Raw genomic sequence first — 113459 nt, 5'->3', positions numbered from 1 at the left:
ACACCCGGTACTCGGGCGCCAGCGACCGCAGGACGTCGATCTCCTCGCGCAGCCCGCCGGCGACCCTCGGGCCGCCGGCCGAGCTGAACTCCCGGGCGGTTCCCAGGCCTTCGCACAGAAGTGCGGCGTAGCGGTCGGCGTCCTCCTCGGTACCCTCGACGAACTGGAAGCGACTGGCCACGCACGCCTGCTGGTTGAAGAACGTGGCGTCCGCGGCGCCGGCTTCGGCCGCCAGGGCCAGCGACCCCGACGAGTCGAAGGCCTCGCGACCGATCAGCGAGATGGAGGTCTTGGGGTCGAAGGAGACGAGCTCGAATCCCGGACCGACGTACCTCAGCGCCCCGCGGATCGTGGCCTCGCCGCCCCAGGCGACCAGCTTGTCGAAGAACTGCGGGCGAAAGAGGACGCTCTCGACCGTCTCGTCGCCGCCCCGCCAGTACACCGCCGAGAAGGAACGGACCACCGGGTGGCCGGGAGCCACGCCGGCCATGGTGCGCAGGATCGCGGTCGCCGTGAACAGGTCGTTGGAAGGCAGCTTCAGCAGGTTGACTCCCTTGGTGAGGGCACCGCGTACGACGGACATCGCGGCGACGCCGGGGGCGTTGCCGGCGATGATGTGCACCAGGCGGGGCGGGAACGCACGGGTGGCGGCGGTGCGGCCCTCGGGCAGCCGCACCTCGCGCCAGCCGTCGAGCACGTCCGCGCCTCCGAGTTCGTGGTCGATCTGCGCGTACAGGCCGGCCCGCTGGAAGCTGCGCCACAGCACGGCGTAGGCGCGTTCCAGCACCTCCGCGGGGAGCGGGCTGACCCGCACCATACGGTCCAGGGCCTCGGCGAGCAGGCCCTCGCGGTCCGTTCTGAGGGCCTCGCCGGTCTCCTCCAGCAGGTCGACGATCTCCGCGACCGGCACGTCGAAGGCGGGGCCGGGTTCGGTGCGGGGCCACACCAGGCGGTCCAGGTCGAGCGCCGGCGCGGTGAAGGCGGCGCCCGCTCGGCCGTGCGTGGTGTGCGGGGCCGCCTCGACCTCGCCGCGGACCACGTGGGCGACGGCCACCGGGCTCACTGCCGCTGTCATGGGCGTCATCCGTGGATCATCCCCCGCACATAGGAGTCGAGTGTCGCGGCGCAGGTGATCTTGTCGTCGCCACCGAGGTCTCCGTAGCGCCGGATGTCCGGCAGGACCGCCGGTCCCGCTCTGCCGCAGTCGCAAGGCGAGAAGTCCACCAAGACCAGGTCGCCGCTGATCAGCCCGCCCCAGCGCCCGGAGAGTGAGACGTCCAGGAAGGCGAACCGGCCCTCCACGACGCCGTGTTCCGTGTTCAGAAGGGTCTCGCCCGGCTCGTCGAGGACGAGGGGTATCACCCACGGCGGTACGTGGTAGTTGCCTTTCTCGCAGGCGAGGCAGGAGCCCTGGAGCTCCGTCATGCCGTAGCTGCGGACGCGCCGTACGCCGTCGTAGAAGGCGGCGAGTTGCGCCTGGTAGTCGTCGGGCAGCGCGCGGCCCTTGTTGCCGCCGCCGCTGAGCACGAGTGTGTCCGGGTGCAGACTCCCGTCGGGCACGCCACGGGCTCGCAGGGCCTGGATCAGTGTGAACTGCTGGTTGTTCATGCCGGCGATCAGCAGTGGCTCGTCGCGGTGGGCGGCGATGTCGTCGACGATACGGGCGACGGCCGCGCTCAGCTCCTCCTCGCGCGCCTCGGAAGCCGTCTCGAAGGAGCTGATCTCCTGGGGGGTCGCGGTGCCCTCCGCCATGCGGCGACGCAGCAGCGCGCTGCTCATCAGCTCGGAGACCCGCATCGGATCCTCGGTGAGCAGCCGGGTCTCCCCGGGCCGGGCGAAGACCTCCGCGTGCCATCGGAAGCCGTCGATGGAGCGCATCGGACCGCTCGCCGGCGCGAGCAGGTAGGCGCGACGGGTGGGCTTCGGCGGGAGCGGATCGGGCCAGCAGGTGAGGTTCTCCAGGATGTCGCGGAGGAAACTCAGGTCACTTTCGTCGCAGTTGAGGAAGGACACCTTTCCGGAGGTGCCGCTGGTGATGTACGGGCGGTGTCCGGCGGCCGTGATGCGTTCGGTCCACTCGTCGATGTCGCGTACGCCGTCCACGTCGACCTCGCCCGGTTCCACCACGGACACGGTGGTGTACCAGCGCAGGAGCCGGTCCCATCGGCCGGCGGTGATGAGGGAGACGGGGTACGACTTGTAGCTGGTGTGGGAGAACAGCAGGGGCACGAGGTCGTCGAGCGCGGTGACCTCTTGTATGCCTGTCTCCTCCGCCCGGGTTCGCAGCAGCGGGATGCGCTCGCGGTGGGCGGCGAACGCCTCCCGTGCGGCCTCGAGTTGCAACTCCCGCACTTCTTCGGCCGGTTGGTCGAACGGGTCGCCGTTCAGGACCAGGGATCGGATCTGTGCGCGTGTGCTGGGCACAGCACCCCTCTCAATCAGTCGTGGTGGTTGTCTTCTCGGCGAGGTAGGAGGACTCGATCGCGTCCAGATCGCCGCGCAGTTCCTTCGGGGTGCCGGTCATGGTGACGCGGCCGCGGTGCAGGACGTACACGCGGTCCGCGATGTCCAGCACCTTGCGCACATGCTGTTCGACCAGCAGCGCGCCCAGGCCGCGGTCGGCCGCCTCGCGCACCGCGTGCAGGAGACGGTCGACCACCATCGGGGCGAGACCGAGGGACAGTTCGTCGGCGAGGAGCAGCCGGGGCGCGCGGCACAGCGCACGGGCCAGCGAGAGCATCTGCTGCTCACCGCCGGACAGCATGCCCGCGCCGGTCTTCAGGCGTTTTTCGAGTTCGGGGAAGAGGTTCAGTGCCTGCTGGGTCGCCACTCGGCCGACGCGGAGGTTGTCCACGGTGTCGAGCCGGGTGAAGACGGCCCGCTCGCCGACGTACGCGAGGCCCTGGCGGGCGCGGCGGTGCAGCGGTGCGCGGCCGGTGTCACCCAGCCAGCGCACCTCGCCGGCCATCGGGGCCAGGTCGCCCGAGAGCACCCGGAGTGTCGTGGTCTTGCCCGCGCCGTTGGGCCCGAGCAGGGCGACCACCTCGCCGGGCCGGACCTGGAGTTCGAGGTCGCGTACGACTGGTTGGGCGCCGTATCCGGCGGACAGGGCTCGGGCTTCGATCAAAGGTGATCCGGTGTCGTGCACGGAGGTTCTCCTTGGCTCGGGCTCCGGTACGCCGGGCGGTCAGCCTGCCGACATGGCCGTCAGTACCTTGCGGACGTCGACGAAGGTCGAGCCCTTCTTCGCCCACACGATCTTTCCGTCACGGATGGCCAGTTCGGTGGCGGTGGTGTTGTGGATGCGGTTGAGCCCCTTGATGTGCAGGGCGGTCGACGCCTTCCAGGTCAGAGGTGGGGTGAGACCGCCGGTGGGGATGCCCGAGGTGGTGTTCAGTTCGTGCACGAGGGCATTGGACGACACCTTCGTCAGCTTCTTGACCGCCTCGGTGAAGACCTTGAAGGCCACCCAGGTCGTTTCGTTCGCGCCGTTGCTCGTGTCGATGTCGGTGCCCTTGGCGGCCGAGACGAAGGTCTTCCAGACGGCGTCCGAGGTCGGCGGGTAGTAGCCGGTGATCGCGGCGCCCTCCAGCGGGCCGCCGCTGCCCCCGGTGCTCTGGGCCAGCTCGGGGGTGAGGTTGCCGACGACGCTGCCGAGCTTGGTCTTGGCGCCGGACTGCACGTACGCCTTCACGAACAGGTCCGAGTGCGTGCCCAGGATGACGCTCACGCAGTCGCTGCCCTTGGTGGCGGCGGCGACCTGCGGAGCCAGGTCGGTGGCGGTGACCGGCACCTTGAGGTCCTTGGGCGGCGCTCCTCCGGCGGAGGTCGCGCCCAGGGTGAGGAACTGCGAGACGATGGCGGCGGCCGCGAGGTCGTACCGTACCCCGGAGATCTTCTTGCAGCCCTCCTTCACCAGCTGCCGCCCGTGTGCCGCGAACACCGCCGGGGTACCGCCGTTGACCGGGAACGACAGCGGGTTGGAGAACTCGGCGGCCGAGACGCCGGTACCGCCGAGGTAGGGGATGCCGGCCTTCTGGAGGATGGGCATGTAGCGGTCGCCCGCGAGGCTGTAGGAGCCCACCACGGCGACGACCTTGTCGGCGACCGCCTGCTGGGCGCACTTCTCGGCCTCGTCGGGGTCGTTCTTCTCGTTGCAGGTGAGCACCTTCAACGGGCCGCCCTTGATGCCTCCGTGGGCATTGATCCACTTCTCGTAGGCCTGGGCGGTGAGCCGGACCCCGGGCTGGGCGCTGCCCTGGGTGTCCTCCGGGTTCCAGACCATCACCTTGACCGGCTTGCCCTTCAGCTCGGAGGTCTGGGTGGAGCTGCCGGCTGCCTCTCCCCCGCAGCCTGCGGCGAGCAGGGCTCCGGTCACCGCGAGACAGCTCGCTGCAACAGATCTGCGTCGGCGTGAGTCGTTCATGGTTCCTCCGGGGGAGCTCGCGCCCTGTGGGCGACGTCGAGATGCCGAACAGCATGGAGGTGAGACATTCGTTAGTGAAGTACTCTGGACACAATTATTTAAATAATTACTCTGTCTGTCTGGAGGTGCCACAGATGGACGACGTTCTGCGGTTCGCACTGCTCGGCCTGGGGCTCGGAGCCCTTTACGCACTCACCGCGCACGGCATCGTGCTGGTCTACCGGGGCTCCGGGGTCCTGAACCTCGCACACGGCGCGATCGGGATGGCGGGCGCCTACGTGCAGTGGGAGCTCGCCTCCCACCACGGTGTCCCCTACTGGCCCGCCACCGTGTGCGGGGTCCTCGCCTCCACGGTGCTGGGCGTCCTCACGCATCTGCTGGTGCTGCGCCCGCTGCGCCGGGCGTCCACACTGGCCCGACTGGTCGGCACGCTGGCGGTCTTCATCGTGCTCACCGCGACCGCCGTCAAACGCTACGGCGACAGCCTGCAACTGGTGCCGGGCAAACTGCCCGCCCGGCTGCTGACGATCGCCGGGGCGACGGTTTCCGAGGACCGTGTCTGGCTGCTCGGTATCGCGGTCGTCGTGACCGCGGGCCTCCATCTCCTCTACCAGCGCACCCTGTTCGGCCTGGGCACCACCGCGGTCGCGGAGAACGAGGGTGCCGCCGCCTCGCTCGGCTGGTCCCCCGACCTGATCGCCACCGGCAACTGGGCGCTGGGCTCGGCACTCGCGGGGCTGACGGGCATCCTGATCGTGCCGGTCATCGGTCTGTCGGTGACCGGGCTGACCACCCTCCTGCTGAGCGCGCTGGCCGCCGCCCTGGTCGGTAGGTTCTCGTCCTTCCCCGTCACCCTGGCGGGCGGTCTGGTCATCGGGGTCGTGCAGTCCGAACTGACCCGCTTCGGCTCCGGCGTCACAGGTCTCGCCTCGTCGGTGCCTTTCCTCTTCATCGCCCTGGTGCTGGTCGCACGGGGCCGGGCGCTTCCGCTGCGCGGGACGTTCCTGGACCGGCTGCCCGCGCTGGGCACCGGCAGGGTGCGCCCCGTGCCGCTGGCCGTGGCCGTCGTGGCCGGGCTGCTGCTGGTGAGCGTGTCGACACCGCTGTGGGCCGACGCGATCACCAACACGCTGGTGCTGTCGCTGATCATCCTGTCGCTCGTCGTGGTCACCGGTTACGCGGGGCAGGTCTCCCTGGCGGCCTACGCCCTTGCCGGGACGGGCGCCTTCATCGCTGGGCACGCGTCGGCCGACTGGGGCTGGCCATTCGAACTCGCCCTGCTGGCAGGCGTGCTGGGCACGGTACCGATCGGCCTGCTGTTCGCGCTCCCGGCGGTCCGCACCCGCGGTGTCAACCTCGCGATCATCACGCTCGGTCTCGGCACCACCCTGGAGGCGATGGTCTTCCAGAACACCGGTCTGTCGACGACGCCGGGCAGCGACGGCATCGCCGTGGGCAAGCAGACCCTGTTCGGGATCAGCATCTCCGGAATCGACCATCCGCAGCGGTATGCCGCCGTGGTGCTCGTGCTGTTCACCGCCGCCGCGCTCGTGGTCGCCTGCGTACGGCGCAGCCGCACCGGCCGGCGGCTCGTCGCCGTACGGGCGAACGAGCGGGCCGCCGCCGCCCTCGGCATCGACGTCCGCGCGGCCAAGCTCTACGCCTTCGGCCTGTCCGCGGCCATCGCCGCGCTCGCCGGGGTGCTCACCGGATTCCGGTCCACCTCGGTGGTCTTCTCCGACTTCGCCTCCTTCGACTCCATCACCGCGCTCGGGCTCGCGGTCATCGGCGGCGTCGGATTCCTCGTCGGGCCGCTGTTCGGCGCGACCTTCGCCGCGGGTACGGTGGGCGCCCGGTTCGGGGACCTGGTGCTGCCCGGCCTGAGCGACTGGATACCGCTGATCGGCGGGATCGTCCTGGTGCTGACGCTGGTGGGCAACCAGGACGGCATCGGGAAGAAGGTGGGCAGGCAGTCGGAGGGCATCCGGCGCAGGCTGTCGTCCAAGCGCGAGGCGGTGGCGGCCCCGGCGGCTTCCCAGGCTTCGACGGCTTCCGCGGTTTCGACGGGTTCGACGACTTCCACGGTTTCGGCGGCTTCGACGCGAGAGGCAGCCGTGCCCCGAGCCACGCCACTCCCCCTCCGCGTGCGGGGCCTGACCGTCCGCTACGGCGGTGTCGTCGCCGTCGAGGGGCTCTCGCTGGACGTCGAGCCCGGCCGGGTCGTGGGGCTGATCGGTCCCAACGGCGCAGGCAAGACCTCCGCCATCGACGCCGTCACCGGCTTCACTCGGTCCGCGTCGGGCCGCGTGCGCCTGGGCGACCGGGAGCTGACCCGGCTGCCGGTGCACCGGCGGGCCACGGCGGGGCTGAGCCGGTCCTTCCAGTCGCTGGAGCTGTTCGAGGACATGACCGTGCTGGACAACCTGTACACGGCCTGCGACCGGCCCGGCCGGTGGGCGTGGCTCACGGACCTGGTCCGTCCCGGCAGCCGTCCGCTTCCCTCCCATGTGCTGGTCGCCGTCAGGGAGTTCGGCCTCCAGGACAGCCTGGACCGGCCGGTGGGCGACCTGTCGTACGGAGAACGGCGGCTGTTGGCCATCGCCCGTGCGGTGGCGGCCTCCCCGTCCGTGTTGCTCCTCGACGAACCGGCGGCGGGGCTGTCGGACGACGAAACGCGGGAGCTGGCCCGGCTGGTGCGGCGGCTCGCCGAGGACTGGGGCATGGGGGTGCTGCTCGTCGAGCACGACGTCGACATGGTCATGAACGTCTGCGACCAGGTCGTCGTGCTGGACTTCGGACGCCGGATCTGTGCCGGTGCGCCGGAGGAGGTACGCCGTGACCCGGCGGTCAGGGCGGCCTATCTGGGCGACCTGGAGCCGGAGGCGATGTCCTGACCGCCTCCGGCTCCGCCGGTGCTCGCGCCGGGCGCGCCCTTCAGGCGTCACGCAGCTCCGCGACATAGGGCGCGTGGGACAGCAGCCCGCCGTCCACGCGCAGGGTGTGCCCGGTGATGAAGGCCGACTCGTCGGAGGCGAGGAAGACGACCGCCGCGGCGACGTCCTCCGGGCGTCCCAGACGCGGCGTGAGGTGATGGCGCAGCATCGCCTCCCGGATGGCCCCGTGCGCCGAGCCCGAGCTCGCCGGCGTGACGATGAAGCCGGGAGCGACGGCGTTGCAACGGACGCCCAGCTTGCCGTACTGGGTGGCGACGTACTGTGTGAGGTTGATGAGGGCGGCCTTGGAGGCGCCGTACGCGGGGTTGCGCAGGTCGCCCGCGAGGCCGGATCCGGACGAGGTGTTGATGATCGAGCCGCCGCCGCGGGTGATCATGTGCGGGACGGCGGCCTGGATGGCGACCATGGTCCCGCGGAGGTTGATCCGCATCGTGTCGTCCCACACCACCGGGTCGGCATCGAGCACGGCGAGGTCCTGAAGGGCGGCCAGGTGGGTGGCCGCCGCGTTGTTGTGCAGGACGTCGAGGCCGCCGTAGGTCTCCACCGTTGTGGTCACCATGGCGCGCACGCTGTCGACGTCACCCAGGTCGACGGTGACCGCCGTGGCGGAGCCCGAGGCGGCGCGGATCTCCTCGGTGACCGCCTCGGCGCCCTCGGTGTTCAGGTCGGCGACGACCGTGTGCGCTCCCTCCGCCGCCACGCGGCGTGCGGTGGCCGCGCCGATGCCGGAGGCGGCTCCGGTGACGATCGCGATCTTGTCCTGGAGCCGTCCCATGGGCGAACCACCTTTCTCAGGCCGAGAGTTGACTGCCGACGACGGAGACGAACGACACGCATTCGCCGGGGCCGCCGCCGAGGTTGTGGGTCAGGGCGAGCGAACGTCCCTCGGCCAGGGACTTGACCGTCCGGTCGGGGGGCGCCTCGCCCCGCAGCTGCAGCCACGCCTCGAACATCATGCGCAGGCCCGAGGCGCCGATGGGGTGGCCGAAGGCCTTCAGTCCGCCGTCCGGGTTGACCGGCAGCGAGCCGTCCAGGTCGAAGGCCCCGGCAGCGACGTCCTTCCAGGCCTGGCCGCGCTCGGAGAAGCCGAGGTCCTCCATCAGCACCAGTTCCGTGGGCGTGAAGCAGTCGTGGACCTCGGCGAGCGCGAGCTCGGACCGCGGGTCGGTGATGCCGGCCTGGCGGTAGGCCTCCTGCGCGGAGGCCACCACCTCGGGGAAGGTGGTGAAGTCGTACTCGGGGTCGAGGAGCCCGTCCGCCGGGCCGGCGACGAAGGACAGCGCCTTCACGAAGACCGGCTTGTCGGTGTACCGGTAGGCGTCCTCGGCGCGTACGACGATCGCGGCGGCCGAGCCGTCGGAGACCCCCGAGCAGTCGAACACGCCGAGCATGCCGGCGACGACCGGCGCCGACCGGATGCGCTCCAGCGGCACCTCCTTGCGGAACTGCGCGCGGGGGTTGCGGGCCCCGTTGACGTGGTTCTTCCAGGCGATGCGGGTGATGACGTCCTTCATCTCCTCGACGGAGAGCCCGTACTTGGCCGCATAGGCGGGGGCGAGAAGGGAGAAGTTGGCCGGGGCGGTGATCTCCCCGCGGCTGTCGTCGCCCGCGCCGGGTATCGCGGTGCCCGACAGCCCGGACATGCCGGAGTCCTTGAGTTTCTCCACGCCGACGGCCATCGCGACGTCGTACGCCCCGGACGCGACGGCGTAACAGGCGTTGCGCAGCGCCTCGGAACCGGTCGCGCACATGTTCTCCACCCGGGTGACCGGCTTGTGCGGCAGGCGCAGCGCCCGGCTCAGGGTGAGGCCGGACACGCCGGACGCCTGGGTGCCGAACCAGAACGCGTCGATGTCGTCGAGGGTGACCCCGGCCGAGGTCACCGCCTCGCCCACCGCGTCCACCAGCAGATCGTCGGCCGAGCGGGTCCAGTGCTCGCCGAAGGGCGTGCAGCCCATGCCGACGATCGCGACCCGGTCCCGGATTCCGTGCGAGCTCATCCGCGTGTCTCCTCGGTCTCGCCGGCGGTGCGCACCGGCCGGGCCTTCCAGAAGTAGTTGTGGACCCCGGCGGCGGTCACCGTGCGCCGGAACGTCATCTCCACCCGGGCGCCGATGACCGCGTCGGCCTCGGTCGCGTCGGTGAGCTGGCAGCGGAACCGGCCGCCGCCGTCGTAGTCGACGACCACGACGAGCATCGGTGGGCTCGGGGTGTGGGCCAGCCGGTCCACGGTGAAGGTGGCGACCGTGCCGCCCACGTGCTCCATCGGCTCGTCGGTCATGGTGTCGACGCTGCCGCAGGAGGTGCACACCCGGTCCGGCGGCAGATGCCGGGTGCCGCACTTCTCGCAGCGGGACGCGACGAGGCCGTACTTCCAGGCGCTGCGACGGTGGGCGGGTGGGGCGTAGGGCGGCTCGGGGTCCGGGCGGCGGGGTGGTTCGCGGTCAAGGAGGCCGCGCCAGGAGAGGTACGTGGCGTACGGCATCGGGGCGCTGCCCGCGGCGATCTGTGCGGCGACCGGGCGGGCGCTGCGGTGGGCGGGGAGTGCGTCGGTGGTGCGCAGCAGGAGCACTCCGGCGCCGTCGCCGAGCACGACGAGGGCGATGGTCTCGCCGGGTGCGGCGCGGTCGAGGACGTCGGCGAGGAGCACTCCGGGCTGGGCGGTGCCGGCGTTGCCGATCGTCGCGGCGAGGTCCGGGGTCACCGCCTCGGGACGTGTGCCCGCCGTCCGCCGTACCGCCGCGCACGCGCGTGCGTGGAGGCCGGAGACGACGAGGTGGTCGATCGCCCTGCGGTCCAGCCCCGCCTGGTCGAGGGCGGCGGTGAGCGCCTTGTCCGCGAGGGACACGTAGATCTCCTCGGCGAAGCGCTCCTCCCAGACCCGGGAGGCGGGGGCGCCGGGCAGCCGCCAGCGTTCGAGGATCTCGTCGCTGACCGTGTCGTGGGCGAGGAGTTCGGCGACGACGGGGGCTCCGTTGCGGTGGCCGCCGAAGACGAACGCCGCCGCACCGTCGCCGCCCGCGACCTCGTCGCTGCCGCCGGGCAGGCCGGTGCGCAGGTCGGACAGGACCGTCAGGGTCGGTATCGGGGAGCGGGCGGCGGTGACCAGCGCGCCGAGACCTGAGCGTACGGAGCCGGCCATGTCGACGGCGAGCACGTGCTCGTCGAGGCGGAGCGCGGCGTGGACCGCGGTCGCGTTCGTCTTGTCCAGGTAGGCGGGCGCGGCGGTGGCCAGGAAGAGCTGGCCGATGCGGGGGCGCAGGCCGTCGCGGGCCAGTGCGGCCCGGGCCGCCTCGACGGCCATGGACGTGGTGTCCTCGTCGTAGCCCGCGACCGCCCTCGTCCCCTTGGCCGGCGGGGTTCCCAGTGCCGCGGCGACGTCCGCTCGCGCGAGGCGGTGGTACGGCACGTAGGCGCCGTATGCGATGAGTCCGGGCATCAGCGTCCTCCAGGAGCTTCGTTGCCGGTGCGTTCGAAGATGGCCGCCAGGCCCTGTCCGCCGCCGAGGCACATCGTTTCCAGGCCGTAGCGGGCCTGGCGGCGGTCGAGTTCGCGCAGCAGGGTGGCGAGGATGCGGCCGCCGGTGGCGCCGACGGGGTGGCCCAGCGAGATGCCGGAACCGTTGACGTTGAACCGTTCGAAGTCGCTCTCGGTCAGGCCCCATTCGCGGGTGCAGGCCAGTACCTGGGCGGCGAAGGCCTCGTTGAGTTCGATCAGGTCGATGTCGGCGAGCTTCAGCTCCGCGCGTTCCAGGGCCTTGGCCGTGGCGGGCACGGGCCCGATCCCCATCGTCTCGGGCGGCACGCCGACGACGGCCCAGGAGACCAGGCGGCCCAGCGGGCGCAGGCCGAGTTCGGCGGCGCGTTCGGGATGGGTGACGACACAGATCGCCGCGCCGTCGTTCTGACCGCTGGCGTTCCCCGCGGTCACCGTCGCCTCGGGGTCCTGTCGGCCGAGTACGGGCCGGAGCCGGGCGAGCTTCTCCAACGACGAGTCGGGGCGCGGGTGTTCGTCGGTGTCGACGACCGTCTCGCCCCTCCGGTCCCGTACGGCGACGGGCACGATCTCGTCGGCGAAGCGGCCTTCCCGCTGGGCCGCGACGGCTTTCTCGTGCGAGCGCAGGGCGAGTCGGTCCTGCTCCTCGCGGGGGATGGCGTACTCCCGGCGCAGGTTCTCGGCGGTCTCCAGCATGCCGCCGGGGACGGGGTGGTTGACGCCGCCCGACGTGACGCGCCCGCGGGCCAGCCGGTCGTGCAGTGTGGTGCCCGCGCCGCGTACGCCCCAGCGGACGTCGGTGGTGTAGAACTCGGCCCGGCTCATGGACTCGACGCCACCGGCCAGGACGAGGTCGCTCGCACCGGTCTGCACCTGCATCGCGGCGGTGATGACGGCCTGGAGCCCGGAGCCGCAACGGCGGTCGATCTGGAGTCCCGGTACCTCGACGGGCAGACCGGCGTCCAGGGCGGCCACGCGGCCGATGGCGGGTGCCTCGCCGTTGGGGTAGCACTGACCGAGCAGGACGTCGTCCACGGCCGTCGGCGGTATGCCGGTGCGTTCCAGTACGGCGCGCACGACCGTGGCGGCGAGCTCGGCCGCGGTCACGTCGCGCAGGACACCGCCGTAGCCGCCGACGGGAGTACGCAGGGGTTCGCAGATCACGGCGTCACGGAGGGGGGCGGGCATCGGGCAGGCCTTTCGTCTCGGCGGATGCGCGGAGGTCACATGTACCGGCCGCCGGTCACCTCGACCACGGCTCCGGTGATGTAGCTCGCCATGTCGGAGGCGAGGAAGAGGACGACCTGGGCGACCTCGGCGGGCTCGCCGGCGCGGCCCAGCGGGATCTCGGCGAGCTTCGCGTCCCAGGCGGCGCGGGGCATCGCCTCGGTCATGGCGGTACGGATCAGGCCGGGCTGTACGGCGTTGACGCGGACGCCCGCCTTCGCGAGCTCCTTGGCGGAGGCCTTGGTGAGGCCGACGAGTCCGGCCTTGGCCGCGCTGTAGTTGGTCTGGCCGAAGTTGCCGACCTTGCCGGCGATGGAGGAGATGTTGACGATGCTGCCGCCCTGTCCGTGCGCCCGCATCGCCTCGGCGGCGTACCGGGTGCCGTTCCAGGCTCCGGTGAGATGGACGTCGATCACCGCGCGGAAGTCGGCGAGGGGCATCCTGCGCAGGGTCGCGTCCCGGGTGATGCCGGCGTTGTTGACCATGACGCCGACCGGCCCGAAGGTGTCGGTGCAGTGGGCCACGAGGGCGGCCACCTCGTCCTCGTCGGTGACGTCGCAGCGCAGCGAGGTGGCCGCCACGCCGTTCTCGGCGAGATGTGCGGCGGCCTCGGCCGCGGCGGCCTCGTTGATGTCGCCGAGGACGATGCGGGCGCCCGCGCCGCCGAGGACGCCGGCGATCTCGAAGCCGATGCCCTGTGCGCCGCCGGTGATCACCGCGTTCCGGCCGTCCAGCAATCCCATGTCAGCCCGCCCTGACTCGACGCTATTCCTTCTAAATAGATAACCTATTATGCTGAAACAATCAATACAGCGATCAGCTGTGCGGGCAGGGCCGACGAGGAGAGATCGCAGGTGGACATCAGCTATCCCCCGGAGACCGAGACGTTCCGCGCCGAGGTCGGCGCGTTCCTCGCCGAGACACTGCCGCCGGACTGGAAGGGCATCGGCGCCCTGGACGAGGAAGCGGCCTGGTCCTTCGCCCGGGACTGGCGCCGCCGGCTCGTCGAGCGGGGCTACCTGTCCCTCACCTGGCCCGAGCGGTACGGCGGCCGCGGCCTGTCCAAGCTCCACCAGGTCGTCCTGATGGAGGAGCTCGCCCTGGCCGGGGTGCCGTTCGGGCTTCCGCAGGACACCTTCGGCGTGAAGATGCTGGCGAACACGCTGCTGCGCTGGGGCACGGAGGAGCAGAAGAGCCGTTTCCTCCCCCGCATCCTCAGCGGCCAGGACACCTGGTGCCAGGGGTACTCGGAGCCGGACGCGGGTTCCGACCTGGCTTCTCTGGAGACCCGCGCGGTGCTGGACGGCGGGGAATGGGTGCTCGACGGGCAGAAGGTGTGGACGTCCGGCGCCCACCACAGCGACTGGATCTTCGTCCTGGCCCGCACGGACCGGGACGCGCCCAAGCACCGCGGGATCTCGTTCCTTCTCGTGCCACTGGACCAACCCGGCGTCCAGGTACGGCCGTTCCGCATGATGAGCGGGCAGCTGCACTTCAACGAGGTCTTCTTCGACGGCGCCCGCACGCACGCCGATCTCGTCGTCGGAGGCGTCGACAACGGCTGGACGGTCGCCCAGAGCCTGCTCGGCGTCGAGCGCGGGGAGGAGGCGGCGACCAACCCGATCCTGTTCCGGGCGGAGGTGGAGCGTCTGGTGGAACTGGCCCGCCTGTACGGCAAGGACCAGGACCCCGTCGTCCGGCAGCGCATCGCCTGGTGCTGGTCCAAGGTGGAGATCATGCGGTGCCTCGGATACCGGATACTCACTGGCTGGCTGAGGGGCGCGGAGCCGGGTCCCGAGTCGTCGATCGCCAAGCTGTACTGGAGCGAATACCACACCGAGGTCACCGATCTGGCGATGGACATCATGGGCCTGCACGGCCAGGTGCCGGTGGGCCGGCCGCCCCTGCGCACCTACCGAACCGACGACCCCGGCGCCGCGAACTCCTCGGCGTCCTGGTCGACGACGTACCTGATCGCCCGCTCGGGCACGATCTACGCCGGCACGTCCCAGGTGCAGCGGAACATCCTCGCGGAGAAGGTGCTCGGGCTGCCGCGCGAGCCGCGGACGAGTGCCGGTCAGTAGCGGGGCAGGTCGCCGCCCCGAGCGGTCCCGAGCGACCGGGGCGACCAGGGCCGCCGGACCGGCCAGGGGTCACCCAACCCGCCAGGGGCCGCCCGACCGCCCAGGAGTCGTTGGGGCGGCCTGGCCGGCCAAGGGGCGCCGGAACCACCGGACCGGCAGGGGCCCTGGAGGCCACCGGACCGGCCGGACCGGTCAGGCGTCGCCGGGGCTCTCGAAGGTACCCAGCTCCGGGACCGGTCGCGGCCCCGTGCCCGGGCGCCAGCCCGCGTCGAGCTTGCGCAGGCCCACGCCGTCCGGCGCCCAGATGTGGCAGCTGTTCAGCACGCCAGCCGTGGCGCGCGGGTTGTGGACCGGTTCGCCGTCGGCCGCGCGGCGCAGCGCGCCCGCCGAGATCGCCGCCTGCACGACCGCGGGCCCGAGGGCGCGTGCCAGCTCGTACAGGTGCGTACAGCCGGAGATGCCGCGGAAGCGCTCCTGGATCGCCCGGTTGTACCCGGCGGTGACACCGAGCCCGACCAGGCCGTCGAAGGCCGGGGTGATCCGTGGGCACTCCGCGTGCGGGAAGGTTCGCATGTCCGCGTCGGCGGCCGTGATCACCATGTCGTCGAGGCGGATCCGCACGGTCAGCGTCATCCGGTGGACGACCCCGCCCGGCGGCTCCTCCCAGGGGCGCTCGTCGCGCAGTTCCGCCTCGACGGAGATCTCGCCGCCACCCTGTTCCTCGTGCGCGGTGACAGAGATCGTACGGCGGTGCAGTGGGAGTCCGGCGCGGCTCATGACGAGGTCTCCACCGGCTGGGGCACCGTCTCACCGAGCCCCGCGAACCGGGGCCGCCGGCGCTCGATGAAGCTGAGCACTCCCTCGCGGTAGTCCGGGGCGCGTTTGGCCACGGCCAGGAGTGCGGCCGCGCTGTCGCTGCTCTCGGTGAAGGTCCTCGCCTGGTCGTCGGCGAGCTGCCGCTTGATGAGGGACATCGCGTAGGGGCTCGCCGAGCGGGCCAGCTCGGCCGCGTAGGCGAGGGCCTCGGAAAGGAGTTCCTCCGGCTCGACCAGACGGTTGACCAGGCCCATCGACAGGGCCTCCGTCCCGGTGAAACGGCGCGAGGACAGCAGCAGGTCGGCGGCGTTGCCGTAGCCGACCAGCCGGGGCAGGATCCAGGACACCCCGTCCTCGGCCACCAGCCCGCGTGCGCTGAAGGCGGCGGCGAACTTGGCGTGCGGCACGGCGAACCGGACGTCGCACATCAGCGCCTGGTTGAACCCGATGCCCGCGCAGGCGCCGTTGACGGCCGCCACGACGGGCTTCGGGAAGGACATGGGGCGGGTGCGCGGTGGCAGCTCGCCGGTGGGCCACGGGCGGGCACCGGACGAGGCCCCGTCCAGCACGCTCATGTCCATCCCCGGGCAGAAGCTGCGTCCGGCGCCGGTGAGGACGACGGCCCGCACCCGTGGGTCGGACTCCGCCCGGTCGAACAGCTCGTTGTAGAGCAGCTCCATCTCCAGCGTCCAGGCGTTGTGCCGCTCGGGCCGGTTGAGGGTGAGGAGCATGACCCCGTCGGGGTTGAGTTCGGAGAGGATCACCGGGGTCGGCTTCTCGGTCATCGAGGTCACTCCCGCGTGGACCTGGAGGTTATAGGTAGATGAATCATCTATATACCCAGCAGTGGCGCCTGCACCAGACCAGGTCCGCGGAAGACAAGATCAACCATCCCTTGACCTGGTACCCTCGATGCACTAAGACGATTCATTTTGCTATATGAGGAGCCCACCGTGGCCGAGGCAGCCCCTGCAAGCGAAACGGCGACCGTGCCCGCCCCCGCACGCAACCGCGTCGGACGCCAGGTGCGGGTGCCGAAGACCGCCGAACTGGTCGCCGCGCACCTGCGCCGCCAGATCGTACGGGGCGAACTGAAGCCGGGCGACGCGCTGCCGCCGGAGTCGGGGCTGATGGAGCAGTTCGGCATCTCACGTCCGACCCTGCGCGAGGCGTTCCGCGTGCTGGAGTCGGAGTCCCTGATCACGGTGCGCCGCGGCGCCCACGGCGGCGCCCGGGTGAGCGCGCCCGACGCGGACGTCGCCGCCCGCTTCGCCGGCCTGATCCTCGAGTACCGCGGCGCCACACTGGGTGACATCTACCGCGCGGCGGCCCTCATCGAGCCGCCCTGCGCCCGCCAGCTCGCCGCCAAGCACACCGCGGACGACATCAAGCGGCTGCGTGACGCGGTGGCCACCGAGAAGGCCGCCCTCGAGGACCCGCTCGCCCTGGTCGACGCCCAGGACGCCTTCCACGCCCTCCTGGTCGAGCTCACCGGCAACCAGACCCTGATCCTGCTGTGCGGCATGCTGCGCAACATCATCGACCGGGCCAACGCCTCCTACACGGCGGCCGCCACCGACGCCGAGGCCCAGAAGGCGCAGGCCCTGAAGGGGCACCGGGCGCACGTACGGCTGGTCGGCCTGATCGAGTCCGGCAAGGCGGACGAGGCCGAGAAGCTGTGGCAACGGCACATCTCCAGCGCCGACGACGTCGTGAACGCCGCCGGCCCCAAGACGGTACTCGAGCTCATCGACTGACCCGGCGCGCCGCGCACGAACGAGCCTCTCCCCCCGAACCCCTTGCTTGCGAGAAACAGTTAGATAATTATAGAAGGCGTACTGAATAGCACCTGGGGTCCGGAGGCGACGGCCATGGCCGAACAGCGCAAGCGCATCTTCGACTGCGACCAGCACATGTACGAGGAGCGGGACTCCTTCACCCGCTACCTCCCGAAGGAGTTCCTCGGTGCGGCGGTCGCACCGGTGACGCTGCCGGACGGGCGGGAGGTGATCCTCGCCGGGGACCGGATCGTCGTATGCCTGGAGCCGGAGTTCGGGCAGGTGTACCGGCCCGGTTCGCTGAAGGAGATGCTCAAGGCGATGGCCTCGGGCAATCCGGAGGAGACGTACCAGTTCGAGCCGATGCACGAGTCGTACCAGAACCGCGAGGCCCGCCTGCGGGTCATGGACGAGCAGGGCCTGGACCAGACGATCATGTACCCGGGCGGCTGGGCACTGGTCGCCGAGGAATACGTCCAGGGCGTCGAGCCGCTCTACGCCAACTACCACTCGTTCAACCGCTACATGAACGAGGTCTGGGGCTTCAACCACCAGGACCGCATCTACTCCCCCGCCCTGCTGTCGCTACGCGACCTCGACCACGCGGTGAAGGAGCTGGAGTACGTCCTGGAGCAGGGCGCCCGGTTCATCATGCTCCCGACCGGGCCGCAGTACGGCCGCTCCCCCGGCGACCCGTACTTCGACCCCTTCTGGAAGCTGCTCAACGAGGCCAAGGCCAGCGTCTGCTACCACATCAGCGAGTTCTACTACAACTCGAACGTCGCCCCGGCCTGGGGCCACGACCCGAACCCCATCCACTTCCGGATGTCCGCATGGCAGTGGATGAACACCTACGGTCAGCGCCCGATCGAGGAGACGCTGTCCGCGCTGATCTTCGACAACCTCTTCGGCCGCTTCCCCGACATCAACGTCCTGGTGTCCGAGTTCGGCGCCGAGTGGGTGCCGCACTTCGTGCGCCACATGGACAAGAGCCGGGGCATGGGACGCAACGGCCCCTGGATCGGCGGCCAGCTGGACGAGCGTCCCAGCCAGGTCTTCCGTAAGCACGTCCGCGTGGTGCCCTACCCGGAGGACGACATCCCGAGCCTGGTCAAGCGCCTCGGGTACCACGAGTCCATCGTGATGGGCTCCGACTTCCCGCACGCGGAGGGCATCGCCAACCCGGCCGACTACCGCAAGCTCCTCGCGGAACTCGACGAGTCGGTGCAGGACGACATCATGTACAACAACGCCCAGCAGCTGGTCAGCCGCTGAGCGTCGCAGTACCCCCGCCTGGCGGCGGGCCCGGTCAGCCGACCAGGCCCGCCGCCAGGTTCGCGATGTCGCCGAGCAGCGCGGTGCCGCGCGGCGAGTGGTCGTAGCCGGCCAGCGGATAGCCGTTGCTCAGGCACGCGAAGGACAGGCCGGACTCCGGGTCCATGAAACCCAGTTGGTACGCGGCACCGGCGCTGCCGAAGAGGGACGGCGAGCCGGTCGACGGCAGGTTGCCGCCCGCGTCGGGTCCGGCCACGGTGACGAACAGCCCCATGCTGGTACGGCGACCGCCGCCACCTCCGTAGATCTGCTCGCCGTACGGATGGCCGGTCAGCCGGATCCGCGTCCCCTCCGCCACCGCCCCGGGTTTCCACAGGCCGGAGTGGACCAGCGCCTGGAAGTAGAGCGCGACGTCGGCGGCGGTGGCGACCAGGGCGTGGCTGGGTTCCCCGGCCGCCAGGACCTTCGGGTCGGACAGGTACCACGGCCCCCAGGGATCGGGTTCCCGGCGGTCGTCGGTTCGGTCGGTGGCGACCATCGGGGCGACACTGCCCGGCTGCCGGTCCACCGGCACCCCCAGCTCGATCGACGACAGGCCGAGCGGACCTACGACCCGCTCGTGCAGGTAGTCGGCGAAGGCGAGGCCCGTGCGCCGCTCGACGATCTCGGCGATCAGCCAGGCCGCCGAGGTGAGGTGGAACTGGAACCGGCTGCCCGGAGGGTGGTCGAGCCGCCAGCGGCCGAAGGCGGCGAGCCGCTGCTCGCGGTCGAGCATCTTGGGGTACCCGAGGGGCGCGAAGGGGAATCCGGCGGTGTGCGTGAGCACCTGCTCGACCGTCACCTCCTCCTTCCCGTTCGGCGCGAACTCCGGGATGATCGCGGCGACTCGCTCGCCCACGTCGAGGAGCCCCTCGCCGATCAGCTTCCACACCACGCCCGCGACGATCGACCGTCCGACGGACTGCAGGACGTACCGGGTGCCGGGGTGGGCGCCACCGTAGGTCTCGAAGGCCACCAGCCGTCCGTCGCGGGCGACGGCGACCTGGGCCGACGGCAGGGGGCCGTGTTCGACCTCCCGGCGGATGCGGCTGAGGAGGGTGTCGAGTCGCCGCGGGTCGACGTGGTCAGGCATGTGTTCCTCCTTCGTACGGCTCCCGCAGACGACGGCGTACGACCTTGCCGTTGGCGTTGCGGGGCAGGTCGTCCACGAACCACCAGCGGACGGGGACCTTGAACCCGGAGAGCCGGGCGCGGGTGTGGCTCCTGAGCGCCGCGGGATCCGGCGGGGTGCCGGGATCGGCCGGTACGACGAACGCGACGACGGTCTGGCCCAGCCGCTCGTCGGGGACGCCCGTCACCACCGCGTCCGCGACGCCGGGGTGGGCGGTCAGGACCGTCTCGACCTCCAGCGGATGGACGTTCTCACCGCCCCGGATGATCATGTCGGTGCGGCGGCCGTAGAGGTAGAGATAGCCGTCCTGCGCCACGTGGCCCAGATCGCCGCTGTGCAGCCAGCCCTCGGCGTCGACCCGGAAGAAATGGCCGGCGCGCGCGTGGATCTCGCCGATGCCGTCCGGTCCGGCGTCGTCGACCCTGAGCTCGACCCCCGGGGCGGGGCGCCCCACGGAGCGCAGCAGTTCGGTGCGTCCGGCGACCGCCTCCCGGTGGTCCTCGGGGGTGAGCACGCTGATCGGTGAACCCTCGGTCTGGCCGAACATGTTGAGCATGCGGACGCCGGGCATCGCCTCGTACGTCCGCCGCAGGGTGCCCGGGCGGATGGGTGCGCCGCCGTACTGGAGGGTCCGCAGAGACCTGTGGCGTGCCTCGCCTGCCGCCAGCAGGGTCTCCAGCATCGCCGGGACCATGCTCGTGTGGGTGGTCCCGAGGTGCCGCAGCAGGCTCCAGCCCTCGACGGTGAAGCGCGGCAGTCCGGTGACCAGCGCTCCGGCGGCGAGGGCGACGGCGATGTTGCCGAGGCCCGCGATGTGGTGGAAGGGCGCGCTGCCGCCGTAGAAGCTGTCGGGGTCGAGCCCGCACAGCCGCCCGTTCACACGGGCCCGGGCGGCCAGGCGCCGCTGGGTCATGGGGACGGGTTTGGGCAGGCCCGTCGTCCCGGAGGTGTGCAGGAGGGCGGCGAGTTCGTCGGGCTGGGCTGTGAAGGCCCGTGTGCCGGTGGGCAGTTCGGGCACGATGGCGAGTCGTCGGCCGGCGAGTTCGGCGACCTGTCCGCCCAGGTCGGCGAACTCGGCTTGGGCCAGCAGTACCTCAGCCGGTAGTTCCCGGACCACGCCGGCGATCTCGTACGCCGTCATGCGGACGCCGAGCGGTGCGAGAGGATGGCCCGATCCGGCGCCGCCGATCACCAGCGCCAGGGCGTCGGCGGAGGTGGCGACGAGAGCGGGCACCGGCGCGCCGGGCTCCAGGCCGAGGGTGTCCAGCCAGTCGGCCGCTCCTGCCGCCCGGTCGAGGAGTTCGCGTCCGGTCCAGCTCAGGCCGCCGAACCGGACGGCGGGGCGGGCGTGGTCGTAGGCGCGGTCCACCATGGCGGTCCAGGTGGCCGGCTGCCCCGGCTCCTGCGCGGCAGCCACCGGCTCAGGGCTCCAGGCGGGCCGCCGCGGTGCCGGTGACCACCTCGGCGCCGTCCTGGTTGACGGTGCGCAGGGAGAAATGGGCGACCCGGCCGGACGGCGTGTCCTCGATGGAGTCGACGGTGGCGGTGGCGGTGAGGGTGTCGCCGGGCCAGACCTGGGCCTTGAAGCGCACGCCGTAGCGCAGCAGCGCCTCGGGGCCGACCCAGTCGGTCAGGACCCGGCCGGTCATGCCCATCGTCAGCATGCCGTGGGCGAACACCCCCGGGTATCCCGCGGCCTCGACGGCGAACCGCTCGTCGGTGTGCAGCGGGTTGAAGTCGCCGGAGGCACCCGCGTACTGCACGATCCGGGTGCGCTTCAGGTCGTCGACGAGGACGCGCTCACGGCTCTCGCCGATCTTGATGTCGTCCATGCTCACAGTCATCGGGATTCCTTCGGGGTCGCGGGGCCCTCCGGGACGACGGCCACGGTCACTGCGCTGACGACCGGCTCGCCGTCGGCGTCCCGGTACTCGGTGATGCGCTCGCTGAACAGGAGACGGCCGCTGCGGCCCTGCTTCTCCCAACTGCGTCCGGGGACGGTGTGCGCGTAGAGCGTCTCGCCGGCGCGCACCGGGCGGTGGTACTCGAAGTGCTGCTCGGCGTGCAGCCCGCCGCCGCCCTCGGCCATCACCCCGGGGCCCCGGCCGGATCCGAACCACTCCTCGTCCGGCTTGGGGCGCAGGTGGTAGTCCGCGTCGTAGTGGGCGCTCGCCATGGTGAAGGTCGGCGGCGCGAGGGCCGCCTCGCCCTGGTACGCGGGGTGTTCGTCGCCGATGGCCCGGGCGAACATCATGATGTGCCCGGCCTCGACGGGGAACGGCTGCCCTGTCATCCTCGTGTGCTCCTCGAATCGGTACGGCGGGAACTCGGTGCGGCAGGAACTCAGTACGGCAGGAACGCGTCCCGGGTGGCCTCGTCCGGGTCGAAGTCCGGCGGCAGTCCCTCGAACTTCGGCTCCCGCTTCTCCATGAAGCTCGCCACGCCCTCGCGGAAGTCCGGCGAGCCCGCGAAGAACTCCATGGCGGAGTAGGAGCGGGCGAGGGCGTCGGTGAAGGGGCGGTCCAGGTCCCCGTACACCTGGTGGCGTACGACCGCCATGGCCCGCGGGGAGCAGTTGCGGGCGATGTCCCGGGCGTAGGCGCGGGCTGCGTCCAGCAGGTCCTCGGGTTCGACGACACGGCTGACGAGGCCGAGTGCCTTGGCCTCGTCGGAGTCGAAGACCCGGCCGGACAGCAGCAGGTCGAGCGCGTTCTCCAGACCGATGACGCGCGGCAGCACGTACGGCAGGTTGTACTCGCCGGCCAGGCCGCGCCGGGTGAAGGCGGTGGTGAAGCGGGCTCCGCGGGCGGCGAAGCGGATGTCGCAGATGAGCGCCTGGACCAGGCCGATGCCCGCGCAGGCGCCGTTGACGGCGGCGATCATCGGCTTCGGCAGGTTCCGCCTGCTGTACATCGGCACGCGGGCCTGGAGGTCGAGGGACTGGCCCGGCTGGGCGTTCTGTTCCAGACGCTGTACGTCCATGCCGGGGCAGAAGGCCTTGCCCGCGCCGGTGACGATCACGACTCGGACGGCCGGGTCGTGCGCGGCCTCGTCGAGGAGCGCGAAGAAGCGGCGCTCCATGGGAATGCTCCAGGCGTTCCTGCGCTCGGGCCGGTTGAGGGTGACGGTGGCGACGCCGTCCTCGTCGACCTCGTACAGCACCAGGTCGTCCTGGGCGGGCTCCTCGGTCATCGCGGTCACTCCTTGGTGCGCTGTTCGATGGGATCGTCGGGATCCACGGTGTCGATCGGGTCGCCGACGCCCGGGCGCTCCCCGGAGATGGTGACCACCACCTGCCCCCGGGCGCAGATGCGTCCGTCGGTCATCACGTCGACGTCGGCGAAGTGCAGCCTCTTGCCCCGCCGGACGCAGCGGGCGTAGGCGACGGCCTCCAGGCCGCGGGCGGGGGCGAGGAACTGCACCGACATCGACACGGTGCTGAGCCGGCTCCCCTTGGTGAAGTCGTGCCCGGCGATCACCGCGCCGGACCCTGCGGTGTCGATGAGTGCCGAGATCACCCCGCCGTGGAAGACGTCCTCATGGGCGGAGAGGGACTCGGCGTAGGGCAGGACGATCTCGACCGTTTCGGGGTCCCAGCGCGCCACCCGGATGCGGCAGCGGCGGTTGAAAGCGACGCCTCGTTCCCAGCGGGCCCGGAACCACGCCCGGCGTTCACACTGCTCCTGTTCGGTGAGGGTTCTCGCCGCGACGGTCATCAGCACGCCCTCCGGTCTCGGCCTGTCAGCCGATCCATATAGTTACATGATTTGGATAGTTTGCAGCAATCAAGCCGAGCTCGACACTCACGCTAGATGTATTATTTATATAACTCATTGGCCGTCTGTGAACAGAGGGAGACCTCGATGCCGTCGACCGCCCTGTCCGGGATACGCGTTCTCGATCTGTCCCGCGTCCTAGCGGCGCCCCTGGCCACCCAGCTGCTGGCCGACCTGGGCGCCGAGGTCATCAAGGTGGAACGGCCGGGCGTGGGTGACGACTCACGGACGTACGGGCCGCCCTTCGCCCGGGGGACGGAAACCGCCGCCTTCTACCTCTCCTGCAACCGCAACAAGCGGTCCGTCACCGTCAACCACGCCACCGCCGAGGGGCAGGAGCTGATCCGCGCCCTCGCCGCCCGGTCGGACGTGCTGGTCGAGAACTTCCGGACGGGGACGCTCGCGAAGTACGGCCTCGGCCACGAGAGCCTGCTGGAACTCAACCCGCGGTTGGTCTATCTCTCGGTGACGGGCTTCGGCCAGACCGGACCGTACGCCGCGCGCCCCGGCTACGACGGCATCTTCCAGGCCATGTCCGGGATGATGAGCGTCTCCGGCCACCCCGAGGAACCGATGAAGGTCGGGGTCAGCATGGTCGACATCCTCACCGGCCTGTACGCCGCCACGGCAGTCCTGGCGGCCCTGCGGCACCGCGACGCCACCGGAGAGGGCCAGTTCATCGACCTGTCGCTGCTGGACTGCGGGCTGGCGTCGCTCTCGCACTTCGCGATGAACTACCTGATCTCCGGTGAGGTGCCGGCGCGGCGCGGCAACGGCGGATACGGCGGCATCCCGTCGCAGGCGTTCCTGTGCAAGGACAAGCCGCTCTTCCTGGTCGCGGGCAACGACAAGCAGTTCGCCGCGTTCTGCGCGGCGGCCGACCGCACCGACCTCCTGCAGGACCCACGGTTCGCCACGACCTCCGCCCGGATCGCCAACCGCGCGGAGATCCTGCCGGTGCTGGAGGCGATCCTGCGCACCCGGCCCCGGGACGAGTGGCTGGCCGTACTCGACGCGCACGACGTGCCGGCGGGCCCGTTCAACGAGATGCCCGAGGTCTTCGCGGACCCGCAGATCCAGCACCGGGGCATGCTGGTCGAGGCCGACGACCCGGTGTCGGGTCGGCTGCCGTTGCTGGCCAATCCGATCCGGCTCACGGCGACGCCGGTCGAGGGGTACGCTCCGCCGCCCGCGCTGGGTGAGCACACGGCCGAAGTCCTGCACTCGCTCCTCGGGGTCACGAACGACCAGCTTGCGGAACTGCGGCGACAGGGGGTTGTGTGAGGTGGGCGGGCGTGCGGCGAGACAGGGCTGTGTTCCGCGGGGCCGGGAGGCACGGCTCCACCTCAACCGATCAGCGTCCGCCCGCCCTCCAGCATCAGCGTCGCGCCGGTCAGGTAGGCCATGTCGTCGCTGGCCAGGGCGGCCACCGCCCGTCCGATGTCCGTCTCCGGGTCGCCCATCCTGCCCAGGGGGATCCCGGCGACCACCCTCTCGGCCTTGTCCGGGTGGGCCGTGAAGTACGCCTGGGCGGCCGGGCTCAGCGCGGCCGGACATACCACGTTCACCCGGATCCCGTACGGGCCCCACTCGCGCGCGGCGACCCGCGTCAGGCCCCGTACGGCCTCCTTGGCCATCGCGTACGCCGCGAAGCCGACCTCGCCCTGCACGGCGGCCGACGAACCGAGGTTGACGACGCTGCCGCGACTCGCCTTCAGATGGGGCAGGGCCGACCGCATCGCGTGGAAGGCCGCCAACGGGCCGCTGCGGTAGGCGAGTTCGACATCCCCGTACGAGGTCTGCTCCAGCGGGCGCTGCACCGAGCTCTGCGCGTTGTTGACCAGCACGTCCAGCCGGCCGAACTCCCTTACCGTCTCGGCCACCATACGGTCGACGTCGTCCCGTTCACCGACGTCCCCCACCACGGTGTACGCGCGTCCGCCGCGCTCGGTGATCTCCCCGGCCGTGTCCTTGAGCTTGCCCTCGGTGCGGCCCGTGATCACCACGGCCGCCCCCTCCGCCGCCAGCGCGAGCGCGATTCCGCGGCCCACGCCCTGTCCGCCGCCGGTGACCAGGGCGGTCCTCCCCGACAACCGTGCCATCACGACTCCTTCCAGAAGGGTCCCCAGGAGGGAAAGGCTTCGGGCAGCGCTGGTTCACCGGCCCCTTCCCAGGAGCCGAATCCCACCGCTTGGGGCCGCTCGGTCACGTCGGACGCGTACCAGTGCTGCTCACGGCGCCGCGAGAAGTACCACTCACCGTCCACGCGCGCGTACTCGTCGAGGTACCGGATGGCCATGACGATCCACCGCTCCCCCACCTCGTGCTCGGCACGGCAGTAGACGGAGCCGGTGGCCGTGTCGCGGCCGGTGAACTCGATGCGGTGGCCGCAGATCTGGTGGACCGACCGGTAAAAACCCCTGACGAGGGGGGCGATGTGCGTCCGCAGCACCTCCCGGCCGCGACCGTGGCGCCCCATGTCGACGTCCGGCCGGAAGCAGCCGGTCCAGGCGTCGAGGTCACGGGCGTCCACGGCGAGCGCGTACCGCACGGGCAGCTGCTGGATGGCCAGGTGCGACTCGACGCGGTCGAGGCGTTCCTCCAGCGACGTCATGGCCGGGGCTCCTTCGGCAGACCGAGGACCTGCTCGCCGATGATGTTGCGCTGGATCTCGCTGGACCCGCCGTAGATCGTCTCCGCCAGGGAGAGCAGGAAGGAGCGCTGCCGGGTGTCCAGGCCGTAGTCCTCGCCGACGATCTGCCCGGCGGGTCCGGCCAGTTCCGCGGCGAGATGGCCGAGTTGCTGATGGCGTGTCGAGGCGTACAGCTTGGCCGTGGTGGCCTGGGCGCCCGGGGTGCGGCCCGCGGTCAGTTCGGCGAGGGTGCGGAGGTTGGTGGTGCGCATGATGCGCACGGAGATCCAGGCGTCGACGATGCGGCGGCGCAGCATCGGATCGTCGAGCGCGCCCCGCTCCCGGGCCAGGCCGATCAGCGCCTCGGCCTCCCGCTCGAAGGTGAGCTGCTGGGGCAGGAGCGTGGTCCCGCGTTCGATGCCGAGCGTGGTCATCGCGGTGCGCCAGCCCTGACCCACCTCCCCCACGGCCATGTCCGCTCCCGTGCGGGCGTCGGTCAGGAAGACCTCGGCGAACTCGTCCTGGCCGGCGAGATTGCGGATGGGGCGGATCTCCACCCCTGGCTGGTCCGTGGGCAGGAGCAGCATGGTCAGACCCTTGTGCCGGACGGAGTCCGGGTCGGTGCGGGTGAGGACGTACAGCCAGTCGGCGTACATGCCGAAGGAGGTCCACACCTTCTGTCCGTTGACCACCCAGCCGTCGCCATCACGCTCGGCCCGGGTGCGGACGGAGGCCAGGTCGGAGCCGGCGCCGGGCTCGCTGAAGCCCTGGCCCCACAGTTCCTCGACGGCGAGGACGGGCGGCAGGAAGCGCTTCTTCTGTTCCTCGCTGCCCGCCTTGAGAAGCATGGGGCCGAGCAGATCGAGGGCGTTGACGGTGGCCCGGTAGGGGGCGTTCGCGCGGGCGTACTCGTACTCGAAGACGATCTCCTCCAGGAGCCCGAGCCCGCGTCCGCCGTATTCCTCGGGCCAGCCCACGCCCAGCCAGTTCCCCGCGGCCAGCTCGCGGTCCCAGGCGAGGCGGACGTCCCAGGCCGCGCCGTCGGTGGGGCCACCCACACCCCTGTGCTCGGCGAACTCCCCCACCAGGTGGTCCGCCAGCCAGTCCCGCAGTTCGTCGCGGAAGTCGCGTACGGCGGGTCCGAAGTCCAGCTCCATGTCTGCCTCTCCCTGCCTCTTCCCGGGGTCTCAGATGCCGAGTCGGCGGGCGAGCAGTTCCCGGTGGTACGAGGGTGTGCCCAGCAGCACCTCGGAGCTCTTGGCCCGCTTGAAGTACAGGTGCGCGGGATGCTCCCAGGTGAAGCCGATCCCGCCGTGCACCTGGATGTTGTCGCCGGCGACCTTGGTGAACGCCTCCGAGCAGTAGGCCTGCGCCAGCGCCGCCGCGACGGCGATCTCCTTATCGTCGCCGGTGTCCAGCGCCCACAGTCCGCCGTACGCGGCCGAGCGCGCGGACTCGATCTCCACCAGCATGTCGGCACAACGGTGCTTGACCCCCTGGAACGAGCCGATGGGCCGCCCGTACTGCACCCGGATCCTGGCGTAGTCCACGGCGGCGTCCAGCGCGGCGGACGCGCCGCCGACCTGTTCCGCGGCGAGCAGGACGGCGGCGGTGGCGAGGGTGCGCCGCAGGGCGGGCCATGCCGCGCCCTCGGTGCCCAGCAGACGGGCGGGAGTGTCCGTGAAGTCCAGCCGGGCCTGCTTGCGGGTCTGGTCGAGGGTGGGCAGAGGGGTGCGGGTGAGGCCCGGCGCGTCGGCGGCGTCGACCGCGTAGAGGCTCACTCCGCCGGGGGTGCGGGCGGCGACCAGGATCAGGTCGGCCAGGTGTCCGTCGGGGACGTAGGTCTTCGTGCCGGTCAGGCGCCATCCGGCGGCCGGGGCGTCGATCGCGGTGAGCCGGACACCGGGTTCGTCCCAGCGGCCGCCGGCCTCCGTCAGCGCCAGGGTGGCCACCGTCCTGCCGGACGCGATGCCCGGCAGGAGGTCACGTCGGGCCTGCTCGTCGTCGCAGCGCAGCAGGGCCTCGGCGGCCAGGGCGACGGTGGCGAAGTACGGCCCGCACAGCAGTGCACGGCCCGCCTCCTCGAAGACGACGCCGAGATCGACGTAGCCGAAGCCGGAGCCACCGTACTCCTCGGGTACGGCGAGCCCCTGCAGGCCGAGTTCGCCGGCCATCCGCCGCCAGACGACGGCGTCATGGCCCCGCCGGTCGGCGGCCAGGCGGCGCACGGCCGCCTCGTCCGAGTACTTGGCCAGGAACGACCGTACGACCTTGCGCAGTTCGTCCTGTTCCTGGCTGAAGGTGAGATCCATGCCGAGCTTCCCGTCCTCGGTGTGGCACATGTACCGGCCGCTTGCCGCACGCCTCTCGATACAGTTAGATAATTATAGTATCCGCACTGATTCCGCCAGGAGCGCGACGTGACCGATCTCTACACCCCGTTCACGAGCCTGACCTTCGAGCGGCCCGCACCCGGCGTGCTGCGCGTCGTGCTCGACGCCCCGAACCTCAACGCGGTCGATCCACGCATGCACGGTGAGCTGGCCGACATCTGGCCGGTGATCGACCGGGACGAGCAGACCCGAGCGGTACTGGTCCAGGGGGCGGGCCGGGCGTTCTCGGCGGGCGGGACCTTCGACTCCATCGAGGCCATGACCGCGGACTACGCGGTGCGCGCCCGGGTGATGCGCGAGGCGCGGGACATGGTCTACGGCGTGATCAACTGCTCCCGGCCGGTGGTCTCCGCGATCCATGGTCCGGCGGTCGGTGCCGGGCTGGTCATCGGCATGCTGGCGGACATCTCCGTGGCCGCCCGCACGGCGAAGATCGTCGACGGGCACACACGTCTCGGAGTGGCCGCCGGTGACCACGCCGCCATCTGCTGGCCGCTGCTGTGCGGCATGGCCAAGGCCAAGTACTACCTGCTGACCTGCGAGGCGCTCACCGGCGAGGAGGCCGAGCGGATCGGGCTGGTGTCGAAGTGCGTGGCGGACGAGGACGTGCACGCCGAGGCGCTGCGCCTGGCGACGGCGCTCGCCGCCGGACCCGCCAGCGCCCTCAGCTGGACCAAGCGGTCCCTCAACCACTGGTACCGCACCGCACAGCCGATCTTCGAGGCCTCGCTCGGGCTGGAGTTCCTCGGATTCGGCGGGCACGAGGTCACGGAAGGTCTCGCCGCCCACCGGGACAAGCGCGCCCCGGACTTCGAGGGTGTGGCCGGCAAGCACCCCCTCGACCTGTGAACGCCGTGAACCCGAAGGCCCGCACCGAGAGGACCACACGATGACCACGCAGCACACCACGACCGAAGTCGCCCCGCTAGTCCGGGGGTTGACGTACGAGGAGATGCCGGTCGGGCAGGTCTTCCGGACCGCCCGCCGGACCGTCACCGAGACCGACCTGGTCAACTTCATCACCTGGGGCGGCTTCACCGAGCCGCTCTTCTGGGACGCCACGCACGCGGCGGAGGGCGGGTACACCGGCCGGTTGGTCCCGGGGGGCCTGACGTACTGCCTCGCCGAGGGACTCGTCCTCCAGACGAACGTCCTGCACGGCACGGGCCTCGCCTTCCTGCACATGGAGCTGGCCGTGCGCGGTCCGGTGTACGTGGGCGACACGCTGTACGCGATCGTGGAGACGACCGGGTGCCGCCCCTCCAGCAAGCCCGGCCGGGGCGTGGTGACCAGCAGGATCACCGTACGCAACCAGCGGGACGAGGACGTCCTGGTCTACTGCCCGGTGCGGCTGATCCGCGGCCGGGACTACGAGGCGCCGACGCCCTGAGTGCGGGGCACGAGGGTCAGTCCGGTCTCCGGACCGGCGGCGGGTGCGGTGGGTGCGGCGGCGAACACTCCCGCGTGCACCCAGTCGGACGGCATCGCGGGCCGTGGCGCCGGCTCTCGGTCCGGGACCGCCATCGCGTACAGCCGGGTGTACCGGAACTTGGCCTCCAGGTTGTCGAGGACCGACCAGTACTCGTAGCCGCACACGTCCACTCCGGCCGCGACGAGCCTCGCCAGCCAGGACAGACGGGCCCGGAGCAGTTCCCGGCGCCGGGTGTCGTCACTGTGGCCGGTGTCGTCGACCAGGTCCAGGTCGCCCATGCCGTTGTCGACGACGGACAGCGGTGGCAGCAGGTTCCCGTACAGGTCGCCCAGGCCGGCGACGGCGTCGGCGAGCCCCTCGGGGATGACGGGCCAGCCGTAGGCGGTGGTCTCCACGTCGTCGAAGGGGACGATCGCGAAGCCGAGGGCCACGAGCAGGCGGTTGACCTCGTTGAGCGCGCCGCGGCACTTCGCGGCGGGCAGCACCCGGGGCAGGTTCTCCGGTGCGGTGACCCGGAACGGGGTGTGCCAGGACAGGCACAGCAGGTCCTGGGCAGTGGCGATGACCTCCAGGTCGCCCGGACGCACACAGCCGGTGTCCTCCACCGGGGAGACGTCCTCCTCGGTCACCATGTGCTCGCCTAGCAGCAGGGGATCGAGGAAGATGCGGTTCGTCCAGCTCTCCAGGCGCTCCAGGGCCAGGCGGTCGTAGGGGTCGTCGGTGGCCGCGTAGCCGCCCACGAGGGTCACCGTCGTGCCGGCCCGGCCCCTGACGCCGGCGGCCCGGAGGGCCTGGGTGGCGAGCCCGCCCGCGAGCAGGATGTGGTGGACCGCGGGCAACCCGGCCCGCCCGGCACCCCGGCCCGGTGAGTACATTCCGGCCACGTGGTCGGCGAGTGTGGGACCGGCCAGGTCGGTGGAGGTGATCCAGCGCTCCACCCGGTCGCCGAAACGGCGGCCCAGCTCGGCGGCGTACGCGGCGAAGTGCTCGGCGGTGTCACGGGCCAGCCAGCCGCCCGCGGTGTCCAGCCACGGCGGCAGTGTGCGGTCGAGCAGGGTGAGAGCGGGCCGCGTCCCTTGTGCGAGCATGGCGTCGAGCGCGCGATCGCAGCGGTCCAGCGCCTCCCGGTCCCAGCCACCGGGGCCCTCGGGCTGGAGCTGCGGCCATCCGGCGACCATGCGGTGTGTGTCCGCGGTGACGCCGAGCAGCTGCCGGATGTCGTCGGTCCACTGCCGGAAGTGTCCGCCGCGCTCCGGCGGGGGCGGCAGTGGGGCCGCGATGGTGTCCGCGGTGGCGACTCCCCAGTCGACACAGCGCAGGGACGTGTGCAGGAAACCATCGCTCATGGTTACCGTCCAGGGCGGTAAATGGTTCAGCGCATTCAACTGAATGCCAGCCGACCGGACGCTAACACCTCAGGCAGACGACGACAATGTTTCGGCCCGATGTCCCTGCACTACTCCCCGAAGGGACGGAACTCCTCCTCCTGCCACCAGGGGTACACGGGCGGCATGTCCTTGCTGACCTGGCCTGGGAAGACCGGCGGCCGCTTGGCGAGGAACGACTCGACGCCCTCCACGGGGTCCGGGCCGCCGCCGATCTGGCCCATGATCCGCGAGTCGAGCCGGTGGGCGGTCATCGGGTGCGGCTCGCCCAGCATCCGCCACATCATCTGGCGGGCGAGGGCGACCGAGATCGCCGAGGTCTGCCCGGCGATCTCGCGGGCGAGTTCGTACGCCGCCGGCAGCAGCTCGTCCGGTGGGTGCACGGAGCGGACCAGACCGGCCGCCAGTGCCTCGTCCGGACCGAAGACACGACCCGTCGCCACCCACTCCATGGCCCGCTGCATACCGACCGCCCGCGGCAGGAACCAGCTCGCCGCCGACTCCGGCACGATGCCCCGGCGCGCGAAGACGAAGCCGAACTTCGCCGAGGTCGACGCCAGCCGGATGTCCATGGGCAGGGTCATGCTGGCCCCGACGCCCGCCGCCGGGCCGTTGATCGCCGCGATGACCGGCTTGGTGCTGGAAAAGATCCGCAGCGCCACCCTTCCGCCGGTGTCCCGGTGCCAGGCGCCCGCCCGGCTGTGGTCGAAGGACGAGCCTCCGGAGCTGACGTCGGCACCGGCGCAGAAGCCGCGTCCGGCGCCGGTCACCACGATCACCCGCACCTCGTCGTCCGCGTCGGCCGCGTCCAGGACGTCGAGCAGGTCCTGCATCATCCTGGGGTTGAAGGCGTTCAGCTTCTCCGGCCGGTCGAGGGTGACGGTGAGGACCCGGTCCGCCACCTCGGCCCGCACGGTCTCGTAACTCTGCTCCGGCATGCGCGTCCTCTCGTCACTCACGGGCGTCGCTCACGGGGTCACCAACGGGTGCCGCTCACGGGTGTCGCGCACAGACCCGGTTCCCAGAAAGCTTAATTAGTTATACCATTCAACTCTACTGACTCGCTCGTGAATGATGGCGGTGGAGATGACGGATCTGGTGGTGACGGCCGTCGGGCCGGTCCGGCTGGTCGAGCTGAACCGGCCGGAGCAGCTGAACGCCATGAGCGAGGAGCTGCACACCGGCCTCACATCGGTGTGGGACGAGGTCTGTGCCGACCCGGAGGCGCGGGTGATCGTGCTCACCGGGCGCGGCCGGGCGTTCAGCGCGGGCGGCAACCTGGACACCATGAGCCGGGTCCAGCGCGAGGGCGCCTTCCGGGAGCGGCAGGTCGACGAGGCCCGCGGCATCATCATCGGCCTGGTCCGCTGCCCGCTCCCGGTGATCGCGGCGGTCAACGGCCCCGCCGTCGGCCTCGGTTGCAGCCTGGCCCTGCTCAGCGACCTGGTGCTGATCGCCGACGGCGCCTACCTGGCCGACCCGCACGTCCAGGTCGGGCTCGTCGCGGGCGACGGCGGCGCGTTCGTCCTGCCGCTGCTCGTGGGGCTGCCCCGGGCGAAGGAGCTGCTGTTCCTGGGCGACCGGGTGAGCGCCGGGGAAGCGGTCCGGCTGGGCATCGCCAACCGCGCCGTGCCCGGGGACAAGCTCATGGACGAAGCCATGGACCTGGCGGTGCGGCTGGCCGCCCTGCCCGCGCAGGCGCTGCGCGAGACCAAGCGCGCGGTCAACCGGCACCTGGAGCAGGCCCTCGACACGGTGATGGAACCGGCCCTGCTCGCCGAGCGCGACACCATGCACTCGCCGGAGCACATCGCCGCGGTCGAGCGGATCACCGCGGCGCGCGGCCGCCGCTGAGCCGGAGAGGAGCGTTCGATGGACTTCGCGTTCAGCGAGGAGCAGGAGGAACTGGGGCGCACGGTACGGGCGTTCCTGGCTCGGACCGCGCCCGAGACCGAGGTGCGGCGCCTCATGGAGACTCCGGAGGGCTTCGACCGGGCGCTGTGGCGCCGGATGGGCAAGGAGCTGGGCCTTCAGGGGCTGGCCGTACCCGAGGAGTACGGCGGCGTCGGATGTGGGCCGGTGGAGGTGGGCGTGGTCATGGAGGAGATGGGCCGTGCGCTGCTGTGCGCGCCGTTCCTGTCCTCGGCCGTGCTCGCGACGACCGCGCTGCTGCGCTCGGCCGACAAGGAGGCCCGCGAGCGCCTGCTGCCGGGCCTGGCCAGTGGCGAGCTCGTCGCGACGCTGGCCCTGACCGAGGACTCCGCCCGCTGGGACGCGACGGGGGTGCGGCTCACCGCTCACGAACGCGCCGGGGGCTGGGTGCTCTGCGGACACAAGACGTTCGTCCTCGACGGCGCCACCGCCGATGTCGTCCTCACCGTGGCCCGGACCGACGACGGGATCGGTGTCTTCTGCGTGGACGGCGACGCGCCCGGACTGACCCGCGCTCCGCTTCCCACGCTGGACCCGACCCGCCGGCAGGCACGCCTCGACTACCACGACGTACCGGCGACCCGGCTGCGGACGCACGGCGACGGCTGGCATCTGGTCGCGGAGGTCCTCGACCGGGGCGCCGTCGCACTGGCCGCCGAGCAGGTCGGGGTGGCCTCCCGTGCGCTCGACATGGCGGTCGAGTACGCCAAGGTGCGGCACCAGTTCGGGCGGCCCATCGGCTCCTTCCAGGCCGTCAAGCATCTCCTGGCAGACGTCCTGATGGAGGTGGAGTCGGCGCGCGCCGCGGCGCACTACGCGCTGCTCGCCGCCGAGAGCGAGGATCCGGGGCTGCCCGCCGTGGCGAGCCTCGCCAAGGCGTTCTGCTCCGACGCCTGTCTGCAGGCGACGGCTCAGAACATCCAGGTGCACGGCGGCATCGGCTTCACCTGGGAGCATCCGGCCCACCTGTATCTGAAGCGGGCCAAGACGTCACAACTGCTGTTCGGCGACCCGGCGTACCACCGGGAACTGCTCGCACGGCGCATCGGGTTGGACACGGTCACGGTCGAGGGAGCGGCATGAAGGTCGACGGCAAGCTCAACGTATGGAGTTCCACGGGGGTCGTGGAGGAGGCCCGGCACCACGAGAAGGCCGGCTACGACGGGCTGTGGGCCTCGGAGTCCAAGCACGACCCGTTCCTGCCGCTGATGCTGGCCGCCGAGCACACCGACAGGCTCGAGGTCGGTACCGCGATCGCGGTGGCCTTCGCCCGCTCCCCCATGCAACTCGCGTACACCGCACACGACCTGCAGACGTACAGCGGCGGACGGTTCTCGCTGGGCCTGGGCAGCCAGATCAAACCGCACATCGAGCGGCGCTTCGCCATGCCGTGGAGCCGGCCGGCGGCGCGCATGCGGGAGTACGTGAGCGCACTGCGCGCCATCTGGGCCGCCTGGAACGAGGGCGAGCGGCTGGACTTTCGCGGTGACTTCTACTCGCACACGCTGATGTCCCCGTTCTTCTCTCCGCCGCCCGCCACCGGCGGGTCCCCCGCCGTGTTCGTGGCAGCCGTCGGTGAGGCGATGACGCGGGTGGCGGGCGAGGTGGCCGACGGGCTGCTCGCGCACGGCTTCACCACCGAGCGGTATCTGCGCGAGGTGACCCTGCCGACCGTCGAGGCAGGGCTCGCGACGTCCGGCCGCACGCGCGCGGACTTCGCCGTCTCCCATCTGCTGCTGACCGCGACCGGCCGCACCGAGGAGGAGATGGCCCGCGCGATCGACGGCACCCGCGGCCAGATCGCCTTCTACGGCAGCACGCCCGCCTACCGGGGCGTACTGGAGTTGCACGGCTGGGGAGAACTCGGTGACGAGCTGCACGCGTTGTCGACGTCCCGCCGCGAGGACAAGTGGGAGGCGATGACCCGGCTCGTCGACGACGAGGTACTGAACACCTTCGCGGTGGTGGCGGAGCCGGAGCGGGTGGCCGGCGAGATCCGGCGCCGCTACGGGTCGCTGGTCGACCGCGTGTCCTTCTACACGGCGTACGAGATCGACGCCGAGGTGTGGGAGCCGATCGTGCGTGAGCTGCGCGACAGCTGAACGGTCAGCCGAGCAGGTCCAGGACCGTCGTCATGGACCTGTTCCGCAGCAGATAGTCCTCGGCCTCCTGGAGGTGGACGCGCCACAGCTCCTCGGCGGCCTCGGCGCGGGACGCGGCCACCAGGTCGACGAGCGCGCCGTGGGCGCGGAAGCCCCGGCGGTTGGCCCTGATGTTCTCCGGACTGCCGGCGTCGAGGTCGACGTGGGACCAGTTCGCCTGGTCGATGATGTGGCGGACCATTCCGTTGAGGACGCTGAGCGTCTCGTTGCGGGCCAGTTCGACGACGAGGGCGTGGAACTCCATGTGGGCGCGGATGAACGCCGACGGGTCGTCCATCAGCCGCTCCGCCTCCGCGACGGCGGCCCGCAGCCGTCGCAGGTCCTGGTCCGTGCGCCGCGCGGCCAGCAGACCGGCGCAGGGCGCCTCGATCACCGTACGGGCGTCGTACACGTCCTTGAGGGTCGTGCCGCGGTACTCCAGGACCACGCCCGCGTAGCGGGCGGCCACCGTGCCCTCCGGGACCTGCACCCGCGCCCCGCCCCGGGCTCCCCTGCGCACGCTGATCAGCGACTCCGACTCCAGCACCCGGAACGCCTCGCGCAGCGTCGGCCGGGAGACGGCGAACTCCTCCATGAGCGCCGTCTCGGACGGCAGCGCGTCGCCCTCGGCCAGTTCACCGCGCACGATCATCCGGCGCAGTCGCGCCGCCACCAGCTCGGCCATCTTGGGGACCCGTAGCGGGGAGCCGTTCAACCCGCCGCCGCGCCCCCCGCCCGACGTAGTCGTCACTGGGCCCACCTCCCGTCCGGCCCCCGGGCACCAGCCCGCGGGCACCAGACACAGCGCTTCAGCACCGGTGGAATCAGCATACTAGATAACTCTTTCAACTAGGTTACCTTAATCGCGGAGAGAAGGTGTTCGACCAGCGCCACGAGCAGGTCGCGGCCGACCGACTTCTGTCGCATGTCCCCCATCAACAGGGGCACTTCAGGGCCGAGGGACAGCGCCTCGCGGACTTCCCGCTCCGAGCGGTCCCGGTAGCCGTGGAAGCAGTTGACGCCGACCACGAACGGGATGCGGCGGCTCTCGAAGAAGTCGAGGGAGGCGAAGCTCGACTCCAGCCGCCGCGTGTCGACCAGGACGATCGCGCCGAGGGCGCCGTGCACCAGGTCGTTCCACATGAACCAGAAGCGCTCCTGACCGGGCGTCCCGAAGAGGTAGACGACCAGCTGTGAGTTGATGGTGATACGGCCGAAGTCCATGGCCACCGTGGTGGTGGTCTTGTCCTCGACGCCCCCGACGTCGTCGACGCCCTCGCTCGCGACGGTGAGGTACTCCTCGGTGCGCAGAGGCGTCACCTCGCTCACCGCGCCGACCAGAGTGGTCTTGCCCACCCCGAACCCGCCCGCCACCAGGATCTTGACCGCCGCGGGCGCCGCGGCGCGGCGCGTACCGTCGACCGGTTCAAAGTCTACGAAGACCATCCCTCACCGCCTGCAGAAGTGTCATGTCCGATTCGCTTCCTACCGCAACGGCGAGCGGCGGCCGGATCGTCACCCTGCCGAGGGCGACCAAGTCGTCGATCAGGATTTTCGTCACCGACACCGGCAGGTCCAGTTCGGCCGCGATCTCGGCCACCGCCGCGGGCCGGGGACGGCACTGCTCCAGGATCGCGCGGTGCTCGGGTTGCAGACCGCGGGAGGCGGTCCGGCCCCGCTCCGGTTCGACGGTCGTCACGAGTGTGATGAGCGTCAGATCGTCGCGCACCGGAGCCGTCCGGCCCTGCGTGATCGTGTAGGGCCGGACCGCCAGTTCCTCCGGATCGTCGGCGTCCAGGTCGTCCATCCAGTGGTTCACTCACGTACACCGCCCTCGACGGCCGGCGGCACGACGCGTGCCTCGGCGCCCAGTCGCTGGCCCACCTGCTGGATGAGGGTGTGCATGGCCACGGCCATCACCTCGGCGTCCACCTCCTGGGAAGCCACGACGGCCAGGTGGGTGCCCCGGCCCGCTGCGGAGATGAACAGCCACAACTCGGCCATCTCGACGATCACCTGGTGCACCGGACCGCCGCCGAACAGGCCCCCGACTCCTCGGGCCAGGCTCTGCTGACCGGTGGCCACGGCGGCGAGGCGCTCGGCGTCGCGGCGCGCGATGGTGTGGGACTGGCTGACCACCAGCCCGTCGTCGGACAGCACGATGGCGTGCTGGGTGCCGGGTACCTGCTCGACCAGGCCGTCCAGCAGCCAGTCGAGGTCGTGAAGCGTCGCGGTCGTTCGCTGTGTCATGGTCAGTCTTCCGTCGGGATGCGTCTGCGGTACGGCAGGACTTCGGTGCGGCCGTGGACTTGGTTGCCGCGGTTCGCGGGGCCCCAGCGGTCCGGGGTGTCACCGCCGTCCGCGGTGCCGCGGTCGGCGTCACCTGTGGCACCCGGGTGGTCGGCGGCGCCACGGCTCATCCGTGACTGGCGCTGGAAGGCGCCGACCGCCGCGCCGGCGCGGGCCGGCCCGGAATGCCGGTCAGGTGGCCGCTCCTCCTCCGGATGCGCTCGCGCGGCCGCTGCGGGATCCCGCAGCTCATCGACGAGACTGGCCATGCGCACCCGTTTGGGCAGCGGTCGCGCAGCCGACGGCTCGGGCATCGGCGGTACGGACTGGTGGGGCGGCGAGCCGAACCACATCTGGCCGGCGGGGCCGGAGCCCTCGCCGACGGGGTCACGCGTCGTGAAGTAGCCGCCGGCCTCCGTCACCGTCCCGTGCGCAGGGCCGGGTGCGGCCGCGATGGCCCGGTCCGGCGGGTCGACCCAGGGGGCGGCAACGGCCGCCGCCGGTACGGGCTCGGGCCGCTCCGGGTCGGCGACGACGAGTTCCTCGGGGACGAGGACGACCACCCGGGTACCCCCGAACGACGAAGGACGCAGCTCCACCCGGAGACCGAGACCCTGCGCCAGCCGGGAGACGACGTAGAGACCGAGCCTGACGTCGTCGGCGTGCGACATGACGTCCAGCCGGGGCGGCTCGGCCATCAGCCGGTTCGCCTCGTCGTACTGCTCGGGGTCCATGCCTATGCCGCGGTCCTCGATCTCGACCGCGAGACCGCGCCCCACGCGGGCGGCGTACACCTCCACCGGGGTCGGCGGCTTGGAGAACCCGACCGCGTTCTCCATGAGTTCGGCCAGTACATGGACGACCAGGCCGACCGCGCGCTCGGCCAGCCAGACCCGGCCCTCGACCTCGATCTGGATCCGGCGGTAGTCCTGGACCTCGCTCTGCGCGGAACGGAGCACGTCCAGCAGCAGGACGGGTTTGCGCCAGCGCCGCTGCGGCTGGCCGCCGCCGAGGATCACCAGGTTCTCCTCGTACCGCCGCAGGCGGGCGGTGAGGTGGTCGAGGTCGAACAGGCCCTCCAGAACCTCCGGGTCCTCGTGCTTGCGCTCCAGCTCGCTGAGCTTCTTCATCTGCAGCCCGATGAGCAACTGGGTGCGGCGGGCGATCCGCTGGAGCAGTTTCTCGAATCCGCGGAACTGCCCGACCTGCGCCATCGTGGTGTCCAGCGCACTGTGGCGTGCCTGGTTGAGGGCCTGCCCGAGCTGGCCGAGTTCGTCGGTGCCGTGCTGGATCGGCGGAAGCTCGGCGTCCGGGTCCACGGGTTCCCCCCTGCGCATGCGTTCCACCACGTCCGGCATCCGGGTCTGCAGGTCGAGCGCGGCCTGGCGGAGTGCGAAGATCCGCCGGCGCAGCGTGCGGGTGAACAGCGCGGAGATGAGGACGACCAGGAGCACGGCCACGGCGCCCATCACGGCCGTCGCGGTCAGGCGCACCACCATCGAGTGCAGCTCACGGTCCGTGGCCGACGTCAGGGTGACCGCGTATTCGGCGTTGAGTTGCCGGAGCTGTTGGTCGATCTGCCCGACGCCGCTGTTCCACTTCTTGCCGAGCCGGCCGGAGATCACGTCCGAGCGGGATCCCGAAGCGGTGCCGCTCAGCACAGTCTGTTCCACCGAGGCCTTCTGCTTCCACGCGTCTGAGGACATCAGCCGGCGGTACTGCTGCCCCAGGGCGTCGGGGACGAGGGGCGCGACCTTGTTCTGGTAGATGAACTGCTGGGCTCCGACCCAGCCCGCCATCTGTCCGCCTTCGCCGGCGGAGAGGCGTCCGGCGGCGGAGCCCCGGGTGATGAGCGCGTCCTCGCGCGAGATCATCTCCAGACCCCAGAGCGAGTCGATGGCCGGCTTGGCCAGGTACTCGATCTTGGGGAGGCCCACGTTGCTCAGCACGGTGAACAGCTTGAGATCGGTGGAGATGAGCCCCGTGTAGCGGTCGAACGTCTGCTGCTGAGAGGCGCTGCGCTGGTCGACACCTGCCCGGTAGTCCGCCAGTTTCCGCAGCTCCTTGCCGACGGCGGAGACGTTGCGGCGAATGTCGTCGGGTGCGCTCCATCCGCTGTCGGGCAGTTCCTCGACGGTCTTGACGGACGCGTCGGTCCGGGCCCGCTGCTGCTGCAACTGTGTCCGGTAGGCCGCCGGGTCCGCCAGCGCGGCGCCACTGAGGCGCCGTTCCTCCTGCAGGTCGAAGAAGGCGACGATGATCGAACCGGAGGCCTCACTCGACGCCTTGTTGCGTTCCGTATGCTGCCGCCAGTCCGTGTAAAGCTGCACGGAGGTCGCTGCCCACAGGGCGACGACCGTCACGCTGGGCACCAGCGCCAGGACCAGGAGGATCGTCCTCATGGTCAGCCGGCGCCCGGTTCTCGGCCCGGTCTGCTCTTGTTTTCTCGACGCACGTGCGTGCACTGCCACGGATGTCCCCAGCGCTCGTCGAAGTGGCGGGCCACCCCACGGGGCCTGCGCGATGAGGCCAGATACTACTACCCAGAACAGTTAACTAAATACACTTAGTGATTTTCGCGACCTTAAATTTACACAGCTCGAATGGCCTGGTCAGGGCACGTCCGGCACGAAGTACGGCAGCGCGATCTCGTCGGTGAGGGCGCGGAATTCCACGCGTACGCGCAGACCGATGACGACGTCGCCGGGGTCCCCGGCGTCCACGTGCGACAGCAACGCGCCCCCGTCGTCGAGGTCGATCACGGCCAGCGCGAAGGGCGTGGCGAAACCGGGCCCGGGGGCGCGGTGCACGACGGTCACCGAGTAGACGCTTCCCCGGCCGGCGCTGGGGGCGTACCGCCACTCCCGCGACATGCAGCCGGGGCAGGCGGGTTCGGGGACGAAGAAGCGCAGATCGCAGGCCTTGCAGTGCGGGACGACCAGGTCTCCGCGCCGGGCCGCTTCCCAGAACGGCCGGGACAGCTCGGTGGGGACGGGTACGGGCCGGCTCATCGCATCCTCCCCAGCACGCTCATCTCGTAGTGCTGCGCTCCCGAGCCGGCGTTGCCGACGACCGCCAGCTCTGCGCCGTCGACCTGGTGCACCGCCGTGCCGCGCAACTGCCGCACGGCCTCGACTACTTTGAGGGTCATCTGCTGCGTTCCGTTCCAGGCGTACGACAGACAGCCGCCGTCCGGGTTGACGGGATGCCTGCCGCCGACGGCGATGGCGCCGCTCGCCGCCAGCGGTCCGCCCTCCCCCTCCCCGCACAGTCCGAGGACCTCCAACTGCCGGATGACCTCGAAGGAGTTGGGGTCGTAGAGGGAGAAGACGTCCACGTCCTCGGGACCCACTCCGGCCATGGCGTAGGCGCGGGTGGCGGCGTCCCGGCCGAGCTGTCCGACCTCCCGGTGCAACGCCGGGTTGGCGTACGCGGCCTGGTGGTACTGCATGCCGCCGCCGAGTACGGCGACGGGCGGGTGCGGCAGGTCCCGGGCACGCTCGGCGGTGGTCACCACGATCGCGGCACCGCCCTCGCCGACGATGCAGCAATCCAGCAGGTGGAAGGGGCTGGCCACCATGCGGGAGGCGAGCACGTCGTCGGCGGTGTACGGGCCCCGGCCGTACATCATCGCCTCCGGGTTGGTGGTCCCGTTGTTGCGGATCGTGGCGGCGACCTCCGCGAGCTGGCGGGAGGTCGTACCGTACTCGTGCATGTGCCGTGCGGCCACCAGCGCGAACTGGGCGACGACATAGCTGCCCCACACATCGGCGAACTCCAGCGGTACGCCGGCCCCGACGGGTCCGGCCCCGCGCGAGACCAGCTTGCAGCCGCCGACCACGACGGTGTCCGCGAACCCTGCCCGGACGGCCGCCGCCGCCTTCAGCAGGCCCCGTGAGCCCGCGTTGTCGAGCATCGAGTCGCTGGTCCAGCTCAGGTCGCGGCCGAGCATGCGCGCCCATGAGCTCCCCTCGCCCGGCACACCGCCCGGGCCCGGCCAGTCGACCTGGGCCCCGTCGACGTCCGCCGGCGTCAGTCCGGCGTCCTCGACGGCGCCGCGCACGGCTTCGAGCGCGAGGTCCATGGCGTCGCGATGCGGGAGCGAGAGTGCCTGCTCGGTGGCGTGCACTCCGACGACGACGGGCTGCCGGTCGTTCACTCGCTCACCGTCCGGCGCCGAGCGAGTCGGCGCCGGGATAGCCGCCGCCGCCGAAGCGCTCGTCGAGGGCCGCGTAGTCCTTGGCGAAGTCCTTCGTACGCGGCAGTGCCTCGATGAACTCCACCGTCTTGGGCTTCTTGTACGAGGCGATCCGCACCCGGCAGTGTTCGATGACGTCCGCCGCCGTGAGCGGCTCGGCGCCCTGGTGCAGCACGACGACCGCCTTGACGTCCTGCGCCCAGCGCTCGTTGGGCACGCCGATCACGGCGGCCTCCTTCACCGCGGGGTGCGCTTCGATGCAGTTCTCGACCTCGGCCGGGAAGATGTTCTCGGCCGCCGACTTCAGCATGCGGGTCGTGGTCCCGAGGAAGCTGATCGTGCCGTCGGGCTCGCGCCGTCCGAGGTCGGTGGTGTGCCACCAGTCGAAGCGGAAGCGCTCCTCGTTGATCTCCGGCCGGTTCCAGTAGCCGAGGTGCACGAGGTCGCCGCGGACACAGATCTCGCCGGCCACCCCGACCGCGCACTCCCCGCCGGCGCTGTCGAGGACGCGTACGGCGGTGAAGGGGCCCGGGCGTCCCGCGTTGCCGGTGCCCGTGCCGCCGTAGGCGCCGGTCACCGCGAAGCCGGTGACCTCGGTCTGCCCGTAGCCGCGGCCCTCGCCGCCGCCGTTGCGCGTGAAGCGGCTGGTGTCCGTGGGCACGGTGCCCTGCCACAGAGGTGCGGCGACGCTCGCCCGCAGGCGGGACAGGTCGTGTCCGGCCTCGCGGTTCAGCTCGACCAGCTGGGCGATGGTCGGCGGCATCAGATAGGCGTGGGTGCACCCCTCCGCCGCCAGGAGCGGGAGCAGTTCCTCGGCGACCACGCGGCGGACGATCACGTTCTTGCCTCCGTGGACGAAGGCCGGGACACCCCAGAACTGGTAGTTGCCGATGTGGAACATCGGTCCGGCGCCGAGGAAGGCGGTCTCCGTACCGATGTCCCCCATCCAGGCGGCGCTCGCGCCCATGGCGAGCAGGTTGCGGTGCGAGAGCATCGAGCCGGACTGCCGCCCGGAGATCGCCGCGGTGTAGATGACCAGCAGCGCGGAGTCGGGGTCGACGTCGAGGGCCGGGTCCTCGGCCGGGCCGGAGGCCAGGAAGGACTCGTACGAGCCGGGCCCCTCGGTGTCGTGCCGCAGCCACAACGCGCCGTGCTCGGTGCCCAGTTCGGCCCGGGCCTTGCCGACGGTGTCGCCGATCTCCTCGTCCTGCCAGACGACGACCTTGGGGTCGAAGTCCTCGACGGCGAACGCCATTTCGGGGGCGGCCCAGCGCCAATAGCCGGGGCAGACCATGGCGCCGGTCTTCGCGGCGGCGCCGAGCAGCTCCCAGACGCGGAAGGAATTCTGGCCGAGCCACAGGATGCGGTCGCCGGGGCCGACGCCCGCGGCCGTCAGGGCGTGGGCGAGTCTGTTGGTGCGTTCGTCGAACTGCGGCCAGGTCAGCCGGACGTCGCCGTCGACGAGGGCGACGCCTTCGGGGTAGGACCTGCGGTGCTCGCGGATGATGTCGCCGAACGTCAGGCGGCGGGCGCGGGGGCCCGAAGGGGTGTCCCCGGGAGGATTGGACACGTTGTTTCTCCTGTGAGGTCTCGTCAGGCGCGGGCTACGCCGACGCCCTTGACGCTGATGAACTCGTCGAGCCCGGCTCGACCGCCCTCCCGGCCGAAGCCGCTGATCCCGACCCCGCCGAACGGTGTGGCGGGCGAGGTGATCGGGTTCGGGCCGGGGTTGACGTAGACCGTCCCGGCTTTCAGGCGTGGCACAAGACGGTTGACGCGTGCGATGTCACGGGACTGGATGTAGGCGGACAGCCCGTACTCGGTGTCGTTGGCGAGGGCGACGGCCTCGTCCTCCGTGTCGAACGGGGTGAGGGCGAGGACCGGGCCGAAGATCTCCCGCTGGGCGAGGTCGCTGCGGTTGTCGACGTCGGCGAAGACGGTCGGGGAGACGAAGTAGCCCGCGGCGTCGATGCGTTCGCCTCCGTACACGAGCCGGCCCGTTCGTTCGTCGACCGCCTTGTCGATCACGTTCTGCACGCGGTCGCGGGCGCCCGCGTCGATGAGCGGGCCGATGTAGGTGGCCGGATCGAGCGGGTCGCCCACGGGCAGGTGGGCGACGACTCCGGCCACGCGCGCGACGACCTCGTCGTAGACCGGACGCTCCACCAGCAGCCGGGTGGGCAGTGCGCAGCCCTGGCCGGTGTTGCTCATGGCGAAGGCCGCGCAGTACGGCACGACGGTGTCCAGGTCGGTGTCGGCGAAGAGCAGGTTGGCGGACTTGCCGCCCAGTTCGAACACGACGGGTTTGAGGCTCTGGGCGGCACTCGCCATGATGCGGCGCGCGGTGGCGGGCCCGCCCGTGAAGGAGATCTTGTCGATGCCGGGGTGGGTCACCAGGGCCTCGCCGGCGTCGCCGAGTCCGGTGACGACGTTGATCACACCGTCGGGGATGCCCGCCTCACGGGCCAGGTCGGCGAAGAGCAGCGCGGAGAACGGTGTCGACTCGGCCGGTTTGACGACCACGGTGTTCCCGGCGGCCAGCGAGGGCGGCACCTTCATCGCCAGGGACAGCGCGGGTGAGTTCCAGGTGATGATGTGGCCGATGACGCCGTACGGCTCCGCGAGGGTGTACTCGACGTGCTCGTGCGGGCTGTAGGCGGCGCCGACCATGCCCTCGATCTTGTCGGCCCAGCCTGCGTAGTACTCGGTCCACTCGGCGACGTGCGGTCCGACGTTCTCGGCCCAGCCGCCGACGCAGACGCCGTTCTCGAGCGGGCAGATCGCGGCGAAGTCCTCGATGTGCTCGCGGATGAGCTGGGCGAAGCGGATGAGCAGGCGGCGGCGCTCGGCGGGCCGCATGGTGCCCCACACCTCGAAGGCCTGGCGGGCCGCGGCCACGGCCTGGTCCACCTCGGCGGGCCCGGCGAGCGGGACGCGGGCCTGGACGAGACCGGTCGAGGGGTTGATGTGCTCGTGCAGGCCGCCGCTCGCCTCGCCGAGATCCTTGCCGCCGATGACGAGCCGGGGACGCGGCAGGTCCCGCTCGGCCCGTTCCTGGTGCAGCTTCACGTCGACCGTGACCACGGTGCCTCCCGGAGCCCGCTGCCCTGCCATACCGTACAGCTCAAATAGATAACCTATTTAGCCGAACCAATCAATGCTCCGCACAGGCCTTGCGATGCCCTCACAGCCCCAGCGACCGCCCGACGATCTCCTGCATGATCTCCGAGGTGCCGCCGAACACCCGCTGCACCCGGCTGTCCCGCCAGATGCGCGCGATCTCGTACTCGTTGACGTAGCCGTAACCGCCGAACAACTGCATGCAGCGGTCGATGACCTCCCAGCCGGTCTCCGTGGTCCAGTACTTGGCCGCGGCGGCCTCCTCGGCCGTCAGCTCGCCCTGGAAGAGGGCCATGATGCAGCCGTCCAGATAGACCCGGGCGACGGCCAGCCTGGCCTTGATGTCGGCGAGCGCGAACCTGTTGGCCTGGAACTCGCCGATGGGCCGGCCGAAGGCGGTGCGCTCCTTGGCGTACCGCAGCGCGCACTCGAAGGCCCGCTCGGCGGAGGCGAGCGCGGCGACGGCGATGGCGAGCCGCTCGGTCGGGAGGTTGCCCATCATGTGGTAGAAGCCCCGGCCCTCCTGCCCGATGAGGTTCTCGGCGGGGACGCGGACCTCGTGGAAGAAGAGTTCGGCGGTGTCCTGGGCCTTCATGCCGACCTTGTCGAGCTTGCGTCCGCGCTCGAAGCCCTCGGCGCCGCGCTCGACGACGATCAGGCTGATGCCCTTGTGCCCGGCGTCCGGGTCGGTCTTGCAGGCGACGATGACCAGATCGGCCAGGATGCCGTTGGTGATGAAGGTCTTCGAGCCGTCGATCACCCATTCGTCGCCGTCACGGCGGGCGGTGGTGCGGATGCCCTTGAGGTCGGACCCGGCGGCCGGCTCGGACAGCGCGAGCGCACAGATCGTCTCACCGGCGATGACACCGGGGAGCCAACGGGCCTTCTGTGCCGGGGTGGTGAGGTGCATCAGATACGGCGGGATGACGTCGTTCTGCAGGCCGAGCCCTATGCCGACCGAGCCGGTGGCCGCCATCTCCTCCGCCATGATGGCGTTGTAGCGGAAGTCCTGGATTCCCTGGCCACCGTACTCCTCGGGAAACTGCCAGCCGATGAGTCCGGCCTTGCCCGCGGCCGTCCACGCGGCGCGGCTGACCTGCCCCTCGCGCTCCCACTCAGCGGCGTACGGGGCGCATTCCCGCAGGTAGTAGGAGCGGGCGGTCTCTCGGAACAGCTCGTGCTCGTCGGTGAAGATCGTACGGCGCATGCTCGACTCCGCTCCTGGGTCTCACGTACTCTGCATCTCGCTTATTTAGCTGAAGTAGTTATACGATAGCGCTGTTTCTGGAGCCGGGCGAGGGAGGACGCGTGAGCGTACGGGACAGGGTGGCGCTCGTCACCGGGGCGGGGCGCGGCATCGGCGAGGCGATCGCCGACCGGCTCGCCGACCGGGGAGCCGCGGTCGCCGTCTGCGACCTGGACCCGCAGGCCGCGGAGAAGGTCGCGGCGCGGCTCGCGGAGCGGTACGCGGTCCGGGCCACGGGCATCGGCGCGGACATCTCCGACAGCTCGGCCGTCCACGCGGCCGTGGAGCGGGTGACGGCCGCACTCGGACCGGTGGACGTACTGGTCAACAATGCCGCGGTCGATGTCATCGGCCGGTTCGTCGACAGCGACGAGGAGACCTGGGACCGGATCATCGCCGTCAATCTGCGCGGCACGATCACGATGACCCGGGCGGTGCTCGACCCGATGATCGAACGCGGCGGCGGCCGGATCGTCCACGTCGCCTCGGACGCCGGCCGGGTCGGCTCCTCCGGCGAGGTCGTGTACTCCGCGACGAAGGGCGGCGTCATCGCCTTCGGCAAGGCCCTCGCCCGCGAGGTCGCCCGGCACGGCATCACCGTGAACAGCGTCTGTCCCGGGCCCACCGACACCGCCCTGCTCGGGCAGGTCGCCGAGTACAGCCCGAAGATGTACGACGCGACCGTGCGGGCGATCCCGCTGCGCCGCGTGGCCCAGCCCGACGAGATCGCCGGCGTGGTGGCCTTCCTCGCGTCCGACGACGCCGCCTACATGACCGGGCAGACGCTCTCGGTCAGCGGCGGCCTGACGATGGTCTGAGGTGGGCGCGGTGCTGCGTGTGGAACTCCGCGACGGTCTCGCCGTGCTGACCCTGGACCGGCCCGGGCAGCTCAACGCCATCGGCTCCGGCATGGTGGAGCGACTGACCCGGGCGCTGGACGACGTCCGCGACGACGAGGACGTACGGGCCGTGGTACTCACCGGCGCGGGCCGGGCCTTCTCCGCCGGTGCCGACCTCGGTGAGATCGAGTCGTTCGTCTCGCCCGGCCAGTTCCGGGCGTTCGTGGGACGGCTGACCGACGCGTACGCGCTCCTTGAGGACTTTCCCAAGCCCTCGGTCGCCGCCGTCCACGGGTTCGCCTTCGGCGGCGGTCTGGAGCTGGCGCTCGCCTGCGACCTGCGGGTGGTGGAGCGGGGCGCGCGGCTCGGGCTGCCCGAGATGAAGCTGGGCGTCCTGCCCGGCGCGGGCGGCACCCAGCGGCTGCCGCGTCTGGTGCCGCCGGCGATCGCCAAGCAGATGATCCTCACCGGTGAACCGATCGACGCGGAGCGTGCCTGGCAGCTCGGACTGGTCAACGAACTGGCCGAGCCCGGCGCAGTGCTCGCCGCCGCCGAGAAGCTGGCCGGGGGGCTGACGGCCGGGGCGCCGCTCGCGCTCGCGGCGGGCAAGCATCTGATCGATCACGGACTCGGCATGGACCTGCGGACGGCGATCGCGTACGAGCGCGAGACCGTGTCGGTGCTGTTCACCACCGGGGACCGGAAGGAAGGGCTCAAGGCCTTCCGCGAGCGCCGGCCGGGAGAGTTCCGCGGCAGGTAGGCCGCAGAAGGCATCCCCGTCACTTTGCATCCTCGTCACTTTTCAACCGGAGGTGGGCCGTGCGGCCGCTGGAAGGCATTTGTGTGGTCGAGCTGGGCATGTGGGTGGCGGCACCGGCCGCGGCCACCATGCTCGCCGACTGGGGTGCGGACGTGGTGAAGGTGGAGGCGCCGACCGGCGACCCGAACCGGTACACGCTCCGGCACGTCGGCCAGGACATCGACAGCGCGCCCCCGTTCGAGACCGACAACCGGGGCAAGCGCGGAATCGTCCTCGACCTGCGGTCCCAGGAGGGCAAGGAGACACTGGAGCGGCTGCTGGAACGCGCCGACGTCTTCGTCACCAACCTCCGCCCCGGCGCACTGGAGCGGCTCGGGCTGGCCCCGGAGGAGCTACGGGCCCGCCATCCCCGCCTGGTCGTCGGCACGCTGACGGGCTACGGCTGGACGGGAGCCGAGCGCGACCGGGCCGGATACGACGTCTCCGCCTTCTGGGCCCGGCCCGGCATCGCCGCCATGCTGAACCCCGCCGGCGAACCACCGCCCGGCATCCGGCCCGGACTCGGCGACCGTACGGCCGCGTCCAACCTGGTGGCGGGCGTGCTGGCGGCGCTGCTGCGCCGCGCACGCACCGGCGAGGGCGGCGTGGTGGACGTGTCACTGCTGCGGTCCGGGACGTACGCCAACGGCAACGACCTCGCCCTGCAGAACTTCTTCGGCAAGCGCGGCCGCACCCGCCACCGCACCGAGCACGAGTCCCCGCTCTACAACTGCTACCGGGCCGCCGACGACCGCTGGTTCTGGCTCGTCGGCCTGGAGGGCAACCGGCACTGGCCCGGGGTCGTCAAGGCGCTCGGCCGCGAGGACCTGTCGGGCGACGAGCGGTTCTCGACCGGCAAGGCCCGTCGCGGCCATGTACGCGAGCTGATCGCCGTGTTCGACGAGGAGTTCGCGAAGCGGCCGCTTCAGGAGTGGGCTGCGCGGTTCGACGCGGAGGGCGTGTGGTGGGCGCCCGTGCAGACCCTGGCGGAGGTGTCCGCCGATCCGCAGGCGGAGGCGGTGGGGGCGTTCGTCGAGCAGCCCGGCATGGGCGACGCGCCGCCGCTCAGGACGGTGGCGACGCCGGTCAGCTTCTGGGGCGTCGACGACAAGCCGCGCACCGGCGCACCGGCGCTGGGCGAGCACACCGACGAAGTACTCGACGAGCTGGGCCGGACTGGGAGGTAGGACGTGGGCATCCTCGACGACAAGGTCGCCATCGTGACCGGCGGCGGCAGGGGGCTGGGGCGGGCGCACTGCCTGGCGCTGGCCGAGGCCGGTGCGGCGGTGGTGGTGAACGATCTGGGCTCGGGCGTGCACGGCGAGCGGACGGAGGACTCCCCCGCCGACGACGTCGTCACGGAGATCACCAAGCTAGGTGGCCGTGCGGTCGCCAACCACGCCTCGGTGACGGACTGGGCGGCGACCGAGGCGATGGTCGCGGACACCGTCGCGGAGTTCGGGCGCCTCGACATCGTGGTGAACAACGCGGGGATCGTGCGGGACCGCATGCTGTTCTCGATGTCCGAGGCCGAGTTCGACGCCGTGATCGCGGTGCATCTGAAGGGCACCTTCGCCCTGACCCGGCACGCGTGCGCGTACTGGCGCGAGGCGTCGAAGCGGGGTGAGCGCGTCGCCGGCCGCGTCATCAACACGACTTCGGGGACGGGCCTGTTCGGCAACCAGGGCCAGTCCAACTACGGTGCCGCGAAGGCCGGGATCGCCGGGCTCACGGTCCTCACCGCCCTGGAGATGCGCCGGTACGGCGTCACCGCGAACGCCATCTCGCCCATCGCGGCCACGCGGATGACGGACGGACTGGACGTCGGCGCGTCCCTGCGGGCCACCGACGACTTCGACCCGCGCGACCCCGCCAACGCCTCAGGTGTCGTCGTCTACCTGGCCTCCGACAGCGCGGCCTGGCTGACCGGCCAGGTCCTGCGCATCGAGGGCAACCGGCTGAACCGCCTCCAGGGCTGGACCGTCACCGGTGTCCACCCCAGCCGGTCCGGCAAGGCGCTCACCTACGAGGAACTGGTCGAGGGCGTACCGCAGTTGTACGGCGTCACGCCCGCGGGCCGGGCCACGGGAGTGGGCCAGTGAAGGGCCACGACGCCGCCGCTCTCGTCCTGCGCGCCACCCTCGGCCCGATGCTCTTCGCCCACGGCTGGAACAAGGTCGCCGGACCGGGCGGGCTCAAGGGTACGACGGCCTGGTTCGACGCGCTGGGACTCAAGCCCGCCGAGGTGCACGCCCGCATGGCCGCCGGAACCGAGATGGCGGCGGGCGTGGGCATCGCCCTGGGCGCGGCGAACCCCCTCCCGGCGGCGGCCACCGTAGGCCTGATGACGGTGGCCGCGCGGACCGACCATCGCGGCAAGGGCCTCTTCGTCTTCAAGGGGGGTTGGGAGTACGTCGGTGTGGTGGGCGGCGCGGCGGTGGCACTGGCCGCCCTGGGCAACGGCCGGTACTCGCTGGACGCTCTCACGGGCCGTCGACGCGCCGGTGCGAAACCCGCGTTGCTGGCGGCGGCACTCGGCACGGCGAGCGCGGCGGCGCTGCTGGCGGTGTGCTACCGGCCGGAGCCCGTCAAGCCGCAAGAGACAGATGACTGAGAGCAGAAAAGGGAGTCGACATGGACGCGGCTGACTTCAGCGCGGTGCTGTCCGAGGTCCGGCGCTTCGTCAGGGAGCGCGTCGTGCCGCTCGAGGCGGAGATCGACGAGAAGGACGAGATGCCCGCGGACATCCGCGAGGCGGCGAGGAAGATGGGCCTGTTCGGCTTCGCGCTGCCCGAGGAGTACGGCGGGCTGGGACTGTCGATGTACGAGGAAGCCCAGTTGATGTTCGAGCTGGGATACACGACGCCGTCGCTGCGTTCGATGTTCGGGACGAACAACGGCATCGCCGGACACGTGCTGATGGTCGGCGGCACGGAGGAGCAGAAGGCGGAGTGGCTGCCGAGGATCTCCTCGGGCGATGCCCTGGCGTCGTTCGCGCTCACCGAGCCGGACGCCGGTTCGGACCCGTCGACCCTGACCACGCGGGCCGTGCGGGACGGCGACGACTGGGTGATCAACGGCGCCAAGCGGTACATCACCAACGCCCCGCTCGCCGACGTGTTCATGGTCTTCGCCCGCACCGACCCCGACGCCCCGCGCACCCGCGGCATCTCGACGTTCCTGGTCCCGGCCGGCACTCCAGGTCTCACCGTGGCTCCGCGGGACCACAAGATGGGCCAGTTCGGCGCCTGGACCGCGGACGTGTACTTCGACGACGTGCGCGTCCCGGCCACCGCGCTGGTCGGCGGCGACGCGGGGCTGAACCGGGGCTTCAACACGGCGATGGGCTGTATCGCGCACGGCAGGGTGCACATCTCGTCCCTGTGCGTCGGCATGGCCGAGCGCCTGGTGGACGAGTCGGTCGCCTACGCCCGCACACGCCGCCAGTCCGGCAGGCTCATCGGTTCCTTCCAGCTCGTCCAGGGCCTGATCGCCGACTCGATGACCGACTACTACGCCGGGCGCGCCACGGTTCTGGAGGCCGCCCGCGCGTTCGACGCCGGGACGGACACCAAGATCGGCCCGTCCTGCACGAAGTACTTCGCCAGTGAGATGGTCTGGCGGGTCGCGGATCGCGCGGTGCAGATCCACGGCGGCGCGGGATACATGCGCGGGGTCGCCGTCGAGCGCTTCTACCGCGATGCCCGGCTGTTCCGCATCTACGAGGGCACCAGCCAGATCCAGCAGGTCATCATCGCCAAGGCGCTGCTGGGCGAGGCGGCGCGCGGCTGATCGCCACGGACATGAACGAAGGCCCCGGGGTGTCCCCGGGGCCTTCGTCCTCCCGCAACCGTGAGGCGTTCGCTTTCCCGCGGCCCTCGGTCAGATCCCGAGCCGGTCCAGCAGCCGCTCGTGGTAGACGGCCGGCCCTCCGAACAGCAGCTGCGAGGACTTGGCCCTGCGGAAGTACAGGTGGGCCGGGTGCTCCCAGGTGAAGCCGATGCCGCCGTGGACCTGGATGTTCTCCATCGCCGCGACCATGTACGCGCGTGAGCAGCAGGCGTGTGCCACGGCGGCGGCGACCGGGAAGTCCGACGCGTCCTCGGCGGCCAGCCGTGCCGCCTCACGGGAGGAAGCCTCGGCCAGTTCCACCTGGACGAGCATGTCGGCGCACTTGTGCTTGACGGCCTGGAAGGAGCCGATCGGCCGGCCGAACTGGTGCCGGGTGCGGGCGTACTCCGCGCTCATCTCCAGACAGCGGCGCGCCCCGCCCGACTGTTCGGCGGCCAGCGCGACCGAGGCCACGTCCAGGACCCGGGCCATGATGCGTCCGCCCGCCCCGTCCGTGCCGACCAGGGTCGCGGGTACGGCGTCGAACGTCAGCCGGGCCATGGCCCGGGTGGCGTCCAGGGTCTCAAGCGGTTCGGCGGACAGTCCCGTCGCCGACCGGTCGACGGCGAACAACGACGGACCGGCGACGGTGCGGGCGACCACAAGGACCAGATCGGCGGTCGTGCCGTCGATGACGAAGCACTTGCGGCCGCTCAGCCGCCAGCCGCCGTCCGCACCCGGCTGGGCGCGCACGGTGATCAGCGCGGGGTCCCAGGAACCGTCGTCCTCGGCGACGGCGAGGGTGGCCGTCGTCCGGCCGGCCGCGATGCCGGGCAGATGGCGCGCGCAGGCCTCGCTGTCGCCCGAGGCCAGCAGGGCCTGCGCCGCGAGGACGACGGTGGCGAAGAAGGGTGCGCACAACAGGGCACGGCCCATCTCCTCCATGACGACGCCGAGTTCGACCAGGCCGAACCCGTCACCGCCGTACTCCTCCGGGATCGCAAGGCCCGGCAGGCGCAGTTGGTCGGCCGCCTGCGCCCACACGGCCGGGTCGAAGCGCGGCTCGCTCTCCATGAGCTTGCGTACCGCTTCCTCGGGCGACTTGGCTTCCAGGAACTCCCGTACGGAACTCCTGAGTGCCCGCAGTTCTCCTTCGTCCGCACTCATGCGCGTGCCTCCTTCGGCAGGCCGAGGACCCGTTCCGCGAGGATGTTCTTCATGATCTCCTCGGTACCGCCGAGGATGCGCAGCGCCGGTGTGGCCAGCAGGAGTTCCGACCAGGCGTACGTGCCCCAGCGGCCGGTGTCGGCGATGATGCGGGGGCCGAGGCACTCGGAGACGAAGTGGGCCGCCCGGGTGAGGTTCTGACCGTACATCAGCTTGGCGACGGACCTCTCGGGGCCGGGGGCGGTCCCGGCGCGCAGGGTGCGCTGGGCGCGGTCGTTGAGGTAGCCGGTGGCCATGGCGTCCACGAGGAGTTCGGCGAGGCGTCCGCGCAGGGCGCGGTCGTCCCACGTCCAGGTGGCGCGCATGAGTGCCGAGAGGTGGTCCGGGGACAGGGCGGCGGCCACCGGGCCCGCGCCCTCGGTGCCGACCGTGTTGCGCTCGTTCATCAAGGTGGTCAGGGCGACCGTCCAGCCGCCGTCGACCTCGCCGAGGCGGTGGTCGTCGGGGACGTGGACGTCCGTGAGGAAGACCTCGTTGAAGTCGGCGCCGCCGGTCATCTGCCGCAGTGGCCGGACCTCGACGCCGGGGGCGTCCATGGGGACCAGGAAGGCGGTGATGCCGCGGTGCTTGGGCGCGTCGGGGTTCGTTCGGGTCAGCGCGAGGCCGATCTGGCTGTGCTGGGCGACCGACGTCCACACCTTCTGCCCGTTCAGCACCCAGTCCCCGCCGGCGCGGACGGCCCGGGTCGCCACGCTCGCCAGGTCGGACCCGGCGCCGGGCTCGCTGAAGAGCTGGCAGGCGATGGCATCGCCGCGGTACATCGCGGGCAGCCAGCGTTCCTTGATGTGGGGCTGGGCGTGGGCGAGGATCGTCGGCCCGATCATGCCGAGGCCGACGACGCCGAGCACACCGGTGTCGGGGACGTCGTACTCGGACTCGATGGCGTCGTAGAGCAGGTCGTGGACCGGGGTCAGGCCCCGGCCGCCGTACTCGGGCGGTCCGGTGATCCAGCCCAAGCCGTGTCCGTGGCGGGTCCGCTGCCACTCGCGGGCCCGCCGCACGTGTTCCGCCTCCTCCTCGGGCGGGAGGCTGCTGAAGTAGGCCATCGAGTCGTCGCCCTCACCCCAGGTGACGGCGGCCCGGTCGGGGGCCTTCGCCGCGTGGGCGTCGAGGAAGCGGCGCACCTCGTCGGCGAAGTCCTGCATGTCGTGCGTTTCGTGTAGCGAGCCCATTGCGCAGGTCCCCCGTGGTCAGGTCGAGAGGATCGTCACCGCCGACGCGCCCGGCGCGCCGTACAGGTGGGTGTAGCCGACGCGGGGTGTGCCGGGGACCTGCCGGGTCCCGGCCGTGCCGCGCAGTTGGAGGACGATCTCGTGGATCTGGCGCAGGCCCGAGGCGCCGATCGGTTCGCCGTTGCCGAGCAGCCCGCCGTCGGTGTTGACCGGGAGCCGGCCGCCGATCGCGGTGGCGCCCTCGGCGATGAGCCGTTCCTGTTCGCCGTCCTTGCAGAGGCCGTTCTCGGCCATGTGGATGATCTCGGATCCGGCGTCGGTGTCCTGGAGTTGCGCGACGTCGACGTCCTCCGGGCCGATGCCCGCCCGCTCGTACGCCGCCCGGGAGGCGTCCACGGTGGGGCTGTCGACGGGTTCTGAGGCGGGGAACGACGGGCTCTGCACCTCGAAGGCGCCGAGCCTGCGGCTGCGCAGGGCGGTGGAGCGGACCCGCACCGGCTTCCCGGTGTACTTGTGGGCCTGGTCGGCGCGGCACAGCACGATCGCCGCCGCGCCCTCGTTCGGGCCGCAGTACATGTACTGGCGGAGCGGGTAGTTGAGGACCGGCGAGGCGAGGATCTCCTCCACCGAGAGCGGGGTGCGGCGCCAGGCCTTGTCGTTGGCGGCGGCGTTGCCGAAGTTCTTGGCCGCCACACGGGCCAGCGTCTCGTGGGAGATGCCGTGGTCGTGCATATAGCGGTTGATCTTCATGCCGAAGAAGTGGGTGGTGAGGAAGAGCCCGGTCTGCCCGTACCAGGAGGGGATGCCGGCCACGGACGGGTCGGCGGCGAACGCGCCACGAGGGTGCTTGTCCAGGCCGATCGCGACGGTGAGGTCGTGCTCGCCGGTCTCGATGGCGCGGGCGGCCAGCGCGATGGCCGTACCGGCCGTGGCGCAGCCGTTGAACACCCCGCGCAGCGGCACTCCGGTCAGGCCGAGCCGTGCGACGATGGCATCGGGGTTGGCGACCTCGTAGCTGCCGATGTAGCCCCCCTGGACCTGCGGCCAGGTCACGCCCGCGTCGGCGAGCGCCATGCGCACCGCGTCCGCGCCCATGTCCAGTGCGGGCTTGCCGGGGAATCGTCCGAAGGCGTGGAGTCCCACGCCGATGATGACGGCCTCGGTCACGGTGTCTCCTCCTCGGCTGCGTTCTGCTCTTCGGGTGCGAACGCGAACGTGACGACTTCGGTGCCGTCGTCCTGCACGGTGTAGGGCACGAGTGTGAGCCGCATGGGCTGGCCGATGCGCAGCTTGTGCGGGTCGGGCTCGGTGAGCCGTGCCTCGACCAGCAGCTCACCGGGGAGCTCCACGTAACCGACCGCGTAGGGCGCGAAGGACTCGGGGCCGTCGTACGGCGGCGACGGGGGGCGGAAGTTCTGGGTGGTGTACGTCCACAGCGTCCCGCGGTCGGCGAGCAGACGTTGCTCCGACTCCGTGCTCGCGCACCGCACACAGTCCGGGGCGGCCGGGAAGCTCACCAGGCCGCAGCGCGTGCACTCGGAGCCGATGAGCCGGGGCGGGTTCCCGGTGCCGACCGGCCAGGTGAACAGTCCGTCGGCAACCGGGCGTTGCGTCGTCGTCATCTCAGGCCCCGTTCCGGTTGCCGAGGGCGTCGGCGTTCGGCGCCGCCTTGGCCACCAGGTTCGGGACGACCGAGGACAGTTCCTCCGGCGTCCACCGGTTCTCGGCGCTCGCGCAGGGGCCGTTGACCCAGCCCTCCAGGACGGTGATCCGGTTGCCGACGACGCCGAACACGCGACCGGTGACCTCGCGCGACGCCGCCGAGCCCAGCCACACCACGAGCGGCGAGATGGCCTCCGGGGTCAGGTCCTGCGCCTCGGCGGCCCGCCGCATCACCTCGATGTCCTCGGTGAGCCGGGTCAGTGCGGTGGGTGCGATGGCGTTCACCGTCACGCCGTAGCGGGCGAGTTCGGCGGCGGCGATGAGCGTGAGGCTCGCGATTCCGGCCTTGGCGGAGCCGTAGTTGGACTGGCCCGGGTTGCCGAAGATGCCGGACGGGGAGGTCGTGTTGATCACCCGGGCGTCGTTGGGGTGGCCGGACTTGGCACGCTCCCGCCAGTAGGCGGCCGCGTGGCGCAGGGTGGCGAAGCTGCCCTTGAGGTGGACGGCGAGCACGCTGTCCCAGTCCCGCTCGGTCATCGACACGATCATCCGGTCGCGCAGGATGCCGGCGTTGTTGACCAGCACGTCCAGGCCGCCGTAGGTGTTCAGGGCCTGCTCCACGAGCCGGCCCGCTCCGTCCCAGGTGGAGATGTCGTCCGTGTTGGCGACGGCCACGCCGCCCGCCGCGACGATCTCGTCCACCACGACCTGGGCGGGTCCGGCCGAGGCGCCCCCGCCGTCGCGCGCGCCGCCCAGGTCGTTGACCACGACCTTCGCCCCGTGTGCGGCGAACGCCAGGGCATGGGCCCGGCCGATGCCGTTGCCGGCTCCGGTGACGACCACGACACGGCCGTCGACCACTCCTTCGGACATCCTCAGCTCCTCGATGACAGTGGCCGGCCGGCCACGGAGAACAGCACCCGCGGGTCCTCGCTGCCGCAGGCGCACCGGCCCACGGCGACGCGGCCGGGTATGCCGAGCGGGGTCTCGGGCAGCGGTGACGTACGCTGCTCCCCCGCCGCCACGAACAACTCCCCGTCGCGGTCGCCGACCCGCCATTCGGCGGAGTTGACGTGCGCGCCGCTCCGCTCGGGACACTCCAGGACGAGCGCCGGTCCCAGCGGCGAGAGAAGGCAGGCGGACACGCCCACCGCGCGCAGCACCGGCACGGCGGCGGGCCGGGCCAGCACGACCGGCGTCGGCCGGAACATCTCGCCGATGTCGGCGGACCCGGACAGCCCCTCCAGGGTCTCGGCGGACAGGCCGATCACCGCGTGCGGTCGCAGTTCGCGGTGGAAGACCGAGGTACGGCGGTGGTCCCAGCCCATCGCCTCGGCGATGCCGTACGCCACCTTCAGCGCGCGCAGGGCGCCGATCGCCGCGTGTCCCCAGAAGCCCTCATAGCCGGACATGGTCAGCAGCGCCCGCTGCCCCGCGGCGAGGCCGTGCTCCCGAAGCCGCGCGGTGACCCATCCGGTGTCCCGGGCGAGTTCCGCCCAGGTCAGTTCCGTCTCCCGCGTGCCGCCGGAGGCGGAGAAGCGTACGACGTAGGCGAGATCGGGACGATCGAGTTCCCTGGCCCGGGCCAGGGTGTCGGCGCGGGCCATCAGTTCTTCACCACCCTGGGGAACTTCGCGACGCTGGTCATGGTCTTCAACAGGTCCTCCTCGGTGCGCATGTCGAGCACCGGCTTGACTCCGGTCCGCATCCGCACGGCCTCGGCCAGCCGGCCGGCCAGGGCGTCGACGTCACCGGTGAGTGCGGGGTCGTAGCCGACGCGCAGGCGCAGTTCGTCGACCTCGCGGCGGTGCCGGACGATCTGGAAGACGCCCGCCACCGTCTCCGGCTGGTCCTCCACCGCCTGCCAGATGTCCCGCAGCACCACGGAGCGCCCCTGGACCAGCGTCTCGTCGCCCCGCCGCCCCGCCACCCACATCCGGGCATGGGTGCGTCCGCAGCCGCATGTCTCGCCGGACAGCCGGACGAGGTCCTCGCTGCGGTAACGGATCAGGGGCGCGGCCCGGTTGTCCAGGTCGGTGGCGACCAGCTCACCGAGGTCGTTCTCGGGGACATCACGCCAGCCGTCCTCCTCGACCTCCACGCACTCCGCGAGGACGGTGTCCTCCCAGAGGTGGAACCCGTCGTGCTCGCGGCACTCCCACGCGGTGCCGGTGTCGGCCGCGCTCGTGTACTCGTAGACGTCGATGCCCCAGTCGTCGCGGATCCGCTCGCGCATCTTGCGGCTGAGGGGCTGCCCGGCGCAGGAGGCACCCTTGAGGGAGGAGAAGGCCTCCCTCAGGTCCGTCTTCTCGGCCAGGTGCTCCAACTCCACCATCTGCGGATACATCATCTGCAGATAGGCCGGCCGGTAGGCGCGCAGGGCCTCGACGACCTCGTGCATCTTCCCCATCCAGGTGTCCACCTCGATGACCACGGCGCCGATGGCCTGGTAACCGGGGTCCATGAGGTTGCGGAAGGTGCCGGGCGGGCTCAGCACCCGGTCCCCGGGCCGCAGCCCGAGCTCCCAGAGGTCGCGCACCTGCGCGGTCACCAGGGGCGGGGCGTCCTGCCAGATCTCGGCGAAGAACTCCGGGTCGCCGGTGGTGCCCGAGCTGGAGGAGACGGAGGTCAGCTCCTCGCGCGGCACACAGAGCAGACCGCCGAAGGGATCGCCCGTGCGGGCCCGGTAGGCGCGCACCATGTCCTTGGTGATGAACGGCACGCGCGCCCGGAAGTCCGCCAGGGACCGGATGTCGCGCGGGTGCACCTCGTGCTCGTCCCAGAGCTCACGGTAGAAGGCCGAGTGGGCATAGGCGTACTCGACGAGCTCCAGGACCCGTTCCTCCTGCAGCGCCCGCAGTTGCTCCCGGGGCATGGTCTCCACCTGGGGCTCGAAGTACCTGTCAGCGGTGTCGCTGTCACCGACCATGGCGCCTCCTCGCGGCTCGGTGCCCAGATCTTCCAGCTATCAGCGCAATCAGTCAACCAATTCGACGGATTCAAGGTGGCACCTCGCGCATCGCCGGGCCGATATAGTTAACTATTAGCACTCATTCAAGCCACAGGAGGTGTCGTGAAGATCATTGTCTGTGTGAAGCACGTGCCCGACGCCGCGGCCGACCGCACCTTCACCGAGGACGGCACCACCGACCGCGCCTCGGTCGACTCGCTGCTGTCCGAGCTCGACGAGTACGCGGTCGAGCAGGCGCTGCGGATCGCCGAGTCGGGCGAGACGGACGTCGAGATCAGCTACCTCACGGTCGGACCCGACGACGCCAGGGACGCGCTGCGCAAGGCTCTCGCCATGGGCGGTGACTCGGCGATCCACGTGAGCGACGAGGACATCGAGGGCAGCGACGCCTTCGGTACGTCGCTCGTCCTGGCCCGGGCCATCGAGCGGCACGGTTTCGATCTCGTGCTGTGCGGGATGGCCTCGACGGACGGCACCATGGGCGTGGTGCCGGCGATGCTGGCCGAACGGCTCGGCGTCCCGGCCGTCACGCGTCTCGAGGAGCTGACGATCGAGGACGGCACGGTGAGCGGTCGCCGTGAGGGCGACGGCGCGACCGTGCGCGTCCATGGCGCGCTGCCGGCCGTGGTGTCGGTGACCGACCGGTCCGGCGACGCGCGCTACCCCTCCTTCAAGGGGATCATGGCCGCGAAGAAGAAGCCGGTCGAGACCCTCGACCTCGCCGACCTCGGGATCGACCCGGCGATGGTCGGGCGCGGCGGCGCCCGGTCGGCCGTGGACACGACGGCCAGACGCCCGCCCCGCACGAAGGGCGAGATCGTCGTCGACGAAGGTGCGGGCGGCGCCGGACTGGCCGCGTTCCTCACCGCCAAGAAGTTCATCTGACCTCCCAGCGACAGGAGCGCACCACCATGCCCGAGATCCTCGTCCTCGTCGACCACACCGACGGCGCCGTAGGCAAGCCGACCCTCGAACTGCTCACCCTCGCCCGCCGGCTGGGCGAGCCCTCGGCCGTCTTCCTGGGGTCGGGCGCGGACACCGCGACCGAGGTGCTCGGCCGGTACGGCGCGCACAAGGTCTACGTCGTGGACACCCCGGAGGTCGGCGAGTACCTCGTCACCCCGGCCGTCGACGCCCTCACCCAGATCGCCCAGCGCACCGGCGCGGCGGCACTGCTGCTGCCGTCCGGGCCGGACGGCAGGGAGACCGCGGCGCGGGTCGCGCTCAGGCTCGGCTCGGGACTGATCACCGACGCCGTCGACGTCACCCCCGGGCCGGACGGCCCGGTCACCGAGCAGTCGGCGTTCGCGGCGACGTACCAGGTGACGGCACACGTCACCCGGGGCGTCCCGGTCATCACGGTCAAGCCGAACGCCACCGCGCCGGAACCGGCCCCCGTCACCCCGGCCCTCGAGAAGCAGGACATCGCCTTCGGTCCGGCCTCCGCCGCGGTCCGGATCCTGTCCCGCACACCGCGCGAGCGCGGCGACCGCCCGGAGCTGGCCGAGGCCGACATCGTGGTCTCCGGTGGGCGGGGGGTGAACGGCGACTTCACCGTGATCGAGCGGGTCGCCGACGCGCTCGGCGCGGCCGTCGGGGCGTCCCGGGCCGCCGTGGACGCGGGCTGGTACCCGCACAGTCACCAGGTCGGCCAGACCGGCACCCAGGTCTCGCCGCAGCTCTACCTGGCCGCCGGCATCTCCGGTGCGATCCAGCACCGGGCGGGCATGCAGACGTCGAAGACCATCGTCGCCGTCAACAAGGACGCCGACGCCCCCATCTTCGAGCTCGCCGACCACGGCGTCGTCGGGGACCTCTTCGAGGTGCTGCCGCAGCTGGTGGAGGAGATCCACCGGCGCCGCGGCTGATCACTCGCCCCTCCGGCCTTCCCATCGGCCGCCCATACAACTAAAATCGCTAACTGATTGCATCCATTGGTCTTACATTCATTGACCCGAAGGAGCGTCATGTCGAAGATCTGGGTCAACTCGGGGGACTCACACGTGATGGAACCCGCCGACGTGTGGACCGAGAGGCTCCCCGCGCGGCTCGGCGCTCGTGCCCCGCGCAGCGAGCGCGGCGAGAAGTACGAGATGCTCTACATCGACGGTGAGCGCATCGACCGCCAGCTCGGCGACTTCATGGACGCCATGCGCCCGCCGGGTGCCTGGGACCTGAAGGTCCGCCTCAAGGACCTCGACCAGGAGGGCGTGTGGTCCCAACTGGCCTTCCCCTCCATGGGGTTCTGGCTCGTGTCGATCACCGACCCGGAGCTCGCGCGGGAGACCGTGCGGGCCTGGAACGACTGGGCGCACGAGGAGATCCTCAGCAAGAACAAGCGCGTGATCACCACTGCCTGCGTCTCGACCGCCGACATCGGCGATGCGGTCGCCGAGCTGGAGCGGGCGGCCGAGCTGGGCTTCAAGGCGGTTTTCCTGCCGTGCTCGACCCGACAGGGCGAGGAGTACGCCCTCGACCGCTGGGAGCCGCTGTGGACCGCGGCCGAGCGGGCGGGCATGGTGCTCGGCTTCCACATCGGCACAGGCGGTCAGAACGTCGTCTTCCGCGGGCCCGGCGGCGCGGTCGTCAACTACATGGAGACGACCTACCCCGGCATGCGCGTCGTGTCCCACCTGGTCGCGGGCGGCGCCCTGGACCGCCACCCCGACCTCAAGATCCTGATCGCCGAGGGCGGCGCGGGCTGGGTGCCGGCCATCGGCGACCGGATGGACGAGGCGTACCGCCAGCACGGCATGTTCGTCAGGCCGAAGCTGAGCCGGCTGCCCAGCGAGATCATCCGGCAGCAGGTGTACGCCTCCTTCCAGCACGACAAGAGCTCGGTGGAGATCGTCGAGTCGACCGGCTACCGCAACGTCATGTGGGGCGACGACTACCCGCACCTGGAGGGCACCTACGGCCACACGCAGGCCACGCTCCACGACTTGTTCGACGGCGTGCCGGACGACGTGCGCGAGCGCGTGACACGCGGCACCTTCGACGAGCTCTTCGGCCTGCCCGAGCAGACTCCCCAGGAGGCGGCCGTCTGAGCGGCGGCGAAGCGAACCGACGGCGACCACTCCCCCACTCCTGGGCGGCGCGGGCGTCGCCGGTCTCGCCCGCGGGCGTCATACCGGATCTCGCGGGAGTGGCCGCCGAGCGCGCGACGATCCGGTGGGCGCACGACACCACGAGAGGCGGCCCCACATGAAGGTGGGCATCTACTTCGACCTGCGCAACCCGCCGCCGTGGCGGCAGAGTTGGTCACGCCTGTACGGCTTCTGCCTGGAGATGTGCGAGGAGGCGGACCGGCTGGGCCTCGACTCGGTCTGGTTCTCCGAACACCATGGCTTCGAGGACGGTTATCTCCCCCAGCCGCTCACCATGGCGGCCGCCGCCGCGGCCCGCACCCGCCGGGTACGCCTGGGCACCGCGGTCGTCCCCGCACCGTTGCACGCGGCCCCCGAGATCGCCGAGCAGGCCGCGATCGTGGACATCATCAGCGACGGCCGCCTGGACCTGGGTCTCGGCACCGGTTACCGGGTCCCCGAGTACCGGCTGTACGGAGCCGACCTCGCCAAGCGCTACACCACGACCGATCAGCGGGTCCGGGAGATCCGCGGCCTGTGGGCGGAATCCCTGGTCACCCCGGGCCCGGTCCAGGATCCGCTGCCGATCTGGCTCGGCTACCAGGGACCGCAGGGCGCCCGGCGGGCCGGCCGCCTCGGCACCGGCTTGCTCTCGCTCGACCCGGCGCTGCTGGCGCCGTACCGTGACGGGCTCGTCGAGAGCGGGTACGACGCGTCGGCGGCCCGGATGCAGGGTTCGTTCACCACCTTCGTCACCGAGGACCCCGAGGGCGACTGGCCGGTGGTGCGGCGGCATCTGCAGTACCAGTGGGACAGCTACCGGCGCTACATGGTCGAGGGCACCGACCAGCCGGTCCCCCGTCCCATCGATCCGGAGAAGTGGCGGGAGACCGGGCTGCGCGCGAGCGGGGTCGGTCAGTTCCTGTACGGCACACCGCAGGAGACGGCCGAGGCCGTCAAGGCGTACGTGGCGGGGTCGCCGGTGGAAGGGGTGTTCCTGTGGGCCTCGCTCGCCGGGATGCCCGAGGACATGGTGGCCCGACAGGTCCAGCTGATCGCCGGAAAGCTGCGCCCGCTGCTTGCCGATGTCTGACACGAGGAGGCACACGATGTCCACGACACCGACGGGGCCCTGGGCCGGGGCGGACTTCCAGGAACCTCCCCGGACCCCGGGCGGGGTGGCGCTGTGCGGGGCGTGCCGAGCCGCCGGCTCCTGCCGCCTGGGAGTGCGGCGCGAGCAGCTCGACGAGGACGGCTCGGCGCGGTTCGAGCTGTCCTGCCCACGTGACCAGGAGGGTGGGCCCGACGTCGCGCACGGCGGCTGGACGGCGGCGGTCCTGGACGACTGCCTCGGTCATCTTCCGCTGCTGCACCGGGTGTTGAGCGTGACGGCGGAACTGCGCGTGAGCTTCGTGAAGCCGGTACCGGTGGAACGCCCGCTCGAGGTCCGGGCCTGGGTGGAGAAGCGGGAGGGCAGTCGCTGGTACATCGCGGGCGAGATGGTGCTCCTGCCGACCCGCGCCGTGCTGGCCCGGGTCTCAGGGATCTGGGTGACCCGGGACCGGGGCCACTTCGCCCGCCACCAGGAATGGCTGGCCGGGCAGGACGGCGAGGCTCAGTAGGAGCGCAATCCCATGCTGCGGGCGATGCCGTTGCGCTGTATCTGGCTCGTCCCCCCGGAGATGGTGGCGACGATCGACTCCCGGTAGCGGAAGCTCATCACGCTCTCCGTGGAGAAACCGTGTCCCGCGAGGACCTGCATCCCGAGCCGGGCGGCGGCGACGTATGTCTCCGAGCCCTTCAGCTTCGCCATCGAGCCCTCCCGCGTACACGGTTTGCCCTGGGCGAGCAGCCAGGCCGCACGGTGGGCGAGCAGCCTGGCGGAGTCGATCTCGGTCTGCAGGTCGGCCATGGCATGGGCGAGCGCCTGGAAGTTCCCGATCGGACGGCCGAAGGCGTGCCGGGTGCGGGCGTACTCCAGCATCTCGTCCAGGGTGGCCTGCGCCGCCCCCAGGTATCCCCCGCTGATGATCACCTTCTCCAGCTCGATGTTGGAGAGCATGACCTTCCACCCCTCGTCACGCGGGCCGACGAGGTTCTCCTTCGGCACCAGGGCGTCGTGGAAGAAGACCTCGTTGGTGCCCAGGATGTGCCGGGCCAGCGTAGGAGTGCGGCGGACCTCGACGCCGTCCGTCGCGGGATCGACGAGCAGGAGACTGATGCCGCCGTGCTTGGGTTCGCGGGGCCCGGTGCGCACATAGGTCGCGATGGTGGTGTCGGGCAGTCCGCCTCCGGTGCACCACGCCTTCTGGCCGCGAACGGCGAAGTGGTCGCCGTGGTCCTCGGCGGTGGTGCGCAGCGCCGCGGCGTCGGACCCGCTGTCCGGCTCACTGAGGCCGACGGCGAGCCGGTGGCGGCCGGTCATGACCTGTTCGCGGATGAAGTCGCGCTGTGCGTGGCTGCCCCACCGGAACACCGTGATGGCGGGGATGAGCACCCCGATGTAGCACATGGCGACATCGAAGCTGGCCCGGCCCAGCTCCTCGGCGATCAGCAGGAGTTCGAGCGGTCCCCCACCGTCGCCTCCCTCCTCTTCGTCGAACGGCAGGGCGAACCACCCCAGATCCGCCATGCCCCGGAAGAGCTCGGGCGGTACGACGCCCTCCTCGTCCCACTGCTTGGCCTTCTCGGCCGGGCACACGTCGGCGACGAACTGCCGTGCCGTCGCACGCAACAGGTCCTGCTCGTCGGTCAGCTCGAAGTCCACGGCCACTCCTCGCCACTAGGGTATTCATCTATCTAATTATTCTATGTTAGCTGATAGCGAGGAGTGGCGACAGTGACGGTCACTCGCCGGACGGGCGTCCAGGCACTCAGCTGTCGAGACCGAGGAAGGTGATGGCGCGGGCGAGCATGCCGGGCTGCGGCAGCGTGTGGCCCGTGCCGGCGATGCTGATCCCCTCGACGGGGGACTGCGGGCCGGTCCCGCCGTAGCGGGTGCGGGTCCAGGCCGACTGCGGCCGGTCGGTGGCGGCGGGTGTCTGGCCCATGCCGTGCAGGTTGGTCCACTGCTTGATCTCCTCGCCGAAGTTCGGATAGGCGAGGGTCGTGTCGGTGGTGCCGTGCCACAGCTGCATGCGCGGGTAGCCTCCGGTGTAGCCCGGATCCATGGAACGCGCCAGGTCGCCCCACTGCTGAGCCGACTTGATGACCTGGCCGCCGGAGCACTGGCTGTTCCACTGGGAACCGTCCCTGGTGGCGAAGCAGCCCGCCGGCACCCCGGAGTACGCGGAGGCGGCACTGAAGACATCGGGGTACTCGGCGGCCAGCACGTTCGTCATCATGGCTCCCGACGAGAACCCGCTGACGACGATGCGGGCCGGGTCGACGTTGTAGTGCTGCCGTGTGTAACCGACCATCGACATGATGCCGGTGGAGTCGCTGCCGCCATTGCGCCGGAGCGCCGCCGGTGACGAGACGTCGAAGCAGTGCCCGCTGCGGGTGGCTTCGGGCAGGACGATGATGTAGCCGTACCGGTCCGCGGCGGTGACGTAGTCGTGTCCGTTGCCGCCGAATATCCCCCCGGCCGAGCCCCCGCAGTAGTGGACCAGGACCAGCAGGGCGGGCCTGGACGCCAGATGGTCGGGCACGTAGAGGTACATGTTGAGGTTGGTGGGGTTGTTCCCGAAGCCGGTGACCCGGGTCAGGCTCGCCGCGGCCGCGGGCTGGGGCGTCAGGAGCGTGAAGGCTGCGGCCAGCGGCAGTAACACCATCGCCAGGACCGCGTGCAGAGTGCGTCTCACAGGTGGACCTCGTTTCCGGTGATCGGTAGGGGCCGGGAGCGGCCTGCCCGGTGGCGGTGCGCACCCTGGCAGGCCGGGCGACCGGCGGGCGCGGGATCCTGCGCCCGCCGGCGTCGGGTCCTCAGCCGATGGCTGTGGCGAAGATGTGCATGGCCACTTGGCCTTGCGTCGCATCGGAGCCGACGTTCGGCAGGGTCAGGTAGGCCACGGTCTTGCCTGCCTGGAGCGGCACGGTGGCGCCGTACACGCTGACCTTCTGCTGGACCTTGCCGTTGCCGGTGTTGAAGTAGTCGGTTGTGGCGAGGATGTCGCTGCCGCCGGCGGCGCTGTTGCTCCACCAGTCGGAGAAGGACAGGGTGTAGCTCTGGCTGGTGCCGTCGGTGTAGGTGATCAAGCCGGTGCCGGACGCGTCGCCGTAGTCGGCGGTGCCGAGGAAGCCGAGCTTGGTGCCGCTTCCGGTGAAGGGGACGGTCTGTCCCCCGGCCACGATGTTGTCGGGCTTGCCGGTGCCGGTGGTGGGCCAGGTGAAAGTCAGTCCGTCGTGTGTGACGGTGCCGCCGGAGGTTATCCCCTTGGCGGCGAGGGCTTGCTGGGACAGGCTCTGACGGCCGCCGTCCAGATTGCCGGCGCCGGGAGTGACGTCGTCGCTGATGCCGACGTTCTTGGTGATGTCGCTGAGGGACGAGTAGGGGACGAACAGTTGGCAGGCCGCGTCGTCGCTGGCCCGGGCGCCCCGGTAGCCGGCCGATGCGGCGAGGGCGAAGGTGCCGGGCTTGACACCGGCCGGGGGTGTGATCGCCCAGGTGGTTTTGACCGAGGCGCCGGCCGGGATGCTGCGGAAGGTGGCCGGTGTAGTCGGGGCGGCCCTCCAGCCGTCGGGAACGTCGAGGGTGACCGAGGCGTTCGGCAGGGCGGTCCGGCCGGTGTTGGTGTAGGTGGTGGTCGCCGTGACGGGGGAACCCGGCTTGACGATCGGGTCGGCGGAGAGGGCCAGGGTGTGGTGGACGCGGATCACCGCGGAACCGGTGACGCCGTGCACGGTCGCGCTGATGGTGGCCACGCCGTTGCCCACCGCGGTGACCAGCCCCTTGCTGCTGACGGTGGCGACGGATGGGTCACTGCTGGTGTAGCGGACCTTGGTCCTGGACAGGTCCAGGAAGGAGCCGTCGTCGTTGACCGCCTCCACCACGTGGTCGGCGGTGACGTTCAGGTTGCGGCCCGGCTGGGCCGTGGGGTCGGTGTCGTCCTTGATCCACCGGTTGCGGGCGGTGAGGTCGATGGTGTCGCCCGCCCTGTAGACCACGGCCTCGGGCTGTACGGTCACGTACTTCAGGTGCCGGGTGAGGCTGCCGTGCACGGTGACCCGGGCCGATCCGGCGGTGGTGGCTGAGTCGGGTCCGGCTTCGAACCGGTACGTGCCGTCGTGGACGACCTGCTTGGCCTTCCGGCCGTCGTGGAAGGCGAGGTCGGGGACCCGGACGCGCAAGGTGACATGCTGGGTGGCGCCGGGCCGGAGGACCCGCGTCTTCTGGAAGCCGACGAGCCGCTTCTTCGGCAGCTCGCGGCCCTTGACCGTGAAGTCGGTGGCCGCGTACAGCTGGGCGACGGTGGTTCCGGGCACGGTGCCGGTGTTGGTGACGTCGAAGCGGACGTGCACCGTCCCGTCGGCGTTCACCGAGGAGCGGTCGGCGCGGACGTGGGAGTAGGCGAAGGTGGTGTAGCTCAGGCCGTAGCCGAAGGGATAGGACGGCTTGCCCGTGAAGTACTGGTAGGTGCGGCCCAGACCGCCGGTGCCGCCGGGCGCCAGGTCGTAGTCGGAGATGGCGGGCAGCTGGGAGTCGTCCTTGTACCAGGTGAAGTTCAGGCGCCCGCCGGGGTTCTGCCTGCCGAACAGGACGTCGGCGAGGGCGTCGCCCTGGCTTTCGCCGTTGTAGCCGGCGAAGACGATCGAGGTCACCTTGGCACGGTAGGGCTCGATGGCGACCGGCCCGTCGGACTGGATGTCCAGCACCGTCCGGTGGTTGCCCAGGGCGGTGACCTGGTCGATGAGGCTGCCGTAGTTGCCGGGCAGGGCCAGCCCGCTGCGGTCCTTGCCCTCGCCCGCCGTGGCGTCGTCGGTGCCGACCGCGACGACCACCAGGTCGGCGTTCTTGATGTCGGCCTGGGTCCCGGCGCTCAGCGTCGCCGCGCCGGTCGCGGTGCTGGAGGTGCCGGCGGCGTCGTGGACGACCTGCGCGTCGGGGTTGGCCGCCTTGACCTGGGCGGTGATGCCCTGGACCGCGTTCACCTCCTTGGTGGGATCACCCGAGTACCCGCCAAGGGTGACCTTCCCGGCCTGGTCGCCGACGATGACGACCTTGTTCAGTTTGGCGGGGTCGGCCGGCAGCAGTGGCTTGCCGGTGCCCTCGACTTTGTTGTTCTGCAGTAGGACGAGCGCGTTGTCGGCGACGGTCCGGGCCAGGGCCTGGTGGGCCGGGGACTCGATGACGTCCTTGGTGATCTTCGTGTACGGCTGCTGGTTCACCGGGTCGAACTCACCGGTCCGCATCCGGATGGTGAACAGGTGCACCAGCGCGTTGTCGATGACGCCTTCGCTGAGTATGCCGGCCTTGATCGCCTGCTCGAGGTTGGACGAGGTGGCCTCCGCACCCGTGCAGTTGACGTTGGTGCCCGCGCGCAGTGCGTAGGCCTGGCCACCGGCCGCCCCGGACACCTTCCGGCCCGTGGCGGTGCTGGTCCAGGTCGAGCCCGCGCCCTTGTGGTCGGTGGCCCAGCCGGGCGGTGCCCAGTCGTGGCCGGTGGGGAAGGACTGGTACGTGGTGCCGACCGCTCCGCAGTCGGAGGTGATGTACCCGTCGAAGCCGTACGTGCGCTGCGCGATCTGGTTGGTGGTGTACGTGTTGGCCGCCGACGGTGTGCCGTTGATCGCGTTGTACGAGGTCATCAGGCCCGCGACACGCGCTTTCTCGATCAGGCTCTTGAACTGCGCGGTGTAGTAGTCGTACAGGTCGTCGTCCGCGACGTTGGAGCTGATGCCGGTCCGGTCCTGCTCGACGTTGTTGAGCGCGTAATGCTTCGCGGTCGCGGCGACCTTCAGGTACTTGCCCCGCGGGCTGCCGTCGGGGTTCTGGCCCTGGTAGCCGTTGACGAACGCGCCCGCCATCTGTCCGGTGAAGTACGGGTCCTCGCCGAACGCCTCGTCGGTGCGGCCCCACCGCGGGTCGCGATCGAGGTTGACCGTCGGCGCCCAGTAGGTGAGCATCCCGTAGTCGTCCTTGGAGGGCCCGAGGTTGTTCTGCCCGGTTCCCCACAGCGACTTGTCCAGCAGACCTCGGGCCTCGTCCGAGATCGCCGTCGTCTCCTTGTACATCAGGTCCTTGTCCCAGGACATGGACGCGGCGAAGTTGGTGGGGAAGCTGGTGGCGTGCACGCCGCCGGTCACCGAGCCCGGGTTGCTGTCCGCGAACAGGGTGTTGATGCCATGCTGCCCCTCGCTCCAGTACGTGTACTGCTGCACGCCCAGCCTTGGAATGGCCGGAGCGCTGTTGGTGTGCAGCTGTTGGACCCTCTCGTCCAGCGACATCCGGGAGACCAGGTCCGCGGCCCGCTCCGAGAAGGAATAGGAGGTGTCGAGATAGATGGGCGGGGACGCCCGGACCGTGGACCGGGGACCGGCATGGGCCGTGCCGCCGCCCGCACCGAGCATCCCTAAGCAGCACACGGCTGCCACAGCCGCGCGTAGGGACTGTGTGTTGGTTCTGCGCATCGCGCGCCTCCTTGCGCAACGTTGGTCGGCGGTCCCGTTCGTGTGCGGGGCCAGGCCCGCATGATGCCGTGCGGGCCTGGCCCCGGTGTGTCAGTTCTGCAGGCGCCAGTGCTGGTTCGCACCGCCCGTGCAGTTCCACAGCTGGACCTTCGTCCCGTTCGCGGTTCCCTGGCCGATGGCGTCCAGGCAGAGCCCCGACTGCACCGCTGTGATGGTGCCGTCGGGATTGACGTTCCACTGCTGGTCCGCCTGCCCGCTGCAGTCCCAGATCGCCGCCGGGGTGCCGCTCCCCGCGGACTGGCCGACGCCCAGGCACTTGTTGCCGTAGACCATCAGTTGCTTTCCGGTGGAGTAGGTCCACCGCTGGTTGGCGCCGCCGTTGCAGTCCCACAGCTGTGCCTGGGTGCCGTTGGCGGTCGTGGAGTTGTTGATGTCGAGGCAGCGCCCCGACTGCTGGCCGATGATCTCCTGGTTGCCGGAGGGCGGGGGCGGAGGCGGGGGCGGGTTCGTGCCCGAGCCGAACTGGGTGAAGAACTGCCACACCGCTGCCGACGTCCAGGTGCGCCAGCCGTCACCGGTGGAGCCGTCTATGGGACCGGGATCGTGGCCCGCTCCGTCGAACGCGGCCCAGACGACGGGGTATCCGGACCTGCATCCGGAATAGGTGGTGATGACGTGCGTCAGGCTGCCGTAGGCCGGCTCGGGCGGGTTCTGCCGGGTGCAGCCGTTGGCCCGGACGAAGGTGTCGCGCAGGTCCCGTCCCGACTGGATGGGCAGCACGTTGTCCCTGAGGCCGTGCAGACCCATGTAGGCGATGGGCTGGTTGCCGCCGTTGCACCCGCTCAGGTTCGCGCCGGAGTAGACCGCGACCGCGCGGAAGACCGTGGCGCGGGAGCAGGCGAGGGCGTACGACATCGCGCCGCCGTAGCTGAAGCCGGCGGAGAACAGCTGGGTGGTGTCGACGCACAGACCTGCTTCGATCTGGCTGACCATGGCGTCGACGAAGGCCACGTCCTGGCCGCCGGGGTTGGCCCAGCCGTTGCCGTTGCCCTGGGGCGCGACGAAGATCGTGCTGTTGTTCGCGTCCGCCAGGCGCCGCAGACCGTAGTAGGACCAGTTGTACCCGTCCGTTCCGCCCGAGTCGACGTCATTGGCCGTGCCGCCCCGCCAGTGGAAACCGAAGACGAGCCGGTAGGGGTGGTTGCTGTCGTAGCCGGCCGGGACCCTCAGTATGTAACTGCGGGTCTGACCGCCGCTCTGGATCGTGTGGTTGCCGCTCGTCAGCGCCGGGGCCTTGCCGCAGCCGGCGGTCGCCCGGACGGCACCGGTGGCCTTCGCCGACGCGCCCAGGCTGCTGCTGAACGAGGTGCCCGCGGCCGACAGGACGAGTAGTAACGCGGCCGTGATCGACATCAAGAGTGGTCTGGGTTTCATGCACTCCTTCTTCCGTGGGGGGACGTGCAGGGAGCTTGGTGTCGCCGGGGTGGTTCACACGCCGGTGATGGTCCATTCGTTGTTGGTGCTGGAGTTCGGCGTCCACAGCACCGCCGTCGATCCGACCGTCGTGCTGCCGCTGCCGTCGAGGGCGGTGCCGGTGCCCCGGTTGACGATCTGGTAGCGGTTGCCACCGAGGTTGTTGAGGGACCACTGCTGGTTGTTGCCGCCGTTCCACGCCTCCTGGCGGGCGGGAGCGCCGTTGGCGGAGTTGCCCCAGCTGTCGGCGGCCATGCCGTTGGTGCGGTTCATGATGCGGTAGTAGCCGTTGCCGAGGTCGATCAGCTGCCACTGCAGGTTGGTGCTGCCGTCGTAGTTCCACTGCTTGAGGTTGGAACCGGAGGCGACGTTGCCCCCGCCGTCGAGCACGAGTCCGCTGGTCACATTGGCGATCTTGACCCAGGTGGTGGAGCCGCCCGGCGCGCCCAGTGGGGGGATCTGGCCGGAGAACGTGAGCTTGACCGTGTACGCCAGGGCACTGAACGGCGCGTTGGACGAGGGCATGGTGAGGTGCAGGCCGGAAGCGTCCTGGACCGGCGCGGGCAGATCGGTGTAGCTGCCGGCGGTGTTGTTCAGCAACTGCGCGCCGGTCAGGCCGCTCAGGTTGAACTGGCCCGAGTTCAGCGTCGTGATGGTCATGGTGCCGCCCTGCCAGCCCAGCGCGGTGGCGTAGAGAACCTTGTTGTCCTGGCTGCGGGTGAACCGGACGTCCTGCGGCTTGCCGGCCACCGGTCCGCTGAACGAGCCGCCGCCCATCTTGGTGGGACCCTCGCCGTAACTGACCCAGGAGCGGGTGCCGTAGATCGCCTCGCCGAAGCGTCCGAGCCAGTCGCCCATGCCGAGCAGGATCGACTGCTGACCGGAGGGGATGGTGCCGTCGGCCATGGGGGCGATGTTCAGCAGCATGTTGCCGCCCTTGCTGACCCGGTCGATCAGCGAGTGGAGCAGTGCCTGCGTCGAGTAGTAGCCGATGCCCACCGTGTAGCACCAGCTGGAGGAGGAGATGCTGTCATCGGTCAGCCAGTAGGGGGTGAGAAGCCCGGCCGGACCGCCGCGCTCGAAGTCGTAGACCTCGCCCTTGTTGTCGAAGCCGTCCTTGTAGGTCGCGACCACGTCTTTGTTCCACGAGACGGCTTGGTTGTAGTAGTGCGCGAGGAACTGGAGCCGGTAGGACTCCTGGACCAGGCCCAGGTCGAAGTCCTGATAGACCAGGTCCGGCTGGTAGCCGTCGACGATCTCGATCAGTTTGTCGTACCAGAGCTTGTTCTCCGCGGCCGAGCCCTGCTGGCCGTAGAGGATGCGCAGCGTCGGGTCCGACTGGTTCGGCACGTGGTCGTAGTAGCCGTTGAAGTGGTAGGCGTGGTGCAGCGCAGTGATGAACTTCAGCCCCTGCCCGCGGATGGCCTGCGCGTGCAGCCCCACGAGATCGAGCTTGGGGCCGCGCTGGACCGAGTTCCACGGGTTGGAGCGGCTGTTCCACATGGAGAAGCCGTCGTGGTGTTCGGCGACCGGGCCGGCGAACCTCGCCCCCGCCTGCTTGAACAGCCGCGCCCAGGCGTCCGGGTCGAAGTTGCCGCCCTGGGAGGCGAGTCTGGGGGCGAACTGCACGCGGTTGCCGGCCTTGTCGCGGGCACCGTCGATGAAGTTGTGGTACGGCCAGGCCGAGGGGTCGCCGTAGGTGTCGATGTGGTGGCGGTTCTCGGCCGAGCCGCCGATGTACATGTTGCGCGGGTACCACTCGTTGCCGAACGCCGGAACGCTGAAGACGCCCCAGTGGTAGTAGATGCCGAACTTGGCGTCCTGGAACCAGGCCGGGGCCGGGGGGTGCTGGTCCACGGAGGACCAGCTCGCGGTGTAGCTTCCGGGGCCGTCGGTGGCGGCGGCCTCGGGGGCGAACCGCAGCAGGCCGAAGGCCGTGGCCGCGCCGGCCGCAGCGAGCAGCCGGCGCCGGCTGACCGGCAGGGAGGAGGAAGACATGGGGGGCCTCTCTGGGAATTCACGGGGTGGAGCGGGAGCCGGTGGTCGTCAGGCGGTCAGCGGATCAGTCGCGTGTCCACTTCTGGTTGCTGCTGCCGTTGCAGGTCCACAGCTGCAGCAGGGTGCCGTTGGCCGTTCCCGCGCCGGTGGCGTCCAGGCACAGGCCGGACTGGTCACCGGTGATCGTGCCGTCGGCGTGGAGCGTCCACTTCTGGTTGGCGCCGCCGGTGCAGCCCCAGATGTCCACCTTGGTGCCGGGGCTGGTGCCCTGGCCCGCGGCGTCCAGGCAGTCGCTGCCGTAGACCCGCAGCTCACCGGCCGAGGTGCTGGTCCACTGCTGGTTGCTGCCGCCGTTGCAGTCCCACAGCTCCACTTGGGTGCCGGCCGTCTGCGACTGGTTGGGCACGTCCACGCACCGCCCGGAACCGGCCCCGACGATCGCACCGGTCGTGCCGCCGTCGTTGCCGCCGCTGCCGGGAGTGATGGACAGGTTGTCGAACTGTGCCGTCTCGCCCTGGCTGGTCGCGTAGCCGATCTGTCCGGCGGCCCAGGTGCGGTCGGTCGTAGAACCGACCGTGGCACCGTCGACGACGGCGGTGATGGTGGTGCCGGAGAAGGTGAGGCCCAAGGTGTGCCACCGGTTGGTGCCCAGCGCGGCGGTCGTGCCGCGGGCCAGGGTGGAGACGTTGCCGTTGGTGTTCGAGCTCAGGATCGACCAGGCCCCGGTGTCGCTAACCCGCAGGTGGTAGGCGTTCAGCCCTCCGGTGCGGTCGTAGTCGTGTCCGCCCGCACGGCCGATCAACTCGGCGTATCCGGGCTGTTCGAGCATGACGTCCGAGGAGACGGTGTAGTTGCCCCAGCTGGTGTCACCGAGCAAGGCGTGCGGATCGGTCAGCGCGTCCCAGGTGATCGGCTTCTGCGGGCTCATCTGGCGCACGCACTTGCCACCGCGTCCGCCGCCGCAGCCCACCGCCTCGAAGGCGCCCTGCCAGTCCATGAGGTACTTGGCCTCGGTGCCGGTGGTGTAGCTGTCGAAGGAGTCGGTGTACGGGAGCGCCAGCTTGCCCTGGGCGGGACCGGTGGCGGTGCCCTTGCCCTGACCTGTCGTGGTGGTCAGGGTGTACACGCGGCCCGGCTGGACGGTGAGGCTGAAGCCGCTGCCGGACGGGGTGATGTCCGTGGTGTGCACGAAGTAGTCGGCCGTGTTGCCGGAGCGGACGTCGGTCGACCATACGTGGACGGTTCTGGTGGACAGCCCACCGGTGACGTTGAAGTCCAGCGTCTGGGCGCCGCCGGCGTCCATGGTCTCGATGACCGTGGACCAGTCGGAGTTGTTCGTGGACTTCAGCGAGACGTAGCTGCCGTTGTTCCGGTTGCCGCCGATGTAGCCGCTGGAGGCGTCGAGGTAGTGCCACCCCGGGGCGGTGAACTGGCTGGTCTGTGCCATCACCCAGGCGTTCTTGCCGATCGAGTAGTGGCCGGACCAGGGCTGCGAGGCAAGGGCGAGCCCCATGGTGGGGTAGGGGATGTTGGGTGTGACGGCGGCGACCACCGGCCAGTTGAGGTACGCGGTCATCCGCCCGTCGATGTATCCGCGGTTGATGCCGCGGGCCACGGCCTGCGCTCCCCCGTTGTAGTCGTCCGAGCCGTTCTCGCTCGCCCACAGCGTCTTGCCGGACGACGTGGCGGCCGACGGCACCGAGCAGTTGGACTGGGACGACCGGTAGCCGCAGGGATAGTGCGTGCCGATGACGCTGACCGCGGCGGCGAACGCCGGGTTGGAGTTGACGTCGTTCGCCACGTTCCAGTCCGAGTCGGCCGCGACGATCTTGACGTTGCCATAGCCGTTGCTGTTGAGCGCGCTGCGCAACTGCTCGTACCAGGAAATGTTGTAGCCGCGCTCGTTCCACCCGCCGAGGTAGTCGATGCTCAGCCCGTGCTGCTTGGCGCAGCCGAGCCAGGAGAGCAGGTAGTTGACCATGTCGGTGGACCAGAAGTTCCCGCCGCCGATCCAGCCGGGCGCACCCCAGGCGAGCCCGTACAGCTTGATGTCCGGGTTGCGTGCCTTGGCCTGCTCCATCAGCCACCACTCGTAGCCCCGGTCGCAGTTCAGGTCGGACCGGGTGTGCTGGTGGCTGGGCTCGGCACCCGACGTGGAGTTGGTGTCACCACCGACCTCCGCCTTGAGGATCTGCAGGGAGGCGCCGTAACCGGGTTTGAACAGGTAGTCGAGGATCTGGCCGCGCTGGGGCTCGGGATAGTCGATCAGGAGTCTGCTGTTGCCGCCCCCGCCGCTGATCGCGCCGACGCCGTCGAAGGTGCGGCCGCCGGACGCGCCGTTGATGGTGATGGAGGTGGCGGCCTGGGCCGGCTCGGCAGCCGTGGCCACGAGGCCGCCGGCGGTCAGGAGGAGGCCCGCGAGCACGGCCGTCGAGGCGCGCAGGCGCCGTAACAGCCGTCTGATTGCTGACACGGTGGGTTTTTCCTTTCGCAGGTCGATCAGCGGAGGAGGAAGTCCTGGTTGCTGCCGGGCGTGTTCTTGCACTGCCACTGGTCGAGTTGCTGGCCGAGGTTGCCGCCGGCGCCGTAGACGTCCAGGCACAGGCCGCTGTTCTTGTTCTGGAAGGAGTAGGAGCCGTCGGACTGCCGTACGGGCATCCAGAGCCTGTCGGCCGCCGTACCGGGGGCCTGCTGGACGATGTCCGGGGTGCCCGCCGCCGTGGAGCCGCCGGCCACCGCCACGTCCAGGCCGGAGTTCTGGGCCCGCAGTTCGCCGTAGCCACCGGAGGCGGGCACGAACCGGAAATTCTGGTTGGCCTGCCCGTTGCAGGTCCACTGGTCGATCGCGGCACCGGCGCTGCTCGAGTTGCCGTAGACGTCCAGGCACAGGTTGTTGGAGGCGACCACGAGTTGGTGGCCGCCGTCCGGGAAGTCGCCGCCACCGCCACTGGACGAGGCGGGTGTCAGATAGACGGAGAAGGCGTCGTGAGTGCTCTGGAACGTGATCGGCACGGTGATCGACCCGCCCGAGGCGCTCACGTTCTGGTCGTACACCGTCTGCGGGGCGCCGAGCGGCGCCTGGTCCGGGATGCGGTGCACGGTGACGTGCACGCCGTCGGCGCTCGCCAGCCAGGGTACGGAGGCCAGCCCGTCGAAGGTCACGGACGCGGCGCCGGTGTACCCGTTCGAATCGCCGATGACCGCCACGGCTCGCTTGGCAGCGGAGTCTTCGGAGGCCGAGATCGCCGTGGAGCCGACCTGGCCGGAGGTGTCCACGAGGGTGCCGGTCATGTCGGCGTAGTCCCGAAGCGCCCACCAGTTGCCGGTCGGCTGCCAACTGCCCCCGCTCTGGGTGAGGACTCCGGTCAGGTTCGGGGTCACGCAGCACACCCAGTTGCCGCGCATCGCGTTGGTGTACCCGGACTGCGCGAACCGCGCCAGGTACCACGCTGTGACCCCGGCGGTCTGCCGGTCGGCCGGCTGGTACTCGTTCGAGGACAGCGGCAGCGGGCCGATGCCCGCCGCGGTGAGATCGCTGTTCAGCGTCCGTGCGACGGTGACCGGATCGTCGACGTCGCCCTCGTTGTGGTTGGTGATCATGTCCGGCACCGTCCCGGCCGCCTTCACGTGTGCGAGCCAGGTCTGCCATTCGCCCGGGCTGTGTTGGGGGTTGAACGCGAGTGACGGCCCTACGATCTGTGCCCCCGGGGCGATGCGCCGGATCTCCCGGTAGGCGGTGTCCCACATCCGGAAGTACTGGGTGCTGTTCACGCCCCGGGTCCAGAAGGCGGAGATGTCCGGCTCGTTCCAGATGTCGTAGGCGAACGTGAGCCCCGAGGCCTGCAGCGCTCCCACCGTGGAGTCGATGAAGCTCACCCAGTTGGAGCAGTCGCCGTTGTCGCACGGGTACCTGGTGTTCGACGGCTGGCCGCCGTTCGCGCCGTAGATGTCGCTCACCAGCACCTGGTACTGCGCGTGGTAGGGCGGCCGGGTGAGCCGTTTGGCCTGCGCGGTGATCGAGTCGAGGTCGGCCCGGGTGGCCGAGCCGTACTGGTAGCCGTCCCTGATCCAGCCGCCGGAGAACCATCCGCCGCCGCGGAAGGCGTTGATCCCCAGCGGCTGGATGAACTGGTCCGCCGGCCGGCTGCCGTCTTCGTTGAAGCCGTAGAGGAACCCCTCCCCCACGCCGGTCGACGGTCCCCGCGTCGACGCCAGGTGCACGCTCAGCGACTCGCCCGCGGCGGCCTGGCTCGCGGTCGTCGACAGCAGCGGCAGCACGAGCGCCAGGATGAAGCCGACGGTCAGGAGCAGACGGCCGGGTCTCGCTCTCGTCCTCATTCCGATCCTCCTCCTGGTTCGGCGCCGCCGCGCTGCGGCGTGTGAGGGACGTTCCTTCAAGGGGTCAGCTCAGTGACCATTGCTGGTTGGATTGCCCGTTGCAGGTCCACAGTTCGACGGGGGTGCCGTTGGCGGTGGCGGCGCCGGTGACGTCCAGGCACAGGCCGGACTGGGCGTTGGTGACGGTGCCGTCCGTGTTGACGTTCCACTGCTGGTTGGCCTGGCCGTTGCAGGTCCAGGTGATGACCTTGGTGCCGGGGCTGGTGCCCCGACCGGAGGCGTCCAGGCACAGCCGGCTGCCGCCGGAGTACACGGTGAGCTCCTGGGAGGCGGTCTTCGACCAGGTCTGGTTCGCCGCGCCGGCGCAGTCCCGGATCTGCGTCTGCGTACCCGGCGTCGTGGACGCGCCCGGCACCTCCAGACACCTGCCCGCACCCACCGCACGCAGCGCACCGGTCGTGTTGCCACCGCCGCCGCCCACTCCGTAGCCGGCGGCGGTGATGGCGGCCTGCACGGCGTTCTCGGTGGCGTCGGAGGGGTAACCCGCCGTCATGGCGCCTTCGAAGAACTCGCCGGTACCCGAGACACTGTTGTCACCCCCGGTGCCGAGCAGCACCGAACTGTCGAGCTTCATCGGCGAGTAGCCCCTGGGCAAGGGGCCGGAGAAGGTGGTGGTCAGGCCGCCGCTGCTGCCGTTGCCGTATTTGAGGGTGAAGTTGCTGGTGCCGTTGTTCTTCAGCCACGCGCTGACGAACGGGAAGTGCACACCGGTGTTGTTGGGGTCCTTGTTGGAACCGGTGTTGGTGTGGTACATACCGTTCTCCAGGTCGGCCTCGACCCAAGGGCCGTTGCCCGTGCACCCGTTGAACCAGCAGGCGTTGCCCCAGTAGATGGCGTTCATGGTGGCGTCGCCGGTGTCGGTGTGGGAGTTCTCGCCGCTGCCGTAGTCGAAGCAGCACCACTGGTTGGTGTAGTTCGACGACGTCACCATGTAGATGCCTTCGGGCTGGGAACCGGTGGCCACGCCCTTCGCGTGGTCGATCCGGTAGCCGACACCCTGCTTGACCTTGACACCGAAGACCTGGTGGCCGGCCGCGGTCACCGGCAGGGCCATGGCATCCGCGCCGACGTCGGATCCGCCTGGTCCGGGCCCCTTCCAGAAGCCGCCCCAGGAGATCGGCAGGTCGTTGTGCATGCTGGTCTGGTCGTAGATCTTCGTGATCGTGCACGAGGTGCCCGCGCAGAACGAGACCTGGGACGCCGCGTCGGCGTACCCGCCCGCGCTGAGCACACCGATGTCGCGGTAGCTGTGGTCGGAGGACCGCTGGATCTGGTACAGCGGCCCGTTGTACGACGCGAACAGCGCCCGGGTAGTGGCGTGCGCCGTCACACACGGCGTACCGCCCGCGGCGTAGATGTCACACGGAAGCGATGTGTCCGCCGCGCGGTGTGCCACCGGCTGGTGGACGGTGGCCGTGGTACCCGGCTGCGAGGGTTTGGCGAACGCCGGCGCTCCGAACGCTGCCAGGGCCATCGCCAGGGCGACAAGGAGCACGGCTTTCCATCGCCGTCGCCGGTGGTGGCCGGCTGGTTCGATCATGGAGACCTCCTCTGTGGCGGTGCCGCCCCCACGGCGGCACCGAAGCTGCGCCTAAGGGGGTTCAACCCAGCGTCCACCGCTGGCTGCTGCTGCCGTTGCAGGTCGACAGCTGGGCAAGGGCGCCGTCGGCCGTGGCCCCTCCGGTGACGTCCAGGCACAGGCCGGACTGGACACCGGTGATCGTGCCGTTCGAGTTCAGCGTCCACTGCTGGTTGGTCTGGCCGTTGCAGGACCAGATCTCCACCTTCGTCCCGGGGCTGGTCCGGTTGTCGTAGGCGTCCAGACACATCTGGCGGCTACCGGAGTAGACGGTGAGCTGGTGGGAGGTGGAGTGCGTCCATGTCTGGTTGGTCCCGCCGTTGCAGCTCCAGATCTCCACCTGGGTCCCGGCGGTCGTGGTCGAGTTCGGTACGTCCAGGCACTTGCCGGAACCCACCGCGTGCAGCGCGCCGGTCACGTTGGTGCCGCCGCCGCTGGTGCCGCCCGCGACCCGGTACATCACCGTGCCGTGGGCCGGCACCGAGGCGCTGATCGTGCCGGTGGTGGTCGAGGACGCCCCCGACCAGAGGTCGGTCAGGGTGTAGGCGGACGCGCCGGTCTTCCCGATCGCGGCCGCGCTGGTGGTGATGGTCGCCGTCGAGCCCGTCTCGTTGAACAGCGCGACCGACACGTCTCCATTGGCCAGCGGCTTGGCCAGCACGTCCAGACCGCCCGAGGAGGAGACCATGGTGCCCTGCTTGCCCAGGGGGTCCTGGTCGACCGCGATCACCCGGGAGTTGGTCAGCGTGGACAGGGTCTCCGCACTGGCCGAGGGGATGTTGGTGCCAGCGATCAGCGGCGCGGCCATCTCCGCCCACAGGCTGAACTCGCTGCGGCTCTCGGTGGCCGTCATCGAGCCGTTGCCGACCTCCAGCATGTCCGGGTCGTTCCAGTGACCGGGGCCGGCGTAGGAGGCCAGTCCCACGTTGCTGTGGAAGATCGACAGCATGCTGGAGTAGCTGGCACTGATGTCCCCGGTGGTGCGCCAGCTGTTGCCCACGTCCGCGCCCCAGGTCCACACGTTCTCCTGGCCCCAGTTGCACAGGCTGAACAGGATCGGCCGGCCGGTGGCCACCAGGGCGTCACGCATCGCGGTGTACCGGGTCCGTGCCGGCGCACCGGTGTTGTTGCAGTTGTCGTACTTCAGGTAGTCCACGCCCCACGACGCGAACGACTGCGCGTCCGTGGTCTCGTGCCCCAGGCTGCCCGGATACCCGGCACAGGTCGCGGTGCCGGCGTCCTCGTAGATCCCCAGCTTCAGCCCCAGCGAGTGCACGTAGTCCGCGGTGCCCTTGATGCCGTCGGGGAACTTGGCCGGGTCCGGCACCAGGCGGCCGCCGGAATCGCGACTGTGGGTCATCCAGCAGTCGTCGATGTTGACGTACGAGTAGCCCGCCGCCTGCATGCCGTTGGTGTGCATCGCCTGCGCGGTGGACTTGATGAGTGATTCGGAGACGTTGCAGCCGTACGCGTTCCAGTCGTTGAAGCCCATCTGCGGGGTGAGCGCGAGGCCGTTTCCCAGCGCGGCGGCGGGCTGCGCCGTGTCGAGGGCGAGGAGGGGGGCGGCCACGGTGAGCAGCACGACCGAGAAGGTGAGCGCCAGGGCCCTGCGCAGAGAAAGCAGTCGGGAGAGCGGCCGCAGTCGCCTGGCTCTGTCAGTGATCACGGGCATGATTCATCGACTCCTGGGCCGGGTTGGGAGAGAACGCGTGCGTGGCGGCGAGGCAGGTTGCGCGGCGGTCCCTCAGGCGTTGCCGGGGGGGACCACCGCTCACCTGTGAACGGAGCTCAGCGGTAGCCGGCCGCGGTGATGTTGGCCTGGACCGCGTTGTCCGTCGCGTCGGAGGGATAGCCGGCGACGATCGCCCCTTCGTAGAAGGTGCCGGCACTCAGGTTGGCGCCGCCGCCGGGCTTGCAGCAGTCGCCGCCGCTCCCGAGGACGATGGCTCCCTGTTTCTTCATAGGGCTGTATCCGCCGGGAAGCCCGCCGTCCCACAGGGTGGTCAGGCCGCCGGACTGCGCGTTGCCGCCCTTGAGGGCGAACCTCGACGTCCCGTTGTTCTTCAGCATGGCGGTGACGAACTTGCTCGGAAACGCGCGCTGGTTCCGGTTCCAGGACTGGCTGCCGCCGGAGTACAGGCCCCACTCGAGATCGGCCTGCACCCAGGGCCCGCTGCCGGCGCAGCCGCCGAACCAGCACTCGGTACCGAAGTTGATGGCGTCCATCGCCCCGGCGGCGTCGGCCTTCCGGGTCGTCTCACTGTTGCCGTAGTCGAAGCAGCAGCCGCCGTTGACATGGGTGCCGCTGGTCACCATGTATGCCCCTTCGGGTGCGGTACCGGTCGGCACGCCCGTCAGGTGTCCGTCCCGCCAGTAGCTGTTCCCGGGGTTGATGTACAGCGAGTACGCCTTGCTGCCCCCGGCGGTCAGCGACTCGGAGGTCGCCTTCGCGGGGCTGCTCTGACTCGATCCCGGGACCTGGGCCGAGCCCTGGTACCACAGGTCGTTGCCGTGTCCGGACTGGTCGCGGACCACCGTGATCACGCACGAGGTGCCGGCGCAGAACGAGTCCTGGGCCGCCGCGTCGGCGAAGCCGCCGGGTGCCAGTACACCTATGTCCCTCGTCGCGTTGTCCGAGGAGCGCCTGACCTGGTAGAGGGCGCCTTGGTACGCACTGTAGAGGGCCCGCACCGTGCTGTGCGCGGCGACGCAGGGGGTGCCGCCCGCGGCGTAGATGTCGCACGAGCCCGATCCACCGGGCGAGGGCGGAGGCGGAGGCGCCGGAGTGCTCCACTTCTGGTTGCTCTGGCCGTTACAGCTCCACAGAATCACCGCGGTGCCGTTGGCCGTTCCCGCCCCGTTGACGTCCAGGCAGAATCCGGACGCCGCACCGGTGACGGATCCGTCGGAGTTCTCTCGCCACACCTGGGTAGGCCGCCCGTCGCACGACCGGATGACCACTGCGGCTCCGGGAGCCGTCCGGTTGTCGTACGCGTCCACGCACCGGGTGCCGTTCATCGTCCTGAGTTCACCCGCCGAAGTGAACTCGAAGGCCTGGTTGGCCTGGTCGTTGCAGTCCCATATCTGCAGCGTCGTTCCCGGGGTGTCGACGTTGCCCCTGACGTCCAGGCACCGCCCCGACGCGGAACTCACCAGGGGTGCCGCCGACGCCGGCGCCGACCACGTCGGCGCGGCGGCCAGCAACATGGCCAGCAGTGCCATCACGCAAACGGCGGCGGCCGCGGGTAAGCGTGGCCCGAGAGCCGCGGGGCTCCGGGGCGGAACGGATGAAGGCTGCATTCTGTTCCTTGGAGATGTGGGGGAAGGGGACAGAGAGTGCCGTGTCAGTCCGAGCGGGGACGGGACGGTCGAGAGCACCCACAGGGAACTCTCAGACATCCCATGTCGATAGTGATTCCATACGCCACTCCGGCTGTCAATAGACCCGTCCCCGTCGATCTGACCACTATCCATCCCATGTCTTGCCTGGTCGGGGCGCTGTGACGGCATGGCGAAACCCGCGTCCGGCGACGGCCGCCGTGCCGGGTGCGGGTGTTCGTCATGGTCCGCCGAAGCGATGCGGTGGCAGGAGCGCGCGCTTGGCTCCGATCACCTCACCTGAAGTTCCAGTGCTGGTTGGCGCCGCCGCTGGAGTCCCAGATCTGGACGGGGGCCCCGTTGGCACTCTGCCCGGAGGGAGTCTCCAGCGCCCGGCCGGAAGCGACGTTGGTCAGGGTGTACGAACCGTCGCCGTTCCGGCCGGCCCGCCAGTGCTGGTTGGCGCCGCCGTTGGCGTCCCAGATCACCACCCGTGTGCCGTTGCCCGTCTGGCCGCCCGGCTCGTCCAGGACCCGCCCACTGGCGATGTTCGTCAGCGTGTAGGAACCGTCACCGTTCTGACTCGCCCGCCACTGCTGGTTCGCGGCACCGCCGCCCGCGTCCCAGACCTGCAGCTGCGTACCGTTCCCCGTCTGCCCGTTCGGTACGTCCAGCACCCGGCCGGCGGCGACATCGGTCAGCGTGTACACCTGGCCCGAGACGATGCCCCCCGGGTCCCCCGGGTTCCCCCCGCTGCCGCCCAGCGCTGACAGGGCCGCGTCGTAGGCCGGTTTCTTGTTGCCGTTGCGGTCGAACAGCAGCGGATTGTCCCCGCTGCGCCAGGAGTCGCTGTCCCGGATGCCCCAGGCGGTGATGCCGGTGCAGCGGGCGACGTTCATACAGGCCTTGACGGTGTTCGCGTAGGCCGTCGGCGGTGCCTGGGCGATGTCGAGTTCGGTGATCTGGACGTCGACGCCGAGGGCGGCGAAGTTGGACAGGGTGGTCTGGAAGCTCGACGGCGGGCCACCGGCGCCGAAGTGGCTCTGGAAACCCACGCAGTCGATGGGCACACCGCGCGACTTGAAGTCGCGCACCATGTTGTAGACACCCTGGGTCTTGGCGTCGCTCCAGTTCTCGATGTTGTAGTCGTTGTAGCAGAGCTTGGCCGAAGGGTCGGCGGCCCGCGCGGTGCGGAACGCCTCCTCGATGAATCCGTTGCCCAGCACGTCATGGAACACCGAACTGCGCTGCTGACCGCTGCCGTTGTCGGCGAAGGCCTCGTTGACCACGTCCCAGGCGTAGATCTTGCCCTTGAAGTGGTTCATCTCGGTGGTGATGTGGTTGTCCATCACACTGCGCAGGGTGTTCGCGTCCCTGATGCCATTGACCCAACCGGGCAGCTGCTGGTACCACACCGTGGTGTGGCCGCGCATCCGCTGACCGTGCGCGATGGCGTGATTGACGATCTGGTCGGCCGGGCCGAAGTTGAAGTTGCCGCGGGACGGTTCGATGGTGTCCCACTTCATCTCGTTCTCCGGGGTGATCATGTTGAATTCCCGGTCGAGAATCGTGGAGTACGTCGAGTCACCGAGCCTTCCGGCGGCCACGGCCGTGCCGAAGTAGCGGCCGCTTTGGGCCGCTGCCGCGCCGAGCGTGCCGGAAGCCGCGTGGGCGGCGGGCGCGGCCGCACCGGTCAGGGCCAGTAGCGTGCCGGCCGTCAGACCGGTGGCCGAGGTCAGGGCCTTGCGGAGACGGGCCCCCTCGTTGAGCCAGGACATGGCAGATCATTCTCCTCGGGTGGGGGGTGAGATCATCGGCGTTCCTCACGGGCGCGCGACAGACGTGTGGGCGCGAGTCGGTCAGCGCGGGGTGAAGTCCTGGTTGCTGCCGGCGGTGTTCTTGCAGGTCCATTGGTCGAGCTGCTGGCCGGGGCTGCCGCTGCCGCCGTAGACGTCCAGGCACAGGCCGCTGTTCTGGTTCTTGAAGGCGTACGAGCCGTCGGACTGCTGCACCGGCAGCCACAGACTCCCGGTCCCTCCGCCTGGGGCCTGCTGCACGATGTCGGGGGTACCGGCGGTCGTGGAGCCGCCCGACACCGCCACGACCAGCCCGGAGCTCTGGGCCTGCAACTGACCGTATCCGCCCGAGACCGGCAGGAACTGGAACTGCTGGTTGCTCTGGCCGTTGCACGTCCACTGGTCGATCGCGGCTCCCGCGCTGCCGGAGTTGCCGTACACGTCCAGGCACAGGTTGTTGCTGCCGATCACCAGTTGGTGGTAGCCGGTGGGGAAGCCGCCGTCGCCGCCGGACGTCTGGACGCCTGCCTGTTGGATGACCTGCCTCGCGCCCTGCGGCCAGTTGGTGCCGCTGACCTGGACGTTGCCGGTGAGGACGTTGTTGTGCGGCGGGCCGGTGGCCACGTAGGTGTTGCCGCCGTTGTACCAGTTGCCGGAGAAGGTGCTGTCGTCGGTGTGGTTGTTGCCGTTGGCATTGGTGAGCGCCCAGTTACCGGCGTCCTGCACCACGTTGTGCGACACCGTCAGGTAGCGGGAGCCCTCGTCGAGGTACAGCGCGGTGGTGTGGTTGTTGCCGTACATGTAGTTGTCGGAGATCACCGAGCCGGGGTTCGCGGACAGGCTGTAGATGCTGCCGCCGTCGAACATCGCCTTCTTGGTGTCGAAGACCAGGTTGTGGGAGACGGTGTTGTTCTTCAGCGTCGTGGGGGTGCTGTAGACGGGCTGGTAGTTGTACGTGCCCCGGTTGGCGTAGTCCTGGCTGCCGCCCGGGTCGTTCATGCCCCAGCCCCAGCCGATGTCGATCCCGTCGTAGGGAAGGTGGTCGCACTGGTTGTGGGTGATCGTCGCGTTCGTGACGTAGGTGGACAGGATTCCCGCGGTCTCCTTGTAGTCGGTGCCCACCCCGCTGATCCGGTTGTTGCTGATGGTGATGTTCTGGTTGGTCATCCGCGGGTTGCCGGGGTGGTGCGCGTCCGGCTGGATCCCTCCGACCTGGATGCCGCTGCCGGCGTCGTCGGTGAACGTGTTGCCGGTGATGGTGATGCCGCTCGCGCCGAGTCCGGTGCCGGAGGCCGTGGCCACGCCGTCGTTCCCCACGCCCAGTCCCACCTGCCCGAGTTCGGAGAACGTGTCACCGGAGAACGTGATGCCGGTGGCGGCGGACACCTGCACGGCCGCGGGCATCTGCGCCCAGTGGTTGCGGGTGGCCTCGAACTGGGTGCACCCCGACTTGCAGGTACTCAGCCAGTTGGCGGGCATCGCGAAGGCACCGGTGATGTGCGCGCCGCTCTGCTGGTCCGCGTAGCCGTCGGGCCCGCTCGGGCCGAGCCAGGAGGTGCCCGTGAACCGGATGCCGGTGAAGGTCAGGCCGGTCACCGGTGAACCGTAGCCGCCGCTGATGCCGAGCAGACTCTGCAGCCGGGGCAGTTCGATGGCGAGGCTGTTCGGATTCTGCCCCGGCTGCGCCCGGTAGTACAGATCGCCGGTGGACGAGTCGAGATACCACTGTCCGGCCTGCTTCAGGAACGCGTAGTTGTTCTCGAGGTACATCGTTCCGCCGGCGAACGGCGCGTTGATGGTGTCGTAGCCCCATGAGTTGTTGTTCCACGCGGGCTGCTGCATGGTGATGGTCCTGCCGTTGATCGACTGGACCGGCGCGTAGCGGTCGGTGAAGGAGTTGACGCTCTCGACTTCCATGTGGTTCTTGTCCGAGAGCCCGGCCAGGTAGTCGAGGGAGGAGTCGGTGACGGTGAGGCCGGTCGGGGTGAAGGTGAAGGCGGAGCGGGGCACCTGGATCGCCGCCCGCGGTGCCTCCTTGCCATTCACGTACAGCTGGCGTGTGTTCACGCCGGTGCCGACGTGGGCCGACCAGATGTTGGCATTCTGATCATGCACCTGCCAATCTGACACTTGCTGGGCGCCACTCACGACCGGTTGCTGTCCGGCTGCCGCCTGGTAGGTGATGGTGTGGCCGTTCTGGCCGCTGTCGTCGGAGCCGAAGGTCAGCGGCTTGGACAGCCGGTAGGTGCCACCGGCCAGGTGGACCACGACGTCCGAATCGGCCGAGAGCCGGTGCGCGGGCTGCCGCGCCTGGTCGATCGTCGCGAACGGCTGCTCGGCGGTGCCGTTCCCGCCGGGAGCGGCGTCCGGCGCCACGTACAGGTCGGCGGTCGCCGCCCGGTGCTCGGCGGGTGCGGCTCCCGCGGGCCCTGCCGTGCCCAGGTTTCCGGCCAGCAAGGCGAACAGAGCTACTGGGGCGGCCCAGAGGCCACGGAGCACTCTGGCTCTGGACATCGTCATCCTCCGGTGGTGGCGCGTGTGCGCCGGGGGTGTGGGGCTGTCGGCTGATTGGCGGGTGTCCGTGACCGGCGGCGAGCCGGTCACGGGATGGAGCCGGTCAGGTCAGTCGAGATTCCATTTCTGGTTGGATCCCCCGTTGCACGGCCAGAGTTCGGCGAGGGCTCCGTTGGCGGTGGAGGCGCCGGTGACGTCGAGGCAGAGTCCGGACTGGGTGCCGGTGACGGTGCCGTCGGAGTTCAGTTGCCACTGCTGGTTGGCGCCGCCGTTGCACGGCCAGGTCACCACCTTGGTACCGGCGGAGGTCTGGTTGTTGTACGCGTCCAGGCACATCTGGCTGCTACCGCTGTAGACAGTCAGCTGGTTGGAGGACGTGCGGGTCCATTTCTGGTTGTCGCCACCGCTGCAGTCCCAGATCTGCAGCTGCGTACCGGCCGTGGTGGACGAGTTCGGCACGTCCAGGCACTTGCCCGCGCCCACCGCGTGCAGGGCACCGGTGTTCGTCCCGCCGGAAGGGGCGTTGCTGTATCCCGCCGCGGTGATATTGGCCTGCACCGCGTTCTCGGTGGCGTCCGACGGGTAACCGGAGGTCATCACGCCTTCGTAGAAGGTGCCTTGGGCACCCTTGCTGTTGTCGCCGCCGATGCCCAGGATGATGGCACCCTGCTTCCGCATCGGGTTGTAGCCCGGGACGCCTGGACGCACCCCGTCGTAGAAGGTGGACAGGCCGCCGGACTGCGCGTTGCCGCCACGGATCGCCCAGTGGTTCGGGCCGCCCTTGATGATGGCGGTCGTGTACCGGTAGTTGATGGTCGGATCGTTTGCGTTGTAGTGCTGGTTGACACCGGAGAACAGGCCGTTCTCCAGATCGGCCATGATCCAGGGGCCGTTGCCCGATCCGTAGCCCCAGACCCTGATGTTGCCGAAGTAGATGGCCTCCATGGTGCCGTTGCCGTCGTCGTTGCTGTCCGTCTCGGCGTTGCCGTAGTCGAAGCAGCAGCCGCCGTTGTAGTGCGTGCCGTCGAAGATCGCGTACATGCCCTCGGGGTTGTCCCCGGTCGCGATGCCGTTGGTGCGGTTGTTGCGGTAGCCCGTGCCGGGCGCCACGTAGACGCCGTAGGCCTTGTGTCCGCCCACCGTGGTGGGTGCGGCGGTCGCGTTCGCGAGGTTGTCGGGGCCGCCCGCGGCACCTCCCCCGGGCGCCTGGGTGAGGTTGTTGCCGCGGCCGGACTGGTCGTAGATGATCGTGATCAGGCAGGTCGTCCCCGAGCAGAACGAGTCCTGGGCGGCGGCGTCGGCGTACCCGCCCGCGCTCAGTACGCCGATGTTCCGCGTGGTGTTGTCCGAGGCACGCCGGACCTGGTAGAGCGGCCCGTTGTACGAGGCGTACAACGCTCGGGTCGTACTGTGCGCCGCCACGCAGGGCGTGCCGCCCGCCGCATAGATGTCGCACGGCCCGGACGTGTCGGCACCGGCCGTACTCGCCGCGGCCGTGGCACCCGCCAGCGTGCCGGCCACGAGCACGGCGGCCGCCCCCGCGCGGGCCAGCACCGTGGGCCGGAAGCGGGGTGAGCGCGCCGGCAGAGGATCGTGTGCCCGATCCACCACGTCGCCCGGCCTGCCACGGCGCCGCGCCGCGGGTAACCGTCGCACGCCGCCGCGCCCGGACAGCAGGTGGCGTCTTGTACGTGTGGTTCCCATCCGATCTCCCTACCGTGCCGACGCGACCCGATCGGGTCGTGTTGGTGGCGCTGACGATCCAGAAGCGCTCGGAGGTGCCGTATTTGTTCAGCGGGATTGCAAAGAGGTTTCGGGGGGAGACGGTGCTCCCGGCTTCACGGACTGTCAAGGGTGCGGAGGATTCTGCTCCGAACCTTGTCGCGGAATCGGTTCGACGGCTGAATCCTGCGGTGCGGGACCGATCGGCCCGATCGAACACGTCCGGTGCGGACGTATACGGACGGTGGCGCGACCTCCCGCCGCGCGGGACGCGGTCGACCGCGCGGGAGCGTCCGGCGTCCGCGCCCTGCTCACAGGGCGCCTGACCATCACGCTGCTGAACAGTGGTACAGCCGCCGGACCCGGATGACGGAGGGCCGTTGCGGAGGGCACTGGACGGAGCGGCGGCGCCTCGGCCCGCGCGTCGCTGCCCTCTTCGCGCGCGGCGCACCATTGACCCCTCACTCCGCCAGTCGTACCATCCCGTCGAAGCGCTTGCGTGGAACCGGTTCGCTCGACGCCTTCCCGTACTGCTGCACCACGGAACACCTGCCGGTTCCCGGCAACCCGAGGCCGTTCCCCGCAACTCATGGCACTCGGTCGCCCTTCTTCCGCCTTGAGCCGCCAGGGCGCGCAGACGGTTGTATGCACCGCCGGACACCAGGGCGAACAGCACCATCCGTACCTCGGACGAAACCTGCCTGCCCGGCCACGGCTGCCACAGCTCCGCCCACGACGGCGACCACGCCGACGGCCTCGGAACGGGGTGTGGCCGTCGGCGTGGTCGCCGGCAGGTCCACTTGGCCACAGCCCCCGCTCCGACTGCCTCGTCGGTGTGGGCGGACTGTCCGAACCGGGTTGTACCAAGGAGGTCACTGATGCCAGGAAGCGCACCTGCACCGCGGGAGCCCGAGGGGTTCCCGGTCGGCCGGAGACAGCCCGGCTTACGGGCACGGCCCGGGTCGAGGGAACGGCCCGTCAAGGCGGTCGCGGCCGCACTCGTGGCGCTCGCGGGACTGATCGCCGCTATGCTCGCGACCCTCCAGCCGGCGTCGGCCGCCGGCAACCCGCACCAGCGCGGCCCAGACCCCACCGTGGCTAGCGTCGCCGCCAGCCACGGCCCCTTCACCACCGCGTCGGTCAGCGTGCCACCCGGCAACGGATTCAACGGCGGCACGATCTACTACCCCACCGACACCAGTCTGGGCACCTGGGGCGCCGTCGCGATCGTCCCCGGCTACACCGCCCGGTTCGCCGACGAAGAGGCATGGATGGGGCCATGGCTGTCGTCCTTCGGTTTCGTCGTGATCGGCGTCGAGACCAACAGCCGCACCGACTACGACACCGCCCGCGGCACCCAACTGCTGGCAGCGCTGGACTACCTGACCCAGCGGAGCCCCGTGCGTGACCGGGTCGACCCCGGACGGCTCTCGGTCATCGGCCACTCGATGGGCGGAGGCGGGGCCGTCAGCGCCTCAGAACGACGGCCGTCGCTGAAGGCCGCCATCGCCCTCGCGCCCTTCTCCCCCTCACAGAGCCTGGCCACCGACCAGGTGCCCACCATGGTCATCGGCGGGCAGAAGGACACCGTCGTCACCCCCTCCTACCTCGACGGCCTGTACGCCGCCATGCCCGCCGCCACGCAGAGCGCCTTCCTCCAGATCGCCGGAGCCGACCACGTCTACTACACGCACCCCAACAACACCGAGATGAAGGTGCTGATCCCCTGGCTCAAGATCTTCGTCGACGAGGACACCCGCTACACCCAGTTCCTCTGCTCGGCCCTGGCCGACCCGGTCGGCATCTCGGTCTATCACGGCAAGTGTCCGTACGCGCCCCCGACCACCACTCCGCCCAGCGGTACGGGTGCGTTGCGAGCGGTGGGTGCGGGCAGGTGTCTGGAGGTGCCGGGCGCGTCCACGACACCGGGTACGCAGACGCAGATCCGGGACTGCACCGGTGCTGCGAACCAGACCTGGTCCCAGACCGCCTCCCGCGAGCTCACCGTGTACTCCGGCGGCAGCCGGCTGTGCCTGGACGCCTCCGGTCGGGGCACCAGTCCGGGCACCAAGGTCATCACCTGGACCTGCAACGGCCAGAGCAACCAGCAGTGGACGCTGAACCCCAACGGCACCATCACCAGCGCCCAGTCCGGCCTGTGCCTGGACGTCACCGGCTCCGCCACGACCAACGGCACCCCGGTACAACTGTGGACCTGCAGCGGCGAGTCCAACCAGCGATGGACGCTGAGCTGAACCAGTGAGGGACCCGCACCCCACGCCGGGGCGGCATCCGGCCGCCGCCCCGGCGTGTCACCGCGCGCCGCCCACACCTCCCAGCCGTCGCATCCCGTGCCGCCGGCGAACCGAATCCCGCGAGCTATCCTGTCGACCCGCGGGTGGGTTCTTGGGGAGCTGAATGAACATCGGGGAGATCGCTCGGCGCGCCGGCGTGTCACGCAGCACGGTGTCCTACGCGCTCAGCGGCAAACGACCCGTCGCGAGCGACACCCGGAGACGTATCCAGGACGTCATCGACGAACTGGGGTATCGCCCCAACGCGACCGCGCGGGCCCTGAAGGAGGGCCGGACCCGGACGATCGGTCTCGTCATCCCGCCGGCCGGCAACAGACTCACACACATGCAGCTGGACTTCGTGGCCAGCGTGGTCGACGCCGCCGCCCGGGTCGACCTGGATGTGCTGCTGTCCCCTTCCGGCGCCGATCACGACCGCTCTTTCGAGCGGTTGGTCTCGGAGAGCCGCGTCGACGGTGTCATCCTGATGGAGATCCGCCTGGAGGACCCTCGTGTGGGACGTCTGCAGGACGCCGGGCTGCCTTTCGTCGGTATCGGGCACACGGCCGGCGACCAGCAGATGTCCTGGATCGACGTCGACTACGCCGGCTTGGTCCGGCACTCCGTGCGGCACCTGGCGGATCTGGGGCACCGCCGAGTGGCTCTGATCACCCGTTCCCCCGAACTCGTCTCGACCGGTTACGGTCCGGCGCGCAGGGCCAGGGTGGGTTTCGAGGCCGCCGTGGCGGAACACGGCCTCGACGGTACCGAAGTGCCGTGCGGGGACGACGCCCGCTCAGGTCAGGAATGCGTCGAGAAGCTCCTGCGCAGCCATCCGGACCTCACCGCTGTCACCACCATCAACGAGGCCGCCCTGCCCGGCATCCAGCGCGCGCTGGCCGACACCGGCCTCCGAGTGCCCCACGATTTCTCGATCACCGGAGTGGTGGCCAGGACCTGGGCCGAGGACTTCCGCCCGCCCCTCACGGCAGCGGACGTCCCGGCCCTGGAAATGGGCGAGAAAGCCGTTTCCCTGCTGGTGGAACGCATCACCGCGCCGGACACCCCGCCTCGGCACATCCTGTTGACCCCGCCGATCTCACTGCGCTCCAGCACAGCCGCCGCACGCACCTGAGCGCCGGTCAGGGAGCCGCTACCCGGCGCCGCCGTGCCGGTCGGACGGCGGCCACACATAGGGCAGGTCGTCGGGTACGCCGGGGAACGCGTGCGTGTACGTCTCCGGGTCCTTGCGGACGAGCGCGGACCGGTGGCTGCGGTGGAAGGCCTCGTCCCCGAGCCATGGCGGTAGTTCCCCGGCGGCGGCGAGGGCGGGCTGATCGCGTACGGGAGCACCCGGACGGCATGCCTCGTATCCGGCGATCAGTGATGCGGCGCAGCTGTCCTGGTGCCCCTGCTCCCGCCACACCCGGCACACTTCCAGACCGTAGCGGACCAGTGCCTCCTCGTATCCGCTCCACATGCGCACTGCCGGGTGCCTGCGCCAGCCGTACCCGGGGACGGTCAGGCCGCGCAGGACCTGGAGGGCCTCGACCCGCTGTTTGCCCAGGCGGCGGCGGTCCAGGAGGAGGGCGGAGCGCCGGAAGTCGGAATCGGGCAGGAACGTCTGCATGGACGCCGTCCTGTCGTGGGTGCGGGGGTGCGGCTCACTTCTTGCGCAGGGCCGACGGTTTGTGTACCGCGGTCCTGCCCGACTTGGCGCTGCGGACCTCATACTGGGGTTCGTCCGGCGAGGCGTCCACGGTTCGGCCGGCGGCGCCGGTACGTCGGGTGATCTTGCGTTCCACCTCTCCCTCGGCAGTGGATCCGTGGCTGGTCCAGGCCACCTTCTCGCCTTCGGCGAGCTCCGTGTCCGCTCGGTCGTGCCGCTTCTTCCCGGCCATGATCTCGGCTCCCTTCCCCGGTGCCGCTCGACGGCGCAGCGCTGCGTCACTCTCTCTTCCCCGGGCGCCGGTCTTTCGGATGCGGCAATCTGGCGAACGGTGTGGTCGGTGCTTGCGCCCGCCGAACAGATCCGGCAGACCGACATGGCCCCCGACACCCTGGCCCACACGACCGGCGCGGACCTCGACCACGTCATCGGCGTCCACGGCACGGGGCCGGCCCGAGTACAGGGCACGTACGCTGATGCACCATGGTTGAGCATCGAATGGTTGACGTGAACGGCGTTCGGCTGCACATCGCCGAGCAGGGCGAGGGCCCCCTGGTGGTACTCCTGCACGGCTTCCCCGAGTCGTGGCACTCCTGGCACCACCAGTTCGGCCCGCTGGCCGACGCCGGTTTCCGGGTCGTCGCCCCCGACCAGCGTGGGTACGGGCGCAGTGACCATCCCGACGACGTCGACGCGTACACCATCCTCCACCTGGTCGGCGACGTCGTCGGCCTCGTCCACGCCCTCGGCGAGGAGAAGGCGTACGTCGTCGGCCACGACTGGGGTGCGCCGGTCGCCTGGCACACCGCCCTGCTGCGACCGGACATGGTGCTCGGGGTGGCCGGCCTGAGTGTGCCGCCCCCGTTCCGGGGGACAAGGCCTCCGCTGGCCTCCATGGAGGAGAGGTTCGGCGGCCGGTTCTACTGGAACTACTTCAACCGCCCTGGTGTGGCCGACGCGGAGTTCGGCAGGGACGTACGCACCACCCTCCGCAAGTTCTTCTACTCGGCTTCCGGCTCCGCCTCTCCCAGCGGTGAGATCAAGCAGCCACTGGTCGAACCCGGGCGGGGCTGGCTCGAGGCCATGCCGGACCCCGAGGTCCTGCCGGAGTGGTTCACCGACGAGGACCTCGACGCACTCACCGAGAGTTTCTCCGACGGCTTCACCGGCGCCCTCAACTGGTACCGCAACCTCGACCGCAACTGGGAACTCACCGCACCCTGGCACGGCGCCGTCGTCACCCGCCCCGCCCTGTACATCTACGGCGACCGCGACCTCGTGCCCGCCTTCCCCGGCACACCCGAACTCATCGAGAAACTCCCCGACCTGATGCCCAGCCTGAGGCGCAGGCCCCTCGAACTGGCGGGCTGCGGACACTGGACCCAGCAGGAACGCCCGAACGAGGTGAACGCGGCGCTCGTCGAATTCCTCACGTCCTGCGCCTGAGCCTTCGCCCAGCGGGTTTCCTGCCTGGGTGACGCGGGATCAGGTCACCGGGTCGAGGAAGGTGAGCACGGAGGCGTCCTCCTCGATCAGCGGGGTGAGAGCGGTGTTGAACGGGGCGCCGTACGGTGCCTGGAGGTGTGCCTGGAACGCGTCCTCGTCCCGGTAGACCTCGAAGATCCAGTAGGCGCGCGGGGCGGACGCCTTGGTGTAGACGTCGAAGGCGAGGTTGCCGTCCTCCTGGCGCACCTCGCGGGCGTAGTCCCGGATCAGGCGGGCGACTTCGTCCTCCGCGCCCTCGCGGGCGGTGAACTCGGCGAGCAGGCTCTTGGTCACAGTGGCGTTTCCTCGGGTTCCGGGTTGCGGTCGTCTCGTCGGTCGGCGACGGGGACCGCCGTGGGCCACGTCGGCCGGGGGTGGCGTCGCCGACTTGTGTCATCGTTGACATCGAGTGGCCTGATGATGGACGGAAGTCCTCCGAGACGTCAACGGTTCCGGTGTGATCACTCCGGCCGGGATCGGCTGTCCGTCAGACGCCGTCGGCGCTCGCGAGCTGTTGCCGCCACGGCGGGTTGGGACCGGCGACCGAGCAGGTCAGGCCTGCGACGCGGGTGGCGAACCGGCAGGCTTCCGCGACGTCGTCGAGGGTGAGACCGACCAGCCGGCCGCCGAGGAGTCCGCGGCTGCCGAGCTGGTGCAGCAGCCCGGCGGTGAAGGAGTCCCCCGCGCCGACCGTGTCGACCACCCGCGTCGCCGTCGCGGGCACCTGCCGCCGTTCGCCGTCGAGCGAGATCAGCGCCCCCTCGGCACCGCGCGTGATCACGACGAGCCGTGCCCCTGCCGCGTGCCAGGTGTCGCACGCCCGCTCGGGCGAGGTGCCCGGCAGCAGCTGCTCCAGGTCGTCCTCGCTCAGCCGCAGGATGTCGGCGAGGCCGCACCAGTGCGCGAGCCGGGCGCGGTACACCTCGGGACGGACCAGCAACGGGCGGACGTTGGGATCGATGCTGATGGTGGCCCGGGAAGCGGAGGCGGCCAGGAACTCCTCCACCACCGCCCCGCCGGGCTCACGGACCAGCGCCAGCGACCCGGTGTGCACACAGGAGGTCCCGGACAGGTCCACCCCGGACAGCTCCGCCGGCGTCCACTGAAAGTCGGCCGTGTTCTGCGCGTGGAAGGAGAACGCGGCCTGCCCCTGGGCATCCAGTTCCGCCACGGCGAGCGTGCTGGGCTCGCCGGCCGCGACGGCGTACGACAGGTCCACGCCGGAAGCCTCCAGGTGCGCACGGAACAGGCGCCCGAACACGTCCTGGGACAGCCGCGCGAGGAAGCGGGCCGGTGTGCCCAGCCGGGCCAGGGCGACGGCGGTGTTCGCGGGTCCGCCGCCGGGCAGCACACGCAGAGCGAGTTCGTTCGGGGTGCTCGCGGGTTCGGCGAAGGCGTCCGCGACGCACTCCCCCAGGACGGTGATCCGACACGAACTCATGGGCTGCCCTTCTTTCCGGACAAATACGGTCGAACAGGGGCGCATCCCTGCTCGGGCCCCTGATCAGTCGCGGTCAACAGCGGATCGGACGTTGCCAATTTGTGACGGGTGAAAGGCATTGACGTTGCCGCGAACCGGAGTCCATCATCCTCGGCAAGCAGTGTCAACGATGACATAAGTCAACGATGACACCCCGGGGCGGCATGCTCTGATCCCGGTCCCGCGCCGCTCGCTATCCCGCAGGAGTCGTTCATGTCTCGCACCACTCGTCTGTCCTCCTCCCTCCTCAGAGCCGCCGCGGTCACGGGCGTCGCGGCCCTCACTCTGACGGCCTGCGGATCCGGGTCCGGGTCCAGTTCCGCGAGCTCCGGCTCGGGCGAGGTCAAGGTCGGTCTGATCACCAAGACCGAGACCAACCCGTTCTTCGTGAAGATGAAGGAGGGCGCGGAGAAGGCCGCCAAGCAGAACGGCGCCCAACTGGTCACCGCCGCAGGCAAGTTCGACGGAGACAACGCCGGACAGGTCACCGCCATCGAGAACATGGTCGCCTCCGGCGTGAAGGGCATCCTGATCACGCCGAGCGACTCGAAGGCGATCGTGCCCGCGATCGCGAAGGCCCGCGCCAAGGGTGTCCTGGTCATCGCCCTGGACACCCCGACCGAACCGCAGAGCGCGGTCGACGCCCTCTTCGCCACCAACAACCTCCACGCCGGCGAGCTGATCGGCGAGTACGCCAAGGCCGCCATGAAGGGCAAGTCGGCCAAGATAGCCGCCCTCGACCTCGCGCCGGGCGTCTCCGTCGGCGTCCAGCGGCACAACGGCTTCCTGAAGGGCTTCGGCGCCACCGACAAGGACGTCGTCTGCGCCCAGGACACGGGCGGCGACCAGGCCAAGGGCCAGACGGCGATGGAGAACTGCCTCCAGAAGAACCCGGACATCAACCTCGTCTACACGATCAACGAGCCGGCGGCACTGGGCGCGTACACCGCACTGAAGGCCAAGGGCCGGGAGAAGGACGTCCTGATCGTCTCCGTCGACGGCGGCTGCACCGGCACCCAGGCCGTCAAGGACGGCAAGATCGCCGCCACCTCCCAGCAGTACCCGCTGAAGATGGCCGCCGAGGGCGTCAAGGCCGTCGTGACGTACGCCAAGACCGGCAAGAAGGCGTCCGGTTACACCGACACCGGCGTCAACCTGATCACCGACAAGGCGCAGTCGGGGGTCACGTCGAAGGACACCGCGTTCGGCCTGGAGAACTGCTGGGGCTGACGCGCCCCTGAAGGACCGTACGACACCGCCGCCTCCTCAGCGGGGCGGCCGGCCCCACGACCACCCCCGGGACGGCCGCCCCCCTTGTCCTGGCGACAAGGACATCTGTCTTCCGACAAGGACTTCGCATGACAGCCACGACCACGCCCTACGCGGAGCTCAAGGCACCGACCACGGCCCGCAGACTGCTCACGGCGCCGACCACCGGGCCCCTGGCCGCGCTCCTCCTGGCCTGCGTCTTCTTCTCCGTCTCGACCGACCAGTTCCTCACCGGCGGGAACTTCTCCCTGATCGTGCAGCAGGTCATGGTCGTCGGCACCCTCGCCATCGGACAGACCCTGATCATCCTCACCGCGGGCATCGACCTGTCGTGCGGGGCCGTGATGGCGTTCGGCAGCATCATGATCGCCAAGATGGCGGCCGCGGGCACCCTGCCACCGCTGCTCGCCATCGCCCTGGGCATCGCCGTCTGCGCCGGCTTCGGCCTGCTCAACGGACTGCTGGTGCAGAAGATCCCGCTGCCGCCGTTCATCGTCACGCTCGGCATGCTCAACGTGGCGTTCGCGCTGACGCACATCTACTCCGAGGAGCAGACCGTCACCAACCTGCCCGGCCCGCTCACGGCTCTCGGGCAGACCTTCCCGCTCGGCCACACCGACATCACCTACGGTTCCCTGGTCACCATCGCCCTGTTCCTGCTGCTCGCCTACGCGTTGAGCAGTACCGGCTGGGGCCGGCACGTCTACGCCCTCGGCAACAGCCAGGAAGCGGCCCGGCTCAACGGCATCCGCACCTCCCGGCTGACCATCGGCATCTACGCCACGGCCGGCCTGCTGTACGGCGTCGCCGCCCTGCTGCTCATCTCCCGCACCGGAGTGGGCGACCCGCAGGCCGGGCAGACCGACAACCTCGACAGCATCACCGCCGTGGTGCTCGGCGGCACCAGCCTCTTCGGTGGCCGCGGCTCGGTTCTGGGCACCTTCATCGGCGTCCTCATCGTCGGCGTGTTCCGCAACGGTCTGCAGCTGATGGGCGTCGCCTCCATCTACCAGACCCTGATCACCGGCGTTCTGGTGATCCTCGCGGTGACCGTCGACCAGATCTCCCGGAAGAAGGCCCGATGACCGCCACCGGCACCCCCACCCCCGTTCTGCAGGCCCGCGGCCTGGTCAAGCGGTACGGCCACGTCACCGCCATCGACGGCGCCGACTTCGATCTGCTGCCCGGCGAGGTCCTCGCCGTCATCGGCGACAACGGAGCCGGCAAGACGAGCCTGATCAAGGCGCTCACCGGTGCGGTGGTCCCCGACGAGGGCGAGATCCGGCTGAACGGTGAGCCGATCCAGTTCTCCGGTCCGCAGAGCGCCCGCGCCCACGGCATCGAGACGGTGTATCAGGACCTGGCCGTGGCCGCCTCCATGGACATCGCCTCGAACGTGTTCCTCGGCCGCGAACTGCGCCGGCCCGGCATCCTCGGCAGCGCCTTCCGCATGCTCGACAAGAAGCGGATGCGGCAGGAGGCCGCCGAGCACATGGCGGACCTGAAGATCGGCCTGCGTTCGCTGACGCAGCCGGTCGAGACCCTCTCCGGCGGACAGCGGCAGGCCGTCGCGGTCGCCCGCGCCGTCGCCTGGGCCCGCTCCGTCGTCGTCATGGACGAACCCACCGCCGCCCTCGGCGTGAAGGAGTCCGGCCAGGTCCTCGACCTGATCCGCCGCGTCCGTGACAAGGGGATGCCGGTGGTGCTGATCAGCCACAACATGCCCCACGTCTTCGAGATCGCGGACCGGATCCACGTCCACCGGCTGGGCCGGCGCGCCGCCCTCATCAAGCCCTCGGACTACTCGATGGCCGAGGTCGTCGCCATCATGACCGGCGCGCTCAGCGTCGACGAGGCCGGAGATACTGTCGTAGCTGACTCGGCGGCCGCGAAGGCCGCCGGAGTCCAGGCCACCTGACAACACGACCCAGCTCCCGTTGTTTCCGGCCGAGGCCGCGGCCGGAACCGAGAGCTCACAGGAGACGGTTTCCTCCATGGCAGCGAACCGCCGCCCCACCCTGGCCGATGTCGCCCAGGAGGTGGGTGTCAGCGCCAAGACGGTCTCCCGCGTCCTCAACGAGGACGGTCCCGTCTCGGCACAGACCAGGGAACAGGTGCTCGCCGCAGTGGCGAAGCTCGGCTTCCAGCCGAACCTCATGGCACGCAACATCCGCGTCGGCGGCCCGGACACCACCATCGGACTGGTCATCCCCGACCTCGCCAACCCCTTCTTCGGAGCCGTGGCCCGCGCCATCGAGGACACCGTCCGCGAACGCGGGCTGACCCTGCTCATGGGCTCCTCCGCCGACGACCCCCGTCGCGAACGGGCCCTGACGGACAAGTTCCTCGCCCGCCGCGTCAGCATCCTGATGGTCGTGCCGTCCGTCGGCGCCGACCACGCACACCTCAAGTCCCACCGCACGGCTGGGCTACCGGTGGTCTTCCTCGACCGTCCGGGAGTGGCGCTGTCCACGGACAGCATCGTCAGTTCCAACCGTGCGGGCGCCCATACCGGCGTCGCCCACCTGGTCGCCCACGGGCACCGGCGCATCGGCTTCGTCGGCGACCTGCCCGTCAGGCTCTACACCCGCCGCGAACGCCTGGCCGGCTACCGCTCGGCCCTGCAGGAAGCCGACATCCCCTACGACCGTTCGCTCGTCATCAGCGCCCACGACCAGCAGGGGGCCGAGCGCGCCACCGCCCAGCTCCTCGGACTGGCCGATCCCCCCACCGCCCTGTTCGCCGGCAACAACATCATGGCGCTGGGCATCGTCGCCGAACTCGCCCGCAGCAAGCGCAAGGACATCGCCGTCGTCGCCTTCGACGACGTGGCGCTCGCCGAGGCACTCGAACCGGCCCTGACCGTCGTCGCCCAGGACCCCGAGGAGATCGGCAGAACGGCGGCGACCACGGCCCTGACCCGGCTCGACGGCGACCACTCCCGCGCTCGCACCATCACCGTGCCCACCCGGCTGATAGTCCGCGGCTCGGGCGAACAGCCGGCCCCTGCCGTCCAGGAGGCTTCAAGGATGCCGAGTCCGGCCACCGGCTCTTTGTGCCGCTGAGCAGAGGTGTCCAGCGGCACGAAGAGTGGTCGTTCAGGGGCTTTCGGTGGGGCGTGCCTTGTCGGTTGTGGCCGCTGTTGACGACAGGGAAGGGTGCCCGTCGAGTGCGGGTCGTCGAACAAAAACGAGCGCCGACGGGCATGGTTCCCGTCGGCGCTTGTGGCACCGTGCCGTCAGCCTGCGACGACGCGCTCGGCCGCCGCCACCGCGCAGACACGGGCCGCGCCGTGCGTGGCGAGGTGCAGGGCGCCGCGTGGCGGTGCCTGTGGTACGCCCATCTCGACCACGACGGTGTCCGGGCGGGCGGCGAGGAGGACGTCCAGGGCCGCGCGCATCCAGTCGTGCCGGTGTTCGTCGCGGACCACGGCGACGATGCGCCGGCCGTCCGCGGCCGCGAGTGCGGCGCCCCCCGCGTCGGCACCGGTGAAGAAGCCGGTCGCGGTGCCGGGGAGCAGGCGTTCGAGCTCGGCGCCGACGCCCCAGGGGGTCTCGTCCCCGACGGCGATGTTGGCGGCCGGGTTGAAGGTGGCGACGTACACCGGTCCGGTGACCGGCGCGGCGTCGCCCGCGCGGGTCACGGACAGCGCGCGGCGCGCCGCGACCAGGCCGATCTCCGGGGCGGGTTCGGCCACGACCTGAGGGTCGCGTCGCGCTTCGGCGGTCCAGCGCGCCAGCTGCCGCACCCGGGCGGCGGCGTCCGCCAGCCGTTCCTCGGGCAGTTCGCCGGAGCGTACGGCCGCGACGAGCGAGTCCCGCAACCCCAGCACCGTGCCCTCGTCGCACAGCCCGCCACCGACACAGATGGCGTCGGCGCCCGCCGCGATCGCCAGGACGACGCCGTGCTCCAGACCGTACGTCCCCGAGATGGCGCGCATCTCCATGCCGTCGGTGACGATCAGCCCGTCGTAGCCCAGTTCGCCGCGCAGCAACTCGGTGAGGACGCGGCGTGAGAGGGTCCCGGGGTACTGCGGGTCCAGAGCGGGGACCAGGATGTGGGCGCTCATGACGGCGCGGGTCCCGGCCGCTATGGCCGCGCGGAACGGGGCCAGTTCACGTGCGTACAGGGTGTCCGCGTCGACGTCGATGTGCGGGACGGCGTGGTGGGAGTCGACGTTGGTGTCGCCGTGACCGGGGAAGTGCTTGGTGCACGCGGCGACGCCGGTGGACTGCAGGCCCTGGACGTAGGCGGCGGTGTGCCGGGCGACGAGGTCGGTGCCCGCGCCGAAGGAGCGTACGCCGATGACCGGGTTGTCGGGGTTGGCGTTGACGTCGGCGGACGGTGCCCAGTTGAGGTTGACGCCGCATGCCGCGAGCCGGCGGCCCAGTTCACGGGCGACGCTCCGGGTGAGCTCCAGGTCGTCGACGGCGCCGAGGGCGTGGTTGCCGGGGAAGGAGGAGCCGGTGCGGACCTCGAGGCGGGTGACGTCGCCGCTCTCCTCGTCGATGGCCACCAGCAGGTCGTCCCGCTCGGCCCGCAACCGGGCGGTGAGGTCGGTGACTTGTTCCGGGCTGGCGACGTTGCGGCCGAACAGGGCGACGGCGGCCAGTCCTTCGCCGAGCCGGCGGAGCACCCAGTCGGGTGCGGTGGTGCCGGCGAAGCCCGGCTGCAGCACGGCGAGCGCGTCGCGGGTCAGGGCGTCACCCGCGGCGGAGCCGTGGTCGGACGCGGTGGTGGCGCGTGTGGTGGTCATCGGGGCGTCATCCCTTCACGGCGCCGTCGGTCAGGCCGCTGACGGCCCTGCGCTGCAGGAAGATGAAGAGGATCAGGATGGGCAGCGCGAACAGGGAGGAGGCGGCCATCGTGGCGCCCCAGTCGTCGCCGAAGGCGGTCTGGAACTGGGACAGCCACAGGGGAAGGGTCTGCTTCTCGATGTCCTTGTTGAGGATCAGGACCAGCGGGAACTCGTTCCAGGCGGTGATGAAGCCGAACAGCGAGGTCGCCATCAGGCCGGGCGCCAGCAGCGGGAAGATCACCCTGCGGAAGGCCTGCGGCCGGGTGCATCCGTCGACCATCGCCGACTCCTCCAGTTCCTTCGGCACGGCGGCCACATAGCCGCGCAGCGTCAGGATGGTCAGTGGCAGCACCATGATCGTGTAGAAGACGGTGAGCGGGACCAGGCTGTCGAGCATGTCGTTGTCGCGGACCAGCATGTAGATGGCGATGACCATGACCTCCCAGGGGGCCATCTGCGCCAGCATGAAGGTCACGATGAGGCCGCGCCGGCCCTTGAACCGCATCCGGGCCAGGGCGAAGGCGGCGAACAGGGCGATGACCAGGGACAGGAGCACCGAACTGACCGTGACGGTGACGGAGTTCGCGACCAGGGTCCAGAAGTGGTCGGCGTCCACGGCCTTACCGAAGTGGCCGAGGGTGACGTGGGTCGGGAACCACACCGGGTCCTCGGAGATGATGTCACCGGTGGGCTTGAACGCCGTGGCGAACATCCAGTAGACGGGGAACACGAAGCCGACGAAGAGGATGACGGCGGTGGCGTTGGGCCAGAAACGGCCGAATGCGGAGCGCTTCACAGCTCGTCCTCCTCTTGCTTGAGCACCATGCGCAGGTAGTACGAGGTGATGACGAGCAGCACCAGGATCGTCAGGAAGGAGATCGCCGCGCCGACACCGAAGTGCTGGTTGCCGACGCCCTCCACGAAGGCGTAGATCGGCAGGGTCTCGGTGAGGCGGTCGGGGCCGCCCTCGTTGATCGCGAAGATCTGCGGGAACGCCTTGAACACCCAGATGATCTCGAGGAAGGTCGTGGCGTACAGGAACGGCCTGAGGAACGGGAAGGTCACCGAGGTGAAGCTCTTCCACGCGCCGGCGCCGTCCAGTGAGGCGGCCTCGTACAGCTCCCTGGGGATCGTGGTGGTGGCGGCGTACAGATTGATCGCCACGAACGGGATCGACCCCCAGACGATCAGCAGGGTGATCACGGAGAAGGTGGAGAACTGGGAGCCGAACCAGTTGTAGTCGGCCATGGAGTGCCAGCCGAGCTTGTCCAGGACCCAGTTGACGACGCCGAAGCGCTGGGCGAACAGCCACTGGTAGACCGTGGTGGCCGCGATGACGGGCATGGCCCAGGCGAGGACGAGCCCCAGCAGGAGCAGCAGTCGCATCTTCTTGCCGAGGCGGGCCAGCAGCAGCCCGATCAGTGTGCCGAACACCATGATCAGGACGACGTTGGCCGCGGTGAAGACAACCGAGCGCTCAACGACGTGCCAGAAGTCCGAACCGGTCAGGACCTCTTTGTAGTTGTCGACGCCGTTCCACTCGGTGAGGTGCTGGATGAGCTGCCGCGGGTTGAGGTTCTGGAACGACAGCATGCCGTTCTTCACCAGGGGCCAGCCGAGCAGGACCAGTGTGGCCAGCAACGCGGGCAGCAGGAGCAGATAGGGCGCGACGGCGCCGCGGCGGCCGGACGGGGGCCCGGAGGGCCGGCTCTCACCTCTCGGCGGCGCCGGCACCCGGGGCTTGCGGACAGCGGGCTCCCCGGCCGTGTCCGTGCCTTCGGTCTGCACTGACATGAGTTGCCATCTCTTCCGTGGCCGTACCGGCCGTACCAGACGACTGAGCCGGGGGCACCCGCGGGCGCCCCCGGCGCGGGTGATCAGTTCTGCTGTGCCAGACGCTTGTTGATGTCGCCCTCGACCTGCTTGGCGGCCGCCGCGGGGGACTTACCTTCCAGCACGGAGGTCATGTAGGACTTGATCGGGTTCGGGGTGTTCTCCACCGCGGCCCACTCGGGGATCAGCGGGGTGGTACCACCGACCGCGGCACCCGGAGCGGCGGCCTCGGCGACGGCGTTGCCCTTGAGCTTGGTCTCCAGGGACAGCTTGTTCGGGATGACGCCGTTGAGCTTGGCCAGTTCGCCCTCGTACTTGTCGGACAGGGCGATCTTGAGGAACTCCTTGGCCAGCGCCTGCCTCTTGCTGCCCTGCGCGACCGCGAGGTTGGAGCCGCCGAGGAAGACGCCCTCGGGCTTGCCGGCCGTCGCGCCCGGGATGGTGAAGTAGCCGAGGTCCTTCTCGATGGACTTGTTGGCGGCGATGGCCGTGCCGGCCTCCCAGCCCATGCCGATGAAGGCACCGGTCTTGCCCTTGGCGAACACCTGGGCCTGCTGCGGGGTGGCCTCGTCCTTGTCCTTGGGGGCCTTGGAGTAGGAGGCGTACTTCTTGTAGATCTCCATGGCCTGGGCGACCTTGGGGTCGGCCAGGTTGGAGACGTACTTGCCGCCGTCCTTCTTCACCAGGTCGGCGCCCTGGCCGATGGTCAGACCGTCGAAGAAGTACCAGTTCTGGCCGGGCAGGTAGAGCGGCTCGGCGTCGGTTTTCCTGCCGATGGTGTCGAGGTCCTTGAAGAACTGGTCCCGGGTCTTCGGGGTGCCCTTGATGCCGGCCTTGGCCCAGATCTTCTTGTTGTAGATGACGACGCGGTTGGCGAAGTACCAGGGGGCCGCGTACTGCTTGCCGTCGTAGACGGAGGACTGGGAGACCGACGGGGTCCAGTCCGTGCCGATCTGCTGCTTCAGGTCGCCGAGTTCGGCGAGGCCTCCGGTTGCGGCGTAGGCCGGGGTCTGGGTGTTGCCGACCTCGAGGACGTCCGGCGGGTTGTCCTCGGAGAGGGCGGTGGTGATCTTCTGCTGGATCCCGTCCCACTTCTGGATCTCGAACTTCAGCTTCGCGCCGGTCTTCTTCTCGAAGGCGGCCGTCACGTCCTTGGTCCACTGTTCCGGCGCCGAACCGTCCATCGTCCAGACCGTCAGCGTCTGGCCCTTGAAGCTGTCCGGTCCCGCGTTCTTGCCGCTGTCCCCGTCGTCACCGCCACACGCCGCGACCGAGACCATCATGCCTGCGATACCCATCGCGGCTATCAGCTTGCGCTTCACGCCACCCTCCTCAGGGATGCACTGACCCCCCACGCCCCCTGCCGTGACCTGCGTAAACCGCTGACGCACGTGGGACTCGGGACCTGGCCACTAGTGGTGTAGACCAGTACGGTGGAGCTTGGCCTAGACCTTTGGGGGTGTCAAGGGTGGTTCGCGAAGCGATGCGGTCCGTTACGAGAAAGTCACCGGACGGCGTCGGGCGCCACGGGCGCGGGCGGAGCCGTCCGCATCTCGTTGGACTAGACCATAGGGCCCTCGGGGGCTATAACGGGAGACCGCCGAGCGAGCCGGGAAGGCAGGCCATGACCATCGACGTCAGCAGCGCCCAGCACCACGAGGGGGCGCCCGGTCAAGTTGCGCGCGTGCCGAAGTACTACCGCGTGAAACAGCAGATCCTCGAGATCACCGAGGCCCTGCGCCCCGGATCGGCCATGCCCGCAGAACGGCTGCTCGCAGTACGGTTCGACACCTCGCGCACCACGGTCCGGCAGGCGTTGCAGGAACTCGTCGGCGAGGGACGGCTGGACCGCATCCAGGGCAAGGGCACGTTCGTCGCACGGCCCAAGCTCTACCGCACCCTCCGGCTCACCTCGCACACCGAGGACATGCGGGCCCAGGGCCTCGATCCCGCCTCACAGGTGCTGGACATCGGCCACTTCGCCGCGGACGCCAAGCTGGCGGGACTGCTCGCGATCGGCGTCGGGGAGAAGGTGCTGCGCATCGAACGACTGCGGCTGGCCAGCGGTGAGCCCATGGCGATCGAGACCACGCACCTGTCGGCGCTGCGGTTCCCGGGCCTGCGGCGGTCGTTGGCCAGGTTCACCTCGCTGTACACGGCACTCGCCGAGGTGTACGGCGTGCAGCTCGCGGAGGCGGAGGAGACGATCGAGACCTCCCTGGCGACACCGCGCGAGGCCGGGCTGCTGGCCACCGACGTGGGGCTGCCGATGCTGCTGCTCTCCCGGCACTCCCGGGACGCCGAGGGCACGCCGGTGGAGTGGGTCCGCTCGGTGTACCGCGGCTCCCGGTACAAGTTCGTGGCGGCGCTGATGCGTCCCGCGGATCGAGGACCAGGACACGGCTGACGCACCCCGATCGGGACCGCACAGCGAGATGAGCTGTCGTGACCGAAACGCCGAACCTCGGACGCTCGCGGCGACTCCGACCGACGCGCGTGAGGCTGGGCCTCGCCCAGGAGGAACTGGCGGAACGGTCCGGACCGAGCGTGCGGGCGATCCGCGACCTCGGGACCGGCCACACGGCCCGCCCCCGCACGCAGTCCCTGCTGCTCTGGCGCGCGCCCTCGGCCCGCTGCCCGAGCCGCTGCCGATGCCGCAGCGCTCCGGGAACCCGCCGGGGCCGGTGCCCGTGTAACTCCCCGCGGCGCCCTGGCACCGCCTGGCCGGACGGGAGCGGCTCATCGCCTCCCTGAAGGGCCGTCTGCTGGCGGCGGAGCGCCGCGGGAGCGGACCCGCCGTCGTCGTCGTACCGCCCGGCCCGGGCAAGACCTCGCTGGTCCTGCGAGCCGCCCACGATGTGCGCGCCCGCTTCCCGGACGGCCAGGTGTTCGTGGACCTGCACCCCTCCTCCCTGCCCCTCGTACCGGACACGCTCGTCCGCCGTGTCCTGCGCTCGCTCGGCTCGGCGTCCACCGGGGACAGCGCGGAGGAGGTGACCGCCGGCTGCGGGACGCACTGAGCAGGCGCCGCGTCCTGCTGGTGGCGCGCAGCCGGGCCGAGCTGTCGGCCGCCTTGGGCATCCCGCGCTCCTGCGCCGGGCCACCGCTGGCCCTGCACATCGCCGGCCTGTGGCCGATGGCGCGGCCCTACCGGTCCCTGCGCGACCTGGCGGACCGCCTCGCGGACGGGCGGGCCCGCGTCGGCTTCCCGCGCGTGGGAGACCTGTCCCTGCAGGCGAGCGTGACGGCCTACCACCGATTGCTGCCGCCCCCACCGAAGGAGTCCCTGAACCGACTGCACACCCTGGGGCGTGCCCCGCTTCTTCGTCCGGGGCCCCGACGGGCGGGTGGTCGACGTACTGAGCCACGGATGACGCCGGGCTCGTACGCCACACCGCCTGGACGCCCCCGTGACGAGCCGTGAGACTCGGTGTCCATGGACGACGAAACCCCGCGCGTCGAACTCACTCCGCAGGCCGCCGACCTGCTGCGCCGGCTGCGTGCCGTGCACGGGCCGTTGATGTTCCACCAGTCCGGCGGATGCTGCGACGGCAGCGCGCCCATGTGCTACCCGGACGGCGAGTTCCGCACCGGCTCCTCCGACGTGCTGCTGGCCGAACTGGTGGTCGAAGGTGTCGACGAGCCGGTGACCTTCTGGATGTCGCGCAGCCAGTACGCGGTGTGGTGCCACACCCGGCTGATCGTGGACGTGGTACCAGGGCGGGGCAGCGGCTTCTCGCTGGAGGCACCCGAGGGGATGCGTTTCCTCACCCGTTCTCGCGTAGTCGACGCGTAAGCACTGCGCCGGACACCGCTCTCTGCTGCACTTCCCCCTGGGACCACGACAGTTGTCGAGTCATCAGGGGGCACAGTGACGGGTCGTCGCAAGCACGTCGCAGCGGGCAGAGCGGTCTGCACGTTTCTCACGGTCTTCGGCGTGCTGGCAGGCGCGGCCCTGACCGGCGCGGCACCGGCCGCCGCCGTACCGGGTGCCGGCACGGACATCGCGCCGGGTGTCATCTACGAGGAGTTCGACGTCCCGGCTGCCAAGGGCGTGACCCACGCCCATCTGCTGACCGTGGATATGCGCGACCCGCGGGTACGCCTCGACCTGCTGTACCCGGGCGCGGTGGCGGCCCGCGCACCCGTCTCCCGGATGGCCGACACGGCGGGCGCGGTGGCCGGCGTCAACGGCGACTTCTTCGACATCTCCGAGACCCAGCACCCGGGCGTCGAGGCCACCGGCGCCACCGTGGGCCCGGCGATCGCGCACGGCCTGGTGCTCAAGGCCGCGGTGCCGGACGGACAGCGGTTCGGGCCGGTGCCGCCGCCCGGCACCACCACGAAGGACGTCTTCGGCGTGGGCGCCGACCGGAGGGCCCGCCTGGACCGGCTCCGCCTCGACGGGTCCGTGAGCACACCCGGGGGCCGGCTGCCGCTCGGCGGGCTCAACCAGTACGCGCTGCCGACGGACTCCGTCGGCGCGTTCACCGCCCGGTGGGGTGGCGTCTCCCGGGTGCGCGCCACCTGCGGCACGGACACCGACCGGGCCGCCCCGTGCAGTACGGACACCTACGAGGTGACGGTTCGCCACGACCGTGTGGTCGCGGCCTCCGGCCGGCCCGGCAGCGGCCCCATCGCGGCGGACACGACGGTGCTGGTCGGCCGGGAGGCGGGCGCGCAGTGGCTGCGGAAGCTGTCGAAGGGCGAGCGGGTGACGGTACGGCACCGGCTGGTGGCGTTCGCGTCCGGGATCCCCTACCGCTTCGCCCTCGGCGGGTATCCGGTGCTGCGGGCCGGGCAGCCGTTGCCCGGTCTGGACCGCGGCACGTCCGCCGTGCGGACCGCCGTGGGCATCGCGGACGGCGGGCGCCGGCTGCTGCTGTTCGCGCTGGACGGTGCCCCGGCCTACCGCAGCGGTCTGACGATCGCGGAAGTGGCCGACGAGATGCGGGCCTTGGGTTCGGTCGACGCGTTCAGCCTGGACGGTGGCGGTTCGACCGAGCTGGTCGCACGCGAGCCCGGGGCCGCCGCCGTATCGGTGCGCAACCACCCGAGCGGCGGCGCCGAGCGGCCCGTGCCCGACGGCATCGGGGTCTTCTCGGCGCCATGACACACGGAGGGCTCACGGCCGCAGACTCCCGACCAGTTCGGCGGTGGCGGTGAGCCCACTGTGGATGGTGGGGGCCATGCTCGTGCTGGCCAGGTAGAACCCGAGCAGCACGCACACCAGGGCGTGCGAGATCTTCAGCGCCCCGTTGCGGACGAAGATCACCGCCATGATCAGGAGCAGCAGCACCACAGAGATGGAAACGGCCATCGCGAACCTCCTCCGCCACATCCATTTCGCGGCGTTCGCCCGCAAGTGTGGCGTAGCGGAGGGGTCGCTCCGGGGGCCGACATGTCCCCTGTTCGGGTGATGTTCAGGAGGCGCCGTGCTCGTCCAGGAACGCCTCGAGTCCGGCGAGGTCGTCCGTGTTGAAGTAGTCGACGCCGGCGGCCAGCAGCTGCGTCCACAGCGCGTCCCGCGCCGGACCCGCGGTGTCGGGGGTGGCCCAGAACCGGACCTGCTGCCCGTGCGCATGGGCGGCGGCGATGATGCTCCGCAGCTTCTGCCGCTCGGCGTCCGGGAACGGGCCGTCACCCAGCCAGCTGAAGTTGAGGGTCCAGTTGTCGCTGATCAGCGGGATGAAGGAGGCGGGCGCCGCGCTGCCGAGGTCGGTGAGCCGGCCGTCGTAGAAGGCGCGGCGCACGCTCTGGGCCTCCATGGGGGCGCGGGCGGCGCGGTCGCCGGAGATCACGGCGGTGACGGGGCCGGGGTGGACGCGTCCGTGGGCGTAGGCCGTGAACAGGTGCCGATAGCGCTGGAGGTGGCGGTCGAGTTCGAGATAGGTCGAGGAGCCCTCGGTCTTGATGTCGATGAGCAGTTGCAGGGGCCTGCGCCGGCCGCGGTAGACGCTGCCGTGGTTGGCCTTCACCCGGGCGGCGAGCGGGTCGAGGTAGAGGGACTCGAGGGTGCGGGACGGGTCGAGCTCGGTGGCGTCGTGGCCGATGAGGAGCTGGTCGCCGACGAGGAAGATGTCGGCCTCGACGCTGCCGAAGCGGTGGTCGAGCGCGTCGAAGAGGGGTCGGGTGTGCTCGTAGTCGTTGTGGGCGTGGGCGCGCCACAGCGGGCGCGGCGCATGCTTCCGCTCGGCCGCGGACGCCGGCGTCTGCGTGCCGGACACGGCGAACGAACCCGCGAGTGCGGCGCCGAGGGTGGTGAGGGCTCTGCGACGGGTGGTGAGGGCCATGCTCTGCCTCCCTGGTAGGCCTTGGGGAACCTCAGCGATTGTGCGTTCCGTTCGGGGCCAAGGAGCAGGGCTGTGGCGGGAGTTGGCCGGACTGCCGTCCTCCGTTCACTTCTCCGGTGTGGCGTACACGGAAAAACCCGCCCCTGGTGGGACGGGCTTCTCACGGATGTGACGCGGGCTTCCCCGGGCGAACGTCAGGGGGCGCGCAGGTCGACCAGTTCGGCCAGTGCCTCACGGTGCGCACCGGCCGTGCCGAGGGCGATCGAGTTCGCCTTGGCGCGCTTGAGGTACAGATGGACCGGGTGCTCCCAGGTCATCCCGATGCCGCCGTGCAGCTGCAGCGCCTCCTCGGTGGCGCGGACGGCGACCGGGGCCGCGTAGGCCTGGGCGACCGCCACCGTCACATCGGTGTCCTCGCCGGTCGCCAGCGCGTCGGCCGCGGCCCGTGCGGCCGCCCGCAGGTTGACGACCTCCAGCCACAGCTGGGCGAGCCGGTGCTTGAGCGCCTGGAAGCCGCCGACCGGCCGGTTGAACTGCTTGCGCTCCTTCAGGTACCGGACCGTCTCGGTCAGCGCCCAGTCGGCGACCCCGAACTGCTCGGAGGCGAGCAGCCCCGCCCCGGCGCGCAGTGCCCGTCGCACGGCGGGTTCGGCGGGGCCGAGGAGGCGGCCGGGAGCACCGTCGAGGCCGACGGTCGCGACCGGCCGGGTCAGGTCCAGGGAGACCTGCGGGGTGATGGTCACGGCGTCGGCGTCGACGGCGTACAGTCCCCCGTCGTCCGCGGGCACCAGCAGGACGTCCGCCACGGCCGCGTCCGCGATGCCCGTCAGCTCGCCGTGCAGGTGGCCGTTCTCGAGTCGTACGGAGGTGAAGGCACCTCCGGGAGCGAGGTGCAGGCCGACGGCGAGCACGCCGATCGTCCGGCCGGAGGCCAGCCTGCCGAGCAGGTCATCGTCGTCAAAGGCCAGCAGGGCCTCCGTGGCCACCACCGCGCTGGTCAGATACGGCACCGGCGCGACCGCCCGCCCCAGTTCCTCCAGGACGACTGCGGCTTCGCGGTGGGTGGCGCCCTGGCCGCCCCGCTCCTCGGGGACGAGGAGCCCGGCGAGACCCATGGCGTCGGCGAGCGCCTTCCAGAGGGAGAGGTCGTGCGGGGTGCCCGACTCCGCGCGGGCGATCACGCCCGCGGCGTCGCAGTGGTCGTCGAGCAGGTCACGGACCGCGGCGCGCAGCGCCTCTTCCTCCTCGGTGTACAGGAGATCCGGCTGTGTGCTCATCGGGCCAGGTCCTTCCAGGCGACGTCCTTGTCGGTGCGCGGCTCCGCGGGCAGGCCCAGGACGCGCTCGGCGACGATGTTCAGCAGGACCTCGGTGGTCCCGCCCTCGATGCTGTTGCCCTTGGAGCGCAGGTAGCGGTAGCCGGCGTCGCGGCCGGTGAAGTCGACCAGCTCAGGGCGCCGCATGGTCCAGTCGTCGTACAACAGGCCTTCCTCGCCGCGCAGTTCCACCTCCAGGCCGCTGATCTCCTGGTTGAGGCGGGCGAAGGCGAGCTTCATGCCGGCGCCCTCGGGGCCCGGCTGCCCGGCGACGAGCTGCTGGCGCAGACGCTCGGCGGTCAGGCGGGAGACCTCGGCCTCGACCCAGAGCTGCAGCAGCCGCTGGTGCAGGTCGTGGGTACGCAGTTCGGGACGTTCCCGCCAGGTCTGCGACACCGGGCCGATCATGCCGCCCTCGCGGGGCAGCCGCATGCCGCCGATGGCGACGCGCTCGTTGTTGAGCGTGGTCTGCGCGACCCGCCAGCCGTCACCGACCTCGCCCAGGCGACGGGAGTCGGGGATACGGACGTCGGTGATGAAGACCTCGTTGAACTCCGCCTCGCCGGTGACCTGGCGCAGGGGCCGCACCTCGACGCCGGGGTCGGTCATGTCGCAGACGAAGTAGGTGATGCCCGCGTGCTTGGGCACGTCCGGGTCGGTGCGGGCGATGAGGATGGCCCAGCGGGCGAGGTGGGCGCTGGAGGTCCACACCTTCTGCCCGTTGACCACCCAGTCGTCGCCTTCCCGCACGGCGCGGGTGCCCAGCGCGGCCAGGTCGGATCCGGCGCCCGGCTCGCTGAAGAGCTGGCACCAGACCTCCTCCCCCGTCCACAGCGGCCGCAGATAACGCTGCTTCTGCTCCTCGGTTCCGTACTTCAGGATGGTCGGTGCCGCCATGCCGAGGCCGATGCCGATGCGCCGCGGGTCGTTGTCGGGCGCGCCCGCGGCCTCCAGCTCGGCGTCCACGACGGCCTGCAGGGAGCGGGGCACGCCCAGTCCGCCGAGCCCCTCGGGGTAGTGCACCCAGGCGAGCCCCGCGTCGAAGCGGGCCCTGAGGAAGTCCAGCCGGTCCGTGCCGGCGGGCGGGTGTGCGGCCAGCAACTCGGCTGTGCGGCGCCTCAGTTCGGCTGCGTCGGTCATGCGGCTGCTCCGTTCTGCAGCGACAGGGCGGGCACGACGGCCACCCGTCCGGTGGTCACGCCGTCGGCGACGCGCTGCACGGCGGCCGCGGCCCCGCTCAGCGGTACCCGCTCGCTCACCAGCGGCTTGATCGCGCCACGCGCGGCCAGCTCGGTGAGCTGCTCGTGGCAGTGCTGGACCAGCTTGGGGTTCTTGGTGTTGTACAGGCCCCAGTGCAGGCCGAGGATCGAGTAGTTCTTCACCAGGGCGTGGTTGAGGCCAGGGCTGGGGATGGTGCCGCTGGCGAAGCCCACGACCACGATCCGGCCCTCGAAGGCGACGACCTTGGCGGACTGCGTGTAGGCCTCGCCGCCCACCGGGTCGTAGATCACGTCCGCGCCCCGGCCGGCCGTGGCCTCCTTCACCGCGGCGACGACGTCCTCGGCACGCCGGTCGATCACGATGTCGCAGCCCAGCTCGCGGGCGACGGCGGCCTTGTCGGCGCCGCCCACCACGCCGATGACGGTGGCTCCGGCCGCCTTGCCGAGCTGCACGGCCGCGCTGCCGACCCCGCCGGCGGCAGCGTGGACGAGCAGCGTCTCGCCGGCCTCCAGACCAGCCCGGCGGTGCAGGCCGAACCAGCCGGTCTGGTAGCCGATGTGCAGGGCGGCGGCCTCGGCGTCGTCCAGCGGCTCGGGCGCGGGCAGCAGAGCGGCGGCGTCGGCGACGGCGTACTCGGCGAAGCCGCCGTGCGGCAGCGCCGGGTTGGCGATCACCCGGCGTCCGTCCTCCGTCTCGCCGCAGATCTCCACACCGGGCGTGAACGGCAGCGGCGGCCGGACCTGGTACTGGCCCCGGGCCATGAGCACGTCCGGGAAGTTGATGTTGGCGGCACGCACCTTCAGCAGGACCTGGCCGTCTCCGGGCGTGGGCCGCTCCACCTCCGCGAGCCGCATCACCTCACCCGGCTCGCCGTTCTCGTGCACTTGCCATGCCTGCATGCGGGTGCCTCCACACGACTGCTCTGTCCGACGGGTCTACGGCATACTAAGCGGTCGCTTGCCCATCAGGGAACAGTCGCGTGCGTCACTGCCCTCGGGGCCGCGCCCGCACGTGCATCCGCTCTCCCTGCGGTCCGAACAGGCTGAGGAACTCCACCGGCCCCTCCCCCGTCGACCCGAACCAGTGCGGGACCCGGGTGTCGAACTCGGCGGCCTCCCCGGCCGTGAGCACCACGTCGTGCTCGCCCAGCACCAGCCGCAGACGTCCGGAGAGCACGTACAGCCACTCGTAGCCCTCGTGGGTGCGCGGGTCGGGTTCGAGTCGCCGCCGTGGCTCCAGCACCTTGTACGCCTGCAGCCCGCCGGGCTGACGGGTCAGCGCCCAGTGGGTGCGCCCGTCCCGCACGATCGGCTTGGACCGCACCCGCGGATCACCCACCGGCGGGGCGCCGACCAGCTCGTCCAGCGGCACCTGGTGGGCCTGGGCGATCGGCAGCAGCAGTTCGAGGCTGGGTCTGCGCAGGCCCGACTCGAGCCGGGAGAGGGTGCTGACGGAGATCCCGGTCGCCTCCGACAGCGCGGCCAGGGTCACCTCCCGTTCCTTGCGGATGCGGCGGAGCCTCGGGCCCACCTCGGCCAGTACCTCGTCGGTCGTCATGGCCGTAATTGCAGGATCGGCAACATTGTTTGTCAATACGGCGGGCGCCGGGCGACCGTCTCGGCATGACGGAGAGCAGCGAGAACACCTACGAAGTCGTCATCGTCGGGGGCGGCGCGGCCGGACTGTCCGCCGCCCTGGTCCTGGGCCGGGCCCGGCGCCGCACCCTGGTCGTCGACATGGGCGAACCGCGCAACGCGCCCGCCGCGCACATGCAGGGCTACCTGTCACGGGACGGCATGCCGCCCGCCGAGTTCCTGGCCGCCGGCCGCGAGGAGATCGCGCGCTACGGCGTCGAACTGGTCCGGGACCGGGCGGTGGACGCCACCGCGGAAGCCACCGCGGGAACGGGATTCACCGTGCTGCTGGAGAGCGGTCGGACCGTCCACGCCCGGCAGCTGGTCGTCGCCACCGGTCTGAAGGACGAGCTGCCGCCGGTCGCGGGCCTCGCCGACCGCTTCGGCCGGGACGTGCTGCACTGCCCGTACTGCCACGGCTGGGAGGTGCGCGACCGGGCGTTC

General features: G+C 70.6%; 100 protein-coding genes and 1 pseudogene (2 of these 101 running past the window's edge). 34 read left to right on the top strand and 67 right to left on the bottom strand.

Going from position 1 to position 113459, the window contains the following annotated elements; all coding sequences use genetic code 11:
• The 4 genes in view from ACFYZQ_RS12705 to ACFYZQ_RS12690 are tightly spaced (at most 39 nt apart) and all read right to left on the bottom strand, a layout consistent with a single transcriptional unit that may run on beyond the window.
• Positions 1–1075: the 5' portion of an acyl-CoA reductase gene (locus ACFYZQ_RS12705; RefSeq protein WP_389145450.1), read on the bottom strand. Its footprint begins 308 nt before the window's first position; 1075 of the gene's 1383 nt are visible here — the first part of the coding sequence; its start codon is at positions 1073–1075; the stop codon falls past the left edge of the window.
• Between the two features lie 5 nt (positions 1076–1080).
• Complete coding sequence (locus tag ACFYZQ_RS12700) at positions 1081–2424, bottom strand: hypothetical protein (protein ID WP_389145447.1); 1344 nt, start codon at positions 2422–2424, stop codon at positions 1081–1083.
• Between the two features lie 10 nt (positions 2425–2434).
• Positions 2435–3148 carry an ABC transporter ATP-binding protein gene (locus tag ACFYZQ_RS12695; protein WP_389145445.1) on the bottom strand — a complete coding sequence of 238 codons (714 nt, stop codon included), beginning with the start codon at positions 3146–3148 and terminating at the stop codon, positions 2435–2437.
• Between the two features lie 39 nt (positions 3149–3187).
• Positions 3188–4426: an ABC transporter substrate-binding protein gene (locus tag ACFYZQ_RS12690; RefSeq protein WP_389145442.1), complete on the bottom strand. Its 1239-nt coding sequence runs from the start codon at positions 4424–4426 to the stop codon at positions 3188–3190.
• Between the two features lie 134 nt (positions 4427–4560).
• On the opposite strand from ACFYZQ_RS12690, the gene ACFYZQ_RS12685 reads away from it, so the two are divergent.
• Positions 4561–7320: an ATP-binding cassette domain-containing protein gene (locus ACFYZQ_RS12685; RefSeq protein ID WP_389145439.1), complete on the top strand. Its 2760-nt coding sequence runs from the start codon at positions 4561–4563 to the stop codon at positions 7318–7320.
• A 40-nt stretch (positions 7321–7360) separates the two neighbouring features.
• Here the strand turns inward: ACFYZQ_RS12685 and ACFYZQ_RS12680 are convergent, their stop codons facing one another.
• Genes ACFYZQ_RS12680 through fabG form a run of 5 tightly spaced genes read right to left on the bottom strand, consistent with a single transcriptional unit; the run spans position 7361 to position 12845 of the window.
• Positions 7361–8155 carry an SDR family NAD(P)-dependent oxidoreductase gene (locus ACFYZQ_RS12680; protein ID WP_389145436.1) on the bottom strand — a complete coding sequence of 265 codons (795 nt, stop codon included), beginning with the start codon at positions 8153–8155 and terminating at the stop codon, positions 7361–7363.
• Positions 8156–8171: 16 nt separating this feature from the next.
• Positions 8172–9380, bottom strand: a complete 1209-nt coding sequence (locus ACFYZQ_RS12675; RefSeq protein WP_389145433.1) for an acetyl-CoA acetyltransferase — start codon at positions 9378–9380, stop codon at positions 8172–8174.
• Positions 9377–10819: an OB-fold domain-containing protein gene (locus ACFYZQ_RS12670; RefSeq protein ID WP_389145430.1), complete on the bottom strand. Its 1443-nt coding sequence runs from the start codon at positions 10817–10819 to the stop codon at positions 9377–9379. Before ACFYZQ_RS12670 ends, ACFYZQ_RS12675 begins: the two co-directional genes overlap by 4 nt.
• On the bottom strand, positions 10819–12063 hold the full coding sequence (locus ACFYZQ_RS12665) for an acetyl-CoA C-acetyltransferase (RefSeq protein ID WP_389145427.1): 1245 nt from the start codon (positions 12061–12063) through the stop codon (positions 10819–10821). The genes ACFYZQ_RS12670 and ACFYZQ_RS12665 overlap by 1 nt, the downstream gene beginning before the upstream one ends.
• A gap of 35 nt (positions 12064–12098) precedes the next feature.
• A complete protein-coding gene (gene fabG, locus ACFYZQ_RS12660; protein ID WP_389145424.1) occupies positions 12099–12845 on the bottom strand; it encodes a 3-oxoacyl-ACP reductase FabG in 747 nt (248 codons plus the stop codon).
• Between the two features lie 111 nt (positions 12846–12956).
• On the opposite strand from fabG, the gene ACFYZQ_RS12655 reads away from it, so the two are divergent.
• On the top strand, positions 12957–14186 hold the full coding sequence (locus tag ACFYZQ_RS12655; protein WP_389145421.1) for an acyl-CoA dehydrogenase family protein: 1230 nt from the start codon (positions 12957–12959) through the stop codon (positions 14184–14186).
• A gap of 192 nt (positions 14187–14378) precedes the next feature.
• Here the strand turns inward: ACFYZQ_RS12655 and ACFYZQ_RS12650 are convergent, their stop codons facing one another.
• Positions 14379–14963, bottom strand: a complete 585-nt coding sequence (locus ACFYZQ_RS12650) for a DUF2889 domain-containing protein (protein ID WP_389145418.1) — start codon at positions 14961–14963, stop codon at positions 14379–14381.
• Positions 14960–15787, bottom strand: a complete 828-nt coding sequence (locus ACFYZQ_RS12645; RefSeq protein ID WP_389145415.1) for an enoyl-CoA hydratase-related protein — start codon at positions 15785–15787, stop codon at positions 14960–14962. The genes ACFYZQ_RS12650 and ACFYZQ_RS12645 overlap by 4 nt, the downstream gene beginning before the upstream one ends.
• Before the next feature lie 168 nt (positions 15788–15955).
• On the opposite strand from ACFYZQ_RS12645, the gene ACFYZQ_RS12640 reads away from it, so the two are divergent.
• Both ACFYZQ_RS12640 and ACFYZQ_RS12635 read left to right on the top strand, forming a co-directional pair.
• The gene (locus ACFYZQ_RS12640; RefSeq protein ID WP_389145413.1) at positions 15956–16759 is read left to right on the top strand and encodes a FadR/GntR family transcriptional regulator; all 804 of its coding nucleotides are present in this window, start codon (positions 15956–15958) and stop codon (positions 16757–16759) included.
• Positions 16760–16873: 114 nt separating this feature from the next.
• Positions 16874–18055, top strand: a complete 1182-nt coding sequence (locus tag ACFYZQ_RS12635; RefSeq protein ID WP_389145410.1) for an amidohydrolase family protein — start codon at positions 16874–16876, stop codon at positions 18053–18055.
• Between the two features lie 34 nt (positions 18056–18089).
• Here ACFYZQ_RS12635 and ACFYZQ_RS12630 read toward each other — a convergent pair whose 3' ends face one another.
• The 6 genes from ACFYZQ_RS12630 to ACFYZQ_RS12605 are packed head-to-tail and all read right to left on the bottom strand — an operon-like array spanning position 18090 to position 22942.
• The gene (locus ACFYZQ_RS12630) at positions 18090–19187 is read right to left on the bottom strand and encodes a serine hydrolase domain-containing protein (protein WP_389145408.1); all 1098 of its coding nucleotides are present in this window, start codon (positions 19185–19187) and stop codon (positions 18090–18092) included.
• Positions 19180–20643 carry a class I adenylate-forming enzyme family protein gene (locus ACFYZQ_RS12625; RefSeq protein WP_389145405.1) on the bottom strand — a complete coding sequence of 488 codons (1464 nt, stop codon included), beginning with the start codon at positions 20641–20643 and terminating at the stop codon, positions 19180–19182. The genes ACFYZQ_RS12630 and ACFYZQ_RS12625 overlap by 8 nt, the downstream gene beginning before the upstream one ends.
• A 4-nt stretch (positions 20644–20647) precedes the next feature.
• Positions 20648–21070, bottom strand: a complete 423-nt coding sequence (locus tag ACFYZQ_RS12620; RefSeq protein ID WP_389145402.1) for a MaoC/PaaZ C-terminal domain-containing protein — start codon at positions 21068–21070, stop codon at positions 20648–20650.
• Positions 21067–21519: a MaoC family dehydratase N-terminal domain-containing protein gene (locus ACFYZQ_RS12615; RefSeq protein WP_389145399.1), complete on the bottom strand. Its 453-nt coding sequence runs from the start codon at positions 21517–21519 to the stop codon at positions 21067–21069. Before ACFYZQ_RS12615 ends, ACFYZQ_RS12620 begins: the two co-directional genes overlap by 4 nt.
• Positions 21520–21569: 50 nt before the next feature.
• A complete protein-coding gene (locus ACFYZQ_RS12610; protein ID WP_389145397.1) occupies positions 21570–22418 on the bottom strand; it encodes an enoyl-CoA hydratase-related protein in 849 nt (282 codons plus the stop codon).
• Between the two features lie 5 nt (positions 22419–22423).
• Positions 22424–22942 carry a PaaI family thioesterase gene (locus tag ACFYZQ_RS12605; protein WP_389145394.1) on the bottom strand — a complete coding sequence of 173 codons (519 nt, stop codon included), beginning with the start codon at positions 22940–22942 and terminating at the stop codon, positions 22424–22426.
• Between the two features lie 147 nt (positions 22943–23089).
• Here ACFYZQ_RS12605 and ACFYZQ_RS12600 point away from each other — a divergent pair, with 147 nt between their 5' ends.
• Positions 23090–24286 carry a CaiB/BaiF CoA transferase family protein gene (locus ACFYZQ_RS12600; RefSeq protein WP_389145391.1) on the top strand — a complete coding sequence of 399 codons (1197 nt, stop codon included), beginning with the start codon at positions 23090–23092 and terminating at the stop codon, positions 24284–24286.
• Positions 24287–24348: 62 nt separating this feature from the next.
• Here the strand turns inward: ACFYZQ_RS12600 and ACFYZQ_RS12595 are convergent, their stop codons facing one another.
• Genes ACFYZQ_RS12595 through ACFYZQ_RS12580 form a run of 4 tightly spaced genes read right to left on the bottom strand, consistent with a single transcriptional unit; the run spans position 24349 to position 27946 of the window.
• Positions 24349–25104, bottom strand: a complete 756-nt coding sequence (locus ACFYZQ_RS12595) for an SDR family NAD(P)-dependent oxidoreductase (protein ID WP_389145388.1) — start codon at positions 25102–25104, stop codon at positions 24349–24351.
• Entirely contained in the window at positions 25104–25616 is a 513-nt protein-coding gene (locus ACFYZQ_RS12590; RefSeq protein WP_389145386.1) for a nuclear transport factor 2 family protein, read from the bottom strand. The genes ACFYZQ_RS12595 and ACFYZQ_RS12590 overlap by 1 nt, the downstream gene beginning before the upstream one ends.
• A complete protein-coding gene (locus ACFYZQ_RS12585) occupies positions 25613–26791 on the bottom strand; it encodes an acyl-CoA dehydrogenase family protein (RefSeq protein WP_389145383.1) in 1179 nt (392 codons plus the stop codon). Before ACFYZQ_RS12585 ends, ACFYZQ_RS12590 begins: the two co-directional genes overlap by 4 nt.
• 30 nt (positions 26792–26821) lie before the next feature.
• Complete coding sequence (locus tag ACFYZQ_RS12580; protein ID WP_389146221.1) at positions 26822–27946, bottom strand: acyl-CoA dehydrogenase family protein; 1125 nt, start codon at positions 27944–27946, stop codon at positions 26822–26824.
• Between the two features lie 108 nt (positions 27947–28054).
• On the opposite strand from ACFYZQ_RS12580, the gene ACFYZQ_RS12575 reads away from it, so the two are divergent.
• Both ACFYZQ_RS12575 and ACFYZQ_RS12570 read left to right on the top strand, forming a co-directional pair.
• Positions 28055–28876 carry an enoyl-CoA hydratase/isomerase family protein gene (locus tag ACFYZQ_RS12575; protein WP_389145381.1) on the top strand — a complete coding sequence of 274 codons (822 nt, stop codon included), beginning with the start codon at positions 28055–28057 and terminating at the stop codon, positions 28874–28876.
• Positions 28877–28916: 40 nt separating this feature from the next.
• Entirely contained in the window at positions 28917–29417 is a 501-nt protein-coding gene (locus tag ACFYZQ_RS12570; RefSeq protein WP_389145379.1) for a MaoC family dehydratase, read from the top strand.
• On the opposite strand, the gene ACFYZQ_RS12565 is transcribed toward ACFYZQ_RS12570, so the two are convergent.
• Entirely contained in the window at positions 29396–30805 is a 1410-nt protein-coding gene (locus ACFYZQ_RS12565) for a family 1 glycosylhydrolase (protein WP_389145377.1), read from the bottom strand. The genes ACFYZQ_RS12570 and ACFYZQ_RS12565 overlap by 22 nt on opposite strands.
• A gap of 110 nt (positions 30806–30915) precedes the next feature.
• On the bottom strand, positions 30916–31782 hold the full coding sequence (locus ACFYZQ_RS12560) for a crotonase/enoyl-CoA hydratase family protein (RefSeq protein WP_389145375.1): 867 nt from the start codon (positions 31780–31782) through the stop codon (positions 30916–30918).
• A 148-nt stretch (positions 31783–31930) separates the two neighbouring features.
• Here ACFYZQ_RS12560 and ACFYZQ_RS12555 point away from each other — a divergent pair, with 148 nt between their 5' ends.
• The 3 genes from ACFYZQ_RS12555 to ACFYZQ_RS12545 are packed head-to-tail and all read left to right on the top strand — an operon-like array spanning position 31931 to position 34878.
• A complete protein-coding gene (locus ACFYZQ_RS12555; RefSeq protein ID WP_389145372.1) occupies positions 31931–32698 on the top strand; it encodes an enoyl-CoA hydratase/isomerase family protein in 768 nt (255 codons plus the stop codon).
• 18 nt (positions 32699–32716) lie between these two features.
• Positions 32717–33859, top strand: coding sequence for an acyl-CoA dehydrogenase family protein (locus tag ACFYZQ_RS12550; RefSeq protein WP_389145369.1), 1143 nt, complete (start codon positions 32717–32719; stop codon positions 33857–33859).
• Entirely contained in the window at positions 33856–34878 is a 1023-nt protein-coding gene (locus ACFYZQ_RS12545) for an LLM class F420-dependent oxidoreductase (protein ID WP_389145366.1), read from the top strand. Before ACFYZQ_RS12550 ends, ACFYZQ_RS12545 begins: the two co-directional genes overlap by 4 nt.
• Positions 34879–34882: 4 nt before the next feature.
• Here the strand turns inward: ACFYZQ_RS12545 and ACFYZQ_RS12540 are convergent, their stop codons facing one another.
• The 10 genes from ACFYZQ_RS12540 to ACFYZQ_RS12495 form a co-directional block, all read right to left on the bottom strand.
• Positions 34883–35668, bottom strand: coding sequence for a FadR/GntR family transcriptional regulator (locus ACFYZQ_RS12540; RefSeq protein WP_389145364.1), 786 nt, complete (start codon positions 35666–35668; stop codon positions 34883–34885).
• A gap of 98 nt (positions 35669–35766) precedes the next feature.
• On the bottom strand, positions 35767–36363 hold the full coding sequence (locus tag ACFYZQ_RS12535; RefSeq protein ID WP_389145361.1) for an ATP/GTP-binding protein: 597 nt from the start codon (positions 36361–36363) through the stop codon (positions 35767–35769).
• Positions 36344–36715, bottom strand: coding sequence for a DUF742 domain-containing protein (locus ACFYZQ_RS12530; protein ID WP_389146218.1), 372 nt, complete (start codon positions 36713–36715; stop codon positions 36344–36346). Before ACFYZQ_RS12530 ends, ACFYZQ_RS12535 begins: the two co-directional genes overlap by 20 nt.
• Before the next feature lie 17 nt (positions 36716–36732).
• Positions 36733–37167 carry a roadblock/LC7 domain-containing protein gene (locus ACFYZQ_RS12525; protein ID WP_389145358.1) on the bottom strand — a complete coding sequence of 145 codons (435 nt, stop codon included), beginning with the start codon at positions 37165–37167 and terminating at the stop codon, positions 36733–36735.
• A gap of 2 nt (positions 37168–37169) precedes the next feature.
• Complete coding sequence (locus tag ACFYZQ_RS12520) at positions 37170–39608, bottom strand: nitrate- and nitrite sensing domain-containing protein (protein WP_389145356.1); 2439 nt, start codon at positions 39606–39608, stop codon at positions 37170–37172.
• A 210-nt stretch (positions 39609–39818) separates the two neighbouring features.
• Positions 39819–40217 (bottom strand): Zn-ribbon domain-containing OB-fold protein, encoded by a 399-nt coding sequence (locus ACFYZQ_RS12515; protein ID WP_389145353.1) that lies wholly within the window; start codon positions 40215–40217, stop codon positions 39819–39821.
• Positions 40214–41365, bottom strand: a complete 1152-nt coding sequence (locus ACFYZQ_RS12510) for a thiolase family protein (RefSeq protein WP_389145350.1) — start codon at positions 41363–41365, stop codon at positions 40214–40216. Before ACFYZQ_RS12510 ends, ACFYZQ_RS12515 begins: the two co-directional genes overlap by 4 nt.
• Before the next feature lie 4 nt (positions 41366–41369).
• Positions 41370–42974 (bottom strand): AMP-binding protein, encoded by a 1605-nt coding sequence (locus tag ACFYZQ_RS12505; RefSeq protein ID WP_389145347.1) that lies wholly within the window; start codon positions 42972–42974, stop codon positions 41370–41372.
• Between the two features lie 23 nt (positions 42975–42997).
• Complete coding sequence (locus ACFYZQ_RS12500; RefSeq protein WP_389145344.1) at positions 42998–44518, bottom strand: aldehyde dehydrogenase family protein; 1521 nt, start codon at positions 44516–44518, stop codon at positions 42998–43000.
• 70 nt (positions 44519–44588) lie between these two features.
• Positions 44589–45731, bottom strand: a complete 1143-nt coding sequence (locus ACFYZQ_RS12495) for an acyl-CoA dehydrogenase family protein (RefSeq protein WP_389145341.1) — start codon at positions 45729–45731, stop codon at positions 44589–44591.
• Positions 45732–45832: 101 nt separating this feature from the next.
• Between ACFYZQ_RS12495 and ACFYZQ_RS12490 the strand changes: the two genes are divergently transcribed.
• The 6 genes from ACFYZQ_RS12490 to ACFYZQ_RS12465 are packed head-to-tail and all read left to right on the top strand — an operon-like array spanning position 45833 to position 51200.
• Complete coding sequence (locus tag ACFYZQ_RS12490) at positions 45833–46588, top strand: SDR family NAD(P)-dependent oxidoreductase (protein ID WP_389145339.1); 756 nt, start codon at positions 45833–45835, stop codon at positions 46586–46588.
• A gap of 10 nt (positions 46589–46598) precedes the next feature.
• Positions 46599–47369, top strand: a complete 771-nt coding sequence (locus tag ACFYZQ_RS12485) for an enoyl-CoA hydratase/isomerase family protein (protein WP_389145336.1) — start codon at positions 46599–46601, stop codon at positions 47367–47369.
• A gap of 59 nt (positions 47370–47428) precedes the next feature.
• Entirely contained in the window at positions 47429–48595 is a 1167-nt protein-coding gene (locus ACFYZQ_RS12480; protein WP_389145334.1) for a CaiB/BaiF CoA transferase family protein, read from the top strand.
• A 3-nt stretch (positions 48596–48598) separates the two neighbouring features.
• Positions 48599–49510, top strand: coding sequence for an SDR family NAD(P)-dependent oxidoreductase (locus ACFYZQ_RS12475; RefSeq protein WP_389145332.1), 912 nt, complete (start codon positions 48599–48601; stop codon positions 49508–49510).
• Positions 49507–50022 carry a DoxX family protein gene (locus ACFYZQ_RS12470; protein ID WP_389145330.1) on the top strand — a complete coding sequence of 172 codons (516 nt, stop codon included), beginning with the start codon at positions 49507–49509 and terminating at the stop codon, positions 50020–50022. Before ACFYZQ_RS12475 ends, ACFYZQ_RS12470 begins: the two co-directional genes overlap by 4 nt.
• Positions 50023–50042: 20 nt before the next feature.
• Positions 50043–51200 carry an acyl-CoA dehydrogenase family protein gene (locus ACFYZQ_RS12465; RefSeq protein ID WP_389145328.1) on the top strand — a complete coding sequence of 386 codons (1158 nt, stop codon included), beginning with the start codon at positions 50043–50045 and terminating at the stop codon, positions 51198–51200.
• A 90-nt stretch (positions 51201–51290) separates the two neighbouring features.
• Here ACFYZQ_RS12465 and ACFYZQ_RS12460 read toward each other — a convergent pair whose 3' ends face one another.
• The 7 genes from ACFYZQ_RS12460 to ACFYZQ_RS12430 are packed head-to-tail and all read right to left on the bottom strand — an operon-like array spanning position 51291 to position 58229.
• Complete coding sequence (locus ACFYZQ_RS12460) at positions 51291–52406, bottom strand: acyl-CoA dehydrogenase family protein (RefSeq protein WP_389145325.1); 1116 nt, start codon at positions 52404–52406, stop codon at positions 51291–51293.
• Positions 52403–53611 (bottom strand): acyl-CoA dehydrogenase family protein, encoded by a 1209-nt coding sequence (locus tag ACFYZQ_RS12455; RefSeq protein ID WP_389145322.1) that lies wholly within the window; start codon positions 53609–53611, stop codon positions 52403–52405. The genes ACFYZQ_RS12460 and ACFYZQ_RS12455 overlap by 4 nt, the downstream gene beginning before the upstream one ends.
• A gap of 45 nt (positions 53612–53656) precedes the next feature.
• Positions 53657–54805: a thiolase family protein gene (locus ACFYZQ_RS12450; protein ID WP_389145320.1), complete on the bottom strand. Its 1149-nt coding sequence runs from the start codon at positions 54803–54805 to the stop codon at positions 53657–53659.
• On the bottom strand, positions 54802–55260 hold the full coding sequence (locus ACFYZQ_RS12445; protein ID WP_389145318.1) for a Zn-ribbon domain-containing OB-fold protein: 459 nt from the start codon (positions 55258–55260) through the stop codon (positions 54802–54804). Before ACFYZQ_RS12445 ends, ACFYZQ_RS12450 begins: the two co-directional genes overlap by 4 nt.
• A 1-nt stretch (position 55261) precedes the next feature.
• On the bottom strand, positions 55262–56173 hold the full coding sequence (locus tag ACFYZQ_RS12440; protein ID WP_389145315.1) for an SDR family oxidoreductase: 912 nt from the start codon (positions 56171–56173) through the stop codon (positions 55262–55264).
• 2 nt (positions 56174–56175) lie between these two features.
• The gene (locus tag ACFYZQ_RS12435) at positions 56176–56907 is read right to left on the bottom strand and encodes a hypothetical protein (protein ID WP_389145312.1); all 732 of its coding nucleotides are present in this window, start codon (positions 56905–56907) and stop codon (positions 56176–56178) included.
• Complete coding sequence (locus tag ACFYZQ_RS12430) at positions 56907–58229, bottom strand: phenylacetate--CoA ligase family protein (protein ID WP_389145309.1); 1323 nt, start codon at positions 58227–58229, stop codon at positions 56907–56909. Before ACFYZQ_RS12430 ends, ACFYZQ_RS12435 begins: the two co-directional genes overlap by 1 nt.
• A 144-nt stretch (positions 58230–58373) precedes the next feature.
• Here ACFYZQ_RS12430 and ACFYZQ_RS12425 point away from each other — a divergent pair, with 144 nt between their 5' ends.
• From ACFYZQ_RS12425 to ACFYZQ_RS12405, 5 genes are all read left to right on the top strand, one after another.
• Positions 58374–59156 (top strand): electron transfer flavoprotein subunit beta/FixA family protein, encoded by a 783-nt coding sequence (locus tag ACFYZQ_RS12425; protein WP_389145307.1) that lies wholly within the window; start codon positions 58374–58376, stop codon positions 59154–59156.
• 26 nt (positions 59157–59182) lie between these two features.
• On the top strand, positions 59183–60139 hold the full coding sequence (locus tag ACFYZQ_RS12420; RefSeq protein ID WP_389145304.1) for an electron transfer flavoprotein subunit alpha/FixB family protein: 957 nt from the start codon (positions 59183–59185) through the stop codon (positions 60137–60139).
• 99 nt (positions 60140–60238) lie between these two features.
• On the top strand, positions 60239–61318 hold the full coding sequence (locus ACFYZQ_RS12415) for an amidohydrolase family protein (protein WP_389145301.1): 1080 nt from the start codon (positions 60239–60241) through the stop codon (positions 61316–61318).
• Between the two features lie 157 nt (positions 61319–61475).
• Entirely contained in the window at positions 61476–62450 is a 975-nt protein-coding gene (locus ACFYZQ_RS12410) for an LLM class flavin-dependent oxidoreductase (protein WP_389145299.1), read from the top strand.
• A 16-nt stretch (positions 62451–62466) separates the two neighbouring features.
• Positions 62467–62979, top strand: a complete 513-nt coding sequence (locus ACFYZQ_RS12405) for a PaaI family thioesterase (RefSeq protein ID WP_389145296.1) — start codon at positions 62467–62469, stop codon at positions 62977–62979.
• On the opposite strand, the gene ACFYZQ_RS12400 is transcribed toward ACFYZQ_RS12405, so the two are convergent.
• From ACFYZQ_RS12400 to ACFYZQ_RS12340, 13 genes and pseudogenes are all read right to left on the bottom strand, one after another.
• Positions 62973–64124, bottom strand: coding sequence for an acyl-CoA dehydrogenase family protein (locus ACFYZQ_RS12400; RefSeq protein ID WP_389145293.1), 1152 nt, complete (start codon positions 64122–64124; stop codon positions 62973–62975). The genes ACFYZQ_RS12405 and ACFYZQ_RS12400 overlap by 7 nt on opposite strands.
• 106 nt (positions 64125–64230) lie before the next feature.
• Positions 64231–65160, bottom strand: a complete 930-nt coding sequence (locus ACFYZQ_RS12395; protein ID WP_389145290.1) for an alpha/beta hydrolase family esterase — start codon at positions 65158–65160, stop codon at positions 64231–64233.
• Positions 65161–65281: 121 nt separating this feature from the next.
• Positions 65282–68926: a glycoside hydrolase family 3 C-terminal domain-containing protein gene (locus tag ACFYZQ_RS12390; RefSeq protein ID WP_389145287.1), complete on the bottom strand. Its 3645-nt coding sequence runs from the start codon at positions 68924–68926 to the stop codon at positions 65282–65284.
• 90 nt (positions 68927–69016) lie between these two features.
• Positions 69017–70339, bottom strand: a complete 1323-nt coding sequence (locus tag ACFYZQ_RS12385; protein WP_389146215.1) for a ricin-type beta-trefoil lectin domain protein — start codon at positions 70337–70339, stop codon at positions 69017–69019.
• A 75-nt stretch (positions 70340–70414) separates the two neighbouring features.
• The gene (locus ACFYZQ_RS12380) at positions 70415–72397 is read right to left on the bottom strand and encodes an alpha-L-fucosidase (protein ID WP_389145285.1); all 1983 of its coding nucleotides are present in this window, start codon (positions 72395–72397) and stop codon (positions 70415–70417) included.
• A gap of 64 nt (positions 72398–72461) precedes the next feature.
• The gene (locus ACFYZQ_RS12375; protein WP_389145282.1) at positions 72462–74870 is read right to left on the bottom strand and encodes a ricin-type beta-trefoil lectin domain protein; all 2409 of its coding nucleotides are present in this window, start codon (positions 74868–74870) and stop codon (positions 72462–72464) included.
• Between the two features lie 26 nt (positions 74871–74896).
• Positions 74897–76735: an RICIN domain-containing protein gene (locus ACFYZQ_RS12370; RefSeq protein WP_389145279.1), complete on the bottom strand. Its 1839-nt coding sequence runs from the start codon at positions 76733–76735 to the stop codon at positions 74897–74899.
• Between the two features lie 64 nt (positions 76736–76799).
• Positions 76800–78335 carry an arabinofuranosidase catalytic domain-containing protein gene (locus tag ACFYZQ_RS12365; protein ID WP_389145277.1) on the bottom strand — a complete coding sequence of 512 codons (1536 nt, stop codon included), beginning with the start codon at positions 78333–78335 and terminating at the stop codon, positions 76800–76802.
• A 61-nt stretch (positions 78336–78396) separates the two neighbouring features.
• The gene (locus tag ACFYZQ_RS12360) at positions 78397–80046 is read right to left on the bottom strand and encodes a glycoside hydrolase family 27 protein (protein ID WP_389145274.1); all 1650 of its coding nucleotides are present in this window, start codon (positions 80044–80046) and stop codon (positions 78397–78399) included.
• A gap of 116 nt (positions 80047–80162) precedes the next feature.
• Complete coding sequence (locus ACFYZQ_RS12355) at positions 80163–81596, bottom strand: arabinofuranosidase catalytic domain-containing protein (RefSeq protein ID WP_389145271.1); 1434 nt, start codon at positions 81594–81596, stop codon at positions 80163–80165.
• Between the two features lie 395 nt (positions 81597–81991).
• Positions 81992–83470: pseudogene (locus ACFYZQ_RS12350) on the bottom strand (endo-1,4-beta-xylanase); the annotation flags it as partial.
• Between the two features lie 81 nt (positions 83471–83551).
• Positions 83552–86002, bottom strand: a complete 2451-nt coding sequence (locus ACFYZQ_RS12345; protein WP_389145269.1) for an RICIN domain-containing protein — start codon at positions 86000–86002, stop codon at positions 83552–83554.
• Positions 86003–86110: 108 nt separating this feature from the next.
• Positions 86111–87706, bottom strand: a complete 1596-nt coding sequence (locus ACFYZQ_RS12340; protein ID WP_389145266.1) for an arabinofuranosidase catalytic domain-containing protein — start codon at positions 87704–87706, stop codon at positions 86111–86113.
• Positions 87707–88602: 896 nt separating this feature from the next.
• Here ACFYZQ_RS12340 and ACFYZQ_RS12335 point away from each other — a divergent pair.
• Together ACFYZQ_RS12335 and ACFYZQ_RS12330 are read left to right on the top strand one after the other, a co-directional pair.
• Positions 88603–89979: an RICIN domain-containing protein gene (locus tag ACFYZQ_RS12335; RefSeq protein ID WP_389145263.1), complete on the top strand. Its 1377-nt coding sequence runs from the start codon at positions 88603–88605 to the stop codon at positions 89977–89979.
• A gap of 163 nt (positions 89980–90142) precedes the next feature.
• Positions 90143–91153 carry a LacI family DNA-binding transcriptional regulator gene (locus ACFYZQ_RS12330; RefSeq protein WP_389145260.1) on the top strand — a complete coding sequence of 337 codons (1011 nt, stop codon included), beginning with the start codon at positions 90143–90145 and terminating at the stop codon, positions 91151–91153.
• Positions 91154–91171: 18 nt separating this feature from the next.
• Here ACFYZQ_RS12330 and ACFYZQ_RS12325 read toward each other — a convergent pair whose 3' ends face one another.
• Entirely contained in the window at positions 91172–91648 is a 477-nt protein-coding gene (locus ACFYZQ_RS12325) for an MSMEG_6728 family protein (RefSeq protein ID WP_389145257.1), read from the bottom strand.
• A gap of 34 nt (positions 91649–91682) precedes the next feature.
• Positions 91683–91919, bottom strand: a complete 237-nt coding sequence (locus ACFYZQ_RS12320; protein ID WP_389145254.1) for a DUF2945 domain-containing protein — start codon at positions 91917–91919, stop codon at positions 91683–91685.
• A 266-nt stretch (positions 91920–92185) separates the two neighbouring features.
• On the opposite strand from ACFYZQ_RS12320, the gene ACFYZQ_RS12315 reads away from it, so the two are divergent.
• The gene (locus ACFYZQ_RS12315) at positions 92186–93133 is read left to right on the top strand and encodes an alpha/beta fold hydrolase (RefSeq protein WP_389146212.1); all 948 of its coding nucleotides are present in this window, start codon (positions 92186–92188) and stop codon (positions 93131–93133) included.
• A 39-nt stretch (positions 93134–93172) separates the two neighbouring features.
• On the opposite strand, the gene ACFYZQ_RS12310 is transcribed toward ACFYZQ_RS12315, so the two are convergent.
• On the bottom strand, positions 93173–93466 hold the full coding sequence (locus ACFYZQ_RS12310; RefSeq protein WP_389145252.1) for a putative quinol monooxygenase: 294 nt from the start codon (positions 93464–93466) through the stop codon (positions 93173–93175).
• 193 nt (positions 93467–93659) lie between these two features.
• Positions 93660–94613: a carbohydrate kinase gene (locus ACFYZQ_RS12305; RefSeq protein ID WP_389145249.1), complete on the bottom strand. Its 954-nt coding sequence runs from the start codon at positions 94611–94613 to the stop codon at positions 93660–93662.
• A gap of 252 nt (positions 94614–94865) precedes the next feature.
• On the opposite strand from ACFYZQ_RS12305, the gene ACFYZQ_RS12300 reads away from it, so the two are divergent.
• The 4 genes from ACFYZQ_RS12300 (at position 94866) to ACFYZQ_RS12285 (ending at position 98986) form a co-directional block, all read left to right on the top strand.
• Positions 94866–95882 carry a sugar ABC transporter substrate-binding protein gene (locus ACFYZQ_RS12300; protein ID WP_389145246.1) on the top strand — a complete coding sequence of 339 codons (1017 nt, stop codon included), beginning with the start codon at positions 94866–94868 and terminating at the stop codon, positions 95880–95882.
• A gap of 128 nt (positions 95883–96010) precedes the next feature.
• Positions 96011–97006, top strand: coding sequence for an ABC transporter permease (locus ACFYZQ_RS12295; protein ID WP_389145243.1), 996 nt, complete (start codon positions 96011–96013; stop codon positions 97004–97006).
• Complete coding sequence (locus ACFYZQ_RS12290; RefSeq protein ID WP_389145240.1) at positions 97003–97839, top strand: ATP-binding cassette domain-containing protein; 837 nt, start codon at positions 97003–97005, stop codon at positions 97837–97839. The genes ACFYZQ_RS12295 and ACFYZQ_RS12290 overlap by 4 nt, the downstream gene beginning before the upstream one ends.
• A gap of 76 nt (positions 97840–97915) precedes the next feature.
• Positions 97916–98986, top strand: a complete 1071-nt coding sequence (locus ACFYZQ_RS12285) for a LacI family DNA-binding transcriptional regulator (RefSeq protein ID WP_389145238.1) — start codon at positions 97916–97918, stop codon at positions 98984–98986.
• Between the two features lie 173 nt (positions 98987–99159).
• On the opposite strand, the gene ACFYZQ_RS12280 is transcribed toward ACFYZQ_RS12285, so the two are convergent.
• From ACFYZQ_RS12280 to ACFYZQ_RS12265, 4 genes are all read right to left on the bottom strand, one after another.
• Complete coding sequence (locus tag ACFYZQ_RS12280; RefSeq protein WP_389145235.1) at positions 99160–100677, bottom strand: glycoside hydrolase family 3 protein; 1518 nt, start codon at positions 100675–100677, stop codon at positions 99160–99162.
• Between the two features lie 7 nt (positions 100678–100684).
• Positions 100685–101515 (bottom strand): carbohydrate ABC transporter permease, encoded by an 831-nt coding sequence (locus ACFYZQ_RS12275; protein WP_389145232.1) that lies wholly within the window; start codon positions 101513–101515, stop codon positions 100685–100687.
• Positions 101512–102513, bottom strand: a complete 1002-nt coding sequence (locus ACFYZQ_RS12270; protein ID WP_389145229.1) for a carbohydrate ABC transporter permease — start codon at positions 102511–102513, stop codon at positions 101512–101514. Before ACFYZQ_RS12270 ends, ACFYZQ_RS12275 begins: the two co-directional genes overlap by 4 nt.
• An 83-nt stretch (positions 102514–102596) precedes the next feature.
• Entirely contained in the window at positions 102597–103874 is a 1278-nt protein-coding gene (locus ACFYZQ_RS12265; RefSeq protein WP_389145226.1) for an extracellular solute-binding protein, read from the bottom strand.
• A gap of 302 nt (positions 103875–104176) precedes the next feature.
• Here ACFYZQ_RS12265 and ACFYZQ_RS12260 point away from each other — a divergent pair, with 302 nt between their 5' ends.
• The 5 genes from ACFYZQ_RS12260 to ACFYZQ_RS12240 all read left to right on the top strand — a co-directional run bounded on the left by ACFYZQ_RS12260 (position 104177) and on the right by ACFYZQ_RS12240 (position 107665).
• The gene (locus ACFYZQ_RS12260; RefSeq protein ID WP_389145224.1) at positions 104177–104959 is read left to right on the top strand and encodes a GntR family transcriptional regulator; all 783 of its coding nucleotides are present in this window, start codon (positions 104177–104179) and stop codon (positions 104957–104959) included.
• Positions 104960–105410: 451 nt separating this feature from the next.
• The gene (locus ACFYZQ_RS12255) at positions 105411–105572 is read left to right on the top strand and encodes a hypothetical protein (protein ID WP_389145222.1); all 162 of its coding nucleotides are present in this window, start codon (positions 105411–105413) and stop codon (positions 105570–105572) included.
• 20 nt (positions 105573–105592) lie between these two features.
• Complete coding sequence (locus ACFYZQ_RS12250; RefSeq protein WP_389145219.1) at positions 105593–105976, top strand: hypothetical protein; 384 nt, start codon at positions 105593–105595, stop codon at positions 105974–105976.
• 12 nt (positions 105977–105988) lie between these two features.
• Positions 105989–106348 (top strand): DUF779 domain-containing protein, encoded by a 360-nt coding sequence (locus ACFYZQ_RS12245; protein ID WP_389145216.1) that lies wholly within the window; start codon positions 105989–105991, stop codon positions 106346–106348.
• Positions 106349–106489: 141 nt separating this feature from the next.
• Entirely contained in the window at positions 106490–107665 is a 1176-nt protein-coding gene (locus ACFYZQ_RS12240) for a phosphodiester glycosidase family protein (RefSeq protein WP_389145214.1), read from the top strand.
• A 12-nt stretch (positions 107666–107677) separates the two neighbouring features.
• Here ACFYZQ_RS12240 and ACFYZQ_RS12235 read toward each other — a convergent pair whose 3' ends face one another.
• The 6 genes from ACFYZQ_RS12235 to ACFYZQ_RS12210 all read right to left on the bottom strand — a co-directional run bounded on the left by ACFYZQ_RS12235 (position 107678) and on the right by ACFYZQ_RS12210 (position 112938).
• Complete coding sequence (locus ACFYZQ_RS12235) at positions 107678–107872, bottom strand: hypothetical protein (RefSeq protein ID WP_389145211.1); 195 nt, start codon at positions 107870–107872, stop codon at positions 107678–107680.
• Between the two features lie 103 nt (positions 107873–107975).
• Positions 107976–108845 carry a phosphatidylinositol-specific phospholipase C/glycerophosphodiester phosphodiesterase family protein gene (locus ACFYZQ_RS12230; protein WP_389145208.1) on the bottom strand — a complete coding sequence of 290 codons (870 nt, stop codon included), beginning with the start codon at positions 108843–108845 and terminating at the stop codon, positions 107976–107978.
• 194 nt (positions 108846–109039) lie between these two features.
• Positions 109040–110122 (bottom strand): acyl-CoA dehydrogenase family protein, encoded by a 1083-nt coding sequence (locus tag ACFYZQ_RS12225; protein WP_389145205.1) that lies wholly within the window; start codon positions 110120–110122, stop codon positions 109040–109042.
• A complete protein-coding gene (locus ACFYZQ_RS12220) occupies positions 110119–111300 on the bottom strand; it encodes an acyl-CoA dehydrogenase family protein (protein WP_389145202.1) in 1182 nt (393 codons plus the stop codon). The genes ACFYZQ_RS12225 and ACFYZQ_RS12220 overlap by 4 nt, the downstream gene beginning before the upstream one ends.
• Positions 111297–112280: an NADPH:quinone oxidoreductase family protein gene (locus ACFYZQ_RS12215; protein WP_389145199.1), complete on the bottom strand. Its 984-nt coding sequence runs from the start codon at positions 112278–112280 to the stop codon at positions 111297–111299. Before ACFYZQ_RS12215 ends, ACFYZQ_RS12220 begins: the two co-directional genes overlap by 4 nt.
• A gap of 85 nt (positions 112281–112365) precedes the next feature.
• A complete protein-coding gene (locus ACFYZQ_RS12210) occupies positions 112366–112938 on the bottom strand; it encodes a helix-turn-helix domain-containing protein (RefSeq protein ID WP_389145196.1) in 573 nt (190 codons plus the stop codon).
• A gap of 65 nt (positions 112939–113003) precedes the next feature.
• On the opposite strand from ACFYZQ_RS12210, the gene ACFYZQ_RS12205 reads away from it, so the two are divergent.
• On the top strand, positions 113004–113459 hold the 5' end (the start) of the coding sequence (locus ACFYZQ_RS12205) for an NAD(P)/FAD-dependent oxidoreductase (RefSeq protein ID WP_389145194.1). 498 nt of this gene lie beyond the right edge of the window; the window shows 456 of its 954 coding nt (coding positions 1–456); the start codon lies at positions 113004–113006; its stop codon lies off the right edge, out of view.

It is taken from the genome of Streptomyces sp. NPDC001843 (genome assembly GCF_042891955.1).
Lineage (GTDB): Bacteria > Actinomycetota > Actinomycetes > Streptomycetales > Streptomycetaceae > Streptomyces.
Note: the sequence above shows the minus strand (reverse complement) of the source record. Positions and strands in the feature narration are given on the sequence as shown.

Bases quoted from the DNA above. Each gene is read 5' to 3' on its own strand.
- ACFYZQ_RS12430 (WP_389145309.1), bottom strand. From the start codon at position 58,229: ATGGTCGGTGACAGCGACACCGCTGACAGGTACTTCGAGCCCCAGGTG.
- ACFYZQ_RS12495 (WP_389145341.1), bottom strand. From the start codon at position 45,731: ATGCGCCGTACGATCTTCACCGACGAGCACGAGCTGTTCCGAGAGACC.
- ACFYZQ_RS12415 (WP_389145301.1), top strand. From the start codon at position 60,239: ATGTCGAAGATCTGGGTCAACTCGGGGGACTCACACGTGATGGAACCC.
- ACFYZQ_RS12340 (WP_389145266.1), bottom strand. From the start codon at position 87,706: ATGGGAACCACACGTACAAGACGCCACCTGCTGTCCGGGCGCGGCGGC.
- ACFYZQ_RS12650 (WP_389145418.1), bottom strand. From the start codon at position 14,963: ATGAGCCGCGCCGGACTCCCACTGCACCGCCGTACGATCTCTGTCACC.
- ACFYZQ_RS12690 (WP_389145442.1), bottom strand. From the start codon at position 4,426: ATGAACGACTCACGCCGACGCAGATCTGTTGCAGCGAGCTGTCTCGCG.
- ACFYZQ_RS12315 (WP_389146212.1), top strand. From the start codon at position 92,186: ATGGTTGACGTGAACGGCGTTCGGCTGCACATCGCCGAGCAGGGCGAG.
- ACFYZQ_RS12260 (WP_389145224.1), top strand. From the start codon at position 104,177: ATGACCATCGACGTCAGCAGCGCCCAGCACCACGAGGGGGCGCCCGGT.
- ACFYZQ_RS12515 (WP_389145353.1), bottom strand. From the start codon at position 40,217: ATGAGCCGGCCCGTACCCGTCCCCACCGAGCTGTCCCGGCCGTTCTGG.
- ACFYZQ_RS12245 (WP_389145216.1), top strand. From the start codon at position 105,989: ATGGACGACGAAACCCCGCGCGTCGAACTCACTCCGCAGGCCGCCGAC.
- ACFYZQ_RS12390 (WP_389145287.1), bottom strand. From the start codon at position 68,926: ATGCGCAGAACCAACACACAGTCCCTACGCGCGGCTGTGGCAGCCGTG.
- ACFYZQ_RS12215 (WP_389145199.1), bottom strand. From the start codon at position 112,280: ATGCAGGCATGGCAAGTGCACGAGAACGGCGAGCCGGGTGAGGTGATG.
- ACFYZQ_RS12410 (WP_389145299.1), top strand. From the start codon at position 61,476: ATGAAGGTGGGCATCTACTTCGACCTGCGCAACCCGCCGCCGTGGCGG.
- ACFYZQ_RS12305 (WP_389145249.1), bottom strand. From the start codon at position 94,613: ATGAGTTCGTGTCGGATCACCGTCCTGGGGGAGTGCGTCGCGGACGCC.
- ACFYZQ_RS12360 (WP_389145274.1), bottom strand. From the start codon at position 80,046: ATGCCCGTGATCACTGACAGAGCCAGGCGACTGCGGCCGCTCTCCCGA.
- ACFYZQ_RS12365 (WP_389145277.1), bottom strand. From the start codon at position 78,335: ATGATCGAACCAGCCGGCCACCACCGGCGACGGCGATGGAAAGCCGTG.
- ACFYZQ_RS12210 (WP_389145196.1), bottom strand. From the start codon at position 112,938: ATGACGACCGACGAGGTACTGGCCGAGGTGGGCCCGAGGCTCCGCCGC.
- ACFYZQ_RS12545 (WP_389145366.1), top strand. From the start codon at position 33,856: ATGAAGGTCGACGGCAAGCTCAACGTATGGAGTTCCACGGGGGTCGTG.
- ACFYZQ_RS12585 (WP_389145383.1), bottom strand. From the start codon at position 26,791: ATGGAGCTGGACTTCGGACCCGCCGTACGCGACTTCCGCGACGAACTG.
- ACFYZQ_RS12670 (WP_389145430.1), bottom strand. From the start codon at position 10,819: ATGCCCGGACTCATCGCATACGGCGCCTACGTGCCGTACCACCGCCTC.
- ACFYZQ_RS12325 (WP_389145257.1), bottom strand. From the start codon at position 91,648: ATGCAGACGTTCCTGCCCGATTCCGACTTCCGGCGCTCCGCCCTCCTC.
- ACFYZQ_RS12600 (WP_389145391.1), top strand. From the start codon at position 23,090: ATGCCGTCGACCGCCCTGTCCGGGATACGCGTTCTCGATCTGTCCCGC.
- ACFYZQ_RS12440 (WP_389145315.1), bottom strand. From the start codon at position 56,173: ATGTCCGAAGGAGTGGTCGACGGCCGTGTCGTGGTCGTCACCGGAGCC.
- ACFYZQ_RS12335 (WP_389145263.1), top strand. From the start codon at position 88,603: ATGCCAGGAAGCGCACCTGCACCGCGGGAGCCCGAGGGGTTCCCGGTC.
- ACFYZQ_RS12500 (WP_389145344.1), bottom strand. From the start codon at position 44,518: ATGGCAGGGCAGCGGGCTCCGGGAGGCACCGTGGTCACGGTCGACGTG.
- ACFYZQ_RS12615 (WP_389145399.1), bottom strand. From the start codon at position 21,519: ATGACAGGGCAGCCGTTCCCCGTCGAGGCCGGGCACATCATGATGTTC.
- ACFYZQ_RS12435 (WP_389145312.1), bottom strand. From the start codon at position 56,907: ATGGCCCGCGCCGACACCCTGGCCCGGGCCAGGGAACTCGATCGTCCC.
- ACFYZQ_RS12420 (WP_389145304.1), top strand. From the start codon at position 59,183: ATGCCCGAGATCCTCGTCCTCGTCGACCACACCGACGGCGCCGTAGGC.
- ACFYZQ_RS12225 (WP_389145205.1), bottom strand. From the start codon at position 110,122: ATGAGCACACAGCCGGATCTCCTGTACACCGAGGAGGAAGAGGCGCTG.
- ACFYZQ_RS12460 (WP_389145325.1), bottom strand. From the start codon at position 52,406: ATGAGTGCGGACGAAGGAGAACTGCGGGCACTCAGGAGTTCCGTACGG.
- ACFYZQ_RS12465 (WP_389145328.1), top strand. From the start codon at position 50,043: ATGGACGCGGCTGACTTCAGCGCGGTGCTGTCCGAGGTCCGGCGCTTC.
- ACFYZQ_RS12455 (WP_389145322.1), bottom strand. From the start codon at position 53,611: ATGCAGGACTTCGCCGACGAGGTGCGCCGCTTCCTCGACGCCCACGCG.
- ACFYZQ_RS12570 (WP_389145379.1), top strand. From the start codon at position 28,917: ATGACCACGCAGCACACCACGACCGAAGTCGCCCCGCTAGTCCGGGGG.
- ACFYZQ_RS12525 (WP_389145358.1), bottom strand. From the start codon at position 37,167: ATGACACAGCGAACGACCGCGACGCTTCACGACCTCGACTGGCTGCTG.
- ACFYZQ_RS12535 (WP_389145361.1), bottom strand. From the start codon at position 36,363: ATGGTCTTCGTAGACTTTGAACCGGTCGACGGTACGCGCCGCGCCGCG.
- fabG (WP_389145424.1), bottom strand. From the start codon at position 12,845: ATGGGATTGCTGGACGGCCGGAACGCGGTGATCACCGGCGGCGCACAG.
- ACFYZQ_RS12635 (WP_389145410.1), top strand. From the start codon at position 16,874: ATGGCCGAACAGCGCAAGCGCATCTTCGACTGCGACCAGCACATGTAC.
- ACFYZQ_RS12285 (WP_389145238.1), top strand. From the start codon at position 97,916: ATGGCAGCGAACCGCCGCCCCACCCTGGCCGATGTCGCCCAGGAGGTG.
- ACFYZQ_RS12220 (WP_389145202.1), bottom strand. From the start codon at position 111,300: ATGACCGACGCAGCCGAACTGAGGCGCCGCACAGCCGAGTTGCTGGCC.
- ACFYZQ_RS12555 (WP_389145372.1), top strand. From the start codon at position 31,931: ATGACGGATCTGGTGGTGACGGCCGTCGGGCCGGTCCGGCTGGTCGAG.
- ACFYZQ_RS12355 (WP_389145271.1), bottom strand. From the start codon at position 81,596: ATGGCACTGCTGGCCATGTTGCTGGCCGCCGCGCCGACGTGGTCGGCG.
- ACFYZQ_RS12665 (WP_389145427.1), bottom strand. From the start codon at position 12,063: ATGCCCGCCCCCCTCCGTGACGCCGTGATCTGCGAACCCCTGCGTACT.
- ACFYZQ_RS12300 (WP_389145246.1), top strand. From the start codon at position 94,866: ATGTCTCGCACCACTCGTCTGTCCTCCTCCCTCCTCAGAGCCGCCGCG.
- ACFYZQ_RS12645 (WP_389145415.1), bottom strand. From the start codon at position 15,787: ATGACCGAGAAGCCGACCCCGGTGATCCTCTCCGAACTCAACCCCGAC.
- ACFYZQ_RS12680 (WP_389145436.1), bottom strand. From the start codon at position 8,155: ATGGGACGGCTCCAGGACAAGATCGCGATCGTCACCGGAGCCGCCTCC.
- ACFYZQ_RS12445 (WP_389145318.1), bottom strand. From the start codon at position 55,260: ATGACGACGACGCAACGCCCGGTTGCCGACGGACTGTTCACCTGGCCG.
- ACFYZQ_RS12620 (WP_389145402.1), bottom strand. From the start codon at position 21,070: ATGACTGTGAGCATGGACGACATCAAGATCGGCGAGAGCCGTGAGCGC.
- ACFYZQ_RS12295 (WP_389145243.1), top strand. From the start codon at position 96,011: ATGACAGCCACGACCACGCCCTACGCGGAGCTCAAGGCACCGACCACG.
- ACFYZQ_RS12675 (WP_389145433.1), bottom strand. From the start codon at position 9,380: ATGAGCTCGCACGGAATCCGGGACCGGGTCGCGATCGTCGGCATGGGC.
- ACFYZQ_RS12235 (WP_389145211.1), bottom strand. From the start codon at position 107,872: ATGGCCGTTTCCATCTCTGTGGTGCTGCTGCTCCTGATCATGGCGGTG.
- ACFYZQ_RS12560 (WP_389145375.1), bottom strand. From the start codon at position 31,782: ATGCCGGAGCAGAGTTACGAGACCGTGCGGGCCGAGGTGGCGGACCGG.
- ACFYZQ_RS12630 (WP_389145408.1), bottom strand. From the start codon at position 19,187: ATGCCTGACCACGTCGACCCGCGGCGACTCGACACCCTCCTCAGCCGC.
- ACFYZQ_RS12385 (WP_389146215.1), bottom strand. From the start codon at position 70,339: ATGTCGATCACGGCCGCGTTACTACTCGTCCTGTCGGCCGCGGGCACC.
- ACFYZQ_RS12270 (WP_389145229.1), bottom strand. From the start codon at position 102,513: ATGTCAGTGCAGACCGAAGGCACGGACACGGCCGGGGAGCCCGCTGTC.
- ACFYZQ_RS12610 (WP_389145397.1), bottom strand. From the start codon at position 22,418: ATGACCGAGGAGCCCGCCCAGGACGACCTGGTGCTGTACGAGGTCGAC.
- ACFYZQ_RS12565 (WP_389145377.1), bottom strand. From the start codon at position 30,805: ATGAGCGATGGTTTCCTGCACACGTCCCTGCGCTGTGTCGACTGGGGA.
- ACFYZQ_RS12590 (WP_389145386.1), bottom strand. From the start codon at position 25,616: ATGACGTCGCTGGAGGAACGCCTCGACCGCGTCGAGTCGCACCTGGCC.
- ACFYZQ_RS12685 (WP_389145439.1), top strand. From the start codon at position 4,561: ATGGACGACGTTCTGCGGTTCGCACTGCTCGGCCTGGGGCTCGGAGCC.
- ACFYZQ_RS12320 (WP_389145254.1), bottom strand. From the start codon at position 91,919: ATGGCCGGGAAGAAGCGGCACGACCGAGCGGACACGGAGCTCGCCGAA.
- ACFYZQ_RS12595 (WP_389145388.1), bottom strand. From the start codon at position 25,104: ATGGCACGGTTGTCGGGGAGGACCGCCCTGGTCACCGGCGGCGGACAG.
- ACFYZQ_RS12405 (WP_389145296.1), top strand. From the start codon at position 62,467: ATGTCCACGACACCGACGGGGCCCTGGGCCGGGGCGGACTTCCAGGAA.
- ACFYZQ_RS12380 (WP_389145285.1), bottom strand. From the start codon at position 72,397: ATGTCTTCCTCCTCCCTGCCGGTCAGCCGGCGCCGGCTGCTCGCTGCG.
- ACFYZQ_RS12370 (WP_389145279.1), bottom strand. From the start codon at position 76,735: ATGAGGACGAGAGCGAGACCCGGCCGTCTGCTCCTGACCGTCGGCTTC.
- ACFYZQ_RS12290 (WP_389145240.1), top strand. From the start codon at position 97,003: ATGACCGCCACCGGCACCCCCACCCCCGTTCTGCAGGCCCGCGGCCTG.
- ACFYZQ_RS12550 (WP_389145369.1), top strand. From the start codon at position 32,717: ATGGACTTCGCGTTCAGCGAGGAGCAGGAGGAACTGGGGCGCACGGTA.
- ACFYZQ_RS12605 (WP_389145394.1), bottom strand. From the start codon at position 22,942: ATGACCGTCGCGGCGAGAACCCTCACCGAACAGGAGCAGTGTGAACGC.
- ACFYZQ_RS12230 (WP_389145208.1), bottom strand. From the start codon at position 108,845: ATGGCCCTCACCACCCGTCGCAGAGCCCTCACCACCCTCGGCGCCGCA.
- ACFYZQ_RS12580 (WP_389146221.1), bottom strand. From the start codon at position 27,946: ATGGATCTCACCTTCAGCCAGGAACAGGACGAACTGCGCAAGGTCGTA.
- ACFYZQ_RS12345 (WP_389145269.1), bottom strand. From the start codon at position 86,002: ATGTCCAGAGCCAGAGTGCTCCGTGGCCTCTGGGCCGCCCCAGTAGCT.
- ACFYZQ_RS12520 (WP_389145356.1), bottom strand. From the start codon at position 39,608: ATGAGGACGATCCTCCTGGTCCTGGCGCTGGTGCCCAGCGTGACGGTC.
- ACFYZQ_RS12280 (WP_389145235.1), bottom strand. From the start codon at position 100,677: ATGACCACCACACGCGCCACCACCGCGTCCGACCACGGCTCCGCCGCG.
- ACFYZQ_RS12330 (WP_389145260.1), top strand. From the start codon at position 90,143: ATGAACATCGGGGAGATCGCTCGGCGCGCCGGCGTGTCACGCAGCACG.